General features: G+C 33.0%; 109 protein-coding genes, 1 tRNA gene, 1 pseudogene and 1 riboswitch. Of the genes and pseudogenes, 96 read left to right on the top strand and 15 right to left on the bottom strand.

What is annotated here, in order from left to right:
- Nucleotides 1-73: 73 nt before the first annotated feature.
- From PBV87_RS11785 to PBV87_RS22895, 32 genes are all read left to right on the top strand, one after another.
- Nucleotides 74-157: transfer RNA gene (locus PBV87_RS11785), tRNA-Leu, on the top strand.
- 139 nt (nt 158-296) lie between these two features.
- Nucleotides 297-1139 carry a diguanylate cyclase domain-containing protein gene (locus PBV87_RS11780; protein WP_271012426.1) on the top strand — a complete coding sequence of 281 codons (843 nt, stop codon included), beginning with the start codon at nt 297-299 and terminating at the stop codon, nt 1137-1139.
- Nucleotides 1140-1649: 510 nt separating this feature from the next.
- Nucleotides 1650-2189 carry a helix-turn-helix domain-containing protein gene (locus PBV87_RS11775; protein ID WP_053986266.1) on the top strand — a complete coding sequence of 180 codons (540 nt, stop codon included), beginning with the start codon at nt 1650-1652 and terminating at the stop codon, nt 2187-2189.
- A gap of 13 nt (nt 2190-2202) precedes the next feature.
- A complete protein-coding gene (gene potA / locus PBV87_RS11770) occupies nt 2203-3261 on the top strand; it encodes a spermidine/putrescine ABC transporter ATP-binding protein (protein WP_053986265.1) in 1059 nt (352 codons plus the stop codon).
- 6 nt (nt 3262-3267) lie between these two features.
- Entirely contained in the window at nt 3268-4080 is an 813-nt protein-coding gene (locus tag PBV87_RS11765) for an ABC transporter permease (protein WP_053986264.1), read from the top strand.
- Nucleotides 4080-5954, top strand: coding sequence for an extracellular solute-binding protein (locus PBV87_RS11760; protein WP_053986263.1), 1875 nt, complete (start codon nt 4080-4082; stop codon nt 5952-5954). Before PBV87_RS11765 ends, PBV87_RS11760 begins: the two co-directional genes overlap by 1 nt.
- A gap of 142 nt (nt 5955-6096) precedes the next feature.
- Nucleotides 6097-6465, top strand: a complete 369-nt coding sequence (locus PBV87_RS11755) for a hypothetical protein (protein ID WP_242847707.1) — start codon at nt 6097-6099, stop codon at nt 6463-6465.
- A 203-nt stretch (nt 6466-6668) separates the two neighbouring features.
- The gene (locus PBV87_RS11750; RefSeq protein WP_242847706.1) at nt 6669-7007 is read left to right on the top strand and encodes a sulfurtransferase-like selenium metabolism protein YedF; all 339 of its coding nucleotides are present in this window, start codon (nt 6669-6671) and stop codon (nt 7005-7007) included.
- Between the two features lie 148 nt (nt 7008-7155).
- On the top strand, nt 7156-9774 hold the full coding sequence (locus PBV87_RS11745) for a putative bifunctional diguanylate cyclase/phosphodiesterase (protein WP_271012425.1): 2619 nt from the start codon (nt 7156-7158) through the stop codon (nt 9772-9774).
- Between the two features lie 3 nt (nt 9775-9777).
- Nucleotides 9778-11046, top strand: a complete 1269-nt coding sequence (locus PBV87_RS11740) for an ABC transporter substrate-binding protein (RefSeq protein WP_271012424.1) — start codon at nt 9778-9780, stop codon at nt 11044-11046.
- 138 nt (nt 11047-11184) lie between these two features.
- Complete coding sequence (locus PBV87_RS11735; RefSeq protein WP_271012423.1) at nt 11185-12345, top strand: exonuclease SbcCD subunit D; 1161 nt, start codon at nt 11185-11187, stop codon at nt 12343-12345.
- Entirely contained in the window at nt 12335-15451 is a 3117-nt protein-coding gene (locus PBV87_RS11730; RefSeq protein ID WP_271012422.1) for an AAA family ATPase, read from the top strand. Before PBV87_RS11735 ends, PBV87_RS11730 begins: the two co-directional genes overlap by 11 nt.
- 77 nt (nt 15452-15528) lie before the next feature.
- The gene (murB, locus tag PBV87_RS11725) at nt 15529-16443 is read left to right on the top strand and encodes a UDP-N-acetylmuramate dehydrogenase (protein ID WP_053986258.1); all 915 of its coding nucleotides are present in this window, start codon (nt 15529-15531) and stop codon (nt 16441-16443) included.
- A gap of 3 nt (nt 16444-16446) precedes the next feature.
- Nucleotides 16447-17319: an RNase adapter RapZ gene (gene rapZ, locus PBV87_RS11720; RefSeq protein WP_053986257.1), complete on the top strand. Its 873-nt coding sequence runs from the start codon at nt 16447-16449 to the stop codon at nt 17317-17319.
- Between the two features lies 1 nt (nt 17320).
- Nucleotides 17321-18286, top strand: a complete 966-nt coding sequence (locus PBV87_RS11715) for a gluconeogenesis factor YvcK family protein (RefSeq protein WP_271012421.1) — start codon at nt 17321-17323, stop codon at nt 18284-18286.
- Nucleotides 18287-18316: 30 nt separating this feature from the next.
- Nucleotides 18317-19276, top strand: a complete 960-nt coding sequence (gene whiA / locus PBV87_RS11710; protein WP_053986255.1) for a DNA-binding protein WhiA — start codon at nt 18317-18319, stop codon at nt 19274-19276.
- Nucleotides 19273-19539, top strand: coding sequence for an HPr family phosphocarrier protein (locus tag PBV87_RS11705; RefSeq protein WP_053986254.1), 267 nt, complete (start codon nt 19273-19275; stop codon nt 19537-19539). The genes whiA and PBV87_RS11705 overlap by 4 nt, the downstream gene beginning before the upstream one ends.
- A gap of 144 nt (nt 19540-19683) precedes the next feature.
- Nucleotides 19684-19902 (top strand): (2Fe-2S)-binding protein, encoded by a 219-nt coding sequence (locus PBV87_RS11700; RefSeq protein WP_053986253.1) that lies wholly within the window; start codon nt 19684-19686, stop codon nt 19900-19902.
- A 127-nt stretch (nt 19903-20029) separates the two neighbouring features.
- Nucleotides 20030-20398, top strand: coding sequence for a MerR family transcriptional regulator (locus tag PBV87_RS11695; RefSeq protein WP_271012420.1), 369 nt, complete (start codon nt 20030-20032; stop codon nt 20396-20398).
- A 104-nt stretch (nt 20399-20502) separates the two neighbouring features.
- Nucleotides 20503-21663, top strand: coding sequence for an iron-containing alcohol dehydrogenase (locus PBV87_RS11690; protein ID WP_271012419.1), 1161 nt, complete (start codon nt 20503-20505; stop codon nt 21661-21663).
- A gap of 1051 nt (nt 21664-22714) precedes the next feature.
- Nucleotides 22715-23983 (top strand): amidohydrolase family protein, encoded by a 1269-nt coding sequence (locus tag PBV87_RS11685; RefSeq protein ID WP_330680398.1) that lies wholly within the window; start codon nt 22715-22717, stop codon nt 23981-23983.
- A gap of 312 nt (nt 23984-24295) precedes the next feature.
- Nucleotides 24296-24865 carry an RNA polymerase sigma factor gene (locus PBV87_RS11680; protein WP_271012418.1) on the top strand — a complete coding sequence of 190 codons (570 nt, stop codon included), beginning with the start codon at nt 24296-24298 and terminating at the stop codon, nt 24863-24865.
- Complete coding sequence (locus PBV87_RS11675) at nt 24858-26381, top strand: hypothetical protein (protein ID WP_271012417.1); 1524 nt, start codon at nt 24858-24860, stop codon at nt 26379-26381. The genes PBV87_RS11680 and PBV87_RS11675 overlap by 8 nt, the downstream gene beginning before the upstream one ends.
- Nucleotides 26382-26446: 65 nt before the next feature.
- Nucleotides 26447-27199: a creatininase gene (locus tag PBV87_RS11670; RefSeq protein ID WP_271012416.1), complete on the top strand. Its 753-nt coding sequence runs from the start codon at nt 26447-26449 to the stop codon at nt 27197-27199.
- A 54-nt stretch (nt 27200-27253) separates the two neighbouring features.
- On the top strand, nt 27254-27370 hold the full coding sequence (locus tag PBV87_RS11665; RefSeq protein WP_271012415.1) for a clostri-philic family protein: 117 nt from the start codon (nt 27254-27256) through the stop codon (nt 27368-27370).
- A gap of 151 nt (nt 27371-27521) precedes the next feature.
- Complete coding sequence (locus PBV87_RS11660) at nt 27522-28607, top strand: CdaR family transcriptional regulator (RefSeq protein WP_271012414.1); 1086 nt, start codon at nt 27522-27524, stop codon at nt 28605-28607.
- A 111-nt stretch (nt 28608-28718) separates the two neighbouring features.
- Entirely contained in the window at nt 28719-29858 is a 1140-nt protein-coding gene (locus PBV87_RS11655) for a glycerate kinase family protein (protein ID WP_271012413.1), read from the top strand.
- A gap of 32 nt (nt 29859-29890) precedes the next feature.
- Nucleotides 29891-31147, top strand: coding sequence for a GntP family permease (locus tag PBV87_RS11650; RefSeq protein ID WP_271012412.1), 1257 nt, complete (start codon nt 29891-29893; stop codon nt 31145-31147).
- A 118-nt stretch (nt 31148-31265) separates the two neighbouring features.
- Nucleotides 31266-32255, top strand: coding sequence for a hypothetical protein (locus tag PBV87_RS11645; RefSeq protein WP_053986244.1), 990 nt, complete (start codon nt 31266-31268; stop codon nt 32253-32255).
- A gap of 74 nt (nt 32256-32329) precedes the next feature.
- On the top strand, nt 32330-33946 hold the full coding sequence (locus PBV87_RS11640; protein ID WP_271012411.1) for a SpoIID/LytB domain-containing protein: 1617 nt from the start codon (nt 32330-32332) through the stop codon (nt 33944-33946).
- Between the two features lie 386 nt (nt 33947-34332).
- Nucleotides 34333-35250: a tyrosine-type recombinase/integrase gene (locus PBV87_RS11635; RefSeq protein WP_271012410.1), complete on the top strand. Its 918-nt coding sequence runs from the start codon at nt 34333-34335 to the stop codon at nt 35248-35250.
- 627 nt (nt 35251-35877) lie between these two features.
- Nucleotides 35878-36648, top strand: a complete 771-nt coding sequence (locus PBV87_RS22895; protein ID WP_271012409.1) for an HNH endonuclease — start codon at nt 35878-35880, stop codon at nt 36646-36648.
- A gap of 189 nt (nt 36649-36837) precedes the next feature.
- Here PBV87_RS22895 and PBV87_RS11625 read toward each other — a convergent pair whose 3' ends face one another.
- The gene (locus tag PBV87_RS11625) at nt 36838-36999 is read right to left on the bottom strand and encodes a hypothetical protein (RefSeq protein ID WP_271012408.1); all 162 of its coding nucleotides are present in this window, start codon (nt 36997-36999) and stop codon (nt 36838-36840) included.
- A 196-nt stretch (nt 37000-37195) separates the two neighbouring features.
- Between PBV87_RS11625 and PBV87_RS11620 the strand changes: the two genes are divergently transcribed.
- From PBV87_RS11620 to PBV87_RS11450, 35 genes are all read left to right on the top strand, one after another.
- Nucleotides 37196-37699: a winged helix-turn-helix transcriptional regulator gene (locus PBV87_RS11620; protein WP_271012407.1), complete on the top strand. Its 504-nt coding sequence runs from the start codon at nt 37196-37198 to the stop codon at nt 37697-37699.
- A gap of 243 nt (nt 37700-37942) precedes the next feature.
- Complete coding sequence (locus PBV87_RS11615; RefSeq protein WP_271012406.1) at nt 37943-38155, top strand: hypothetical protein; 213 nt, start codon at nt 37943-37945, stop codon at nt 38153-38155.
- A 347-nt stretch (nt 38156-38502) separates the two neighbouring features.
- Nucleotides 38503-38988: a hypothetical protein gene (locus tag PBV87_RS11610; RefSeq protein ID WP_271012405.1), complete on the top strand. Its 486-nt coding sequence runs from the start codon at nt 38503-38505 to the stop codon at nt 38986-38988.
- Between the two features lie 284 nt (nt 38989-39272).
- The gene (locus PBV87_RS11605) at nt 39273-42356 is read left to right on the top strand and encodes an RNA dependent RNA polymerase (RefSeq protein WP_271012404.1); all 3084 of its coding nucleotides are present in this window, start codon (nt 39273-39275) and stop codon (nt 42354-42356) included.
- A gap of 139 nt (nt 42357-42495) precedes the next feature.
- Nucleotides 42496-42705 (top strand): hypothetical protein, encoded by a 210-nt coding sequence (locus PBV87_RS11600; RefSeq protein WP_271012403.1) that lies wholly within the window; start codon nt 42496-42498, stop codon nt 42703-42705.
- Between the two features lie 144 nt (nt 42706-42849).
- Nucleotides 42850-43740, top strand: a complete 891-nt coding sequence (locus PBV87_RS11595) for a hypothetical protein (protein WP_271012402.1) — start codon at nt 42850-42852, stop codon at nt 43738-43740.
- A gap of 266 nt (nt 43741-44006) precedes the next feature.
- A complete protein-coding gene (locus PBV87_RS11590) occupies nt 44007-44147 on the top strand; it encodes a hypothetical protein (RefSeq protein ID WP_271012401.1) in 141 nt (46 codons plus the stop codon).
- Nucleotides 44144-44578 (top strand): hypothetical protein, encoded by a 435-nt coding sequence (locus tag PBV87_RS11585; protein ID WP_271012400.1) that lies wholly within the window; start codon nt 44144-44146, stop codon nt 44576-44578. The genes PBV87_RS11590 and PBV87_RS11585 overlap by 4 nt, the downstream gene beginning before the upstream one ends.
- Nucleotides 44579-45005: 427 nt before the next feature.
- Nucleotides 45006-45554, top strand: coding sequence for a GIY-YIG nuclease family protein (locus PBV87_RS11580; RefSeq protein WP_271012399.1), 549 nt, complete (start codon nt 45006-45008; stop codon nt 45552-45554).
- A gap of 27 nt (nt 45555-45581) precedes the next feature.
- On the top strand, nt 45582-45737 hold the full coding sequence (locus PBV87_RS11575) for a hypothetical protein (RefSeq protein WP_271012398.1): 156 nt from the start codon (nt 45582-45584) through the stop codon (nt 45735-45737).
- Between the two features lie 2 nt (nt 45738-45739).
- Nucleotides 45740-46009, top strand: a complete 270-nt coding sequence (locus PBV87_RS11570) for a hypothetical protein (protein WP_271012397.1) — start codon at nt 45740-45742, stop codon at nt 46007-46009.
- Nucleotides 46009-46317 (top strand): hypothetical protein, encoded by a 309-nt coding sequence (locus PBV87_RS11565; RefSeq protein WP_271012396.1) that lies wholly within the window; start codon nt 46009-46011, stop codon nt 46315-46317. Before PBV87_RS11570 ends, PBV87_RS11565 begins: the two co-directional genes overlap by 1 nt.
- A 1-nt stretch (nt 46318) precedes the next feature.
- Complete coding sequence (locus tag PBV87_RS11560) at nt 46319-46684, top strand: GIY-YIG nuclease family protein (RefSeq protein WP_271012395.1); 366 nt, start codon at nt 46319-46321, stop codon at nt 46682-46684.
- Nucleotides 46671-47111 (top strand): hypothetical protein, encoded by a 441-nt coding sequence (locus PBV87_RS11555; RefSeq protein ID WP_271012394.1) that lies wholly within the window; start codon nt 46671-46673, stop codon nt 47109-47111. The genes PBV87_RS11560 and PBV87_RS11555 overlap by 14 nt, the downstream gene beginning before the upstream one ends.
- A 154-nt stretch (nt 47112-47265) precedes the next feature.
- Nucleotides 47266-47769: a phage terminase small subunit P27 family gene (locus PBV87_RS11550; RefSeq protein WP_271012393.1), complete on the top strand. Its 504-nt coding sequence runs from the start codon at nt 47266-47268 to the stop codon at nt 47767-47769.
- Between the two features lie 2 nt (nt 47770-47771).
- Nucleotides 47772-49460 (top strand): terminase large subunit, encoded by a 1689-nt coding sequence (locus PBV87_RS11545; RefSeq protein WP_330680394.1) that lies wholly within the window; start codon nt 47772-47774, stop codon nt 49458-49460.
- A gap of 13 nt (nt 49461-49473) precedes the next feature.
- A complete protein-coding gene (locus PBV87_RS11540) occupies nt 49474-49674 on the top strand; it encodes a hypothetical protein (RefSeq protein WP_271012391.1) in 201 nt (66 codons plus the stop codon).
- Between the two features lie 22 nt (nt 49675-49696).
- Nucleotides 49697-50941: a phage portal protein gene (locus PBV87_RS11535; protein WP_271012390.1), complete on the top strand. Its 1245-nt coding sequence runs from the start codon at nt 49697-49699 to the stop codon at nt 50939-50941.
- Nucleotides 50928-51209: a head-tail connector protein gene (locus tag PBV87_RS11530; protein ID WP_271012427.1), complete on the top strand. Its 282-nt coding sequence runs from the start codon at nt 50928-50930 to the stop codon at nt 51207-51209. The genes PBV87_RS11535 and PBV87_RS11530 overlap by 14 nt, the downstream gene beginning before the upstream one ends.
- An 18-nt stretch (nt 51210-51227) precedes the next feature.
- Nucleotides 51228-51863: an HK97 family phage prohead protease gene (locus PBV87_RS11525; RefSeq protein ID WP_271012389.1), complete on the top strand. Its 636-nt coding sequence runs from the start codon at nt 51228-51230 to the stop codon at nt 51861-51863.
- Nucleotides 51864-51906: 43 nt separating this feature from the next.
- The gene (locus PBV87_RS11520; RefSeq protein WP_271012388.1) at nt 51907-53001 is read left to right on the top strand and encodes a phage major capsid protein; all 1095 of its coding nucleotides are present in this window, start codon (nt 51907-51909) and stop codon (nt 52999-53001) included.
- Nucleotides 53002-53047: 46 nt separating this feature from the next.
- On the top strand, nt 53048-53365 hold the full coding sequence (locus PBV87_RS11515; protein ID WP_271012387.1) for a phage head closure protein: 318 nt from the start codon (nt 53048-53050) through the stop codon (nt 53363-53365).
- Nucleotides 53365-53766, top strand: a complete 402-nt coding sequence (locus tag PBV87_RS11510) for an HK97-gp10 family putative phage morphogenesis protein (RefSeq protein ID WP_271012386.1) — start codon at nt 53365-53367, stop codon at nt 53764-53766. Before PBV87_RS11515 ends, PBV87_RS11510 begins: the two co-directional genes overlap by 1 nt.
- 1 nt (nt 53767) lies before the next feature.
- Nucleotides 53768-54133 (top strand): hypothetical protein, encoded by a 366-nt coding sequence (locus PBV87_RS11505; protein ID WP_271012385.1) that lies wholly within the window; start codon nt 53768-53770, stop codon nt 54131-54133.
- Nucleotides 54134-54135: 2 nt separating this feature from the next.
- Entirely contained in the window at nt 54136-54702 is a 567-nt protein-coding gene (locus PBV87_RS11500) for a major tail protein (protein WP_271012384.1), read from the top strand.
- Between the two features lie 15 nt (nt 54703-54717).
- Complete coding sequence (gene gpG, locus PBV87_RS11495) at nt 54718-55005, top strand: phage tail assembly chaperone G (RefSeq protein WP_271012383.1); 288 nt, start codon at nt 54718-54720, stop codon at nt 55003-55005.
- A gap of 237 nt (nt 55006-55242) precedes the next feature.
- Entirely contained in the window at nt 55243-55686 is a 444-nt protein-coding gene (locus PBV87_RS11490) for a hypothetical protein (RefSeq protein WP_271012382.1), read from the top strand.
- Between the two features lie 52 nt (nt 55687-55738).
- Nucleotides 55739-57676 carry a phage tail tape measure protein gene (locus PBV87_RS11485; protein WP_271012381.1) on the top strand — a complete coding sequence of 646 codons (1938 nt, stop codon included), beginning with the start codon at nt 55739-55741 and terminating at the stop codon, nt 57674-57676.
- A 20-nt stretch (nt 57677-57696) separates the two neighbouring features.
- Entirely contained in the window at nt 57697-60384 is a 2688-nt protein-coding gene (locus PBV87_RS11480; protein WP_271012380.1) for a hypothetical protein, read from the top strand.
- On the top strand, nt 60377-61441 hold the full coding sequence (locus PBV87_RS11475; RefSeq protein WP_271012379.1) for a hypothetical protein: 1065 nt from the start codon (nt 60377-60379) through the stop codon (nt 61439-61441). Before PBV87_RS11480 ends, PBV87_RS11475 begins: the two co-directional genes overlap by 8 nt.
- Nucleotides 61438-61632, top strand: coding sequence for a hypothetical protein (locus tag PBV87_RS11470; protein WP_271012378.1), 195 nt, complete (start codon nt 61438-61440; stop codon nt 61630-61632). Before PBV87_RS11475 ends, PBV87_RS11470 begins: the two co-directional genes overlap by 4 nt.
- A gap of 4 nt (nt 61633-61636) precedes the next feature.
- Entirely contained in the window at nt 61637-63847 is a 2211-nt protein-coding gene (locus tag PBV87_RS11465) for a BppU family phage baseplate upper protein (protein ID WP_271012377.1), read from the top strand.
- Between the two features lie 28 nt (nt 63848-63875).
- Nucleotides 63876-64073, top strand: coding sequence for a hypothetical protein (locus PBV87_RS11460; RefSeq protein WP_271012376.1), 198 nt, complete (start codon nt 63876-63878; stop codon nt 64071-64073).
- 80 nt (nt 64074-64153) lie between these two features.
- Complete coding sequence (locus PBV87_RS11455; protein ID WP_271012375.1) at nt 64154-64417, top strand: hypothetical protein; 264 nt, start codon at nt 64154-64156, stop codon at nt 64415-64417.
- 1 nt (nt 64418) lies between these two features.
- A complete protein-coding gene (locus tag PBV87_RS11450; protein ID WP_271012374.1) occupies nt 64419-64946 on the top strand; it encodes a M15 family metallopeptidase in 528 nt (175 codons plus the stop codon).
- 18 nt (nt 64947-64964) lie between these two features.
- On the opposite strand, the gene PBV87_RS23075 is transcribed toward PBV87_RS11450, so the two are convergent.
- On the bottom strand, nt 64965-65135 hold the full coding sequence (locus PBV87_RS23075) for a helix-turn-helix domain-containing protein (protein ID WP_416388425.1): 171 nt from the start codon (nt 65133-65135) through the stop codon (nt 64965-64967).
- A gap of 171 nt (nt 65136-65306) precedes the next feature.
- Between PBV87_RS23075 and PBV87_RS11445 the strand changes: the two genes are divergently transcribed.
- The 6 genes from PBV87_RS11445 (at nt 65307) to PBV87_RS11420 (ending at nt 68539) form a co-directional block, all read left to right on the top strand.
- Complete coding sequence (locus tag PBV87_RS11445; protein WP_271012373.1) at nt 65307-65558, top strand: hypothetical protein; 252 nt, start codon at nt 65307-65309, stop codon at nt 65556-65558.
- Nucleotides 65555-65815 (top strand): hypothetical protein, encoded by a 261-nt coding sequence (locus PBV87_RS11440; RefSeq protein ID WP_271012372.1) that lies wholly within the window; start codon nt 65555-65557, stop codon nt 65813-65815. The genes PBV87_RS11445 and PBV87_RS11440 overlap by 4 nt, the downstream gene beginning before the upstream one ends.
- A 179-nt stretch (nt 65816-65994) precedes the next feature.
- Nucleotides 65995-66297 carry a hypothetical protein gene (locus PBV87_RS11435; protein WP_271012371.1) on the top strand — a complete coding sequence of 101 codons (303 nt, stop codon included), beginning with the start codon at nt 65995-65997 and terminating at the stop codon, nt 66295-66297.
- 13 nt (nt 66298-66310) lie between these two features.
- A complete protein-coding gene (locus PBV87_RS11430; RefSeq protein ID WP_271012370.1) occupies nt 66311-67501 on the top strand; it encodes an FtsK/SpoIIIE domain-containing protein in 1191 nt (396 codons plus the stop codon).
- Nucleotides 67502-67512: 11 nt separating this feature from the next.
- The gene (locus tag PBV87_RS11425) at nt 67513-68088 is read left to right on the top strand and encodes a hypothetical protein (RefSeq protein ID WP_271012369.1); all 576 of its coding nucleotides are present in this window, start codon (nt 67513-67515) and stop codon (nt 68086-68088) included.
- A 169-nt stretch (nt 68089-68257) separates the two neighbouring features.
- Nucleotides 68258-68539, top strand: coding sequence for a hypothetical protein (locus tag PBV87_RS11420; protein WP_271012368.1), 282 nt, complete (start codon nt 68258-68260; stop codon nt 68537-68539).
- 603 nt (nt 68540-69142) lie between these two features.
- Here the strand turns inward: PBV87_RS11420 and PBV87_RS23070 are convergent.
- A pseudogene (locus PBV87_RS23070) lies at nt 69143-69301 on the bottom strand (BRO family protein); the annotation flags it as partial.
- A 570-nt stretch (nt 69302-69871) separates the two neighbouring features.
- Here PBV87_RS23070 and queA point away from each other — a divergent pair.
- The 4 genes from queA to PBV87_RS11400 all read left to right on the top strand — a co-directional run bounded on the left by queA (nt 69872) and on the right by PBV87_RS11400 (nt 73618).
- Nucleotides 69872-70897 carry a tRNA preQ1(34) S-adenosylmethionine ribosyltransferase-isomerase QueA gene (gene queA / locus PBV87_RS11415; protein ID WP_053986242.1) on the top strand — a complete coding sequence of 342 codons (1026 nt, stop codon included), beginning with the start codon at nt 69872-69874 and terminating at the stop codon, nt 70895-70897.
- A 181-nt stretch (nt 70898-71078) separates the two neighbouring features.
- Nucleotides 71079-71840: an SDR family NAD(P)-dependent oxidoreductase gene (locus PBV87_RS11410; RefSeq protein WP_271012367.1), complete on the top strand. Its 762-nt coding sequence runs from the start codon at nt 71079-71081 to the stop codon at nt 71838-71840.
- Between the two features lie 17 nt (nt 71841-71857).
- Complete coding sequence (locus tag PBV87_RS11405) at nt 71858-72592, top strand: acyl-[acyl-carrier-protein] thioesterase (RefSeq protein ID WP_053986240.1); 735 nt, start codon at nt 71858-71860, stop codon at nt 72590-72592.
- Nucleotides 72593-72796: 204 nt separating this feature from the next.
- The gene (locus tag PBV87_RS11400; protein ID WP_053986239.1) at nt 72797-73618 is read left to right on the top strand and encodes an undecaprenyl-diphosphate phosphatase; all 822 of its coding nucleotides are present in this window, start codon (nt 72797-72799) and stop codon (nt 73616-73618) included.
- Nucleotides 73619-73745: 127 nt separating this feature from the next.
- Here PBV87_RS11400 and PBV87_RS11395 read toward each other — a convergent pair whose 3' ends face one another.
- Complete coding sequence (locus tag PBV87_RS11395; RefSeq protein ID WP_053986238.1) at nt 73746-74804, bottom strand: hypothetical protein; 1059 nt, start codon at nt 74802-74804, stop codon at nt 73746-73748.
- 5 nt (nt 74805-74809) lie between these two features.
- The gene (locus PBV87_RS11390) at nt 74810-75646 is read right to left on the bottom strand and encodes a hypothetical protein (protein ID WP_271012366.1); all 837 of its coding nucleotides are present in this window, start codon (nt 75644-75646) and stop codon (nt 74810-74812) included.
- An 86-nt stretch (nt 75647-75732) separates the two neighbouring features.
- On the opposite strand from PBV87_RS11390, the gene PBV87_RS11385 reads away from it, so the two are divergent.
- The 4 genes from PBV87_RS11385 to PBV87_RS11370 all read left to right on the top strand — a co-directional run bounded on the left by PBV87_RS11385 (nt 75733) and on the right by PBV87_RS11370 (nt 78361).
- Nucleotides 75733-76509 (top strand): HAD family hydrolase, encoded by a 777-nt coding sequence (locus tag PBV87_RS11385; RefSeq protein ID WP_271012365.1) that lies wholly within the window; start codon nt 75733-75735, stop codon nt 76507-76509.
- Nucleotides 76510-76721: 212 nt separating this feature from the next.
- A complete protein-coding gene (locus PBV87_RS11380; RefSeq protein ID WP_271012364.1) occupies nt 76722-76859 on the top strand; it encodes a hypothetical protein in 138 nt (45 codons plus the stop codon).
- Nucleotides 76856-77662 (top strand): CAP domain-containing protein, encoded by an 807-nt coding sequence (locus PBV87_RS11375; protein WP_271012363.1) that lies wholly within the window; start codon nt 76856-76858, stop codon nt 77660-77662. The genes PBV87_RS11380 and PBV87_RS11375 overlap by 4 nt, the downstream gene beginning before the upstream one ends.
- A gap of 195 nt (nt 77663-77857) precedes the next feature.
- A complete protein-coding gene (locus PBV87_RS11370) occupies nt 77858-78361 on the top strand; it encodes a metal-dependent hydrolase (protein ID WP_271012362.1) in 504 nt (167 codons plus the stop codon).
- A gap of 51 nt (nt 78362-78412) precedes the next feature.
- Here PBV87_RS11370 and PBV87_RS11365 read toward each other — a convergent pair whose 3' ends face one another.
- Both PBV87_RS11365 and aroC read right to left on the bottom strand, forming a co-directional pair.
- Nucleotides 78413-78835: a potassium channel family protein gene (locus PBV87_RS11365; RefSeq protein ID WP_053986233.1), complete on the bottom strand. Its 423-nt coding sequence runs from the start codon at nt 78833-78835 to the stop codon at nt 78413-78415.
- A gap of 19 nt (nt 78836-78854) precedes the next feature.
- Entirely contained in the window at nt 78855-80024 is a 1170-nt protein-coding gene (aroC, locus tag PBV87_RS11360) for a chorismate synthase (RefSeq protein ID WP_271012361.1), read from the bottom strand.
- A 174-nt stretch (nt 80025-80198) separates the two neighbouring features.
- On the opposite strand from aroC, the gene tgt reads away from it, so the two are divergent.
- From tgt to PBV87_RS11340, 4 genes are all read left to right on the top strand, one after another.
- Nucleotides 80199-81326, top strand: a complete 1128-nt coding sequence (gene tgt / locus PBV87_RS11355) for a tRNA guanosine(34) transglycosylase Tgt (protein WP_053986231.1) — start codon at nt 80199-80201, stop codon at nt 81324-81326.
- Between the two features lie 24 nt (nt 81327-81350).
- A complete protein-coding gene (gene yajC, locus PBV87_RS11350) occupies nt 81351-81734 on the top strand; it encodes a preprotein translocase subunit YajC (protein WP_271012360.1) in 384 nt (127 codons plus the stop codon).
- Nucleotides 81735-81766: 32 nt separating this feature from the next.
- Entirely contained in the window at nt 81767-82657 is an 891-nt protein-coding gene (locus tag PBV87_RS11345) for a CPBP family intramembrane glutamic endopeptidase (protein ID WP_271012359.1), read from the top strand.
- A 489-nt stretch (nt 82658-83146) separates the two neighbouring features.
- A complete protein-coding gene (locus PBV87_RS11340; RefSeq protein ID WP_053986228.1) occupies nt 83147-83347 on the top strand; it encodes a cold-shock protein in 201 nt (66 codons plus the stop codon).
- Between the two features lie 813 nt (nt 83348-84160).
- Here the strand turns inward: PBV87_RS11340 and PBV87_RS11335 are convergent.
- Nucleotides 84161-85369 carry a patatin-like phospholipase family protein gene (locus tag PBV87_RS11335; protein WP_053986227.1) on the bottom strand — a complete coding sequence of 403 codons (1209 nt, stop codon included), beginning with the start codon at nt 85367-85369 and terminating at the stop codon, nt 84161-84163.
- A gap of 245 nt (nt 85370-85614) precedes the next feature.
- On the opposite strand from PBV87_RS11335, the gene PBV87_RS11330 reads away from it, so the two are divergent.
- From PBV87_RS11330 to phoU, 5 genes are read left to right on the top strand one after another with little or no spacing between them, the layout of a single operon-like run.
- Complete coding sequence (locus PBV87_RS11330) at nt 85615-86523, top strand: phosphate ABC transporter substrate-binding protein (protein WP_053986226.1); 909 nt, start codon at nt 85615-85617, stop codon at nt 86521-86523.
- Between the two features lie 57 nt (nt 86524-86580).
- The gene (pstC, locus tag PBV87_RS11325) at nt 86581-87450 is read left to right on the top strand and encodes a phosphate ABC transporter permease subunit PstC (RefSeq protein WP_242847704.1); all 870 of its coding nucleotides are present in this window, start codon (nt 86581-86583) and stop codon (nt 87448-87450) included.
- Nucleotides 87434-88306, top strand: coding sequence for a phosphate ABC transporter permease PstA (gene pstA / locus PBV87_RS11320; RefSeq protein ID WP_082238895.1), 873 nt, complete (start codon nt 87434-87436; stop codon nt 88304-88306). The genes pstC and pstA overlap by 17 nt, the downstream gene beginning before the upstream one ends.
- Entirely contained in the window at nt 88296-89048 is a 753-nt protein-coding gene (gene pstB, locus PBV87_RS11315) for a phosphate ABC transporter ATP-binding protein PstB (RefSeq protein WP_053986224.1), read from the top strand. Before pstA ends, pstB begins: the two co-directional genes overlap by 11 nt.
- Nucleotides 89049-89062: 14 nt before the next feature.
- On the top strand, nt 89063-89716 hold the full coding sequence (gene phoU / locus PBV87_RS11310) for a phosphate signaling complex protein PhoU (RefSeq protein WP_271012358.1): 654 nt from the start codon (nt 89063-89065) through the stop codon (nt 89714-89716).
- Between the two features lie 274 nt (nt 89717-89990).
- On the opposite strand, the gene PBV87_RS11305 is transcribed toward phoU, so the two are convergent.
- Nucleotides 89991-90518, bottom strand: coding sequence for a hypothetical protein (locus PBV87_RS11305; protein WP_271012357.1), 528 nt, complete (start codon nt 90516-90518; stop codon nt 89991-89993).
- A 368-nt stretch (nt 90519-90886) separates the two neighbouring features.
- Between PBV87_RS11305 and PBV87_RS11300 the strand changes: the two genes are divergently transcribed.
- From PBV87_RS11300 to PBV87_RS11285, 4 genes are all read left to right on the top strand, one after another.
- Entirely contained in the window at nt 90887-92239 is a 1353-nt protein-coding gene (locus PBV87_RS11300; RefSeq protein WP_053986221.1) for an NCS2 family permease, read from the top strand.
- A 30-nt stretch (nt 92240-92269) separates the two neighbouring features.
- Nucleotides 92270-92350: riboswitch (ZMP/ZTP riboswitch) on the top strand.
- A gap of 84 nt (nt 92351-92434) precedes the next feature.
- The gene (gene purH / locus PBV87_RS11295) at nt 92435-93985 is read left to right on the top strand and encodes a bifunctional phosphoribosylaminoimidazolecarboxamide formyltransferase/IMP cyclohydrolase (protein ID WP_271012356.1); all 1551 of its coding nucleotides are present in this window, start codon (nt 92435-92437) and stop codon (nt 93983-93985) included.
- 224 nt (nt 93986-94209) lie between these two features.
- Nucleotides 94210-94731: a hypothetical protein gene (locus tag PBV87_RS11290; RefSeq protein WP_053986219.1), complete on the top strand. Its 522-nt coding sequence runs from the start codon at nt 94210-94212 to the stop codon at nt 94729-94731.
- Between the two features lie 176 nt (nt 94732-94907).
- On the top strand, nt 94908-95552 hold the full coding sequence (locus PBV87_RS11285) for an SGNH/GDSL hydrolase family protein (RefSeq protein WP_271012355.1): 645 nt from the start codon (nt 94908-94910) through the stop codon (nt 95550-95552).
- A gap of 42 nt (nt 95553-95594) precedes the next feature.
- Here PBV87_RS11285 and PBV87_RS11280 read toward each other — a convergent pair whose 3' ends face one another.
- The 6 genes from PBV87_RS11280 to PBV87_RS11255 form a co-directional block, all read right to left on the bottom strand.
- The gene (locus tag PBV87_RS11280; protein WP_271012354.1) at nt 95595-96683 is read right to left on the bottom strand and encodes a stalk domain-containing protein; all 1089 of its coding nucleotides are present in this window, start codon (nt 96681-96683) and stop codon (nt 95595-95597) included.
- Between the two features lie 119 nt (nt 96684-96802).
- Complete coding sequence (gene aroA / locus PBV87_RS11275; protein ID WP_271012353.1) at nt 96803-98083, bottom strand: 3-phosphoshikimate 1-carboxyvinyltransferase; 1281 nt, start codon at nt 98081-98083, stop codon at nt 96803-96805.
- Nucleotides 98084-98107: 24 nt separating this feature from the next.
- A complete protein-coding gene (locus PBV87_RS11270; protein WP_271012352.1) occupies nt 98108-99208 on the bottom strand; it encodes a prephenate dehydrogenase in 1101 nt (366 codons plus the stop codon).
- Nucleotides 99209-100222: a 3-deoxy-7-phosphoheptulonate synthase gene (gene aroF, locus PBV87_RS11265; protein WP_053986213.1), complete on the bottom strand. Its 1014-nt coding sequence runs from the start codon at nt 100220-100222 to the stop codon at nt 99209-99211. It abuts the gene before it with no gap.
- 213 nt (nt 100223-100435) lie between these two features.
- A complete protein-coding gene (locus tag PBV87_RS11260; RefSeq protein ID WP_198524961.1) occupies nt 100436-101086 on the bottom strand; it encodes an SdpI family protein in 651 nt (216 codons plus the stop codon).
- 2 nt (nt 101087-101088) lie between these two features.
- The gene (locus tag PBV87_RS11255) at nt 101089-101355 is read right to left on the bottom strand and encodes an autorepressor SdpR family transcription factor (protein WP_053986211.1); all 267 of its coding nucleotides are present in this window, start codon (nt 101353-101355) and stop codon (nt 101089-101091) included.
- A gap of 148 nt (nt 101356-101503) precedes the next feature.
- Between PBV87_RS11255 and PBV87_RS11250 the strand changes: the two genes are divergently transcribed.
- Both PBV87_RS11250 and PBV87_RS11245 read left to right on the top strand, forming a co-directional pair.
- Nucleotides 101504-102217 (top strand): ABC transporter ATP-binding protein, encoded by a 714-nt coding sequence (locus tag PBV87_RS11250; protein WP_271012351.1) that lies wholly within the window; start codon nt 101504-101506, stop codon nt 102215-102217.
- A complete protein-coding gene (locus PBV87_RS11245; RefSeq protein WP_271012350.1) occupies nt 102210-103823 on the top strand; it encodes a putative ABC transporter permease subunit in 1614 nt (537 codons plus the stop codon). The genes PBV87_RS11250 and PBV87_RS11245 overlap by 8 nt, the downstream gene beginning before the upstream one ends.
- Nucleotides 103824-103875 lie beyond the last annotated feature (52 nt).

Below are 103875 nucleotides of genomic sequence, written 5' to 3'. Positions count from 1 at the left end.
GTGTAGTTCAATGGTAGAACTCCAGCCTTCCAAGCTGGCCACGTGGGTTCGATTCCCATCACCCGCTCTGCATGCCCGAGTGGCGGAACTGGCAGACGCACAGGACTTAAAATCCTGCGAGCTAACCCTCGTACCGGTTCGATTCCGGTCTCGGGCATGATAAAAAAGAGTTACTATAAGTAGTTATAGTAACTCTTTTTTGTATTTCTAAAAATATCAATGTTAAAAGATACAAATCATCAAGTTTGAGGCGTAAAGGAATGATAAGATAAAAGTGTTAGAAGGAGGGAGAACATATGAGAAGCTTAGAAGTTTTGGCGCATGTTTTAGATTATATTGAAGACCATATAAAGGAAGACTTTTCGTTGCAAGTTCTAGCAGATACACACTATATATCCTTATCATACTTACATCGATTATTTACTTGTCTACATAGAGAATCTTTAAGAGAGTATATAGAGAAAAGAAGATTATCTCTGATAGGTGTAGAAATCATTTTGAGCGACCAAAAACTAATTGATATAGCTTTTAATTACGGCTATCATTCTTATGAAGTATTTTCTAGAACATTTAAAAAGTATTATGGCTATTCACCTAAAGAGTGGAGAAAATTAGGTGATGTAAGAGAGCTTTTTCCAAGAGTCCATCTTCTAACTATTTATAACGATAAAGGAGAGGATGTTATGATTAGAGTATCTAACATAGAAGAATATTTAAAGATTGCAGAGAATGATTCAGAGTTAGGGGAGTATATTTTATGCTTTGACATTGATAGGTTTGGATTTTATAACCGACAGTATGGATGGCAAATAGGTGATTTAGTGATAGAAACTGCAGCCAGTAGAATAGATAAACATATAGATGAGCATATGGAATCTTATCGTATAGGGGCAGATGAATTCATTGTACTTACAAAATCAATTCATAAAGAAAAGGTCCTAGAAATAGTAAAGAGAATTCTTTTAGATGGAAATGAAGTTATACATCTTCAAAATGAGAATCTTACATTTAGTATGAATGTAGGTATTGTACAAGTAGATGAGCAGAGGGCTTCTCAACAAGCAATCTTGGCAAAAGCTCAAGAGGCAATGATTAAAGCAAAACAATTAGGTAGGAATTGTTTTTATGAAAATGTTTAAAAGTTTAAAAAGAGATATCTTAACTTAGTATAAGATATCTCTTTTTCTATTACATAAAAAAGGTATAAATGTAAGATGAAAAGCACAGGCTATTAAAATGAAATAATATATTAGAAATGAATAAAATAGAGTTAATATTTAAAAATGTTAAATTCTATATTTAAGTAAGGTTATCTTTTACTAAACTTTTTTATTAATACTACATAACCTAAGAAAAAGAATAAAACAAGCATATCATAACTATACTTTGTTTTTAATAATAAAGTTTAATCCTATTAATATCAAGGCATAAGGCTGAAAGTAAATATAAAAAGATAGAACATATATACTAAACTCTTTGTTTTATAAAAATAAGTTTTTTGCTAAAACTTATTGACGTTTTGGTAAAAAATGAGTATAATCTCATATGTTGAAGTTTAATTTGTGTAAACAAAAAGTTTATTATTACATGTAAACATAGAGTGAATTACTTGCAACTATTACATAAAAGAAAATATGGGAGGCATTAAAATGGATATTGGGGCAAAGATAAACCAGCTTAGAAAGAAGAATGGCTTGACTCAAGAAGAACTTGCTGACCGATGCGAACTATCTAAAGGTTTTATTTCACAAGTAGAGAGAGGGTTAACATCACCTTCTATTGCTACATTAATTGATATTTTAGAGTGTCTAGGAACAAATCTTAAAGATTTCTTTAATGAAACAAGTCAAGAAAAAATCGTATTTACAAAACAAGATGTCTTCGAAAAAGAAGATAAAGAGCTTGGTAACATGATTACATGGCTTATTCCAAATGCACAAAAGAATGATATGGAACCTATTTTAATTAACATTGATCCAGGCTGTAAGGCATTAGAGCAAGCACCGCATGAAGGTGAGGAGTTTGGCTATGTATTATCCGGAACAATTTATATACATCTTGGTAATAAAAAGTTTAAAGCTAAGAAAGGTGATAGCTTTTACTTTAGACCAACAGGTGACCACTATTTAGAGAATGCTGGCAAAACTAAGGCTACAGTCCTTTGGGTTGCTACACCACCAAGTTTTTAAAGGAGATGGGATGATGAAAGAAACCAAAAATCAGACAGAACATATTATTAACCTTGTAAATATATCTAAAACCTTTGCCGATGGTGCACAAGTTTTAAACGATATTAACATGTATATTAGACGTAACGAGTTTCTTACATTACTAGGACCTAGTGGATGTGGTAAGACAACATTACTTAGAATTATTGGTGGGTTTGAGGAAGCAACAAGTGGCCAAGTGCTTTTCGAAGGCAAAGACATTGCAGCATTACCACCTTATAAAAGACGTATTAATACAGTATTCCAAAAGTATGCGCTTTTTCCACATATGACAGTGGGAGAAAATATTGCTTTTGGTCTTCATATTAAAAAGATGGATCAAAAATTGATTGATAAAAAGATTGCTGAAATGTTAGAGCTTGTTAACCTTAAAGGATTCCAAGATAGACGCATTGATTCATTAAGTGGTGGTCAGCAACAACGTATTGCAATTGCACGTGCTGTTGTAAATGAACCAGAAGTACTTTTACTAGATGAACCTCTTGGAGCATTGGACTTAAAGATGCGTAAAGGGATGCAAATGGAACTTAAAAACATTCAACAGCAACTTGGGATTACATTTATTTATGTTACACATGACCAAGAAGAAGCACTTACTATGTCTGATACAATTGCTGTTATGAATGAAGGACGTGTTCAACAAATTGGTACACCAGTTGATATTTACAATGAACCGAAAAATGCATTTGTTGCAGACTTCATTGGTGAAAGTAATATTATAGAAGCGACAATGATCAAAGATTATCTTGTTAGATTCCAAGGTGTAGAATTTAATTGTGTTGATGCTGGATTTGGTAATAATGTACCTGTAGATGTAGTAATCAGACCAGAAGATATGCGTATTGTTAAGGCTGAAGAAGGTATGCTAACAGGTGAAGTAGAATCTGTTACATTCAAAGGTGTACATTATGAAATGATTATTAATTCTAATGAATATAAATGGATGGTACATTCAACAGCAATGGCACCAATTGGAGAAACAGTAGGTATGGTGCTTACACCAGAAGATATCCATATCATGAGAAGGGGGTAACAAAGCGTGTATAAAAAGAGATTAGCCCTTCCTTATCTAATTTGGGCCAGTATTTTTACAATCGTACCTGTTATTATTATTTTGTACTATAGTTTCTTTGAAAAAGGTGTATTTACTTTAGAGGGATATAGACAGGTACTTAATCCGAAATACTTAGGCAACATTTTAGATTCTGTTGGAATTGCGTTTATCAGTACAGTAATTTGTTTATTGCTTGCATATCCACTTGCAATGATTTTAAGTAGTAAGCAAATGTCAGGTAAAAGCGTTATTTTACTTCTTGTAATCTTACCAATGTGGATGAATTCCCTTTTACGTACATACGCTTGGGGATATTTATTACAAGATACAGGAGTAGTTAATAACTTTTTAAATGATATAGGATTACCTAGTATGCAGTTTTTATATAGGAAGAGTGCCATTGTATTTGGTAACGTTTATAACTTCTTCCCATTCATGGTATTACCAATCTATAACGTACTTTGTAAAATTGATAATAGTATTATTGAAGCATCTTATGATTTAGGTGCAGATAAATATACAACATTTAAAAAGGTTATTTTACCACTTAGTATGCCAGGTGTTATAACAGGAATTGTTATGGTATTTATGCCAGCACTTACAACTTTCTTGGTATCACGTTTATTAGGTGGTGGAAAGACAACATTACTTGGAGACTTAATTGAACAACAATTTAATAAGACAGGAGACTGGGCATTTGGTTCAGCTCTTTCCGTAATTTTAATGATAATAATCTTAATTACGCTTGTCTTTATGTCTAAAAAAGATTCACTAGATAAAGGAGGCGGCCTATTTTGATGAAGTATATAAAAAAAGCATATGTAGGACTTATTCTACTCATTATGTATGCTCCTGTCGCTATCCTTATGGTTTACTCCTTTAATGATTCTAAACTTCCAATCTGGAAGGGATTCACCTTTAGATGGTATGAGGAGATTTTTCAAGATGCAAGTATTCAACAAGCATTTTATAATACCATTTTTATAGCGGTTGTTTCTTCTGTTGTGGCAACGATCATAGGGACACTTGCTGCAATGGGAATTGAACGTATGACAGGATGGAAGAAAAAACTTGTAATGAATATTACTTATATTCCATTACTTAGTTCAGAGATTGTAACAGGGGTATCATTAATGTTATTATTCTCAGCACTTAAGATTCCTGTAGGGATTTTAACTTTGATTTTGGCACATATAACATTTAGCATACCGTATGTTATTTTATCTATTATGCCAAAGCTTAAGCAGTTAAATTATAATATATATGAAGCAGCCCTAGACTTAGGAGCAACGCCAAGATATGCTTTTAAGAAGGTTGTTTTACCAGAAATCTTACCAGGTGTACTTGCAGGTTTATTTATTGCATTTACATTATCTATTGATGACTTCATCATCAGTTTCTTCAATACTGGTCCTGGTGTAGATACACTTTCAATTAAAGTATTTGCAATGACAAGAAAAGGTGTTGCACCAACTATTAATGCGATTTCTACAATCATGTTTGCTACAATTATTATTATCTTAATTGCAAGCAATGTGTTCTCTAGTAAGAAACAAAAGAAAGTTAAAGAGGGCCAAGAAGTAGAAGTTAGAGAAACAAGACAGCCATCACGTTTTAGAACAACTAAAATTATTGCGGCAGTTCTTGTTGCAGGTATTGCGGTTATGCTTTATGTAGGTGGAACAGGCGTAAGTAAACAACAACAGGTTGTAAATGTATTTAACTGGGGAGATTATATTGATCCAGATGTAAATAAAGAGTTTGAAGAAGAAACAGGTATAAAAGTTATTTACTCTGAATTTGCTACAAATGAAGAGATGTATCAAAGACTTGAACCAGGTAACGTAAGCTATGACGTTGCTGTACCTTCAGATTATATGATTGAAAAGATGCTTAACAATGATATGCTAGAAAAGATAGATACATCACAACTTGAAAACTATTCTAAGATTGATGATCGCTTTAAAGATTTACCTTATGATCCAACAAATGAATACTCACTTCCTTATATGTGGGGAACAGTAGGGATTGTATATAACACAACAATGGTAGATGAAGAAGTAGATAGTTGGGATATTTTATGGGATCCTAAATATGCGGGCAAAATCTTCATGTATGATAGTGAACGTGAAGGGATTATGGCAGCCCTTAAAAAGCTTGGGTATTCTATGAATACTAGAGATCCAAAAGAGCTAGAAGAAGCTAAGCAAGAACTTATCAAGCAAGCACCATTAGTATTAAGCTATGTAGGTGATGAAGGTAAAGGAAAAATGGTTAGTGGAGAGGCTGCTCTTATGATTTCATGGGCTGGAGATGCTATGGTGATGATAGAAGAAAATCCAGACTTAGCATTTGCTCTTCCTAAAGAAGGAACGAACTTCTTTGTAGATGGAATTGTTATTCCAAAGGGGGCTAAAAATATTGAAAATGCATATAAGTACATTGACTTCTTATGCAGACCGGATATTGCAGCAAGAAATGCTGAGTATATTGGATATTCAACACCACTTAGTGAAGCACGTGCGCTTCTACCAGAAGAAATAAGAGATAGTGAAGTAGCATATCCATCAGAAGAAGAAACAGATAGAATGGAAATGTTTACAGACCCATCAGATGTTATTAAGCTTTATAGTAGTATCTGGATGGAAGCTAAATCGAGTGCATCTAAATAAGTTAATAAATAGGGCTAACGCATAAGTGTGTTAGCCCTATTTTGTTTATCCTTTGTTTTCTCTTAGGATAGGGCTTTAAAAACTTGTAAGATTAATTTATAATGAAAACAATAGATACACCAATACAAAGGAGGGCGTAAGGATGAAAAAGAAACAAATGAATAATGAAGAAATTGAATTCTACACAAAAGAGTATATAGCAGATGAGAATGACACAGATAGCTGTGCAGAAATGGTACCTAATATTGTACCAGTACCAAGACCAAATCCTAATGCATGGACATCATTTATTTTAGGGATTATTGGATCAGTAGCGTGGATTATTCCACTTATTGGTTTACCAGTTACAATTGTAGGAACAGTACTAGGTGCTGTAGGCATGAAAAACAAACGTAGTAAAGGGATTGCAATTGCAGGATTTATCACTAATATTGTATTCTTAACAGCAACAATTGCAGCTGGAGTATTAGAAATTATTTACTTTGCAAAAAAAGCTAAAAAAGATAATTAGTTTATAAAGATACACTTCTAGGTTTCTCTTGCATATTATATCAATAAAGAGAGATTTATCTGATAATCAGCATCTATAATACTTCATTTTTTGTAATATGAAGCAAATAAGATGAGGAGATTAGATAACAATTTCTTCAGTCAGCTAGAATATACTATGTAGGCTAGAAATTGATTAATATGGAGAAAAGGGAGGAAATAGGAGTGTATCAAAAAGTTGTTATTATTAATAGTGAATCGCTAGGTAAAGGTGATGATGGTGTTGGGCAAACTTTACTTGGCGTATTTTTAAGGAAAATTTTAGCTAGCTTAACAAAACCAGATATTATTATTTTTTATAATTCAGGAGTTAAGCTTTTGGCACAAGGTTCAAGATATATGGACATATTAGAGGCACTCGAGATGCAAGGTGTAGAACTATTGGCTTGTGGTACCTGCGTGTATAAAGTATGTGGTCAACATTCGCTAACAGTTGGACGAATTACAGATATGAATGAGATTGCAGATATAGTACTTAATACGAATACGGTTATTACATTATAAGAAGGTATTAGATAAATCCTAAAAAGATTTATCTAATACCTTCTTATCTTGTTAAATATACTAAAATATTGTCAAAATTTCGTAATAATATGGAGAATGTTATATACTCTGGTATAATAAATATAAGAGTTGGATTATGGAGGCAAATATGGAGAATAAGATAAGACAAGGAATTAGATGGCTTATATTTATTGTAGTAGGTATACTCATACAAAGTTTACATATAGAATACATTATAGGAATTAAACTATCGTTTACTGGAATCATTATAGTATTTTTGATCAGGCAGTATTCAACGCATATGGTTTTAATTTCCTTAGCACTTATTTATGCAATTAGTACAACAGTATTTAGTGGACACTTAGTAGATATATTTTTTTTGCTAGAGGCAGTTGTCCTAAGTTGGACCATAAAGCGTAATGATAAGAGTAATTTAGTATTAGTAGACGGCATACTAAGTTTTTTTGTTAAATTACCATTATGTTATCTAGCACTTATATTGGTAAAAGATAGCTACAATCAGCAATATATTAGTTTTGTTTGTATAATACATGCAGTAAATAGTATTATTGCTATTTTAATAGGAGAAGTACTTTATCAGTACACACCTGTATTTTTAGATATATTTAAAAAGGATAAAATACATAAAATTAGATTAAGACAATTTTTATTTCATACAGCGCTTATTATGGTCACATTACCCATTTTATGTAGCATTTATGTGAATGAAAGGAAGAATGAACAATTAGCCTTAAAGCAAATAGAAAGTTATTCTCATGGTGCATTTCAAGTGATTCAAAAAGAAGTGAATAGTTGGAAAAGCAGAGAGAAGCAAAAGTTTATATTATATGATGTAGTTTATAGAGAGAAACTTAAAAGTCTAATGGATGCTAAATTAACTGGAGAAATGGCAGACATTATTTTGACTAATGAGCAACATAAAATATTAGTTACCACTAACGATAAATATAAGGTTAAAAACAAATTTGATATAAAAGATATTAAGAATATAGAAGAAATAGATGATGAATTCTATCGGGTTATTCCTAGCATAGACAGTAAAATGGGAGTAGTTAACCAGTTTATGAATCAATTTTATATTGTTCATCAATATATGGTTAATCCTGATATGCATATGTATGTGCTAATTTATAAGAAGGATTTTTTAGTAAATGACCTACACATAGCTTTAGATGGATTAAAACTTCTACTTATATTATGGGGAATGATTATTGGGGTAGTAGCATTACTGGAAGTAGTTATTTTTAGAAGTATTACACAGTTAGAAGAGGCAACTAAAAACTTGCCAGATCAGCTCTATGATTTGGAACAAATTAAATGGAAGGAAAGTTGTACAGTTGAAATAGGCCTTTTACAAAATAACTTTTATAAAGCTGCTTTTAAACTTAAAGAAATGTTTGAAAGTACTAAGCTATTAAATGAGGAACTTAGTAATTCACAACAAAGACTACAAGAGATTGTTTTTTTAGATACATTAACCCACATCGGAAATCGCCTCAAAATGAGAAGAGATTTAAATGATATTAGAGAGTACGCTTATTATGATTCAAAGCTTACAGGTGTTTTCTTATTAGACATTAACCAGTTTAAACAAATTAATGATACTTTAGGACATGAAAAAGGGGATAAGCTTTTAATAGAAGTAGCTGAGAGGCTAAAAATATTAGAGGATGAACAAGGCTGTAAAGCCTATCGATTAGGAGGGGATGAATTTGTTGTATTAACGCAACAAGATACGTTAGAGCAAATTCAAGTTATAGGTGAGTGCATTGTTAGAGTATTTGAGAGTTCATTTATTATAGATGGAGTGTGTATGCAGGTTAGGGGAAGTATAGGCATGAGCATATACCCTTATCATACAAATGATGTAGATACAGCTATTAAATATGCAGATATGGCTATGTATAGAAGTAAAGAGATAGGGAATACACCTTTAGAAGTATTTAATGAATCTATTAAATTAGAATATATTAAAAGAACTACCATTGAAAAAAGCATTCGTGATGCAATCAACAATAACGAGTTTGAAATGTATTATCAACCAGTCTATGATATTCATACAAAAGAGATTATTAATCTTGAAGCATTATTACGTTGGAACAATAAATATTTAGGACAAGTATCTCCACAAGTATTTATTCCTATAGCTGAAGAATTAGGTTTTATGATGGAATTAGATCAGTGGGTTATTCAAAATGTTTGTAGGCAAATTAAAATGTGGAAACTAGAGGGGAAAAAGGTCCTCCCTGTATCCATTAATATATCTGAGAAGTATTTTAGACAGAAGCCATTCATCATAGCACTTTTAACGATTATAGAACAAGAAGAGGTAACTCCAGAAGATATTTTAATCGAAATTGCAGAAAGTAGTGTTATTGAACAAGCAGAAAGTATGGGTAAGGTGATAGGGGAGTTATACAGCTTAGGAATTAAGGTTATATTAGATGACTTTGGTAAAACTCATAGCTCAATTAGTCAACTAATAGATTTACCTGTAAAACAGTTAAAAGTAGATCATGAACTTATTAAGGGAATAGATTATGATAAAAGAAAACAAACATTAGTAGAGCTTATTGTTCAAATTACAAGTAAATTAGGTATGACAATAATAGCAGAAGGTGTGGAAACAGAGGGAGAATTAGCATACTTAAAATCCGTAGGATGCAATAGTGTACAAGGAAGAGTTATTTGTGAGCCTTCCCCACTAGGCAGAATTAGTGAAATTTTAAGTAATAGGGGGGAGTAAATAATGAAGAAATGTAGTTTAGTGATAGGCATAGTGTTATTACTCTTAACAGGATGCTCAGCATTACATGAAGAGCAAGAGTATGAAATCACTAGTGATAATAAATTAGAAATTTGGAGCTACTATGAGGGGTGGGAAAGTGTAGCAGAGCAATTTAAAAAGAATTATGCAAAAGACATTGAGATAGAGGTTAAAGTATTTGCAAATAATGAATATGTAGATGCATATTTAGATGGATTAAGTAATGAAGAAGGACCTGATATACTTATATTAGATAGCCTACAAATGGGACAGTTTAATACGGTAGATGCTTTTGAAGACTTACAGAGTGAACCTTATAATATAGGAAAGTACCAACAAGATTTTGATACAGGAGCATGGGGGGCAGGACTTGATTTTAGTGACGAGAAAATGATTGCAGTTATGATGGCAAACGCTCCTAAAGTAATGTTTTACCGAGCAGATATTATGAAGGCATATGGCTTCCCAGATGAACCACAAGCTTTAGCAGAGTATCTAGTAGAGCCAGCTCATTATTTAAAAATGGCAGAAACACTGAAAAGAGAGGGCATTTATATGACTCAATGGGCATTAGATCCATTAGGTGTTATGATGTCTTCTATGCCCTATTTTGATAAAGAATACAACTTTGTCATGAATTCTAAACAATTTGTTGAAGGAATAGAATTATGTAGATCCTTTGTAGATAAAGGGCTTGTATCTTATAAGGATATTTGGTTAGAAGAAGGACAAGAATTAATACGTAACAATCAAATGGCCATGCTTTATTTAGGGACTTGGGGAAGTAGTCAAATAGAGGAATGGGTACCGGAACAGGCAGGCCTATGGCGTGTAGCAGAGTTGCCATTTAATACGAATGCTATTAGTAATGGTACTTTGATGGCTATTCCATCTAATAGTAATAATAAGGAACTTGCATGGGAGTTTATTGAAGAATATATATTTGGGGATTTAATGCCTATAGTAAGAAATAGCGTTCCGTGTTATTTACCAAAGCAAGAAATATTTAGTAAAGCAGCTGGAGAAAATGCTTTCTTAGGAGGGCAAAATGAGCAGCGTTTATATTCAGACTTAGCTAGAGAATGTGAGTATGTTAATATCACGCCATTGGATGAAAGTGCATTTAATATTATTAATCAACAGCTTATAAGAGGATTAAATGCAGGACTAAATAGTAAAGTCATTATGGAAAATATAGAAACACAAATAAATACACAACTCAAAGATCAAATAGAGATTTTAAAAGAGTAGACAGAAGGGGCTAGCGGTAAGCTAGCTCCTTTTTTACTGTAAAGCCACTCTGAAAAATAGTATACTATTAATAAAACCAGACAAAACTGAACATAAGATTAATTGATAAATTATAATAAGATTTGAGAGGTGAGAGATATGAAGATATTACATACATCAGATTGGCATCTAGGAAGAACTTTGCATGGATATAGCTTGATTGAAGACCAAAGTTTTATGTTAGAGCAAATGATAGCATATATTCAAGAAGAAAATATTGAACTACTTATTATAGCTGGTGATGTTTATGATAAAGCGTTACCTAATGAAGAAGCAGTAGCACTGTTTAATTATTTTATTAGTAAAGTAATTGGTGAAATGGAACTGCCAACAGTCATCATAGCAGGAAATCATGATAGTAATACACGTCTACACTTTGGTAGTGAACTTTTTGCAAGTAAGCATTTATATATTATAGGAGAATGTGAAAAAGGTTATCACAAGGTAACTTTAAGCAAAGATGAGGAAGTTGATCTTTATCTCATTCCATATATGGAACCTGCTAAAGTACGAGAAATCGCAGGAGATGAATCTATTAAAAGACATGATGAAGCCATGCGCTATTTAACAGGAGAGATTCTAAAAGAAAAAAGAGAAGTACCAACTATTTTAGTTGTACATGCTTTCGTAGCAGGGGGAGACTTATCTGATTCTGAACGCAGACTTTGTGCAGTTGGAACAGCAGAAATGGTTGGAGCAGATTGTTTTAAACCTTTTACCTATACTGCATTAGGTCATTTACACAACCCACAAAAAGTAGGCGCAGAAACGATTAGATATAGCGGTTCTTTACTCAAGTATTCAGTATCTGAGGCAAATCAACGCAAAGGCTTTGTAAAGTTAGATGTTACAAAAGATGGATTAGATAAAATAGAAGAAATAAGTTTACCGCCTAAGAGGGATTTAAAAGTGATTCAAGGTCCATTAGAAGCACTTATAAAGACAGCAGCAGAACTTCCAGAGATTAATAGACAAGATTATGTCTATGCAAAAGTAGAAGGTAAACCTGTAGAAGATGTAGTAGGTGTATTACGTCAAGTTTATCCTTTTATACTAGGTGCTGAATTTGTATCTGTGAAAACAAAGCAAGGTGAACAAGTAGAAAGACAAAGTGAGTTTGAGGCTCAGAAGAAAAAATCCTTAACAGAGTTATTTACAGATTTTATGAGTTACGTTGGAGAAGTAGATTTAAGTGACGATGAAGTAGATTATATGAATCAAGTGATTCGTGAGATTGAGGAGGGGAAAAATGAGGCCTAAGATATTAACCATGCGTGCATTTGGTCCTTATGGAGGTACCGAAACAATAGATTTTACATTACTTGAAGATACAAATATGTTCCTTATTCATGGGCCAACAGGGTCAGGGAAGACAACCATTTTAGATGCTATTTGCTATGCACTTTATGGACAAACCAATGGTGGCGAGAGAACTGCTGAAAGTATGAGAAGTAAGTTTGCAGCGTCAGACGAGTCGGCAGAGGTTACGTTAACCTTCCTATTAAAAGGGGATGAATATAAAGTTATTAGATCTCCTCGTTTTGAACGTCCTAAGAAAAGAGGAGAAGGCTTCACTGTAGAAGAAGGTAAAGCATTACTCTATAAAAAAGAAGATGACGAATATAAACTTGTAGCAGCAAGACTTCAAGAGGTAGATCGTAGAATAGAGGAACTACTTGTCTTTAACATTGATCAATTCAGACAAGTGATTATGATTGCACAAAATAAATTTAGAGAACTTTTAACTGCAGATAGTAAAGCGAGACAAAAGATTCTCCAAGACATTTTTGAGACAGGCATCTATCAAAGTGTTGAGAAAAAGCTAGAAGAACGTAGTAGCAAATTAAATGAACAAATGAAAGCTAAGAACGTTCAGTATGAAATATTTATGAGTAACCTGAAAGAAATAGAGCATGAAGAGCTTAAGTTTTATCTAGAAACAAAAATTCTAAAAAATGCACCAGAGGTTAGCCGTATTTTAACAGAGTTAAATGAACAATACTCCGTACAGCTAGATGAGTCTAATACACAGGCAACAGATATTAAAGTAGCTTTGGATAAAGCTCAACAATCTCTACTTATACAAAATGAAAAATACGCAGCATTCAAGCAATTAGAACAGCTACAAGAAGCGTTAAAGATTCATTTAGAGGAAAAAGAGACAATAAAAACTTATCAAGAACAAGTAAGCAAACTAGAACAAGTTGTTCCACTTGTAACCATAGAAGAAGAAGGGAATAAGTTTAAAGAAGGGGTAGCAAAGACAAAAGAAGCACTTATAACACTTCAGTCAGAGCAACAAGTACTAAATGAACAACTAGGACAGTTAGAGAACACTCAAAAAGAATATGAAGCTAAACATGAGGAAATAGAAACACAAAAAGGGCATATTATTAAGTTAGAAGGATATGTGCCTAAGATGGATGCACTGGACCAACTTCAACAAGATATTCTCAAAAAAGAAGCAGATATAGTAGCTTTTAATGCTAAAAAGGAGCAGTTAGTAGAGGCATTCACTGCCAAAGAGCAACAAATTAAAGTAATAGAAGAGCAGTTAAAAGAAAAAGAAGTATTTAATAAAATCATTTCAGATACACAGGTGAATTTACAACAAGTAGACTATATTCTTGATTTTAAGAAGGAACAAGCACGTAAACAAGAAGAGCGCTTACAACTTCTAGGGCAGTACAAAGTACTTGGTGGAGAAATTAAAGCACTTAAGCTACAAGAACTAGCTAAGCAACAAGAACATGATCTTTATGTAGAACAGTGGATGAGCGGACAAGCAGGTATACTAGCAGAAAAGTTAGAGGACAATACTCCTTGTCCAGTATGCGGAAGTATGGAGCATCCTCGTAAAGCAGTTAAACTTCAGAATGAAGTGACTATGGAAGATATCAAAAGAATAGAAGCCATAAAAAATCAATTACTTACACAAATGAGTAAGAAGGAAGAAGAGCAAAATGGTATTCTTACACGAGGCAAGAGCATACAAGAAGATATTACTGTAATTGAGAGTAAGCTTAAAAATTATGAAATACAAATAAGTGTATCTGTAGAAAATATTACTGTAGAGTATAAAGAAAATCTTCAAAAAACACTTGAAGAAGCTAAAGTCAAAATCACACAACTTCAGCAGTTAGAACTTAAATTAGCTTCTGATAAGAAAGAAAAAGAAACATTACAGACAACATTAGAATCTATCAAAGAGAAGTATCACAATGATCAAATTGAAATAGAAAAAGACAAAAGTAAATTAGAAGAAATTAAGAAAGAAGTACCACAAGATCTTAGATCAAAAGAAGCACTCTTAGAATCTATTCAAAGTCTAAAGTCTATCCAAGCTCAGTATGAGAATAGCTATAAGCTTTTACAACAAAAGCTTCAGGAGACAAAAGAGAAGCTTTCACTTCTAAAAGGAACATTAGAACAAAAAAATCTTTACTTAGCGGAACAAGAAAATGGCTTAGAAGATGCACATAAACGATTTAAGGATGCATTGGAGCATTCAAATATCTTAGGTTTAGAAAGCTATCAAGCATTGAAGGGAGAGGTTGTTCATCTAGAAAATTTAAAGCAACAAATAGCATCTTATGAACAACAAACAGCTATATTAAATAGTAAAAAGGAAATGCTAGAAGCACAAGCGCAAGGCTTTAAATTAGAAGATTTTGAAACTGTAAAAGTAGAATTTGAACAATTAACTAACAAGAAAGAAGAACTACAACTAGCAATAGTAGAGCTGACTAGACAGCTCAAACTTTACGAAGAAGTACAAACAGGAATAGAAAAGCTTTATGAAGAAAGCGAAGAAGTTGCACGTAAACAACATGTTATAGGTACAATGACTGCTATGGCAAAAGGAAAGAATAGTAAAGGGCTTTCTTTTGAACGTTATATTCAAAGTAGTATATTTGATGAAGTCTTAGAAAGTGCAAATCAAAAATTAAGACCAATGACTACATCTAGATATGAGCTTTATCGTACAGATGACTTACGTCGTAAAAATGCACAAGCAGGATTAGATATAGCAGTTATTGACCATTATGTAGGGCAAACAAGACCGGTCAATACATTGTCCGGTGGAGAAAGCTTTATGGCAGCTTTAGCCTTAGCACTGGGACTTGCAGATGTCATATCAAGACTTGCTGGGGCATCTAGCTTAGATACCATGTTTATTGATGAGGGATTTGGAACACTAGATGAAGAAGCTCTAGAATTAGCTATCAAAACACTTCTGAATTTACAAGATACAGGACGCTTGGTAGGGATCATTTCACACGTTAAAGAACTAAGGGAGCAAATCCCAGCACGCCTTGAAATTGTAAGCACTCACAAAGGAAGCACGGCCACTTTCAAGTTATAAAAAATACTATCATTACCCTATAAAATAATGTATATTATAATAATAACGAAGATAGCGGCAGTCAAGGAGTGAAATAAATGAATAAAACGAATATCATCCATTTATTAGCACAGAAGATAAATAAAACATTTATATTAGAAAATGAATGGATGAATCAACATACGACCTTCAAAATAGGTGGCCCAGCAGATTTATATGTTGTGCCTCAAACAGAAGAAGAATTGATGCATGCTATAAAAGTATGTAAGCAAGAACAAATACCTTATTATGTCATTGGAAATGGAAGTAATTTACTTGTTACAGATAAGGGATATAGAGGCGTTATTATTGAAGTATATAAAGCATTAAGTGATATAGAAGTAAAAGGTAATTGTATTACAGCTTATGCAGGTGCATTGCTCTCTCGCATTGCAAATAGTGCATATGATCATAGTTTAACAGGATTTGAATTTGCTCATGGTATTCCAGGCACACTAGGTGGAGCAGTTACAATGAATGCAGGTGCTTATGATGGTGAGATGAAAGGTGTCTTAGTAGAAGCTACAATCATTGATGAAAATGGGGTACTTAAAACACTTAGCCTAGAGGAATTAAAACTTGGATACCGTACGAGTATTGTAGGTGAAAAGGGTTACACTGTAGTAAAGGCAACTATTAAGCTTGAATCAGGTGACCAAGATGCAATTAAGGCTAAAATGAAAGACTTGATGCAACGAAGAAGAGATAAACAACCATTAGAGTATCCAAGTGCAGGAAGTACCTTTAAAAGACCAGAAGGCCACTTTGCAGGGAAGCTGATTATGGATAGTGACTTAAGAGGATACCAAGTAGGTGGTGCACAAGTATCAGAAAAACACTGTGGATTTGTTATTAATACAGGCGGTGCCACTTATGAAGATATTAAGACTTTAATCGAAAATGTACAAAAGTGTGTGAAAGAGAAGTTTAATGTACAACTTGAGACTGAGGTCAAAGTGATAGGAGAAAAATAAAGCATGGAATTCATTATCGTTACGGGAATGTCAGGGGCAGGTAAAAGTACCGCAATCAATTGTTTTGAAGATATGGGATATTATTGTGTAGATAATTTGCCACCTATGCTTATACCTAACTTTGTTAGTTTGATTGTAGATAAGAAGCAACAATATGATAAAGTTGTATTAGGCATAGATATTAGAGGCGGTATTTTGTTTGATGATTTATTTACAAGTTTAAAAGAACTTAAATTAGCTGGATATGAATACAAAATTATATTTTTTGACTGTGCTGATGAAGAACTTGTTAAACGCTATAAAGAAACACGTAGACTTCATCCCCTTGCACGTAACGAGCGTATTCAAGAAGGCATTGAGAAAGAAAGAGCAATTTTAACAGAGGTTAAAGATAAATCAGATTATATTATCGATACAACACATCTTTTAGCTAAGGATGTAAAAGATGTGTTGCACGATATAGTTATTGAAAAAAATGATTTTAAAAATTTAATGATTACTATTTTAGTATTTGGATTTAAATATGGTGTACCTATTGATGCGGACTTAGTATTTGATGTTAGATTTATTCCAAATCCATATTATATACCTGAACTAAGACCACTTACAGGAAATGAGAAAGAAATACAAGACTATGTTATGCAATATGAGGTAACAACTACATTTTTAGATAAACTAAAGGATATGGTAGACTTCCTCATTCCACACTATACAAAAGAAGGCAAAAATCAATTGGTGATTGGGATCGGCTGTACAGGCGGAAAGCATCGTTCTGTCGTACTAGGAAATGCACTTTATCAATATTTAAAAAATAGTGGTAATGCAGTAACCGTTCAGCATAGAGATATAGATAAAGATAGTAAACGAGGTAAATAACATGAATAAAAGTTCCTTGAAAGTAGTTGCTATAGGTGGCGGAACAGGTTTATCAACTATGCTTAGAGGTATCAAAAAGCATACATCAGATGTTACTGCAATAGTAACAGTATCTGATAATGGTGGGGGTTCTGGCATCTTAAGAGAAGAAATGAATATGGTTCCACCAGGGGATATTCGTAACTGCCTAGTAGCACTTGCAAATACAGAACCTATTATGAAAGAACTTTTGCAATATAGATTTAAAGATGGAACATTAAAAGGTCAAAACTTTGGAAATCTATTCTTAGCGGCACTTGCAGATTTAAGTGGAAACTTCGAAAAAGCAGTGCAAGTAACCAGTAAGGTACTGGCTATAACAGGAAAAGTATTACCAGTTACATTAGAAAATGTACAACTCTATGCAACATTTGAAAATGGTGATTGTGTAGAAGGTGAAACTCAGATTGTTGAATATAGTAAGGCACATCATAAAATGATTACAGATATAAGATTAGAACCTAAAAATCCACAACCAGCAGAAGAAGTAATAGAAGCGATTGAAGAAGCAGAAATCCTCCTTCTTGGTCCAGGTAGCTTATATACAAGTATTGTACCTAACTTATTAATAGAAGAAGTTGCCAATGCAATTAGAAATTCAAAGGCTCGTAAGATATATATTGCTAATATGATGAGCCAACCAGGTGAAACAACAGGATTTACAGTAGAGGATCATGTTGAAGAACTTGAAAAATTCATAGGTGAAGGTACAATTAATACAGTTATTGTAAATAACGAGAATATTCCAGAGGAATACTTGAAAAAATACATTGAAGATGGCGCACACATGTTACACTTCGATGCAGAACATCCAATTTGGCAGGCTAAAAAGCGTATTGAAGCACCGCTTGTACGTATTAATCATGAAAAACAATATATTAGACACAATCAAGATAAGTTAGCCGAATATATTTTTAATGATGTTTAAATAATAAACAGTATCTAAAGAGGTGACAAAATGTCTTTTTCTGCAGATGTACGTAAAGAACTTACTGAAATTACAGGAGAAGCAAGGCACTGTATGATTGCTGAAATCGGAGCTTTTCTTTTAATGGCAGGGAAAATAGAGTTCGAAAGAGGTACTTTTAGCATTCGGATTCATACAGAAAATGAAGCTATTGCTAGAAAATACTTTACAATGATTAAAAAAACTTTTAATATTAATACTGAAGTTATTTTAATTACGCATAAAAATAAAAGTAGACAAACCTATCTTCTGAAAACCATGGACTCTAAGGATGCAGAGAAGATTCTTCTCGCTACAACAATTCTGAAATATGAAGGCAACCTCCCAGTGTTAAGGCAACACATGGATTATATGATGGTTCAAAGCATATGTTGTAAAAGGGCTTATCTTAGAGGGTCTTTTTTAGGCGGAGGCTCAGTAAGTGATCCTGAAAAAGGCTATCATTTCGAATTTGTAACATTGTATCATGAGAATGCAGAATATTTACAGACTACAATGAATCACTTAGAAATGGATGCTAAAATAGTGACCCGAAAAGGCAGTTATGTGGTATACTTGAAAGAAGGGGCACAGATTGTAGATTTGCTTAACGTTATAGGAGCACACATTGCTCTAATGCAATTAGAAAATATAAGGATTGTAAAGGAAGTACGTAACAATGTTAATAGATTGGTCAACTGTGAGACAGCCAATCTTAAAAAAACTGTATCGGCAGCAGTAAGACAAGTTCAAGACATTGAGTATTTAAGAGATACTATTGGCTTATCTGCACTTCCAGAAAACCTTGAGCAAATTGCAAGATTTAGATTAGAGTATTCAAGTGCAACGCTTAAAGAGCTAGGAGAGCTTCTGTCACCACCTGTAGGGAAGTCAGGAGTAAATCATAGACTAAAAAAATTGAGTGAAATTGCAGATCAAATAAGGGAACAAAGAGGAGGAAAGATTAAATGATTAAGGAAAAAGTAACTGTAGGTCTTAAAAATGGTTTAGAAGCAAGACAAGCTGCATTATTTGTACAAATTGCTAGTAAATTTGAAAGCCACATTGCTGTAGTAGTAGATGAAAAAAATGTTAATGCAAAAAGTATTATGGGTATGATGTCTTTAGGTACTATAAAAGGTGCTGCTATTGAGCTTGTAGTAGATGGTGAAGATGAACAAGCAGCTTTAGAAGCTTTAAATAAGTTCTTAACAACTGAAGAAATAGGTGAATAATAAATGAGGAGGTGTTGAAGAAACCCCTCCTTTTTTTGTGAAAAAATTTGTTGCAGAGTTTGCTTAAGGTATATAGACAAATAAGAATAGATATAATATAATATGTTAAAAGATAATTATTATTAATTACTGGAGGTATAACTCATGGAACAATTAAACCAAGATGTTAAAGATAAATTAGAAAAAGTATGTGTATGTCGTGGAATTACAAAGGAATCAATTAAAAATAGTATTAGAAATGGCAATAAAACAGTAGAAGCTGTAGCAGAAGATACAGGAGCAACTAAAGGTGGATGTAAAGGCTTTAGATGTAAAGGTAAAATTGAAGATCTTATTGCTGAGTTTGGAACAGAGTGGAATTAATCCACTCTGTTTTTTTGTTTATTAAGTTAGAGTAGGAGAGTAATACTATTTAAGTGAAGAACTATATATATGATCTTATTTGATGATATACTAATAGAAAGAATGATTAAATTGGAGTGAGTAAGAGATGGCATATACAATTGGTAAAGTAGCTGAAAGAGTAGGGCTTAGTACATATACATTACGTTATTATGAAAAGGAAGGTCTTCTGCCAGGTATTCAGAAAAATGGACAAGGAATTAGAATATATCAAGAAGATGATATCTTTTGGATTGAGCTTATAAAATGTCTAAAGGAGACAGGTATGTCTATTGCTGATATTCATTATATTGTTGAGTTAAGTATGGAAGGGGAGCATACAATACCTCAAAGAAAACAGATTTTAAATGCACATAAGAGGCAATTGCAAGAACAGATGGAGATTATTCAAAGAAGTGTTCATAAGATAGATAAAAAAATAGAATGGTATGATGGTAAAACTAAAGAATGTGAATAGATAAGTATATATTTTAATATATGTTTGTATAAAAGCATTGACTTAGAGTGAACTATAAGGTGTAAGGTAAAAGAAGAGATTAAGAAAAAAGGAGATACTTATTTATGTTAAATTTTGAATTTCATAACCCTACACATATTATTTTTGGTAAAGACACCTTAAAAGAACTTTCAAAGCAAGTTCCACAAGATGCTAAAGTACTTATTCTTTATGGTGGTGGAAGCGTTAAACGCTTTGGTACCTTAGATCAAGTAAAAACTTATTTAGAAGGACGCCAAATTTTTGAATTTGGTGGGATTGAACCTAATCCACAATATGATACATTGATGAAGGCAGTAGAAATAGTTAAACAAGAAAAGATTAATTTCTTACTTGCTGTAGGTGGCGGCTCTGTAATGGATGGAACTAAATTTGTATCTATTGCTTCGACTTATGAAGGCGAGAATAAAGAAGAACTGTTTAGCTATGGGACAGTACCAGCAGAAGTGGCTCCATGTTTACCAATAGGAACAGTTGTAACATTACCAGCAACAGGTTCAGAAATGAATAATGGAGGGGTTATTACCTCAAGGCTAGGTAAGCTTGCTATTTTTAGTCCAAAAGCTTTCCCAGTATTCTCAATTTTAGATCCAGAACTGACTTATACATTACCAGAAACACAGGTGGCGAATGGGATTGTAGATACTTTTATTCATACAGTAGAGCAATATGTAACATTACCATCAGAGGCTAGGTTCCAGGATCGTACAGCAGAGGGGATACTACAAACACTTATCGAGATTGGAAAAACAACAATTGATAATCCAACAGATTATGATGCGAGGGCAAACCTTGTATGGTGTGCAACAATGGCACTCAACGGGCTTATTGGAGCAGGTGTACCACAAGACTGGACAACACACTCAATAGGTCATGAAATCACTGCACTATATGGCATTGACCATGCCAAAACGCTAGCAATCCTTCAACCTTCTATTTGGAATGTACGAAGAGAACAAAAACAAGCTAAATTACTTCAATATGCAGAACGTGTATGGGGTATTAGTGAAGGTGAGATAGATACCCGTATTGACCAAGCTATTAAGAGAACACGTGATTTCTTTGAAAGCTTAGGTATTGCTACACACTTAAGTGATTATGGAATAACTGAAGAAGGTATAAATGATATTGTAGATGCACTTGAAAGACATGGAATGACACAACTTTCTGAAACGGGAGAAGTAACTTTAGAAGTAAGTCGTAAAATCCTAGAAGGTGCAATGTAAGAGTAATGAAAGTAGGAGCCACGAAGTATGTGGCTCCTTTTTCTATGAGAAGTTTAAAGGAATAAATATTTGTTTAAGTGAGGGGGTGCTTATATTTAGTCTACTTACGTGAGTTGGCCAGTTGGATTCTCCTTCACCTGCTTCACTTCGCTTTCAGAGAAATGTAACTCATTCAAAAATAATAACGGTGTGAACTCACTTCGTTCAGACAGCACACCTAAAACCACTATTTTTTCATTTCGAACATTTCTTATCTGAAAGCTACGTAGGCAGATTCCGGAGAACACACCTATCCAGCTCACTGAATCAAGTTTACGAATATGCCTCCCTCACTTTGTGGACTGTGCCGGAGGAGAGATTACTAAACTGCATGTAGCTTATATTCTAAGTCCATCCTCGAAAAAAGCTCCAGTGAGGTTACTCACGTATTACCGCCCTTTTCTACTCACGAAGGTAAGTTTTCACTTCCAGTGACACCCCGTGGTGAAGAGATAGGAGTAAATGTTTCTTCTTCGGAAGGCAAAAACTTGCAGGTATCAATGCCTTTTGCTACTGGGTTAAGTAAGACACGCTTTGTAGAATTGATAGTGCTTTTGATTTAAACTTCTAAATGATTAAGCACTTTCACGTGAAAGATGTTTAGAAAATACATCATGTAGTTTAGCTATTTTTCTATCTGAAGGGGCTATTATGTGATGGGCTGTAAGGTGAGTTATTGTATGGAAACTTCCTCCGCAGCCTCTCTTAAAAGTTGAGGACTAAAAGTTGGAATATAATAAGCTTGCCTACATGCCCTCACACTTAACCCAATATTTAATTGCTATAATCTACGATATCCTTAAATAACTAAAAAGAGATAAGAGAATAAACGAAAAGATGGAGATTTATGGTAATCTATGCATATACTTTAATATGAAAGAGTTTTAGGAGAAGCTTTATAAGAGTAAATTTATAGTGAAATATAATTTGTGTCAGAGTATAATAAGATGGCGTGTTAATATCAAAACGTTTATTTATTTAAAATTTATGCATATAAAGGGGAGGCGGAACAATGATGAATTTTATATTACGAGGCAGCGTATGTTATTCAAAATCTCCAACTGAACTTGTTACATTAGAGAAGGGGTATGTTGTTTGTAAGGATAATGTATGTGAAGGGGTTTATACAGAAATACCTGAAGCATATAAAGCATATCCAGTAAAAGATTGTGGGGAGCGTATAATCATACCTGGAATGGCAGATCTTCATACTCATGCACCACAATATACATTTAGAGGATTAGGGATGGATAAGGAGCTTTTAGATTGGCTAAATGCTTATACCTTCCCTGAAGAAGCAAAATATGAAGATGAAGGCTATGCACGACAAGCTTATCAAAAATTTGCTTCCGACTTAAAGCAAACAACAACAACGCGTGCATGTATCTTTGGAACAATCCATCCACATAGTACAGAAATATTAATGGAACAGCTAGAAGCTACAGGGCTTATTACGTACGTTGGTAAAGTCAATATGGACCAAAATGCACCAGATTATTTATGCGAGAGTAGTGCGGCAGAATCTGTTATTGCAACAGAGAAATGGATCAATACAGTTCAAAGTAAATTCAAAAATACGAAGCCAATGATTACACCAAGATTTGTACCATCTTGCTCGGGAGAGCTATTAGAAAAACTACATGATGTGCAAGAAAAATATCAGCTACCAGTGCAATCTCACCTATCAGAGAATATGGGTGAAATCCAATTAGTACAAGAACTATTTCCACAAAGTAGTTGTTATGCAGATGTATATCATCAATATGGATTAATAGATAAAGAGTGTAAGACTGTTATGGCACACTGTGTTTATTGTTCAGAAGAAGAAATGAAGCTTTTAAAAGAGAATCAAGTGTATGTTGCACATTGTCCTGAGTCAAATGCCAATCTTGCATCAGGCATTGCGCCAATTCGTAAGTATATGGAGCATCATATTCCTATTGGGCTAGGAAGTGATGTAGCAGCAGGAAGTAAGCTTTCTATTTTCTATGCTATGCAAGATGCCATTGTTATGTCTAAAATGAGATGGCGCTTAGTAGACAATAGCCTAGCACCATTAACTTTTGAAGAGGCCTTCTACCTAGCAACTAAAGGTGGTGGAAGTTTCTTTGGAAAAGTAGGAAGTTTTGAGCCAGGTTATGAATTTGATGCAGTCATACTAGATGATAAGAATTTAGAAACACTGTTACAATTAAGTATTAAAGAACGAGCAGAAAGAATGATGTATCTAGCAGATGATAGAAATATTGTTGGTAAATATGTAGCAGGAAAAGAAGTATAATAAAAGAATAATTAAACAGCTTATAAAAGAGGTTAAAACATAAACAAATGATAGTGTTTATGTTTTAACCTCTTTTATTTTAGCTAAGGAAGTAGTACCTATTTGAACATTTTTATAGATGTAAGTAAATGATTGCTATATCTTGGCAAGATGTATCTTAAAGTTTAAATGTGTTAAAATGCTGCTTAAAGTGGATGTCTATTTATATATTTGTGTAGAATGGGAAAATATAACATATAAAAAATTAAGTAAAAGGGAAAATAATGAGTAGTTAGAGTGTCTATATAAATGAAAGCAAAAAAGGAGGGCACTATGAAAGAAAAGGAATTGATACAAGGCATACAAACAGGCCAAGTATTTTATTATGAGAAATTAATAGATTGTTATGCCTCTTACATATCTAGGGTAGTCATAAAGGTTGCTGGGAGCCGTCTTACTAAAGAAGATATGGAGGAGATTTGTGCAGATGTATTTATTAAAATGTGGGAGAACAAAGACAAGCTTAATATTGGAGAAGGTACATTAAAAAGTTATTTAGGTGCAATGGCGAGGAATAAAACGATTAATAAATTGAGAGCCATAGGAGGTAAAGTGATATTACCTTTAGAAGAAGATGAAATTAAATATAGAGGAATAGCAGAAGAAGGTATACCAGAAAATGAAATGTTAGCCAAGGAAGAACATGCTTTGATTATGGATGTCATTAGAAGTTTACCTGAGCCTGATGGAGAAATTTTTATAAGAAGATATTTTTATCTAGAAAAATTATCAGAGATTGGAAAGGCTTTAGGGATTGAAGTGGCTACAGTTGGAACTAAACTTCATAGAGGAAAACAAAAATTGCAAAAGGTTTTTAAAGAGAGGGGTGGCCTTGGTGAATAAGAAGATTACCGAATTAATGGATGAGCTAGATATAGACTTATTAGAGAATATCAAATTAGAAGAAGAGAGAGAAGGTAAGCAATTAGATTTGACTCGAATTAAAGAGAAAGCTATGGCAGGTATTTCACAGCAGCAGGTAGTATCCTTTGAAAAGAAGAAAGAAGAGAAGAAAAAATTAAAAGGACGCAAAAGATACTTCTTACCACTTATTGCTCTAATAGGAATTATGGCTATTACAGTAGTTGCAGTGGGAACTAATGAACAGCTTAGAACATTGTGGGGGGAATCATTTAGTTTAATAGAGAAAGAAGCACAGAGTGTACAAAAGCAATTTATTGCAGAAGGTATTATATTTAAGGTTGAAGAAGCGGTCATTGATGATAAATCAGGTATTATTATAACTAGCTTTGAAAGAGAAGATGGTAAAACATTTGAAAAAGAAAGTATGCCATTAAGGATACAACTTCATATCAATGAGTCAGGAGGCTTAGGATGGGGAAGCCAACACTACTTATCTGAAGATGGTAAGAAGCTTTTTAGTGTGATACAAGTCTCAGGAGATAAAAAGCTATCTGGAAAAGATATAGAGTTAACAGCATCATGTCTTGGAAAATGGGAGGCTGGACATACCACAACCCGGTTAGATTTAAATAAAGCCTACGAAGAAAGTAAAAAAGTTGTATCTGATGATAAAGCATGGGAAGAATATAGCATAGATCAAGGATTAGGTTTGACAATAAGTGAAGAGATACCACAATTTAAGTTAGATCAAGTAAGATTTATAGATGATGTACTTCATATTATTACAAGTTATCAAGATTCAATAGGAGAAGAACTCTTACAAACCCATGTAAAGTTAATCGATACTCGTACGGGAGCAGAAATAGAGTATAATAGCGGTAGTGGAACTTGGGACACTACAAATGGATTGCATAAAATGAGTGACCAATTTGAAGATATAACAGAAGCGGACTTACCATACTTAGAAATGGGAGTAGACTATGATTATTTTAATTTGATATCTGATGGGAAATGGCAAGTAACCTTTAGATTAGATTCTAATCATAATACAAAACGTATTAAACTCAATGTAATAATTGAAAAAGACAATTTAAAAGTTAAAATTAATGAAATTAAACTATCAGCATTAGGTGTGAAGATAGAAGGTAGCAAAAATACAGAACTTATGAAAGACTTATCAGGTTATTTACTGATGAAAGATGGGCGCAAGTTGGGACTATTTTCTAATAGTATGAGTACACGATTTAATTTATGGTTTACTCAGCATCTGAATGTACAGCAAGGTGTGATCATTGAAGAAGATAGTAAAGATACAACTAGTGAGCTAGGAAATGAAGTAGATAAGGTAGGAATCAGTAATGATGAAAGCATTTTATCAGATCATAGTATAAGCTTTAGTACAATGGGAGGGAAAGAAATAAGTTTGCCCAATTTAATTGATGTGAATCAAGTTGAAAGTATTGTAATAGAAGATACAATAATTCCGATAAGATAGCAACATTATTTTGGATTATTTGATATAATTATAAATGAATAATAGATAACAGGGAGATAAACACTATGACACAAATGAAACATATGACATGGTATGAATTTAATGAAAGAAAAGATAAAGATGTTGTAATATTACCAGTAGGTTCAGTAGAGCAGCACGGGCCTCATTTACCGTTATTTACAGATACAATTATATCAGAAGGTTTTGCAGAACTTTTAGCACAAGAGGTAAATGGGATTGTGATGCCTGCTATTAACTATGGCTATAAATCACAACCAGCTTCAGGCGGTGGTCCTTTATTCCCAGGGACAATTGACTTAAATGGTGTAACTTTAATTGCACTTGTACAAGATATTTTAGAAGAACTCATCCGTGATGGTGTAAAGCAAATAGCTGTAGTGAACTCTCATTTTGAAAATCAGGCCTTCTTATTAGAGGCGATTGATCTAGTAAGTAGACATATGCCAGAAGGGACAAAGATTGTCATGATGAGTTGGTGGGATCTGATTACACAAGAGACAATAGATAAGGTATTTGATGAAGTACCTTTCCCAGGTTGGGCATTAGAACATGCAGCAATCACTGAGACTTCTCTTATTTTAAAATTTGCACCAGAAACTGTGCATATGGACAGACTTATTGAAGAAAAAATTGAAGAAGTACCAACATATCAGGTTTATCCAATTCCAAAAGATTTAGTACCAGCTTCTGGTCTTTTATCTATTGGAAGAACAAGTTCACAAGAAAAAGGTGAACTCATTATAGCAGAAGCTTTAAAGGGTATGGTATCAATTGTTAATAAAGAGTTTAAGAATTAATAGATAAAGAGTTTGTAATAGGTAAATAATATCTTTGAAAGGATGTGTGTACCTATGTATCAAAACAAGCCAGGTTCTAACAACCCAATGCAAAAAGGAAAACGTAGACAAAAACTTCATGATGAACAAAATAATCATGGAGAGCCAGAGAAAAAAACTTCATACAAATAGTAAGTAAAAGAGGATAGTTCATCTTAACAGAGGAATTATCCTCTTTTATTATAATCATTAAAAATAAATAATACCTATATAGGTAATTATAAATATATAATGAATAAAGTTAGACATTTGAGTAAGTATGGATGAAGAAAGGAAATATAAAATGGTAGGAACTATAGATGCAGCATTAGGACAACAAATTGTAGATGCAATTAGTCAAGTTGTAGAAAAAGATATTAACTTTATAAATAAACAAGGTATTATCATTTCTAGTACAGATAAGACACGTATAGGAAGTTTTCATGAAGCTGGGTATGAAGCAATAATAACAAGACGTATGGTAATGGTACAAAACGAGAGAAATTTTGAAGGGGCTAAGAGAGGTGTCAATTACCCTATTATTATAGATAACGAGGTCTTTGGGGTAATAGGTATTACAGGTAATCCAGAGACAATTATGAAATATGGATTTTTAGCATCTAAGATTACAGAAATTTTTATTAAAGAAGAACAGATCATGGGACATTATGAATCTAGAAAGAAAATGATTCAGCATCTGATGAATATGTGTATTTATGAAAAAGGCGCTAACAAAGAAGCTATTGAGCATATGATGCAAAGACTTCATATAAAAGCAGGTGAATTATATCAGTGTATTGTGGTTGAAACATCTAAAAAATATGCAGATTTTATAGAAATAGAAAATAGGATTTATAAACTTTTAGGTGAATATAATGTGGAACTTTATATGTACAATTACCCTAATCATTTTATTATTTTAATCCCTAAAAAGAGAATGACAGAGCTGAAAAAACTCATGCCTAGGTTAGATGAATATGATCAAAGAAGTATATACTGTGGGATAGGCGTACCAGAGACACTAGAACATATTAAAGATGCTTATGATTCAGCATTATTAGCACTTAAATATGCTAAGCGTAATGAGCAATTTATAGTAGATAGCAGTGAGCTAGATATTGAGCTTATACTTGAAAGTTTGCCAAAATCAACAAAAGATAAATATATAAGTACAGTAGTAGGGAGCTTAACAGAGGAAGAGATTGAACTTTTAAATTGTTACTATGAATGCAATATGTCTTTGAAAGAGACAGCAGAACGTCTTTTTATTCACAAAAACACAGTACAATATCGATTAGATAAGATTCAAAATAAAATAGGTATTAATCCTCGTAATTTTAAACAATCTATTAGGATTTATCTAGGAATTTATATGAAAGGCATGCAATAGAATTTGTTATGTGTAACAGATATAGGGGGTAAGTATACATTATAATTGGTATTTGGAACATAGTTATTTATTTGTCATATAGTATAATGTGTACAAAAGGAGTGATCAAACGTGAAAATAGTTGTGGCAATTGACTCATTAAAAGGTAGTTTAACATCAATAGAAGCAGGTAATGCAATTAAACAAGGTATCTTGAATATAGATCATACGGCACAAGTCATTATCAAACCACTTGCAGATGGAGGAGAAGGAACTGCGCAAGCACTAGTAAGTGGAATGGGTGGTAGTATGCAAACACTAGAGGTAACAGGTCCTTTAAAAGAGCGTGTAAATGCTAGATATGGTATGTTAGAAGGTCATGAAACAGCTATTATTGAAATGGCAGAAGCAGCTGGACTTCCTCTTGTTCCAATGAACGATAGAAATCCACTTTATACAACAACTTATGGTGTAGGTGAGATTATTCGAAAATGTATTGAAGAGGGATGTAGAAAATTTATTGTAGGTATTGGTGGAAGTGCTACTAATGATGCAGGTATAGGCATGCTTATGGCATTAGGATTTAAATTTATAGATATTAACGGACAAGAAGTAGGACAAGGTGGACAAGGGTTAGAACAAATAGTAGGAATTGATACAAGCAAAGTACTACCAGAGCTTAGAGAATGTGAATTTAAAATAGCATGTGATGTAGATAATCCTCTTTATGGAGAAAATGGAGCAGCAGCTATTTATGGGCCTCAAAAAGGAGCAACACCAGAGATGGTAGAACGTTTAGATCAAGGTCTACGAAACTTTGCAGAGGTTGTAAAAACATTTAAGCAACAAGACTTTTCACAAGTTCCTGGTGCAGGAGCAGCAGGGGGACTAGGATTTGGATTTATGGCATTCTTAAATGGGAAATTAGAATCCGGTATTCAAATTATTCTTAAAGAAATTAAATTAGAAGAAGACTTAAAAGATGCAGATTTAGTTATTACAGGAGAGGGAAGACTGGATAATCAAACAGCTATGGGAAAAGCTCCAATAGGTGTAGCTAAATTAGCTAAGAAGTATAATCTACCAGTTCTAGGTTTTGCAGGAGCATTAGCAAATGAAGCGAAAAAATGTAATGAAGAGGGGATAGATGCTTACTTCTCAATCGTTAATGCTGCAATGTCATTAGAGGATGCTATGAATCCTGAAAATGCAAAACAAAATATGACTAAAACAGTAGAACAAGTTTTCAATTTAATTAAACTATATAAATAATAGATATTTGTACTTGAAAAGGAGCGGGAGAAATGGAACTACAAATTACTACATTGGGAGCCATCTTAGGTTTAGCAGTTGCAATTATTCTTATTATCAAAAAGGTTCAACCAGCTTATAGTCTTATCTTAGGAGCTGTTGTAGGAGGCCTTGTAGGTGGAGCAGGACTAGATGGTACAGTCAGTACAATGATTGGCGGAGCCAAAGATATTATGCCAGCTATTTTAAGAATTGTAACATCTGGAGTACTAGCAGGTATTTTAATTAAAACAGGTTCAGCAGCTAAGATAGCTGATCAAATTGTTAAAACCTTAGGTGAGAAACGTGCACTCTTTGCGTTAGCATTAGCAACAATGATTTTAACATCTACAGGTGTATTTATTGATATTGCAGTTATTACGGTAGCGCCTATTGCATTAGCTATCGGTAAAAAGCTTAATTATTCTAAAATGGCAATACTTTTTGCAATGATTGGTGGAGGAAAATGCGGTAATATTATTTCACCTAATCCAAATACAATCTCAGCAGCAGAAAACTTTGGAGTAGAACTTTCAAGTCTTATGGTTGCTAACTTAATTCCAGCTATTGTTGGTCTAATTACAACGGTTATCGTTGTTAAATTCCTTACTAAAAAAGGAGAAGTAATTCAAGAGACAGCGGTAGAAGAAAACCAAGAAGAACTTCCAAGTTTCTTTGCAGCAATTATTGGACCATTAGTATCCATTATCCTTTTAGCACTTAGACCAATTGCTGGTATTACAGTAGATCCACTTATTGCACTTCCTATTGGAGGATTAATAGGAGTTGTTGCTACTGGCAAATGGAGAAATACAAATGAGTATATCACTTTTGGATTATCTAAAATGATGCCTGTAACAGTTTTACTTATTGGAACAGGTGCGGTAGCAGGTATTATTAAAGCATCAACACTTCAAGCAACAACTATTTCTTTACTTAATAGCATGAATATGCCAGAGTTTTTATTAGCCCCAATCTCAGGTATTTTAATGGGAGCGGCTACAGCTTCAACCACAGCAGGAACAACGATTGCATCAGCTACATTTGGACCAGCTATTCTTTCAGCAGGTATTATGCCACTTGCAGGTGCGGCAATGGTACATGCAGGTGCAACAGTACTTGATCATTTACCACATGGTTCATTCTTCCATGCTACAGCAGGTGCAACAAATATGAATCTATCAGAACGTTTAAAACTCATCCCTTATGAATCATTAATTGGTATTGTTATTACTATTGTATCAACAATTATTTGGGGAATTATTCTTTAACAGTCATACTAGACAAGCAAGGAGGTATATAATTTAAAGTTATATGCCTCTTTTTGTGTTATCTTTAAAAAACTTCCAACATATAATGATAGAAGTAATAAAATAGGAGGTACGAGCTATGGCAGGATGTAATGTATTGGTCTATGGAAGTGGCAATTGTGAGATAGCAGCCTTGATCGAGGAAGAAATTGAACTTCTTGGAAAAGTGGATCATCCAGAAATTAAAATTTTTGCCCGAGGCTATATACTAGAAAACAGTTGCCTAGCGATGTACAAACGGTTTAGTTCCTTAAAAGATGAAATTGGTCAGGTCAAAAGAGGGGGACTATACGAATATTTTTACGATGGAGAAGAGAAGATTGAGCGCCATGAGATGGTACTTGCAAAGAGCTCTGAGAAAGAGACATTTGAAGAATGCTTACAGATGGGAATTAAACGCTTAAATGCAGATGAGATCTTCCTAGTATTAATAGGGCAAAGTAATGCAACAGGACTATTTTGGGACTTTGTAGCAGAAAGGCCAAGTAAGTTAAGATATGAGGATCTTAGCCAAGTACTATATCGACTGGGGAAACGTAACAGAGTGAAGTTTCACATCATTATGGATATACCAACTTGGCATGGCGTAGAATTCCCCTATATGCTTGTTAGGCATCCATACATAGAGACACTTTTTATTTATGAAAGAAGGAAACCCTTTCACCTTTTACCTATAGCTAAGTGGTTAACAAGGGCTCAAACAGAGGAAATGAATTATTTAGAGGCACTTTATAAGTATTATCCAGGGTATAAAATCAATATGGACCATGTTATATGGAGAAAGTGCAAAGAATGTTGGAAGAATTACTGGCAATATTCTAGCCATGAAAGTTGGAAGGCCTTTTATGATGCCTATAAAGAGGCAGTCATATACAGTGCAACAAGACAGCTAGAACATAAGATGAAAATAAATTTTAAAACAGAAATCATTCCAAAACAATCAAGAGAAATTACGATAAGAGAGTTACAAGAGTATTTAGTAGAAATGTATCATACAACTTTTGACGATAAAAACATACAACTTTGGTTAACGGATCTTAAAACTTGTACAGATTACTATAAATTGTAGATTTTTGGCAGTTCTCCTTATATAATGGAGTTAAGATAAAGAGATTAGAACTTAACAAAAGAGGGGGAACATCATTGCGCCTAAATCAACACAAGATAACAACTTTAGTTGGGGTGTTGGTACTTACGATTCCAACAATACTTCAAGCTAAAGCGCCAGAATCTATTAGAATAGGGCTTGAATCTGTTTATAAAGATGCAGCTACAATTCAAATTAAAAGTGAGGAATCCATTGCAATCGGATATTTTGAAGGTGAAAAGTGGATTAAAGAGGGATATTTAGATTCTAGTGATATATCAGTATCACTAGATAGTACTACATATTATGGTTATAAAGAAGTTTATAATGAATTTGAAGATGCATACAAAGCTTTAGAAATATATGGTGATGAAGCAGTTGTAGCCTACATAGAACCTGGAAAATACCAAATCTACACAACGGATGATTTTGATGCAGATTATAAAGTATCAAGTAATAACAAACGTATTGGGATAAAAAGTACAAAAGGAGAAGTCCTGTTAGTCAGTGAAAATGATGAGCAACCTTTAGGATTTAGAGGGGGATATAGTCAATATAATTTCCCAGCTACAGGCGTTGGAGCAAATAGAATCTATAGAGGTGTTATAGAAGTTGTCAACGGACAAAGTAAAGGACTTACAGCTGTAAACCAAGTGAATATGGAAGATTACTTATATGGGGTTGTACCTTGTGAAGTGTCGGCTTCTTGGCACGTAGAATCCCTTAAGGCTCAAGCAGTAGCTGCAAGAAGTATGGCAACTTTCCAATACAATAGATTTGTATCTAGAGGATATAACTTAGTGGATACAACAACTAGCCAAGTGTATAGAGGGATTACTTCTGAAGATAAGAGAACAACGGCAGCTGTTGATGCGACAGCAGGAGAAGTAGCCATGTATAATGGAGCAGTTGCTGAAACAGTATATAGCGCAAGTAGTGGTGGATATACAGCAGATGCTAAGTATGTATGGGGCAATAGTGTTCCTTATCTAGTAGCAAAGCCAGATCCTTACGAAACAGATCATGTGCCATGGACACGTCAAATTACTTTAAAAGAAATAGAAAAATGTGTTGCGAATGCAGGGAAAGACGTTGGTACAGTAGAAGGCGTACGTATTGATAGTTATTCACAAAGTGGACGTGTCAATTCTCTTACCATATTAGGAACAAAAGGCGAATATACAGTAACAAAAGAAAATACAAGAACGTTCTTTAACGGAAGTAATGATGGTTCCTTAAAAAGTCGTATGTATCAATTTGTACCTTATAGTGGATCAAATACACCAAATGTAAGTATCAAACCAGGAACAAGCAGTACAGGTAAAGCAACAATTATAACGAGTGATGGAACAGTAGAAATGGATCTAGAAGGACTTTGGATTGAAACAGAAGTTACCTACTCAAAGGTAGCTGATACTGTATATATCCAAAGTGCAGATGAAATCATCACAAGTGATACCTTTACTTCATCTAGTGGGAATAAGGTAGAAATAGATGGTGATTATACATCTTCTAGCAAACCAGCAACAGTATATGGAGACTTAACAATCTATGGTTATGGATATGGCCATGGTGTAGGTATGTCTCAATATGGTGCTAAAGGTATGGCAGAAGCAGGATTTACATATAAAGAAATTATTGAGTATTATTATGATGGTGTAAAAGTTCAATAAGCTAATAAAAGGAGTTGTTACATGAAATGTAGCAACTCCTTTTTATAGTCTATATAGGGAATATCATTATAGAGAACAATTTTCTATTGATTCTTGGAAGAGATAACAGGAGAAATTTTATAGCTAGCTTGACGAATACAGGCTAAAAACGTACTATTATAGGTAGAATTATATTATGAGAGACAATAAAAATGAATAGATAAACTTAGAAAATTTATTAAGATAAAGACTAAGATATAGGACAGATTGGAGAACGTATGAATACATCAGACTTTTATTTTGATAACAGGTAGTTGTTGCGTTACTGTAGTAAAATCAATATGTTTTAGATTTAATTGAATACCTCTTGTAAATCAAAATTAATTCAAATGAATAGAGGTACACATATGAAGAAAATTAAACTAAACAAAAGCAAAGTAAGTAAAAATTACATCTTGCTTAATGATGCATTAGAGGATTTTTACAAAAATTGTATCATAAAAAATCTATCCGATAAGAGTCTTGTCTATTATCGTGAAGTAATTGGATATCTTCTAAAATATGATACTAAAATGTATGTTCATGAGTACAGTAACGAGGTCATCGAAGATTATATTTGCTACATGAAGAAACGTGATCTTAAAGATACTACTATTAACATAAGGCTAAGAGGCGTAAAAGTATTCTTTAATTTTTGCTATGATAAAGGGTATATTGACACACCTATCAAAGTTAAGGCCATAAAAGAAACAGAAACTATTAAAGAGCCTTATACACTTGAAGAAATAGATATATTATTGCAGAAGCCAGATATGAATAAATTTCATGATTATAGAAACTGGGTAATTATCAATTTTCTACTTGCTACAGGATGTAGAGCCAGCACTCTGTTAAATATTAGAAAAAAAGATATTGATTTCAACAAAGATACGATAACATTTATCCACACTAAGAATAGAAAGCAACAGATTATTCCACTGGCAAAGTCATTAAAGCCTATTCTAGTTGAATATTTTGAGATTCTTGAGGATGACATACAGGAAAACGATTACGCATTTCCTAGCCAATGGGGAACACAAATGAAGCTTATTACGTTACAACAGGGGATAAGTAGGTATAATAAAGCAAGAGGTGTTGATAAAACTAGTATACATCTTTTTAGACATACCTTTGGCGATAATTGTGCTAAAAATGGAATGAATGCTTTTAAGATACAAGCATTACTTGGACACACTACATTAAAAATGACTAACAGATATATTCATATGCAATCAGAAACGTTAAAAGAAGATATTGATAATACCTGCATTCTAAATAATAGATAATCAAAAGACCTCTATATGACTTTATATGGGGGTTTTATTCATGTCTATGCATAACTCACCCTATACTCAAAAATAAGCATACCTATAACCAAATTTAACAGGTAGACGTATCATCAAAAACGATTAGTAAGAAGTAAAGCTTTCTAAAAATCAAATATAAAAAATCTATCATAATGTGAGTAGGTGGTACTACGCCACATACCGGCTAGATTCATGGCATTCAAAAATTAAATACGATGTTAACTGTGAGAAGTCCTCACGGTTAAAACTTCACAAGCGTTCTGAAATCCTAAAAGTCCTAGAAGAACATTTAGAGAAGGGAGCGATATTGGATATTGAAATGCTACTCAGAATTAGTGTGTAAAATTGATTTACAGACTAAGAATACCAAAAGATATTATTTAAGTATTTTTAGGGAACATTTGTATAAATGAATTTAAAATAGTAAATAATCTAATGGTTTATTTTATAAAATAGGATGGGATTTACATTGATATGCAAAAGAGCGAAAAAATATATGATATATATAAGATAGCTAAATGTAGTAAGTGTTCAAAATTATGCAAGAGAAAGGTTGTAATAAGAAGAGACGAGAATGACAAAATATACGTTATGGTAAAAGACATAGTGACATTAGCAGAAGTAATAAGTATATGTAGGTATTTTTCACTTTTAAATATTGAAGATGATATTAAGGATTTAAATAAATTTGTTGAAATATATAGAGAGGAAATATTATATTATATAGATAAGCTAGTATCTTTAGGAGACATTACTACGTTTTGCTATTCATATATTTCTTCTGAAATTATTAGATGCATAGATCGAGATGTCCATGGAAACAAAAGTGATATAAAAGATTATAGAGGATATTATTATACCTATAAAATAGATAATCTATTGTATATGTTTTTTGGCGAGCCGTATGATAAAAATAATCAATTAAGACAACTTTGGTTTAAATATGTTAAAGAGTATATGAATGAGAAATTTTTCGAAATGGATATAGATGATAGACGTAAGAGAGATTCACTTATACACGGTAAAACAAGGGCATTCCGCCTGCATCAAATAGGGAAATGTCAGATATGTAAAAAGAATATTGAATCAACATTAAGATTAAGTCATATAAAACCTTGGTATAGATGCGTGACTAAAGTAGAAAAAAGGGATATTAACAATACCCTATTATTGTGCTTTGAACATGATAGATTATTTGAAAATGGATATATTTCTTTTACGGATGATGGAGAAATAATCATATCTAAATTATTCGATGAAGATCAGGTGAAGGAATATAATTTAGATAGAGATATTAAAATTAAATTAGATGAAAATTCTATAAAGTATATAGAATACCATAGACTACACTCTTTAGAATATAATTATAATAGTTAATGAATTATATATTTTAGGATGTAGATGTACCACGTATTGATTATGAATTGAGGTATTCACTCAGTTAGGGTGAATGTCTTTTTTTTTGCTTGTCTCAATATAAATGCTTCAACATTGAAGCATTTGCCGTCATCTAAGACATAGCACTTTTTGATGTGCATTAGGAACCGCAAAAAAAATAAGACCGACCTATTTCTGGTCAGCCTTTTGCTCGTTTAAGTATTCTTTTATGATCGTACCTATCAAATTACTAAGATTTCTATTTTGTAACTTTGAGATTTCTTCAAGTTGTTGTTTTTCTGTTTCGCTAATAGTAACCATAACTCTTACTTTGTCTGCACCTATTGCCATCATATCACCACCTTTAGTGATTTTTTACTAGTTACACTTATTGTATCATATACAGCATCTAATATCAATGGTGTATACAAGATGAAATAAATTAAAATAAAATGAAACATATCATTGACATGGTGCAACACCTATGATAATATAAAAACATAGACATGGTGCAACACTTAGTAAGCACTAGAAAAGAGGTGATAACATGATACAATACGTTACAATGCCGATTGAAATCTTATCTTTAGAAAATCTTAATCTTCAAGAAAAATTTATCCTATCTCTAGCACGTTCTTTTGAAAATGGTTGTTTCCTATCTAATGCTCAAATTGCTCAACTAATTGGCATCAGCAAAGGTAGAGTATCAGCTATCATCAGCAAACTTGTGAAAGAAAACTACTTAGATATAAGCCTAAGATATAAGACAAACAGCAAAGAAGTAGAAAGACGTACAATCACATTCAAGCAAATGGCACAAAAGGTGATAGAAACAGTTAAGAAATGCAAAGAGAAAGCTAAACAAATCAAATCAGACTACATTACACAAAAGACCAAAGTAGGTACTGAAACTGTTCAGCAGGTTGCATTTGGCAGTAACTTTTATAACAAACGTAAACAAAATAAGTTCACTACAACTTACTCTCATAATTGGGATATAGACGAACTAGAACGGCTAGAAATGCAACGGTTAGAAGAACAATACGAATAGGGGATGTATACAAATGAAAACAATCTTAAATCACACTCTGGCACTTATAATAAGCTTCCTAGCTACTTACGTCATGTACACACTTGATTACTCGCAAACATTACTTACATTAGCTACAATTAGTATCTACTTAGTAACTTACTTAGCTCAAGAAATAGTATATAATTACTAGAACTTGTCTAAAAATGTTATTTATTGTAAAATAGTATGGTAATTATGTAAATTAATTAGGGGGAATAGAAAATGATTAATGTTGAAACAGAAGTAAAAGAGTGGATGAAAACAGTACGTGAGTTAAGTGGGAATTACGAAGCAAGTGATGAAGAAGTGATGCTTGCAGTAAAAGAAATGTTACTAGATATGTATGAAGATGGAGGGATCTATCCTAAAAATTACTTAGAGATATGTATCTATATCAATAACCAAATTTATGACATGGAAGAATTTTTAGCATAAGTAGAAAAAAGTATTTACAATTTAAAAATTTTAATGTATAGTTTATAGTACGACCTATGCACGAAAAATAGTGTATACCTGTTATCGTTCTGAAATTTGGTATCCACATATGATTTTTATTTATTTTTTTATATTTAACTTACTTTTTATATTAGGTGTTTATGAGTAATTTAATAATATTTCAAATTCGTATTTCAAACTCATATGGAGAGTATACCATACACCATTGGGAACGTCAATAGAATGATGTATAACATAACATTATAGTAAGTAAGAGAAATGACTGTATCTATTGAGTATCAAAGGGTTTAAGAATTAAGAGGTTTGTAAAATCTTTAAAGAACGTTGTGAAACGTCCAGTAATTGAATCTATTAAAAATGATGTGGCAACCCCACCAGAGGAGAAGATAATTATGGCAAATTTACCAGTATGTAGAGAAATTGAAGTAAAAGTGAATATGGATCAACTAGCATGTGAACAAGTGTTATTAGAATTAGACCATGATAGATTGTTGGCTGATACATTTAATAGATATACGTATGGAGAAAAAGTATCTGTTAATTATATCAATCCAATTATGGATGGATTGTTTACTCTTGAAGAAAAAGTTGACCCAATTGATGGTGAAAAATATATGGAATACGCAGAATACATTGAGGGTTCACTAGGAAAGCAGGATTGCGTATTAAAGGTTAGAGTTTCATTAAATGTAAAGGCTAAAAAGTATGAATCTTTAGTGGATGATTATATGAGTAGGTTTAAGGTGTATGTGGAAAATACATTAGTTTCATATGCAAATATTCGTTACTTCAATGCACAGATTAGAGCATAGTACATATATAGTTTTGGACAAAAAAGTCCCTAACTCAAATGGTGGGAACTACCTAGTGCCAACTATAAAAAAGACCTTTTCTACTGCAATAGATTAGGTCTTCGAGTGTGTTATTAATAAACATTATATAAAGAATGATAGCACACTCTATTCTATTAAGTCAATTGGGGATACCCTCACTACGTTCGGCGATATCCATCGTCCCCAGTAGTGAAGGTGGAAATGTTTAAACAGGAAATTATGTAAGTTTTAGAAAAAACTTTTAAAGAACGGAGTGATTTGTAATGGGTAAATCAAAACAATTTATAATGAGAGCTTTTACAAAAGTGAAAGTAACGCCAACAAAGATTGAAATTGAATGTGCAGATTTAAAAGAGAGTGAAGTTAGATTAGGATATAACTTCCTCTGTGATGCATTCACCAAGCATTACAATATTAAAGAAAATTTAATTGAAGGTATTTTTAAATTAACATTACCATCCGATGAGGAGAATGCCATAAGGTTTTGTGAAGAAGGCGTACTTCTAAACAACGAACGTTATTTTGGCTGGTTCTCATCAACTAGCATGATGAAAGATGAGGACTTTGAAGAAGATACAAAATGCGAGATGTTATTCATTAAAGAAGATAAGATTGACTTTAGACAGTATTTTGAACGATTAATCACACTGAAAAAAGTAGATAGCCTCTATGGAACAAATGTAAAGATGTGTAAAGATTATCTCTCAAGACTATCATTAACAACTAGCACATCAACGAAAATTACATATCAACCTAACGTAGTAGTATTACCAGAGATCGAATATCAACATGCAGCTAACTACAAAATACCTAGATTGACTAATGAAGGGATTGTATTAGAAGATAAACCAAACTTTCCAGTAAGTCATGTATTCTCAGATGGTGGAGGAATAATGTCACCAAGATTAGCAGATGAGATACAACGTCAAATGAATCTTGATTATGAGGTTGATTACTGTATCTTTAGGCACTATCCAATGGCTATGAAGGGTGGACTTGTAAGAGTTGATTTTGAAAAGTTTATAGATGAGTTTTACACACATAATACTGAAACATTTGAAAAAATGAAAGATGGTACATATAGAGTAAAAGATATATTCGGCAAGTGGAGAAACATAAACGATGTAGATATTATCGTAAATGAATCGAGTGCAAAGTGGTATAAACATTGGAAAGGCCAATCACAAAAGGCAGTTTATGAAGCTATTGATGAACTTAATGAAGTAGATCGTGACCTGATGAGTTCAATTTATATCACCAAAGTCAACAAAAAAGAATGTAAGAAGATGAGTCTTGCGAACTACCAACTATTGGGTAACTTATCATTAACCTATGAAGATATGCAGACATTATCATCTTACACAGAAAAAATATATAGAAAAATACTTGAAGATGACATTAATGTACTTAAGTTATTCCTAAACGATATAGTGAAACAAGATATTGAGGATTCTGAGCCAGAAGAGGTAGTTCCATCAACAAAAATGAAAGCACTATTGAATATTGATGAAAATCTTATTCATTTAGGATATGTTCAAAAAAGTAAAGCTAGACTTATTAATAAGAAATTACGTCAACTATGTGGTGGAAAGTTCTATATAAATGCTGATTGGAAGTATATGATTGCTGATCCTATTTCATTTATCTATACAATGATGAATAGTGCAGGAGAGGTAATGTATCATGATAAAAGCTTAAAAGAAGGCGAATTCTATATCTATAATAATGCAAATAAAGAAGTAGCATTAGAACGTTGTCCGCTTAACTGTTATAACGAGGTTAGAAAAGTTACAACCATCACCAATGACGTATATGAACGATATATGCCAAAGTGTGAGGAGCTTATAGTATTTAATCAATGTGACAACTTACATTTAGATGGAGACTTTGATGGGGATCAGTGTTTGGTGGTTAAAGACAAGCTGATTATTGACAACATTGTAGAGTGTATAGAAGACGGTAAAAAATGGTGGTTCTACAATCCAGACGATGATAAAGCAAGTGCAGTAGAGATGGAATTTAACGACCAAAACAAATTTATTGCAACTATCAAGGCAAGTGGGAACGATATATGCAGGCTAGCAAACTGGGGAATGATACTCAGCTCACAAGCAACTTCTATATACAAGTATGAAAGTAAGAGTGGAAAAGTTTATACATACAAAGAGGCTATGGATAAGGTTAAATCTACAAAATGGTATACGGGGCAATGTGAGACTATTAAAAGAATAGCAGATAAGTATGAAAGGGATAAGGCAAAGAGTGAGTTAAATCTTGAAACATATGAGAAACTTCAATCACTTATTAAAGATGGTGAGTTGATTATCAAAAATGTTACTAATGAAGATATAGCCAAAGCACTAATTAACACAACTGACAAGGGATTTTACCTACTCAGATTGCAACAACTCGGGATAGATAAAAGCAAGACCTTAAAAGCTATACCAGAACACGAATTTGACTATGCTAAGTCTCTATTCAAAGGTAAGAAAAAACCACGTTTTCTGAAGTATCTCAAAGAGGTATCATCATTTGAAACAGAGTACACTTTAAATCCTATGAATATGAACGCACTAAGAATTGCTACAGACTTATATAGAGAAGACGTTGAGAACATGAAGGCTAAAGATAATTCGTGGTTACTATATCCATATTTACATGCGCAGCTTGAGGAGAGTGAAGTAGAGACATTTAATGAGTTAAAAGAGATGCTGCAAGACGTATATGAGGAGCACAATAGAGAATCAAACAAAATCAGAATGTCTCATATCACATCTGACGAAAAGAGACCTAAATACAGACAATTGGATGCAGACACTACATTACTTTGTAAAGAACTTGAAGATAAATACGGCTATAGATTGGTAGCATACGCTTGTGAAAGATTAGAATTATCAGGAAGATTCATTATCACACACTTATGGAATACTCTTGAGTCATGTTTACATGTTGATAAATGCAGACAATTTGTAGAGTCTGAAAATGGTAAGTATGAATATGTAGGGAAGCGTTATGATGCAGTATGGGTTCATATGAAATTAAGTGAAAACTTACAATCAGAAGTCATTCAAAGGGCATACAAGACAATGGGGATTACATCAAAAGAAATTAGGGTTCGTCTATTAGATGGAATTTACGATGGCGATGTATTACTTATCTCTAAGACTGATAAAGAGCCACAACTCATCAGAGAAGCGACAGGAGAAGTGGTAGGATCAGTATTTGTTGAGTGTGTTCAATTGACGGATAGTGTAAATCTTAACGATGTGAAGAGAATTAAGATAGAGAGCATTAAGAGTGTTGCTAAAACTAGAAAAAGTGCAAATGTGATAATAACAACTATGTAAGGGGATACCCTCACTACGTTCGGCGATATCCATCGTCCCCAGTAGTGACAGGTATTACTCACTTGTTTTTAATTTAATAAAGGTTCACGATCATCCTTAAAATCGTACTATTATAAAATTTAGAATGGAGTGATGTAAAATGATTAAATCAAATGATATGCAAGAAGTTTTTCAAGTATTAGTAAAAGACGGTGGCCTATACAATATGACGATTACGCAAATAATCGAAGAAGTGTTAGAAGGTATTGGTTATGTATCAGAAGATATGCTAAAGTCATCTAATGATGAGGATATTGAATTTGTCAAAGCAATTAGAAGAGAATTAGGCGAATACTTAATGAAATGCTAATAGATCCAAATGCAGCATTGTGTGAGGTGTTCAATATATGAGCATCTTGTAGAGTGTTGCATTTATTCAGATATACATAGTATGCACCTCCCATATTTAATAAGGGTGGTGCTGTTACAAATAAATTAGAATGGAGATGGTAACATGGGCAAATATAATAGCAAACCAATAGACGTTAATACAGTAACCAAAACGAGTAAACTCACTGGTAAAACAGTACAATATGAGGAAAATGTATATGACGTTCTAACAGTACAAAAAGAGAAGGACTACACGGCAAGAAAAGATGAATTTAATATTATCAGAGATACATATTTTGGCAGCTACTACTCACACTTTTTTACAAAACTAAAGAGTGTAGACATACCTTGCCAAATGAAAACTAGATTCTTATATCTGTGTAGCTATATGAATTATGAAGATTGTTTTCTAGTTGACGATAAATCCACTCACAAAAATAAGCTTACTAAGAAAGAGATAGCATCTATCCTAAAACTAGGTAAGTCTGAGTTTGCGGAAACAATATCTATTCTTTTAGAAAATAAATTAATCATTGAGTGTAATGGTGGATATATAATCAATAATGAATATGCTATAAAAGGTGAAGTTGGGAAAAGTAAAGATAATATAGGTAATTATACTAGAGTATTTGATCAAGGGATTAGAGAACTGTATAATCAATGTTCTGCAAAACAACATAGAAGGCTTTATTGTTTATTTGCATTATTACCATACATAAATCTAAAGTATAATGTCGTTACAGTAAGTGATGTGAGTGAAGAAAATTATGAAGAAGTTGTTGCTATGAATATGAAGGGTGTATGCGATTTGGTTGGATATGATAAGACTAAATCTAAAAGATTAGAAAAAGAATTGTTACAGTTAAAAATAGGTGGTAAAGATGTAATTGCAATCACAAAAAGAAGTGCTGGTTCTGTAATTAAAGTAAACCCTGCTATTTATTATGCCGGAACAACAAATCAAGTAAATGAGTTGAAAATACTAATGGCAGACTTTGGATATATGGTTTCGTAGTATTTAAAACTAGACATTTTATGGACAAAACGGCTAAAAACTAGACATTTTATGGACAAAAAAATAAGCCAATGCCTTGATAGACAAAGGTTTAATGAAAAAGTTCTCTCTTGGTATTACAGACTAACCCACCATATTTGACTATAGATTGAGTATACCATTAGTGATACAGGAATGTCAATAACAATTTGGATATTAGTCAGAATATTTATAAATAATTAGCCAGTAACAAATAAAAAGTTTGACTCGCATATGCACAGACAGATATGAAACGTAGTGGAATAGATGGATGTAGGGTTGCAACTTGTTTGCAGCCTAACTACCTTGAAGTATTCGAAGTATCAAGTATAGCCATTCAGACAGGCTACATTCATGGTGTTCAAAACTCGGAGACGATTTGTCTTTGATTGATACTAATTTAAAACAACGTGGTATTGGTAATCCAAATCCAATTAAGTTAGGTAGATGTATTATTGAGCTGGAGAGAATTTATGGCATTAGAAATGGAGGATCATCATTCAGGGGAAATCAATACATAAAAGAAGAGGAGCTTTCAAATAATTTTAAAGCTCCAAAAACACAGCGGGATATAGCTAACGATATTGGTATGACACCACAAATGCTAATTAATTACAAAAAATTAGCTGAATCATCACCAGAAATTCAAGATATGTTGGAAACAGGAACAATTAAACCTACTGTGGCATTAAAAATTATTACAAGTATGACAGAAGAAGAACAGGAGAAATTTATCAAGCAAAATGAAGTCGCTAAGAAAGAGGCAAACAGAACGAATCGTTCCGTCAGGAAGAACTTGCTAATGATATATGAATACTGAATGGATAGAGACACTTTATTATAGGGTGTCTTTTTTATGCTCAAATTTAAGAGAAACCAAAATTGTCGGTTGACGATACCATGAAACGAGGTGTCCTCCGAAGGAAGAAATGATTAAACAGCTAGATGAAAATTATAAAATTAAGAAAGGTGATGATAAGAATGGAGCAAATGTTAAATAGTTGGTGGTTCAATCTAATTATGATGTGTGGAGTAATATCAATGCCTACGTGGTTGATTATTACACTTGCAATAGTATTTATGGGAATAAAAATAAGCAATGTATTATTCGACAAGTACAACAAATAGAATGGGAAACTATATATAGAAATGTTGGCTGCCTTTTAGTAGAGGTGGCCTTTTTTGATGCAATAAACAATACGAAACTATAAAAATACAAATGGAGAATTAGAAAGGTGATGGTAGGAATGATTAATAAAATTAAAGGCGTTGTAACAGGTGTTTATAAAATTGAAGATGTGATTACTGGTGAAGTGTATGTAGGTAGCGCTAAAGGGATCGCTAAAAGATGGTCTAACAATATGGCTAGATTAAGAAAGGGTACTCATCCATATTTTCAAGAAGCATGGAATGATGATCCTAATAGAATTAAATTTGAAATATTAGAAGTAGTAGCAAACAGTATAAGTGATGAAGATTTAGCAGAGCTAGAAATGGATTACTTTAATTACGTTAAACGTGTAGATGGATGGACACTTGTAAACAAGCAACAACATAAAGCTGGTCGTCATAAGGTCGCTGATACTAGCAAAATGAAACAAAGTCAGGCTGGAATTAGAAATGGTAATGCGAAAATTAAGAGTGAAGATGACGTTAGATACATAAGAGAGACGTATAACTCAGCAGATCACGGTGTTAAAAGAGACGTGGCAAATGAACTAGCTGAAAAGTATATGGTATCAGTGGGACACATTATTAAGATTGCAAATGGTCAAAAAATGAGAGGGGTAGAGTAAGATATGAAAATTAATATACTTGATGTTGTGGATATATTTATGATTATTTTGCAATTAATAGGTATTGCGTTATCAGCATATGGAGGTGTGATTACTATTAATCTAGTAATGTTAAGAGTAATCATTATGCTGTGCTCCATTAGATTATTAATTGAAAGACGTACAAATAGAGGGGAGAAATAGATATGATTAGCAAAAATACGGGTAGTGTAGCATATGCGCTATATTCGCTTAGAGTAGAACCAAATGAATGTTCAGTAAGACAATATATAGATTTTTATAACAAAGATAATTTCTTGTGGTATCAATTCGATGATAGAAGGGTTGAAGAGTTGGTTGGATATTTTGATAAGGTGGTAAAAGAAGAGGCGGTGGTTATGGTTGATCTAGTTAGCTATAACCATCTTTTTAGTTGCTTAAAGAAGATGTGTAGAAGTGAAAGGGGAAATAGATAATGGATATTTTAGAGTATAATGAGGCTAAGAAAAGTATTGAGCAATATAATAAGCTGATAAATAGAATTGAACAACTGAGTATTATTAAAAAGAATGGATATATACATGTTTTTGATGGACACGACGTACATTATGAGTTGTTTGACTTGCTTGGGGTGAACGTGGTGCCACAGTGTGACTTGAATAAAATAGAAGAGATCAGAATTTTATACGATGGATGGGAAGATAACTTATTGGTAGAGTTCTTAAAGCCATTAGAGGATGTTGTACCAGTTAAATATTATAAGATTAAGAGAGTTGATGAGTAGTATGACAACAATTTATAAGATTTATGATTTAGAAACAGATGAGGTTCTTTACGTTGGTTCTACATGTAAAGAGCCTTTAATTAGGTTTGGTCAACATCAAAAAGACTTAAGCAATGGTACTCACAAAAATAAAAAGCTACAGAATGAATATGAAAGTAGAAATGCAATTGGTTACGATGTGGTTATGAGATGTGAAGAAACTTTGATTAATCGTTATGTGCTTGAGTATATAGTTACTTCTGTGCTTAGACCAATTTGCAATAAGGTATTCAATATGAGTAGAACAAAATGTGCTTATAACATGAGATTGATAGATAAGGATTTAGCTAGAAAATTATTAGAGGTGATCTCAAATGTCAATGTATAAAATATGCCCATATTGCAGAAAGAAGTATGAGTACGGAAAAGAGTGTACATGTGGTGGTTATGAGAAAGCTAAACAGGTAAGGCGACAACACTATGATAGATATGTTAGAAAGTCAGATGACAATAAGAAGTATGATTCTTTTTATCATAGCAGGGAATGGGTTAGGATGACTGAGCATGTTAAAAGAAACTATAATGATTTGTGTGCAATGTGCTTAATAGAAGAAGGTGTTCTAGTTAATTGCGATGTTACACATCATATATATGAGATTAAGACTGATGTAGGATGGGAAGAACGATTAAATGAAGAGTTGCTGATTCCTCTTTGTCATGATTGCCACAGCAAGCAACATCCAGATTATACTCAAGATAAGATAGAAAAGCTGATTAGTATAGTAAATAAATACAAAGAATTGTATGAGGTGTAGATGAATAGGTCTATGCCTTTTTTGTTACAAGTGGGGGAGGATGTGAAACCTTTTTGAAGTATAATGGGAACCCAAGAGGGAGTCACGGTTAAAATTATTGCCAAAATGGAAAGTTTTAGATAATAGTTATCATTTATAGAGAGGATGTGATGAAGTGGCTAGACATAGCAAACCAACAGAGTTAGCAACTGGTAAAATAGGAAAAGAAGAAGTTGAAAAACGAAAAGTTGAAGAAGAAAAGTTGAAAGGCAATAGTGATCTGGTATATGAACCACCTAAGCACCTTTCAAATAAAGAGAAATCCTTATATACGTTTTTGGTTGAGGAACTTAGAGCAAGTGGAATATTGAATAATTTAGATGTGACTATGTTAGAAGCGACAGTGGATTCAATTGTGAAGATGCAAGAAGCTAACAAACTTATTAAAAAACATGGATTAGTAATCGAGAAATCAGATGGAAGTTTACAACGCAATCCTGCATCTACTATCTATAAAGATTATAATGCGATTTTCAATAAATGTTGTATGGAATTAGGGCTAAGTCCTAGTGCAAGAGCTAGGTTAAGTGTAATTAACGCAAATACAAAGAAAAATAATGAAGATCCATTGTTGAAAATCTTAAGAGATAAGAAGCTGAATCGAAGTGATGTAGGATGATATTGTTAGATAGATCAATTCGATATGCTGAAAATGTAATAAATAATAAAGAGATTACAACCTGGGAAGTACAAAAGCAGTGTGAGATATTCTTAAATGATTATCGTAATAGACAATATGAAGAAGATTTTCCATATTATTTTGACGAAGATGAATTAGAGTACATAAATGAGTTATTAGAACTATTTAATTTTGCAACAGGATTTGTAGAGGGCAAGCAAGTGTTAGAAAACCTAGCAGATTTTCAGTGTTTTTTTATTACAAACGTCTTTGGGTGGAGATTTAAAGATAAATCTTATAAATTTAGATATAATGATAATACTTTATTTATTGCCCGCAAGAATGCGAAAACAGCCTTAATAGGGATAGTATTTCTATTACTATTGCTTACAGAACAAGATTTTAGTGAGTTTTATAGTATTTGTTTAACAAAAGAACTCGCATCTGAGATTAAGAAGATTATGCATCAAATCATTAATGCAAGCCCTCTAATAAAAAATAAGTTTGAGGTATCTAAAAATAAAGTTGGAAGAATAACTTGCAATATTACTAATAGTTTTTTTGAACCAAGAGTAAGTGAATCAGGTAAAAATAATAGCATTCGTCCGAGTGCTTTCGTAGCAGATGAAAGAGGTAACTTTACTGATAATGAAAACTATAATGCTATGAAATCAGGGCAAAAGAACGTATTAAATAACTTGATATTTAAGACCACAACTGCATATGAGATTAATGGATCAATCATGGAAGAAGATTTAGATTACTCAAGAAAGGTTTTAAATGGAGTTATTACAAATGAAAGGCACTTCGCATTAATTTATTATGCGTATGAGGAAAACTTATGGAATGATATAGGAATATATCAAGCAAATCCACTTAGAATAGAAGAAAACTATGATACCATTAGAGAAGACAGAGCAACGGCACTTGAAAAACCTAGCGAAGTTGGAGAGTATTTAACTAAAGCGATGAATGTATTTGTCCAAGAAAGCAAAGATGAGGCATATATTGATATCAAGCTTTGGAAAAAATGTGAGGTTGATAAGGTTAATTTTAATGGGAAAGAGGTAGTTGTTGCACTAGATGGTAGTATAGCACTAGATTTAACATCTGTTAGTATCATGTGTAAAGAAGATGATATGTACTATACTAAAGCTCATGCATTTTTACCAGATGGAAATTTGAAAGAACGTAGGGAAAAGATTGACTACTATGACATGGAAAGGCGTGGTTATTGCACTATACAAAAAGGGTTTAATACAATACAGCAAACGCCTATTGAAGACTATATCCGAAGTATTGAGGATCGTTATAATTGTAAAATAAAAATAATAGTAGCAGATAGATTTAACTTTATGCTGATGTTAGAAAGTTTAGCAAAAGATTTTGATGTTTTACCACTTAATCAAAACTATTCAGAGCTAACTGTTCCAACGCAAGGACTAAAAGAAGTGGTATACAATCAAAAATTAAGATATGAGAAGAATGAACTGTTAACTTGGTGCGTTAGTAATGCAACGTTGGGGAGTGGGGGTAAAGCTGGACATGTTATGATTGACAAACAAAAAGCTCATAAGAACAAACGCAGAATTGATATGTGTGCCACCACAATATTTTGTATGCATCAATTGTACATAGAGGAGGAAGGCATATATGATCCGATTTCGGCACTTGAAGCTATGGACTGGTAGAAGAGGTGAGAAAGTGAAAACAATTAAAGAAAAAATTAATAGATTAAAGAAGGCTATTTTTTGTAAGAGTATTGCATTGGATAGTCTTTTTTTAATGGGAACAGTCATTCTAATAGCAACGAATTTTATGGTTAATGTGATTTTTGGAATGTATAGCGTAGCATTTTTATTGATAGCGTTAAGTATTTATTTGTCGTTATCAATTAAAAAATAAATAAAGAAAGGTAGGTGAGAAGATGCTTTTAGATAGACATCTTAAAAGAAACGATGAACAACGTGAGGTTAGTGTAAATGATTGGCCTAGTATTTATTCAGCAGAAAATGGTTATGAAAATATAGATAATATGAAAGAGTCTACATATTTTAGTTGCTTAAAAATTATATCAGAAAGTATAGCAAAATGTAAATTTCAGCTAAAACAAGATACTACAAAGGGTGAAACAATACTTTATGATCATTATCTTTATGATATGTTGGCTCTTAGACCTAATGAATACATGAGTGCAGTAGACTGTTTTAAGACATTTATTACATTATCAGTACATTATGGCATTAGTGGGTTGTTAATTAATAGGAATTCAAGAGGTAAAGTTCTTGGGTTGTATCCTGTTAAGTTAACAAATTGCACCATAGACGATGCTGGATTAATTAAAGGTACTAAAAATAATAAAATACTATGGGATTGGCAGTCAGCTAATAATGAGATAGGTAGCGTGTTTGATAAAGACGTGGTTGTTTTGAGGGATTTTACAGTAGATGGTATTAAAGGTAAGGCAGTAAGAAATGTTGCTGGTAATACACTTGACACAAGTATTAAAAGTCAAGATTACTTAAACAAACTATTTTCTAATGGATTAACAAACAAATTAGCAGTGCAATTAGTATCAGACATCAAAGACGAGAATGAATTAAAGAAAATACAAGAAAAATTTAATAGGATTTATTCAAGCACTGGTAAGATTTTCACTATACCAAGTGGATTTAATTTAACGCAATTAAATTTATCGTTAGCAGATGCACAGTTCGTCGAACTTAGAAAACTTAGCAAAGAAGAGATTGCTACTACTCTACAAGTACCACTTAGCAAACTTGGTATTGTTAGAGATAATGCAAAGAGTGAGGAACAAGATAACATTAAATTCTTATCTGATTGCTTACAGGTCAAGATTACACAGATTGAGCAGGAACTAGATTATAAATTATTAAGTGCCAATGATAGAAAGCAAGGGATGAAAATTAGGGCAAATCAAGGGATTATGCTTAGGTTGGACGCTAAAACGCAAGCAGAAGTTATTAGTACATATGTCAGAAACGGGATATATGATTTAGATTTTGCGAGAGAAATTATAGGAGTACCTAAATTTGGTGGAGATCCTATTGTTACACTGCCTTCTGGTCAGGTATTACTAAAAGATTTGTTAGATGGTAAAGTTAGCTATCAAAGAGGAATGAGAGTAGGTGATACGGATGGTGACACTTGAACAGGCTAAGAATTATACGAAAGTAGACGGCGATGACGATGACAATCTCATATTACAATTAATTGAAATATCACAAATTTATATTGATGGATTAGTTGGAGAAGGGTATAAAGTTGAGCAGAATTACGTGAGATTAGCTGATTTATTACAACTATTAATCATATCAGATATGTACGACAACAGAAGTCTAGTTGTTAACAGTAAAGATATGAATAAAATAGCACACGGTATACTAGATAAATTATCTAATTATACTGTTACAACATGATGAAAGGTAGGTGAGAAAATGAAACACGATAAAGAGTTTAGAAATTTTTGCAACTTTGAAGTAAGAGAAATTGGGGATGGAGATAACAAACAAACCCACATACAAGGATATGCATTGGTATTTGATTCAGTAAGTGAAGATTTAGGATTCAGAGAGTTAATCACAAGAGGTGCATTAGATAACACAGATTTTAGTGATGTGGTGTTACTATTCAATCACGACAGGGACAAGATTTTAGCAAGAAATAATAAACAGGATGGAGTAGGAAGTTTAAAATTATCAGTGGACGATAAAGGTCTGTTTTTCGATGCAATCCCTACAAATACATCGTATGCTAGAGACTTAATTGCTAATATGGAAAGTGGTATTATCGGCAAGTGTAGTTTTTGCTTTAATATTGACTGGTCGGATAGGGATTCTCAGAAATGGGATTGGGATGATGGTACAAAAGGCTATGATTTTAGAACCATTTACAAGATTGCTAAGGTTACAGATGTATCAGTTGTTACTAATCCAGCATACGAAAGCACAAGTACAACTATTTACAAAAGATGTAAAGAAGACTATGAGAAAGAAGTTCAGGAAGAAAGAGAATTACAAGTATTACAAGAAAGTTTAAATCAAATTAAAGTGAGAATGGGACTACAGAAGTAGTTCTTTTTTTTATACAAAAAAAATTATAAGAGGTGATTAATTAATGAAAGCGTTTGAATTAAGACAAGAAATTGAAACTAAGGTGACAGAACTTCAAGCAAAGTTAGAGGCCAGAGATAAAGACAGTGCAAAGGCATTAGATGAAGAAGTAAGAGGACTTGAAGAATTGTTAGCTATTCAAGAAAAGCAAGAAGAAAGAGAAATGAAAGAATTAGAAAACCAAAAACAACAAAATCAAAAAGAAGAAAGAGGGAATGTAGAAATGAGTACAGTAAATGAAATGAGAGCTTTAACAAAGAAAATTATGGGTGTAGAAATGACAGATGAGGAAAGAGCAGTAATTACTACAGCAGACAATGCACCACTTTTCCCAAAACAATTTATTGAAGAAGTTGAGAAAATCAAAAAAGGTTTTGGTAGCCTTAAAGAATATTGTCATGTTATTCCAGTAACAAAGATGGAAGGTACAAAACCAGTTGTAGACATGAACCAAAACGCATTATCACAAATTGTAGAGGGTACAAACATTGTAGAGGGTACACTTGCATCAACAGATATTGCTTTTAAATGTGCAAAAGTTGGTTTAATGGACGTATTATCCGCAGAATCAGTTGACGATGCATCTGTAGAAATTGAAGGATTAGTTAAAGAGAACTTTGCTGAGATTGCTACAGTGAACGAAAATGTAAAAATTGTATCAATTGTAAAAGCTAATGCTACAGATGTAACAGATGTAACAGATTACAAAGGTATTCAAGACACAATGGATAAAATGGTTCCAGCTGTTAGAAATGGTCTTGTATTACTTACAAATGAAGATGGATTTGCTTATCTTAAAAATCTTCAAGATGCTCAAAAGAGACCACTTAACCTTGTAACTGAAATGGGTGGGAAATACTTCTTCAACGGTAAAGAGTTAGTTGTTGTAGATAAAGAAATTCTTGCACCAACAGCAGAAGGGAAAAACGTTTTCATCACAGCAAATATGCGTGAAGCTGTAAAATTCTTTGATAGAAAAGCAATTACTATTGAAAAATGGAGAGAGCCAAAGAACGATACAGAAAACATTTCTATTCTTGAAAGATTTGATGTTAAAAAAGGTGGAACAACTCGTTCACTTAAAAAGATTGAATTTTAATATTGAGGTGGCTTAATGCCATCTCTTTATTTTAGGATGTGTTTATATGGAAACAGGTAAAAGAAATAGACGTATAACAGTATTAGAATATCAAGAGTTCAAAGACGAAGAGGGTGTATATGTTAAGCATTGGGGAGAAATGTGTAGATTGTGGGCTTATATCAAACCAATGTCAGGAAGTCAAGTATATTTAGCACAAGCGGGTGAACATAAAGCAACTGTAAAAATAAACATACGATATAACCGGATTATTAATGAGTCCATGAGAATTCAAATCGGGGAGGAATTATATAGTATTGGTTACATTGAAGACGTTGACTTTGCTCATAGGGAAATGTGGCTTACATTAGAGAAGGTGATTTAATGGCTAGTTGTGAATTAGATTTAATAGGCATGGATGAATTAATGGAAAAACTTAATGAGTTAGGACAAAAAGGTACTAAGGCGATAAATAAGGCGCTTGAAAAAGGTGCAGAACCTATACTTCAAAATATGAAAAACACAGATGTATTTGATGATCGATCAGGAAGATTAAGAGATAGCTTAAAAGTAAGTAAGGTTAAGACTAGAAAAAATGTTAAATTCGTATGGATAGGTGATGTAGACAGAGAAGCTATTTGGGGATGGTATATTGAAAATGGTACATCAAAGCATGTAGCTACACCATTTATGAGACCTGCATGGAGAGAAGAAAAAGAAAAAGCATTAAAAATTATCAAAGAAGAGATGTCAAATGTTCTTAAAGATTTAAGTGAAGGGGTGTAATATGGAAAATATCTATACAAAAGTTACTAAAGCATTAGATGAGAAAATACTAGGGTGCAAGGTAAAGAAAATAAATCGTGATGAAGATGCGAGACAAAGTATTAGTTACCTATTACATCCTGGAATTCCAGTTCAATACTCAGATGATGATTATATGTGCATAGAACATGAAATACAGATTGATATATGGTCGGATTATGAGTTGAGTATTCATGGGATTATTGAAAAAGTAATACAACTTATGAAAGAGAATGGGTTTGAGTTAGTTAGTATCAGATCAGATATGTACGAGAGAGATATTAATATAATTCATAAACCTATTCTCTTTTCTTATTTAGAAAAATTAGTTAAAGAAAGAGGTAGATAGTAATGGCACAAATAGGTTTAGATAATTTAGTTTACGCAGTTATGACCGACATAGATGCAGAAACATATGGAACAGTAAAAACAGTTAAGGGGATTAAGAGTGCAGACATAAATCCAAGAACATCAACTGTTAGTGACTATTCTGACGATGTGTTAACAGATACGGTAGAATCATTAGAGGGGATTGATCTAACTATTGAAAATAAAGATGTACCCACAGAAGTTATGGCTGATTGGCATGGTCATACAGTTGATTCAAAAGGTGTATTAGTAAAAACATCAAATGATATTGCACCATACATAGCAATCGGATTTAGAAGCCTTAAATCAGACGGAAAGTATCGTTATAAATGGCTTTTTAAATGCAAAGGTCAATTAGGACAAGAAACAGCTAAAACAAAAGCTGAAAAAGTAGAGTTTCAATCAAAAACAACTCAATTTACTTGTATGCCTAGATTAAGAGATAAACAGTGGGAAGCTACTGCAAATGAGGGAGATACAGGATTAGGCGCAGAAGTTATTACAAACTGGTTTAAAGCACCTTACGGTGAAACAGTATCGCAATTATAGGAAGAGGGATAGAAAATGACATTAACATTAAATATTAACAATGAAGAAAAGCTATTTGTTATTGGTAGTTTTGTACCGGCTAGAGTTTTTAGACAGGCAGTACAGGCTCAAAGAATACTTAGCAAAGAAGATATTTCTGAAGAAGATTTAGATTTAGTAGTAGGTATCGTTGTAAACGCCTTTAGTAATCAATTTACGATAGATGAACTTTATGATGGATTAGATGCAAGAAGCTTCTTATCGACCATTACAAACACGATCACTACAATTATTAACGGTGTAACAAACGACACTCACCGATAGCACCTCCTCTAATGCAGAGGGGGTCTCTTTAGATGAACTAGAAATACAGATTGATAAAATGTATCTTGATTTAATGCAGGCGGGATGGAAATTGAATGAAATTGATACAATGGATATTCATTATTACTTCAAATTGCTTGTGATTACAGACACCAAACATAAGGTATATATAGATGAAATTTTCTAACAAATATGATAGAATTAATATAATTGATAACATTATATGGGGGTTATGTAATGAATTTTGGTAAAAAAGAAATACAAGTTATAAGTTTCTGTTTAGTGGTTCTTTTAGTATGTGTGGTTGTTCTTGTTTCAATATTTAATAAAAATAATTTTAAATTTGAACATGGAGAAGTTGGAGATCCTTACAAGTACATAACAAGTACAGGAGAATATAACGTTATGGTTGTAGAAGACGTTGCTATATCTAATGGGAATGTAATTATGGAAATTACAGCGGACAAGAATACCTTTATTGATTTTTTAAGCAAAAATGGGTTTAGCGTGATAGGTAAAAACGAAAGACCTATAAACGTTGAACTTGTGTCAGTAAGTGACATAGAAAATGGCAATGGTAATATACAAATAGTCACCAAGATACTAGAAAACAAAGAAGTTGATAGTGTTGTATTTACTAAGCTAAACAACAAAAAATATATAAAGTTTAATTTGAGATAGGTTTTCCTATCTCTTTTTTTTATGCAATTTTAAATGAAAGAGAGGTGGTGTTATGGATCAAGAAGTAGCTGGTATGGTTGTATCGTTAGGCTTAAAAGATAGCACATTTAGAGAAGGCATATCTAATTTAAATAGAAGTATGAAAGTTGTGCAATCCGAGTTCAAGGCAGCCGTTGGTGATGCTAAGAACTTAGGTAATAGTCTAAGCGGATTAGAAGCTAATAGTGAAAGACTAAGTAAGAGTATCAAGATACAAGAACAAATAATTGTATCTCATAGAGATAAGCTTGAAAAAAGTCAAAAGACATTAGAGCAGAATGTAACTACTCAAAAGAACTTAGAATCGGCACTTAATAAAGCAAAAGAATCCTATAATGCCAGCGTTTTAGCACTTGGAGAGAATGATGAAGCTACTATAAGCTTAAAAAAAGAAGTAGAAGACTTAGAGAAGAAATACAGCAATAATACAGAAAAAATCAAGAATAACATAAAAGCTATTGATAATAATACTATTTCTGTAAACAATTCAGAAGCAAAGTTAAAGTCTATGCAGAATGAACTTAAAGATACCACAAAGAAAATGGATGAGTTCGGTAAAGAAGTGAAAAACACAGATGGAGAAGTGAAAAAGGCTAATACAGGCATAAGTACAATGAATGTAGCCTTTGGAACGCTTGTTGCAGATGGAATACGAAAAGCTGTTAGTGCATTAGGAGACTTCATCAAGAAAGGGCTTGAACTTAATTCAAACTTACAAGAAGTTGAAAACGTTATAGAATCTGTATTTGGTGAAAAAGGCACTCAAAAGGTGACTGAATTTGCAAAAACAGCAAAAACAGAGTTTGGTCTTGCAGAGTTGCAAGCAAAGCAATTTACAGGCACTATGGGTGCGATTCTTGATAGTGCTGGTGTGGCAAGTAATAAAGCTCTTGATATGTCTATTTCATTCTCTAAACTAAGTGGTGATATGGCATCATTCTTCAATAGCAGTCCAGAAAAAGTATTTCAAGATTTAACAAGTGCTATGGCTGGAAGCGCTGAAACAATGCTGAAATATGGTGTAAATATGAAGGTTGCCAATATGGAACAGTACGCTATGAATAAAGGCATAAGCCAATCATGGAAAGATATGAGTGAAGCAGAGCAACAAATGTTACGCTATCAATTTATCATGGAAAAGACAAGCAAGGCTCAAGGTGACTTTGCTAAGACATCCGAATCTCACGCCAACCAGCAAAGAATCATGAAACTTCAATTACAAGAAATGTCTGCAATGTTGGCAGAAAAGTTATTGCCTGTCATAACAGAAATGACATCAAAGTTTGTTGATTTTATGATTACTAACGAAGAAGCTATAGGCAACCTAGCAAGTTTAATAAGCATATTAGGAAATACACTAGGTTTTCTATTTGCAGTATTAGCAAGTGTACCAGCAGAGTTTTACATGATATTAGGTGCTATTGCTATAGGTGTAACATTATTTACTAAGATTTCTACAGCAATTACAGCAACATCAGGAGCAGTTAGTGTTATATCAGGTGTATTTTCTGCATCAGCTAATCCAGTTTTAAAATGGACTGTAATTATAACAGGTGCAGTAGCAGCAGTAACATTATTGGTGGCAGCATTAAATGTATTATTCGGTAAATCAAAAGAAATGGATAGCACATTTAATAATATGGGTAATGCAGTAGGTAAAATAACCAATCAAGTCAATGGTGCTATGGGTGACGTTAAAGTGCCTAAGTATGCAAGTGGCACTAAGTATCATTCGGGTGGGTTAGCTGTAGTTGGCGAACGTGGTGCAGAATTGATTAATTTACCTAGAGGAGCAAGTGTAGACACTAACGGACATACGCAGGGCATACTTAGAAATAGCGTTACTAATAACGACAATAAACAAAGCTTTACAATACAAAATCTAACTGTACAAAGTAATAATGTAGATGATTTATTAAGGCAATTAGAAGATAGGGCGAGAAGAAAATAAAATGAGAGGAGGTATGAGTTATGGGAAGTAAAAGTTTTTCAATATCTGGAGGGGCTGTAGCTACATCTAGTACGTCTACAACAATGGATTTTACTAAACTTGTAAATGATTACAATAATGGATTAGTATCGGACTTAAACGGTACATTCAGTGGAATAGGTGTAAACGTAAAAAATGTTTCAATGGGTTCGACCGTTAATTGCAATGTAAACTCTTTTGGTATAAATTTTCCTGTAAGCTTCACATCTAAATATGAAGATACAGCAGATAGAAATATATACAAAGAATTGAGCGTACCGTTAAATACGGTCTCTCTTATAAATACATTAAAACAAAATTCAAATAAGTTAATGTCTACAATTACAAGTGGAACTACAAACTTTTATGCACCAGCTGGATTAAGTGTAACATTGACTACTAAAAATGTTGAAGATTTTACCTCAGCAACAATAACAGGTAAATATATAGATGAAGATATAGTTGTAACAAGAAATACAGGAACAGGTATTTATATAGCCTTACAACAAATATTAAAAGATAATACAACAAAAACGATATACTCAAAAGCAAGTAACACTAATTCAGTTGTTATACCAGCAGGAACAATAACGGATATTGTTAACTCTACTTACAAGGTTTATGTTGATTCTGGGATTTCATTAGAATCATATGGCGATATGTATATTATCCCAACAGGAGGCACAAAAGTCTATTTATTATCAGGGTTATCAGTAAAGACTCCAGAAATATCCAACCTTGCATACATTGGTGATTACTGGGAATATCCAATCACTATAAACTGGAGAAGTGAAAATCAAGGTAGTTATGAATATGAGTGTTATTATAATAATGCTAATGTAAAGAGTGGAAGTGGTGGAATTGACAAATCATTTATCATACCAGCAAATACTTTTACAGGCACATTACCATCTACTGTTAGAGTTAGAACATTAAGAACTTATGCAGGTGTTACATATTATTCTGACTGGGAAGAAATAAGTTTAAGATTGCAAGATATTACAGCTACTATTTCAAGCTTAAATGTAGAGGGTGATTACTGGGAAAAACCTATACTTGTAAGTTGGCAATCTAACAATCAGCAAAAATTCAAGGTAGAGGTATTAAAATCAAATGTAGTAATTAAGACCTATACAGGAACAACAGCCACAAACTACAGCATACCATTAGAAGAACTTTCAGAAGGCTTATGTGTTGTGCGTGTTAGCGTTGCTTATGCAGACAGATGGGTAAACAGCACAGAAAGAAGTGTTACACTAAAAGATACTACAGCCATACTAAGCGATATATCTTTGAGTGGAAGTAATATAGATTTACCACTTACTCTAAGTTGGCAATCAACAGATCAGCAGAAATACGAAGTTGAAATATATAAAGATGAATCAATAGTTCAATCTTATAATGGAACAACTGCAATAAGCGTTAATATCCCTAATAACACACTTACTACAGGGCTTCATAAGTTCAAAGTGAGAGTGGCATATAAGGATAGGTGGACTGAGTGGAAAGAATATACTGCCACTCTCACAGAAACACTTCCTAGCATTGGAGTATTAGAACCAGATGGAGTTATAACAGAAAGAGATAGCCCTATTCGTATTTGGTGGACTTCACAAAATCAAACAAGATGGAAACTAGTTATTGATGGTGTTACTACTCTTACAGGAACAACAGAAAAAGAGTATATATTAAATGCAGGAGCACTTACAACTGGCACTCACAGCATGTTGCTAACTGTTACATATGTTACTAGCTCAGAAATAGAAAAACCTACAACAAAAAGTAGTGAATGGATAGTACAAGGTAAACCACCTATCCCAACTATTACATGCAATGATTCTTTTCAAACAAATAGACCAACTATAACATGGGACACACAGGAACAACAGGGATACATTCTTGAAGTGCTGAATGGTGAAAAGGTCATATATTCCACAGACTGGGAGAACGGACTTGTCACAGTACATAAAATTAATGACTACTTAGAAAACGGTATCTATACAGTAAGAGTTAAAATAATGAATCAATTTAACCTTGAAAGTGACTATGGCAATAAGCAAATCACAATAAATGCTAATGTCAATGAAGGTATAGCTTTAGAAGCTATTCAGTGTCCTAGTAATGTTATGTTAACATGGGACAATCCTGGTAATGTTTTTGAAAAGTTTTATATTATTCGCAATGGTGAAGTAGTTGGAAAGACTGAAAAAACAACTTACATAGACTTCTCAGCGTGGGGTGAATTGATATATCACATAAGAGGTATCACATCTAATGATACTTTTAAAGATAGCAATCAAGTGTACTCAGAATGTAACATCAATAATGCTATTATATGTACAATTGATAGGTTAGAAGACATTATGGAAGTAGGTATAATGCGTGACAAATATTCGTTTTCAAGGGATATTTACCTTGAGTCAGAAGAAGTGTTTTTAACAGGAAGGATAAGTCCAGTAACAATATTCGGTGAGCATAAGAGAAATACCTACGCACTAAGTTTTGTATCATCCAATGTTAAAAAATTTATTGAAATGTGCAATAGGAAGCAAGTATTCTTGTATAGGGATAGAAACTTTAAAGCATATGTTACTGTTAGTAGCATAACTGAAAGTATTGATAAGTTTGGAATACAGTATACATGTGATCCCGTAGAAGTTGATTACAGTGAGGTGATAAAGTATGACTAATGAATTAGAAGCACTTTATTGTAAAAATGGTAGTAGGCATGAAGTGTATAAAGCAGAATGTATGGACTTTTATGGTATCAAAAGGTTTGATTTAAGCCTTATAGGCGGTACTGTTACTTTAAATAGTGAAGATACTATACAAAGAAGTGCTGAATTGAAGTTTCTTACAGATGATAGAATAGATTTTTTAAATGATAAAGTTAAGGTATCTATGGGGGTATATATCAATGGAAGTATCAAATGGTACCCATTAGGTGTATACCTATTTGTAAATCCGAGGGAATTAAATGGTATTTGTGAATGTACATGTTATGACCAGACTTATTATATACAACAGGATAGAGATATAACTCCTAAGCTATTTATAAAAGGCACTAACTATATTGATGTGCTTAAATACTTCATAATCTCATGTGGGGTTACTAAGATTAACATTCCTAGCACTACACTAACATTAAATACTGATTTAATATGTGACCACTCTAAGAATAAACTAGAGTGGTTTAATTATGTGGCAGAGCAAATAAACTACACAAAACTATCAACAGATGCAGAGGGGTGGTTTGTTAGCAGAAAGTATGTAGAACCTAGTCCAATAAACGTAAGTCATGTTTATGAGAGTAATGAATTTTCTGTTATAAGTGGTAATATCGGCATCAATATGGATTACTATAATATACCTAACGTGTTTACACGTATTGTATCAAGTCCTAACATAGCAGAAATGAAATCTACCTACATAAATAATGATACGCTTAGTAAGTTTTCTGTTATAAGAAGAAACGGTAAGAAGATCACTGATATAAAGTCTATTGATAATATAGCAAATCAGAAAGAACTTGATAATTTAGTCAGGAAGTTAGCTTTTAATTCTGTACAAGTAGAACAGGAGATAACATTTGAGACTTTAAATATGCCAAATCATAACACGAATGACATTATAGATTTAAGAAGTGATAATGTTAATGGAATTTTTATTGAAAAATCTTACTCTATGCAGTTAAAAGCTGGTGCTAAGATGAATCATACATGTAAAAGGCTGGTGAGACTGGAATGAATCAATATTTTGCAACAGTAGAAGAAGTTACAAGTAATGGTATAAAGCTTAGGCTAGATGGTGAGCAAGAAGCTAGAGAAACTTACTATAATAGCATTTCACAAGTTAATAAAGACGATAGAGTTTATATCAACTATGTGAGTGGTACTATTTTGATTTTAGGAAAATTATTATATAAAGAAAGGTCGTGATAACTTGAAAAACAAAGAATACGAAATACTTATTGACATATATCGTGGAGTATTAAACCCTCAAAATATTGTTTTCGTTACAGAAGATAATGGTAATTGTGTATTGAAGTTTTCTATATTAGAAAATAAGATCACAAAATATAATTTATCAAACTGCATCATTCGAATGGTTATTGAGGGTCAACAACAAGATTGCAACATTATAGACGCTACAAATGGTAAGTGTGAAATTACATTGCTGCAAAGTATGTTTAGCAAAGCTGGTAATTATAGAGCAGAACTACAAATTTATGATTCAATTAATCAATCATTAAGACTTACTACGCCTACGTTTGTATATAGCGTTAGAAAAAGTTTAATGAATGATGAAACTGCACAGGCTGATCCTAATTTTAGTATTTTGCAAAATATGATTTTAGAAGTAAGTAATGCAAATACAGTAGCAAATCAAGCAAAGGCAACAGCAGAAGGTGCACTTACTACAGCAAACTTAGCTGAAAGCAAAGCCGCTCAAATTATGGCTAATGGAGACTACGCTAAAGCACAAGGCGATTATGCTAAAGAACAAGGGGCGAAGTTTGATAAGGTACTAACCATAGACCAAGTCAGCAAGTCAAATTTTGATTTTATTCGTTCAAAAGTAGTGCAGGATGGGTTAATTGAAAATAAAAATTACACATCTTTTGAAGCAACTACATTTAATCCAAATGACAAAAATTTTACAATTATTGTTAAATTTACTATGTCATCATCAGATGGTTCAATTTTAGGCAATTGTCCTAGTTCATCTCTACTTAGTGGGTTTAGAATGTATACACACGCATCAAAAGATTTGTATTTTGGTAATTCTGGAGCGAGTAGTATAAATAAATTAAATACACAAGGTTTAAATGTTGGAGTAGAGTATACGGTTGTAATTAGCAAATTTGATACAGAAAAATATATCTTACAATTACTTCAAGGTTCTTCATTATTAACAAATAGTATTATAACAAAAAATTATCAATCAAGTCCTAGCACGCCATTGTCAATAAAAGGATATGGTGCTGGCGCAGGAGTTGCAATTGGTTCTGATGTATATGCAATTATTTATAACCAAACGCTAACACCTAATGAAATTCAACAAAATCTACAAGCACTAAATAATTTACCAAGTATCAGTCAAATCGCTACAACAAATACAGATGGTACAAAATCACCATACAAACTAGCCGCCGATAGTGAACACGTAATACATCGTAATGGATACAATGCAGAAGAGTGCCTAACTGGTATCTATGACATGTGTAAAAAAGAATTTGTAAGTACTGATGGTTCGGCTATAACAATACCTAACGCTATAGATAAAAGTAAGATTTTAACTGCGGAGATAAAAGGAAATACCTATAAATCGGTTAATCTACATCCTATTGTATCAAGATGGAATACTACGAGTAATAGTTATTATCCGGCAGAAAAAATACCCACCAGTGCTCTAAAGCCCAACACCCTGTATACAATTATTTTAATAAATAAACACCCAGATATATCAGAGATTTATTTTAATCAAGCGGTGATACCTCGAAATAAGATTACTGGCAACTTTGCGGTGGTTAGGACTAAGGAGATACTAGAGTCAAACACTGACTTTATACATTGTTATAACCTTACTGAAGGATATGTTTATAATGTAGATAACATTAGAGGCAAAGATTTAGTAGTATTAGAAGGAGACCAAAGTGCTATTGCCAATTCGATTACCACTGGAAAACCATCCTTGTTTTCTACACAAGCAATCATAGATTGCAACGGGTTAAAATACCCATTTTACTGGTTAAAAGATGGAGTTAAAACGCCTATTGTGCTTGGTGGAACCACGACAAAAAAAGACGTGTTAGAACTAAAAGAAGATGGTTCTGCGATTTATACACAAAACACTAAAGATGCTGATGATAGTAGTATGAGAGTTGATTTACAGACTCCTGTAGTAACAGCAATTCCAAAAGAACTCATGCCTACTATAGCTTTGCAACAGAGTAACACAATTAAGGTTGATTCAGGTGTTGCACCTAGTGAGTTTAAGGTGGTTGCTCCGGTAGATAGAGTAAGTGAAATGAGAACAGAGTTAGATGAGATTAAAGCAATCATTAATAGTCCTAGCAATTTGGGTTTAAGAGGTAATTATGCTATGGATCAATATAATGAATGTGTTGATGATATAAATAATTTAAAATAAGAGAGGATGATGTACAATGTACAACAACATGAAAATTTTAATTAGTAATAAGTATTACAAGACTAAAGAGGAAGCTATTGAAAAACTAGATGTATTCTTTGCAATGGGTAAACTTACAATAGATGAATATATGGAACTTACAATGCTAGCAGAAACAGTATACACTCCACCAGTTGTAGAGCCATTGCCAGAAGAAGTACCAGTTGAAGGAACACTAGCAGTTTAAATTAAATACATATAGGTATAGAGAAGCACCTTATAATAGGTGTATTTTTTATGCCTTTTATACAGAAATGAGGTGATTAGATGGATATTGCAACAATACAAGGACTGATTACAGGAGTAGGATTTCCTATTTTCTGTGTATTAGCATTAGGATTCTTTGGTTATAAAGTATGGGTTAAATCACAGGAACAGCATGAGAAACGTGAAGAGAGATCATATCAAATGTTAGAAGGGTTTAAAATTGCACTTGATAATTTTGGAAATATTCTAGCTAAATATGATGCAAAATTAAGTACGATAGAGGGTAAAATTGATAAAATAGAAGAGAAGATAGAGGGCAAATAATATGGATGTAACTAAGAGATGTGAAGACATAAATGAGCTAGTATCATACTTAAAACCATATGCAACTAGGTTAATTGAAGAGTGTAAGAAACAAGGTATTGATATTAAGATTACGGAAACGTATAGATCACAGGCAAGACAAGATTATCTCTATGCACAAGGTAGAACTAGACCAGGTAATATTGTAACTAATGCTAAAACTAGCGTACATACTTCACGTAAAGCTTTTGACGTATGCATTAATGTAAAGGGAAATGAGTATGATGAAGCACTTCTTAAAAGAGTTGGGAAGATAGGTGAATCAATCGGTCTTGAATGGGGAGGCAATTGGTCAAGTTTTAAAGATAGTCCTCATTTCCAGATGATGAATGAACCAAAGAAAGATACATTGAAAATCAAATTAAATGGAGTAGTAAAAGAAGTTGAATACATCGAAAAGAACGGTAACAACTTTGTGAAATTACAAGATTTAAGAGATAGTAAAATTACAATCGAGTATGATGGTATGCCTATTGTAGAAGTAAAATAGAGGGGTTTATTCCCCCTCTTATCCATTTGCTATTTCTATAAATTGCTCAATTGGTATTTTAAAATGCAAACAAATAGACTCTATTATATCAAGCCTCAGTGGCTTATCTTGCATTATTTTTGTATATGTAGTGCTACTGATACCAACAGTATTTATCATGTAATCCCTATCAATGTTATTTTGTATCATATAAATCTTGAACGGCTTATAATTTATCACTTGTATCACCCCTAATATAAAATTTACCATAAATATAAAAATTTTTAAATATAGTCAAGCATTTAAACGATTATTCGTGCATATGATGGAGTATAAACACCAAAACAAAATAATAGGTACACATTAAAGAGGTGACATGTAATGAAGGCAGAACGTAGAAATATTACAATCACAAATGAAACTGTATCAATTACATTAGATCGTGCAGAAAATGCAAGCAAGTTTATTGAGAAATGTATTCTATTCTATATAGAAGAAAACGAAAAAGAGTACGCACTATTAGAAGACTTAAATCAACTTGAAGATAAAGTAGAAGTGCTTAATAAGAACTACTTACAGACCAAAGATACATTAAACAAATTAGTAGATAATCTATTTGGAAGGGAGCAATGATAATGAAATTTGAGAATATCGTTAAAAAACTAAAAGCTGATAGTGTTAGAGTTTATCAAGGTGAGTTTGAATATAAGCCTGTAATGATGGTTTCTGGTACTGCATTGATAGACTTAGTAGATGGGGAGATAGTTCCCACCACAGCAAAATACACAGATGTAGTTAAACAAATACAGCAGGGTAAATCACACATTATGACGATAAATACGGTAAATGGATGCAGTCAAAAACGTCTTACAGAGTATCAAAAACTATAGAATGTGACGAGCAGTATCATGTGGGTATTGTGTGTAGGTTACGTGGGTAGCCTATACTGTGGGTACGTAGCCTTATGTATTGCAATGCCTAAGATATCATCACTCACTCCGTTCGTTTCTTCTATCTTAAACCCCTCATAGCGTTATAAAATTAAAAACTGTTAGAAGGTGTCTTGTCTATGAAGATATATTATATCAGACCAAAAACGACAAAGAGAAAGAGTATCAAGCTTTATAGTTTAGGATCATTATTAAGTTTTATTTCATGTTTAAGAGATAAAGAAGTAGCGATCATATTAATCTTTGTATTATTACTTGCGATAGTTGCAGCTATTCAAAACGTTTTAATGGCAGATAACAAGTCAGGAGACGAATGGGATAGAAAGTTAAAAGCCTATGAGAAGCATAAGAAAATAGAACGCATGTTAGAAGACACTAAAGATAAACACTGTAAAAATATTAATCCAAAAAACTTAATTTAAGTGGAGGTGTCTTATGATATTGGGAACTATGATGATGTTAACAGGTGCTACAGGGCTGTTTGGTATGAGTATTGCTCCAGAAGTATTTAAATATATCAAAAATAGAAAGAGATCAAAGAAAGATGTAGAACTCACTCTTGATGAGCAATACACTCAATTCTTTTCTAATTTAGGCATTATTGATCCTAAAACAGACTGGATAAAAGCAGTAGGAGAAGTAGAGAAACATGAATTCTATAGTAAAGTATCATTCTACCTATCAGACACATTGAGTGTTGCAGACTTTAAAAAACATGAAGAAACAATAAGACAAAAGTTAAGGGTAGATAACTTAGAAATCTACTACGAGAATGGAAGAATGATATTTAGGTCTAGGGTATCAGAATTGCCAATAATACCTTATGAGTTTGAAAAGACACCTAAGAATTTGATACCTCTTGGAATTAATTTAGATGGAGATGTTACGTCATGGGATGTTAAAAAAGATCCTCATGCAATGATTATCGCCGGCACAGGTGGAGGAAAGTCTAACCTTTTAAATTGCATTATAGACCATATTATAAATAATTCACCGAAGTCTAAGTTGTTCTTGATTGATATGAAGAATGGTATTGAGTTAGGGATATATCAAAATGTTAGAAATGTAGTAGCCTATGCCGAAGACTTACAAGGTGCAAAATTAGTTATAGCTAAAATAGAAGAAGAGTTTAAGGCTAGAGTACAGGTGATGAAAGAAGCTGGTTATCGTGATTTTAGTAAATACGTAAATGATAAGCCAAACACGACTATGAAGCGTGCTTATATTATTATTGATGAATTCCCAGATTTAAATGATGACGAGGATGCGATGGATTCACTTATTGAGTTAATCAGAAAAGTAAGGGCGGTAGGTATGCACATACTACTTGCAAGTCAAAGAGCCACGGTCGATTCAATTCCATCGAGTTTGAAAAATAACGTGTACTGCAAAATAGGCATGAAGATGTCAGATGCACATAATTCAAATTTGCTAATTGGTAGAGACGGACTTGAAAAATTAAACGCAGGGGAAAGTATATCCATTATAGATACAAAAGAAGTGTTCTTTAAAGCGTATTTAATAGAAGATAGCGTGATAGAGGAAACTGTAAAAAAATTTGCGAAATTAGATTCAGAAGTTAATTCAAACGAGCCTATCTCAAGCAAAGTTACTAAACTATTCTAGGATGTGATTTCATGGTTACTGAAAGAGATGCTATTGCTATATCATTCTTGGAACAATTCAACATGGCAGTACCTAAACAAATTGCTAAAGTAGCATATGAAGATAACTTGAAAATTTGCTATAACAGGCTTAATAGATTGCATAAAGATAAGTTGATTTACAAGACAGAAAATAAGATAGGCAAAGGATTCATTTACTCAGCATATAGGATTAGATCATTAAAGCAATTTATCCATAATAACATTAGGGTAGAATTCTTCTTAAAGTTATTACATGAATCGGATATAGATGAGTTTAAAGTCGAACCAGTAATGGAGAATATCAGACCAGATTTAGTAGTTAAGGGAACTTATAAACATCAGAAGTATTCATTCATTGTGGAGATTGAGACTAAACAGAATCACTCTAGTATCAACTATGATAAACACTTTAACTTTCTATTAATTAATTGGAGAAAATACTTCAATGAAGATGATAAGCCAATTATAGTGTACATTACCGATAAAAAGGTGGATAGCAGCAAGATTAAATTTGAGTATAGGCATATTAAAACCGATCTATCCAACTTCCAAGACATATTTAGTTAACTCGAGGACACAAAGTCCTCCTGTACATAGCCATAGAATAACATATTTAAGATGTGACTTATTCATGTGCTATACAGCTTTAATGGTTCAATGCACCGTCAGTAGACATAGCAGAGCGTCATAAAAGCGATATAAAACTATCTAATTTACAATGGAGGAATGATAAGAAATGACCAATTTAACACTTGCAGCATTACTCAGTATCACAATCAGTACACTTGCATTAACAACGTATTTGGTAAACTACTTTGGACTGAAGATGATTAATATGTACAAGGGATTTCACTACAAAATGTTCTTGATCTTCACGTTAGTACCATATTTCAATTTGATATTTTTGATTTGGAATGTAATTTTATTTGCTACTAATGTGAAAGGTTATAAAGTAGTGAAAAAGAAAAAAGCTTCAACACGTACATCTTCAAAAAGAAGAGTATATGTCAAAGCCTAATACATGTGTAGATATAGTATAACCAAATAGATATAGTTTATACAAGGCTTAGATGAAATTTTCTAAGTCTCTTTTTTAGCGTATATATTAGAAAGCAATGGGTTAGAGGTTTTAGAAAAAGAACAACTAAAGTCCTTTAAGAACCTCAGTCAAATTCAACGTGGTAATCTCGTCCCCACCATTCTCTGGTAGAAGGTAGATATTTTGTGCCTATATAATCTGTTGCTTGATATATCTCAAGTTAAAAAGTAGGTCGTAATCTAGTGACGAGTGGATTTAAAGTCAATAAAATCAACGCTTTCCTTGAATTGTTCCATCTTACTGTATCCCAGTCCCTCTAATAATTGTCGTGCATCAGACGCATAACAATTTAAAATATCAATAAAATCAATCTTAAAACAAGTTCTTTTAATGAACCTATTTTATGGGCTTGCTATTATACCATTATATATATTGTTTGCTTCAACACAAGTACCCCTCAACCCCTTGATATATAAGGTTTCTTAATTTATTTTATACCAATTTGCATTTTTTATACCATAAGTTTGGTATAGATAGTATACCCCCCCAACAACGATAATTCATATATATAGTATAGAGTTTTCATACATGGGGAGGTATTAACACTAATGAGTATAGTCCTGACTCATTAATTAACCATCCACCTCTTTGTCCTAAACTGGATAACGATTTGTTATTGAGTTTATCCTCATCATCAACATGGTCTTTTAATGCCTTGCTTGGATTTTCATAACCAAGTCTTTCAGCAACATCTCAAGTGTGAATCGCAATCGAGCTATAACTCTAACAGTCGTTAGCGAATCCCAAAACTGCCCTACGAAATGTAGGTGAGTTAGACTCAAAACAATTAAAATTTCCCCAACTGTAAGCATAAAGTAGTCTTATTATATATATGCTTGGACATGGGGAAAATAAATAATAGGAGATGTGGGTACAAAATGTCATGTCATAGATAGTTGATGACATTAATTCTATAATGTAAAATATGTAATACTTATTATAAATCTTTACCAAGACTGTAAACCGGACTATAATAGAAGTAAATTTTGATTTACAAGATAAAATAATCTGATTTACAATACGTTTATTTGTTTTTTATTAGTCTATATAGGGAATATCATTATAGAGAACAATTTTCTATTGATTCTTGGAAGAGATAACAGGAGAAATTTTATAGCTAGCTTGACGAATACAGGCTAAAAACGTACTATTATAGGTAGAATTATATTATGAGAGACAATAAAAATGAATAGATAAACTTAGAAAATTTATTAAGATAAAGACTAAGATATAGGACAGATTGGAGAACGTATGAATACATCAGACTTTTATTTTGACTTACCAGAAGAACTTATAGCTCAAGTTCCTCTTGAAGAACGTACAGCATCAAAACTTATGGTACTTGATAAAGTAACAGGTGAAATACAACATAAACATTTTTATGATATGATAACTTATTTAAATCCTGGAGACTGTTTAGTACTTAATGATACACGTGTTATTCCAGCAAGACTTTTTGGAGCAAGAGAAGGTTCTGGTGGAAAAGTAGAGTTTTTACTTCTTACAAGAAAAAGTGAAAAAGATTGGGAAGTTCTTGTAAAACCAGGGAAGAAAGCACGTATTGGAGACCGTATTGTATTTGGAGACGGTATTTTAACAGCGACAATTAAAGAAATAATTGAAGATGGAAAACGAATTGTAACTTTTGAATATGAAGGGATTTTTGAAGAGGTACTAGATCAACTTGGTGAAATGCCACTTCCACCATATATTCATGAGAAATTAGAAGATAAAGAACGCTACCAAACAGTGTACTCAAAACATGAAGGCAGTGCTGCAGCACCTACAGCTGGCTTACACTTTACAAAAGAATTATTAGAACAAATTAAAGAAAAAGGTGTGCATATCGCCTATGTAACACTACATGTTGGGTTAGGTACTTTCAGACCAGTAAAAGTAGAAGATATTTTAGAACATGAAATGCACTCAGAATTCTATATTATTGATGAAGAAAATGCTAAGATTATTAATGATGCCAAAGCTAATGGCGGCAAAATTATTTCAGTTGGTACAACTAGCACAAGAACATTAGAATCTAATGCTACTGAAGATGGCGTTATATGTGCAGGTAGCGGTTGGACAAATATCTTTATTTATCCAGGTTATAAGTTTAAATGTGTAGATAGATTATTTACTAATTTCCATTTACCAGAATCAACACTTATTATGCTTGTAAGTGCTTTAGCAGGTCGTGATCAAGTATTACATGCTTATAATGAAGCAGTTAAAGAGAAATATCGTTTCTTTAGTTTTGGAGACGCTATGTTTATTAAATAGATTGATTTATATTAAATATTAAGGTTGTCACAGTATACATGTAGTTCTAGGTTTTGAGGTTTTAACCTCTCTTAAGCTTTAGAATGAATGAGTTAGATACTGTGACAATTTTTTATTAACTGTTCTATAAAGAACTTGATTTTTGGGAATCATCTAATAAGGTTAGTGAAAGGAGAAAAAAGTGTACGCATTAGTAACAGGAGCAACGAGCGGTATAGGGAGGGCTTTGACCTACTTGTTAGCCAAAGAAGGTTATGATTTATTGCTTAGCGCAAGAAATTTGAAGAATTTAAAAGATTTGCAAATAGAGTTAGAGAAGACTTATAATGTAGTAGTACAAGTAGTAAGTGTGGATGTTACTCAACTAGAGGAGATAGACCACCTGATTTCATACATAAAAAGTCAAAATAGAAAGATAGATTTGTTTGTAAATAATGCAGGGGTTGGATTCTTCGGAGCATTTGAAGAAATGAGTGAAGAAGAAGACTTAATTAGTATTGATACAAATATTAAAGGTTTTACCTATTTGACGAAAAAAGTGTATCCTTATCTTGGGTCAGGTAGTACTGTACTTCAAGTTGCATCGACAGCAGCCTTTGCTCCAGGTCCATATATGGCAGTGTATTATGCTTCTAAATCTTATGTATTATCACTATCTATGGCGCTACGTAATGAATGGAAGGATAAAGGGATTCATGTAAGTATACTATGCCCAGGCCCTACAAAAACAGAGTTTATTAAAAAGGCAAGGATGCAAAAGTCTGGACTTGCTAGCTTGACAGCGATGACACCAGAGCAAGTTGCAAAATGTGCTTACAAAGGAATTAAAAAGCATAAGGCTATTATTATCCCTGGAATGACTAATAAATTATCTACCGTAGTTATGTCATTATGTCCGATCAGGCTAAGTACATTACTTGTACGCAGTACTCAGAAAAAATAGGAGAGAGGAGGGGAGCTATGACTAAATATAGCAAAATCTTTAAAGTTAATTTTAGAGATGTAGACTTTAATTACAATTTAACAATGAATGCTCTTGTAGATTATATGCAAGAAGTAAGTGGTGAGCATGCTTTAGAACTAGGTATTGATTTTACATTAGATGAAGATCAGCAAATGTATTGGATTGTGTCTCGTGCAAAAATGCATTTAGATAGTTACCCAAAGTGGCAACAACATATACGTATTGAGACTTATCCTGTAGGTGTTGACAAGTTGTTTTGTGTAAGAAGATTTGATATTTTTGATGAAGAAGATAGGCAACTTGGATATATCATTGGAGATTATATTTTAATGGACTATCATACACATAGACCCTTACGTGTGCAAAAGTTAGAAGGACCTATGCAAAAGCTCAATTGGCCTTATGAAGGTGAGGAGCTTCCAAAACTTAAAGCACCTGTAGAAGTTATAAAAGAAGATATTCGTAAAGTGCGTAGTGGTGAAATTGATATCAATGGACATATGAATAATGCACATTATGTACGCTGGGCAACAGATATGCTTGATTGTGATGAACGCACTAAAAATCCGATTCGCAGTATTCAAACCAACTATGTTACATCTTTAGTAGAGGGTGACCAAGTACGTGTAATAAGAGGATTAGATGAAGATGGGAGCACGCTTATTCAAGGAACGAGCCTTGATGGTACGACAGTGTACTGGACAAGTAAGATTGTGCTTATGGACTTATAATAAAAATATTATTTTAAAACAATTATTTTGATGTTAGTTAAGCTAGCTTAAGTCAAATGCCTGTGAAATTAAATGGAGGACTTAAGTTAGCTTTTAAATTTTAAACTTATAAAAAGTATGTTATACTAGCTGTAGTTTGCAGAAATATGGAAAACAAAAGAGTAAACAGTGTTTGCTAAACAAAAAGATAAGAGAGGACAGAAAATGGATTTTATTGAAATTTTTAAAGCGATTATATTAGGAATCATTGAAGGTATTACAGAGTGGTTACCAATTAGTAGTACAGGTCACATGATTTTAGCAGATGAATTTATTAAGCTCAATGTAACACCACAATTTAAAGAAATGTTCTTTGTAGTTGTGCAACTAGGAGCTATTATGGCAGTTGTTGTCTTGTTCTGGAATAAGCTATTTCCTATTTCTTTTAAAGATAAGGTAACAATTAAAAAAGATACCATCAACTTATGGTTAAAAGTAATTGTAGCTGTATTACCAGCTATGATTATTGGTCTACCTTTTGATGATTTATTAGACGAACTATTTTATAATTACCAAACAGTAGCATTAATGCTGATTATTTACGGGGTACTCTTTATTATTATTGAAAATCGTAATAAAGATAAGGTAGCAAAGATACAGACTTTAGATCAATTAACTTATAAGGCTGCGCTTATGATCGGTGTATTTCAAGTTCTTGCACTTATCCCAGGTACATCACGTTCAGGAGCAACAATTATTGGTGCTATATTAATTGGAACCTCACGTTTTGTAGCAGCAGAATTTACATTCTTCCTAGCTATTCCAGTTATGTTTGGAGCAAGCTTATTAAAGCTTCTTAAATTTGGATTTGTATTTACAAGTATGGAGCTGACTATCCTTTTAGTAGGAATGGTTGTGGCATTCGTAGTATCTATTTTAGCAATTAAGTTCTTAATGGGCTATATTAAGAAACATGACTTTAAAGCATTTGGATATTATCGTATTGTGTTAGGTATTATTGTTCTTGCCTATTTCTTCTTAAGATAGGCATACAAAAAAGCCCTACCAAGTATTTACTTGGTGGGGCTTTTTTATAAGGAGTAAGTCCTCACGTAAGTCTAATGCAATATTAAGTATATCACAATTGTTAGAATTGTAAACACAATTTGTAGATTTAATTTTGAAATCCTGTTAAAATGAGTGGATTACTATCACTAATACCAAGACAAAAACTCATCTCTTGTGTATCAAGGTTATATACTGAAAGATAATTCTTAAAGCGAGGACCAGATAAGTCCTCTAACAAGAGATAGACGAGATTATCTTTAAGAGTAAGATCGAGTACTTTTGGCCAAGAAGACGGGAGTGAAAGTAGGTAAGGGGTGGGAACTGATTTCTGATAGAGAAGTTCCTTATTTTCCAAAAGTAGATATTTTACTTCATTCTCTTGTAAAGCATAGGTAAATGTATATTGAGTATTGCATAGAACACCTTCAGCTTCAAAGGGAAGAGGGAAGTAGGATAAAGTATCATCTAAAGGATTATAAATTTGTAAGGTATTACCTGCTATAAAAAGGGCTAGCCCATTATCTGTAAGCGTATAGTGCATGCTATTTAATGCAGAAGGATGTGTCTCTAAGCGTTTATAATCAATGACATCAAAGGTATTTAAATCTACAGTATAAATAAGAGCATGGTAGCTCATGGCTTCACCAGCTAAGATAATAAGTTGGTTATCTATAACTCTCATATCAGATACATACATAGAGTGGGTATAAAGCTTTTGCGGTAAGTTAAGAGAGGAAAGCTTACCTGTAGCATTTTCAAGAATACGAAAGGTACTTAAATCTCCAGGAAAGGCAAAGAAGGTAAAGGTATCTGTTTCATAGTAATCTTGAAAGGTTGAGGTTAGAGGTTGACCATTTTGAGAAAATATTTTTTGATAGTTTTTAAATTGATTTTGTTCTATAAAGCCCTCTGAGTAAGGAACAAAGTTTTGTGAAGTAGCTTTTAGATCTTGGCCAGAAAAAGTAAAAGCATGAATTTGTTTGTAAGTAAAATCAGAACCATAGATAGAGATATCAGTCAAATCCACACTATTTTGTGCATTTATGATTAATTCTGTGTATAACTTAGGGGGAAGAAAAGTTTTTATGAGGATAACTAAAGCGATTAGACTTATAGCTAGTCCAGTAACTATTAAGGCTAATCGCTTTTTATATGTTTGTTTCATAAGTATCACCAATCCTTACTAGGATCAAATCCATAGATTTGCAGTGTTTCTAAATAGGGGCTACGTCCAATATCCCCAGGGGAAACAAAGATACCACCAGAGCTATCTAGGTCAATACCAAATTGCTTAAAAGTATGCCATACAATATGTGAACAATGGGTACTTGTAGGAATGGTCTTATTGGTTTTCATAGCAAGAATATTATAAGGAATACCTTGCATAGAAGTAGCAGCAAAGTTTGCAATTTCATCTAAGAAAGCTTGGTCTACATCTTTTAGACGCATCATTTTAAAGGTAGGACGATAAGACCACCAAGAAGCATCTTGCTCCATACTAAGTGTAAATGGTTCTAGTGATTCTAACATTTTACCACGTACACTATCAATAACAAGGCCAGCATGTCCATGACGCCAATTATATGTGTAAGTAGATTTAGATAAGAAGATATAACCATTTTCATAAGGTGCTAGTTCAAAGGCTGGAATCATTTCACCTTTCTCATTAAGTACTTTATCAATATTTGTAAAAGGAGTCATTTTTGTTTTAACTACATTTTGAGGTTTAAAGTAATTGGATTGAAAAGATAACATTTTTGTTTTAAAATCAGGTTGTTGTTTCAAGATATCTATCATAGGTTTAGCAATACCTGTTTGAGCATAGAGTAAGGCATAATCTTCATCAGAGAAACTAGGTTGATCAAGAACTTCTTCTATAGAAACATGGCTAACTTGTGGTGCAAAAAACATGTTGTTAGCAGCATGAAAACCTAACAAAATATAGATAGTGAGTGCGAGGCCTAATATACTAGAGATAACTATTAAAGGTATTTTAAATTTTTTCATTGGGAATTCCTCCTAACTCCATTATCCACATTATAACAAAGTATTATGAGGCAAAAAAGAAGAATACTAAAAAGAGGTGACTTAAAATGATTAAACTGATTGTTTCAGATTTAGATGGAACGTTAGCATTAGAGGATGGAAGCTTTTCAAAAGAAACTTTTGAAGTAATTCATGCACTTAATAAGAAAAATATAAAATTTGCTGTAGCAACTGGCAGGCAAGGTGCAACAGTAGAAAATGATTTTAAAGCAGTATTAGACTGTATTTATGTAATTGCAGACAATGGTGCTATGATTAAACATCAAGGACATGAAATAGGTGTAACCTATTTAGATCAGCAAAAAGCAAGACAGGTCATTGAAACAGGAAAGCAAATAGAAGGAATACAGATGATTATCTGCTGTAAAGATACTGCTTATAATCTTTCAGTGGATCCTCACTTTGAAGATGAGATTGCTAAGTATTATTATAGTCTTCAGAATGTAGATAGTAGTGATGATATAAAAGAAGATATTATTAAGATAGCCTTTTATCATAGAGAAGGTATAACAAAAGAAATAGAGAATGTTTTAAAAGAAAAATGGGGAGAACATTTTGCGATTACAGTATCGGGTAAAAATTGGGTGGATATAGGAAGTATTCAAACTAGTAAAGGTGCAGGGGTTAGATTCCTTCAACAGAAGTATCAGATAGATCCAGCAGAATGTATGGCATTTGGTGATTATTTCAATGATGTATCTATGTTGAATGAGGTAGAAGAAAGTTATGTAATGGAACATGCTCCAGTAGAAATGAAGCAACATGCTAAACATATTGCTAAAACAGGTAAGGTACTAGATATTATTAGAGAGAGATGTTTATAAATAGTAGCAGAATCATAAATAAAAATAGAAGAGGATATACCTTTGGGTATATCCTCTTCTATTTTTATTTATGATTTATATGTTAGAGAAAAGGGGGAAGGCGGGAACTAACCCACTTTCTTACATAGACTAAATGTTAAATGAATTAATAACTTTGTAATATAAAAGGGTAAGATAGGAAAAAATAAGGATAAAATAGAAAATGTAATAATATGGAAAAACTAAAATTCTTGAAAAGACTTGTAAAGATGGAAAAAATGTGTATAATAAATATTACAAAGATGTTACAAACAGCAAACAAATATGTAACAACTTTAAAATTCGACTTGAAAAAAGGAGACGTATTATGAAATTTAAAAAATTATTTACTTTAGCATTAATGGGAATAACTGCACTTTCAGCAACAGCATCAGTGCAAGCGAAGGAACTTACATATAAAGCATATGAAAACGGGTGTGTTATTAAAGTTGGAAACTCCAATAGCTGTTCTCAAACAACTACTAAGCCATCACAAGATTGTTCAAATTGGTTACCAAATTGTCCAACTATAAACAAGCCATCAACAGATTGTCCAGAGTGGTTACCAGGTTGCTCAGATAATAATTGTCCAGATGTAGAATTACCAGATACAGATCAACCAGCAACAAACAAACCAGGATGGTTACCAGATATTTCAGTACCAAGTAAGCCAGATACAAGTAAGCCAGACACAAATAAGCCAGACACAAGTAAGCCAGACACAAGTAAACCAGGAACAGGTACAGAAGTAAGCTCTCAAACAGCTTATGAAAATAAAGTATTAGAACTTGTTAACGTTGAACGTTCTAAAAATGGTTTAAAACCTCTTACAATGGATGAAAGTGTTAGAAAAGTAGCAAGAACTAAATCTACAGATATGAGACAAAATAAATATTTTGATCATACAAGCCCAACATATGGATCACCATTTGATATGTTAAAACAATTTGGCATTAGCTACAGAAGTGCCGGTGAAAATATTGCACAAGGTTATCAAACACCAGAAGCAGTAGTAAAAGGATGGATGAATAGTCCAGGACACCGTGCAAACATTCTTAATTCAAGCTTCACACATATTGGTATAGGATATGATGCTCAAGGACATTACTGGACACAAATGTTCATTGGCAAATAATATAAAACATACAAATTAATAGATAAAATAGCGAAACATACATACAAAAATACAGCATACATACAAATGCATATAAAAATGAGGACTGTTACGGGACAGTCCTCATTTTTATTGTTATCACTTTAAAGGGAATGTGGTATATTGTCATAAGACAAGTAGTAAAATACATAAGCTAAAATATAAGGAGGTGGAAAAATGACGTATAAAACTCATATAGTAGGAGGAATAGTTTTAGCCGGCGTTATTCATCAGCATTTTTTCACTTTGTCTGAACTAGAATTTACTTGTTATTACATTGGAGCAACTGCGGGAAGCTTGTTGCCAGATATAGATCATCCTCAAAGTTTTATTAGTCAACAAATGAGCTTATTACATTATCCATTTAAAAAGCTAGGACATCGAAAAGGAACACATAGTTTATTGGGCTTAGGTATAATGTGGGGAATAGTGTATTCGCTATTTGGAACTAATTATGTTGGATTAGGAGTAGTATTAGGATATTTATCACATTTACTATTAGATATGCTAAATCCTAAAGGTGTACCTTTACTATACCCTTTTACAAAATACAAATATAAAATAATAGGTAAAATACATACAGGAGAAAGAGGAGAAGAGATTGTTTATTTTATACTAATGGTAGCTTTACTATTTTTAGTAGTGAAAGGCTTATCTCAAATATCATTCTTAGGATTATAAAAAGCCCGTCTTCATTTGACTTTACAAAGTCTTATGGAGACGGGCTTTTATTTACATCTTGTATTTTTTTTCGCGTACTTTAGCAGAAATCTCAGCTAATTCTTCCTTAGAAAGATCCTCTAAGTGCTCTAATTTTTCTAGGAAAGTAGCTGTACTTTCATTCGCTTTAATTTTCATAAATTCCATGTAGAAACTAACAACAATACCAGGAATAAGTGCAATGACAAATATCCCATAAAAACTTAAAAGTACAGTTAAAAGCCTACCTAGAGTTGTAACTGCATAGAAGTCACCAAAACCTATTGTTGAAACAACGGTAAAGCAGTACCATAGGCTATCCCCATAGGAATTAATACTAGGTTCAACTAGTTCAAAAATAAAACCCATAAAAAGAATAAAGATAAAAAAGCTTATAACAATCTTATCGGCATTTGTACTTTTTAATATTTTCCAAACTAACTTTAATTTTTTCATTGTTCACCTAAGCTGTAAATTAATGTTGGTAAGCAGCTTTCACTTGATCAATTCTTGAGGTTGCACCACGAAGAAGTAAATCACAAATAGTAAGTGCTGCCATAGATTCTACCACAACCACAGCACGTGCGACAACCGTTGGATCATGACGACCTTGAATAGAAACTTCTACATTTTCAAGATTATGATTAAGTGTTTGTTGAGGCTTAGCAATAGAAGGTGTAGGTTTAAAATGAGCACGGAAGACAACCGGTGATCCATCAGATAAACCACCCAGTATACCACCAGAATGGTTAGTATGTTTCAACACCCTTTTGCAAAGTGGATGAGCATTGCCTGAGAATCCATGACTTTTATAGTTTGCCTCGCCATAATGATCTAATTCAGTAGTGGTATAAAAAGCATCGTTATATGTAGAGCCTTTCATAGAGCTAGCCTTTACGCCTTCACCTACTTCAAAAGCTTTAACTGCATTAATACTCATAATGGCTTGTCCAAGACATGCATCTAGACGATCAAATACAGGTTCACCAATACCTACAGGTAGACCTGTAACTTGGCATTCTACTATACCACCTATAGAATCTTGTTCTTCTTTCATTTGGGCAATAAGCTTAAGGGCATCATTGGCCTTTTGGGCGTGAGGCATTGAAAGAAGATTATTGGCAATTTCGTTATAGTCTATTTCGTTATCATTAATAACAATAGACCCAAGTGCTTTAGTATAGGCCTTGATATGAATGCCAAGTTCATCTAAAATACGCATAGCAACACTACCAGCAGCAACACGGGCAGCTGTCTCACGAGCAGAGGCACGTCCACCTCCACGGTAGTCGCGATTCTCATATTTTAAGTGATAAGTGTAGTCGGCATGTGAAGGACGATAAATATCTTTGAGATGATCATAATTATGAGAGCGTTGGTCTTCATTACGAATCATAAGGCAAATAGGTGCGCCTGTAGTTTTGCCTTCAAATACTCCTGATAAAATTTCTATTTCATCAGATTCTTTACGCGCAGTGGCAATTTTAGTATTACCAGGTTTTCTTCTAACCATGTTCTTCATAATATCTTCCTTTGAAAGGGGTATATTAGAAGGGCAGCCATCGATAATGACACCAATGGCAGGGCCGTGAGATTCACCAAAAGTAGATACAGTAAAATGTTTGCCAAAAATAGAACCGGACATATGAAAACCTCCTATTAAGGATTTTTCTTAATTGTATCAAATTATTAGAATGTCTTCAATAACTGTGACTAAAAGTAGGGAAAAATGATAAAAATACAGGAGAGTATTCTTGTAATAACATACTTTTTCTTGTAAACTGTATGGTAGTATATGACAGATAGGAGATACACTAATATGTACGAACTATTAAAAGTAGAAGGCAGAGCAAAACGTGGTAGATTTCATACTGTACATGGTACAATTGAAACACCAGTGTTTATGAATGTAGCTACAGTAGCAGCGATAAAAGGTGCACTTGGTGCAGAGGACCTTCACAATATCCATACACAAGTAGCTTTATCAAATACGTATCATCTACATTTAAGACCAGGTGATAAAGTAATTAAAGAGCTAGGTGGATTACACAAATTTATGGTATGGGACAAGCCGATTTTAACAGATTCAGGTGGATTCCAAGTATTTTCACTTGCGGCTATGCGTAAGATTAAAGAAGAAGGCGTATATTTCTCTTCTCATATTGATGGTCGTAAGATTTTCATGGGACCAGAAGAAAGTATGCAAATTCAATCAAACATTGCTTCAACAATAGCAATGGCATTTGATGAGTGCCCACCAGCACTTGCAGACAGAGCGTATATTTTACCTTCTGTAGAGCGTACAACAAGATGGCTTAAACGTTGTATGGATGAGATGAACCGTCTTAACTCTTTAGAAGATACAATTAATAAACAACAAATGCTCTTTGGTATTAACCAAGGTGGTATTTTACCAGATGTACGTATTGAGCATGCTAAGGTTATTCGTGAATTTGATTTACCAGGTTACGCAGTAGGTGGACTTGCAGTAGGTGAAAGTCATGAAGATATGTACAACGTACTTGAAGCTGTTGTGCCTTATTTACCACAAAATAAGCCAACTTATTTAATGGGGGTAGGTACACCAGAAAATATTTTAGAAGCAGTTGATCGTGGTATAGATTTCTTTGACTGTGTATTACCAGCACGTAATGGTAGACATGGGCATGTTTACACTAACCATGGCAAGATGAATCTTTTCAATCAGAAATTTGAGAAAGATATGAGCCCAATTAGTGAAGAATGTAAATGTCCAACATGTCAAAAATACAGTAGAGCCTATATTAGACATCTTCTTAAAGCAAAAGAAATGCTTGGTATGAGACTTTGTGTTATTCATAACCTTTACTACTTCAACAACTTAATGACAGAAATTCGAGATGCATTAGACAAAGGTGAATTTGCTAAATACAAGGAAATGCGTCTAGAAGGATATAAAAACAAATAATTTATAATAATGGAGGAGAAAATTATGCAAACAGCATCAACAGGCGGAATGCTTATGTCAACAGTGCTTTACCTTGGATTTTTCTTTTTAATTATGTACTTCTTAATTATCCGTCCACAAAAGAAAAGAGACAAACAAGTAGCGGATATGCAAGGGTCTATCAAAGTAGGGGATGAAGTATTACTTACAACAGGTATTTATGGTAAAGTTGTAGATATCATCAATGACTTATTTATTATTGAACTTGGCCTTAATAAAAGTGTTCGTATCCCAGTTAAAAGAGTAGCAGTTGCATCAGTAGGTGCACCAAACCTTACAATCTCTAAAGCTGCAGAGCCAGTGGTAGATGATGAAGATGAATACGAAGAAGATGAATATGAAGAATACGAGGAAGAGGATGAGAAATAATCATCCTCTTCTTTTTCTAAGGAGTGAGTAATATGCTTGAAGATAACAAAATGTTAGAAGCAGCTAAGGTTGGCAAAGGAGCAAGTATTGTTTCCATTATTTTAATGCCTTTTATATTTACAATATTGCTTTCCGTAGGAATAGGAGTAGCATCTATTATAGGAGTTACCATCTTTGGAAATAATGAAACAGAACTTAGTCTTATTTATTTACAATACATGCAATATGCTATTTCCTTTGCAATAGCTGGAGGAGGTATTTTACTTTATGTTTCTTATATAGAGAAGCGTAAAGTAGAGAGTCTTGGATTCTTCAAAAATCATGTTATATCAAGTTATTTAAAAGGAATGGCTATAGCTGTTATTGGGATTTTATTAGTAATAAGTATTTTACAGTTTAAAGGTGAAATAACATTAACTGTATCTAATCTTCCTATAGGTATTAATGGCATAATACTTTTTGGCCTCATTCTTACGGCTTGGATTATTCAAGGAGCTGCAGAAGAGATATTAGTACGTGGCTATATGTTTCAATCTATTGCTGTAAAGTATGGCGTTTATAAAGGGATTATCTTCTCCTCAGTTGTTTTCTCGTTATTACATTTAGGGAATAGTGGTGTCACTGCTATCAGTTTAATTAATATTTTGATGTGTGGATTGATGCTTTGTCTGTTAGTCTTAAAAGAGGAAAATTTATGGGGTGCATGTGGATTCCATACAGCTTGGAATCTCTTTCAAGGAAATATATTTGGAATCAATGTGAGTGGAAATGTATTAGATGTTAGTTTATTTAAAACTCACATAGGAGAGGCTTCTATATGGAATGGTGGGCCTTTTGGAATGGAAGGAAGTATATTAACTACAGGTTTTATGATTATGGTAAGTGGTATATTAATATGGCAACTATCTAAAAAAACAGCATAAAGATTTCTTTATAAAAAGTTCTTAATTTATTAGGGTGGGCGTCATATTTTGTTAAAAAATTACAGGCATAATAATATATGAAGAGAAGAGATGTAGCAGAAATCTTCCCTAACAGTTGAAGCTACATAACTCGCTCTAAAATTAAAATCTCCCCATATTATTATCCCTTTTTCAGTTTGTATAATATAAACGGAAAACAAAGAAGACGCCATCCCCAAGGCGTCTTTTTTGTTTTGAGAGAAAGGTAACTTTATTAATTATAGATTAGGAAGTTCAATAAAATTAAGTTATTATAAATTTATCCTTGACTTTTGTAAAGAAACGGCGTATACTATAAAAGTATTCAGTAGTCAGCTATATCGCTTCACGTGTTAATTGAGATTCACATGTTATTAGAGATTATATATGTTACTTAATATAATCTGTAATATTATGTGAATTTTTTTTGTTTACGTAGATTACAGAAATTCATATTAGGAGGTACCGCACATGATGACAGGTACAGTTAAATGGTTTAACGCAGAAAAAGGTTTTGGATTTATTTCAAGAGAAGATGGAGATGACGTATTCGTACATTTCTCAGCAATTCAAGGAGATGGATTCAAATCTCTTGAAGAAGGACAAAAAGTAAACTTCGACCTTACTAAGGGTCCACGTGGCGCTCAAGCAGAGAACGTTACAAAAGCATAATAACTCAGCAGTTATTTTAAAGGCAGAACTTTGGTTCTGCCTTTTTTGCTTTATATTATTTTTTAGAGAGTATTATGTAATTCATTTTATGGACTAAGAAAGTTGTTAATTTATTAAAATTTCCTTCAAATCAAATTAACTGTAAGCCTTTAAAATAATATATGAAGAGAAGAGATGTAGCAGAAATCTTTCCTAACAGTTGAAGCTACATAACTCGCTCTAAAATTAAAATCTCCCCATATTATTATCCCTTTTTCAGTTTGTATAATATAAACGGAAAAAAAAGAAGGCGCCATCCCCAAGGCGTCTTTTTTTTGAGTAAAATAAGAACTAGAAATGCTTATGAAAATAATTTCATATTTTATCTAGAAAAGAAAATTGTCTTCATAACTTATTCAAGAGGATAAGTTATGATAGTTACATGAGCAGATGATGTATAGCATAATCTTCCCTAACAGTTATAGCTATAGATCTCACTCTGAGATTAAAATCTCCCCATATTATTTATCCCTTTTTCAGTTTGTATGAATATATAAACGGATCAAAAGACGCCTTCCCCAAGGGCGTCTTTTTTTGTGAAAAGGATTTCATATTTTTTTTGAAAAATGAAGATTATCTTCATAACTTATTCAAGAGTATGGATTAATATAGTCACATGAGCGAATGATATGTAGCCTAATCTTCCCTAACAATTAAAGCTACATATCTCACTCTGAGATTAAAATCTCCCCATATTATTTATCCCTTTTTCAGTTTGTATGAATATATAAACGGACAAAAAGACGCCTTCCCCAAGGGCGTCTTTTTTTATATCTATAATTCTTTATAAAAGGATTCCAACATAATATAGGCAAGTTCTTCTGTGCTAGGATGGTGAAGTTTAGCAAGAGGTAATCGTTTAATCTTAAAACGATGAGGATTCTTACGATAAGAAGGAGAAATCTTCAAGAGATGCTCTTCTATAGTCGTAATAAAAGAAGAAAGTGTATAAATTTCATATTTCTCAACAGAGCAACGTGTAGCAAGAGGTTCTAAAAGTGCAATGAGAATATCTTGGTAAGTTGCAGTAGGGGAAAGCTTAAGTAGATTAGCAAAGGTGGGAATGATTTTCTCAAAGAGCATACGTTTACTATTCATTTCGGGCAATTTAAGATGCTTACCAATTTCAAAAATAATCTCATCGGAGAGCGTTTGAAGCTTATTCCAAATTATTTCATCATCTACAGGTTCAATATAGTACCGCTGTCCTTTTAGGCCACGAATTACTTTTAAAGCATCATAATAGCCTAATTTAATATTTTGCTTAATAAGCTCATTAGTAAATAAGAGGGTTGTACCCAAATCTTCTGAAGGTAAAACATTAATAATCTCAGCATTATGTGGGTCGAGCTTTGAAAATTTATCACTGCTTGAAGTGCGTATAGCAATAATCTTATCATATCCTTTTCTAAGAAGTAGATTGACAGGACAATTATCATGAATGCCTCCATCTATATAGTACTTCCCATCTAGAGGGCAAAGTTTAAAGCCTGGAAAACTGGCACTTGCCATAATATAATCTTTAATTTTTCCATCAGGAATAAGTTCTTTATAAATTTCTACAGGTTTAAAGTCAGGAATAGATACAGTAACCATTCCAAAATCTCGGTTAGAGGTACGAAGTTTATCTTCATCTATAAGTTGATCTAAAACATTTCTTAGCTTTCCAGTATCAATACCGCCATTTTCAATAAATGCTTTTGCACGGTTTTTCAAATACTTAATCATATCTAAAGAGAGTTCACTCTGAACCATCTTTCCCATATACCCATCATCTATATCAAATAAGGTAGAGGGCTCTAAGTTAATCCAAAGCTCATAGAGTTTATTAAAGTCGCCTTGTGAAACTAAAGCACCGTTAAAAGCACCTATAGATGTTCCAACAACACCATCAAATTCATAGCCATTTTCAAGAAAGGCCTTAATAGCACCAATGTGGAAGGCTCCTTTTGCACCGCCGCCTTCTAAAGCTAATCCTAGCATGATTATCATCTCCATATAATTTACAGTTTCTAAATATACTCTAACAAATTGCTTTTATGCTGACAATCTATAATAATAGATTGTTTTATATATATGGAAGGTATTCTTTCCTATTAATAATGAGATTAGTAAAAATTGTGCTAGTCTGTTAAAGAATTTAACATAGATTTAACATAACTCAAATATGTTTTGAACATTAGGGGGGTATCCTTAATCTCGTAAATTACATAAGGGGGCAATAAAAAATGAAAAATAAATTTTTAAGAATATTAGGCGTAGCAACAATTGGAATGGCAATGTTAACAGGATGTTCAGGTGGTACAACAAGTACACCAGCACCAACAGGTTCAGCTACTGAAAATACACAAGCTTCTGATACACAAAAAGAAGATACACAAAAAGCAGGCGGTAAAGTTGTAGCAGTTGGTTCAACAACAGTAGCCGTACCAATGGAAAGCTTAGCAGAAAAATATAAAGAAGTTCAACCAGAAGTAGTAGTAGAAGTTCAAGGTGTAGGTTCATCTGCTGGTGTTAAAGCAGCACATGATGGAACAGCAGATATCGGTATGGTATCACGTGAACTTAAAGCAGAAGAAGAAAATGAAAACTTTGAAGTTACAACAATTGCATACGATGGTATTGCAGTAGTAGTAAACCCAACAAATGGTGTAACAGATTTAACAAAAGATCAAATTAAAGATATCTTTGAAGGAACAGTTACTAACTGGAGTGAAGTTGGTGGGACTGATCAACCAATCATCGTAGTATCTCGTGAAGATGGTTCTGGTACAAGAGGTGCTTTCGAAGAAATCCTTAAACTTGAAAAAGAAATCGATGGTAAAAAAGTTTCTTCTATGTCACAAGGTGCTCTTATCGCAGAAGGTAACGGTACAATGAAAGCAACAGTTGCTTCTAAAGAAGGTGCAGTAGGTTTCGTATCTTTAGGATTCATTGATGAAACAGTAAAAGCAATCAGTGTTGATGGTGTAGAACCAACAGTTGAAAGTGTAAAAGATGGCTCATTCAGTATTTCTAGACCACTTCTTATCTTAACAAGTAAAGAGGCTCCAGAAGTAACAAAAGAATTCGTAGACTTTATCTTAGGTGATGAAGGTCAAGAAATCGTTAGCGAAAAATATATCTCAGTTAAATAGAAAATATGATAAGGGGCTTTTAGCCTCTTATCCATTATAATTAATAAGGTGATCATGATGGATAGAATAATGAAGAAAGTGTTCTGGTGTTTTGCAGCTCTTACAATCTCAGTAGTTGCATTTATGGGATTCTATATCGTAGTCAATGGACTTCCATTCTTTCAACATACTAGTCTTTGGAAATTTTTAACCGGCACCAATTGGATGCCTTCAGGTGAAATCTTTGGGATTTTCCCAATGCTCGTTTCCAGCCTTTATGGTACGGCAGGGGCTATGCTTGTAGCCATTATAGTTGGAATTTGTACAGCAATTGTCTTAGTAGAAATTCTTCCTAGTAAACTCGCAAAAATTCTTTCAGCAGCAGTAGACTTATTAGCAGGGATTCCTTCAGTTATTTATGGATTCTGGGGGCTTATGGTAGTTGTACCAATGATTAATAAATTCTTTGGTGGAAAAGGAGCAGGAAGTAGCTTACTTGCTGTTATTTTCATCTTAGCATTAATGGTACTTCCTACAGTTATTCGTATGACAGAAGTAAGTTTAAGAGCAGTACCAAATGAATTTAAAGAAGGTGCGTTAGCACTTGGCGCAAGTAAATTACAATATATATTCAAAGTTCAGCTGAAAGCAGCTAAATCAGGAACTTTAGCAGGTATTATTTTAGCAACAGGACGTGCACTTGGTGAAACAATGGCTGTTATCCTAGTAGCAGGAAATACAGCATTACTTCCAACAAGCATTACTGACCCAGTAAGAACGCTTACAGCGAATATCGCAATCGAAATGGGTTATGCTTCAGGTATACATCAACAAGCACTTTTTGCAACAGGTATGATTTTATTCATCCTTATTATTGCAATCAACGTAATTACACATATAATCAATAATTATTCAGAAAGGAGGGAAGGCCGTGGAAGCAAAGCTTAGTGGTAATACGGTACAGGAAACTCCAGTAGCTGAACAAAAACCAGCGAAAAAGAATAATAATCCATTTAAATATGTTTCAACAAAAGAAAAAATTATTTATGGTGTTATTGGTTTAATTGCATTCTCTACATTTGCAATGCTTATTTGGATCTTATCTTATATCTTTATGAAGGGGATAGGTCATGTTAATATAGCAGGACTTATGCCAGCTATTATAACAACTATATATATGGTACTTATGGGGCTTGTAATTGCAGTACCAGTTGGAATGGGAACATCTATTTATCTAAGTGAATATGCAAAACAATCAAAATTCGTAAAGAGCTTACGTTTTGCTATTGAATGTTTAGCGGCTGTTCCTTCTATTCTATTTGGGTTATTTGGAATGATGTTCTTTGTAACACAACTCAAAATGGGCTACAGTATCCTTGCAGGGGGCTTAACAGTAGCACTTATGATCCTTCCAACAGTTGTAAAAACTACAGAGGAAGCTTTAAAAACAGTACCTTTAAGCTATAGAGAAGGTTCACTTGCACTTGGGGCATCAAAATTTGCAACAATCATGAAAGTTGTATTACCTAGTGCAGTACCAGGTATTTTAACAGGGATTGTATTTAGTACAGGACGTATCATTGGTGAAACAGCAGCAATTTACTTAACAGCAGGTATGGTATTTAGAGTACCTTCAAATGTTATGGAATCAGGTAGGACTTTATCAGTACACCTTTATATGTTAGCTAAAGAAGGTATTTCGTTAGAAGAAGCTTATGGAACAGCGATTGTTCTATTATTAGTAGTACTTACACTGAACTTATTAACTTATGTAATTGGAAGGAAGATGAAACATGGAAAATAACATTATAAGCGTATCGGATTTATCTTTCTACTATGGAGATTTCAAGGCGCTCAAAAATATAAATTTAGAAGTAAAAAAGAATGAAGTATTAGCTTTTATTGGACCTTCAGGTTGTGGTAAATCTACATTTCTTCGTATCTTAAATCGTATGAGTGATTTAGTTGAAGGCACAAAGGTTGATGGTAGCATTAAGTTTAAGGGGCAAGATATTTTTAATATGAACCCTATTGAACTTAGAAAAAAAGTAGGAATGGTATTCCAAAAACCAAATCCATTCCCAATGAGTATTTATGATAATATTGCTTACGGACCACGTATGCAAGGAATCAAAAAGAAAAGTGAATTAGACAAAATAGTTGAAGATAGTTTAAGAAAAGCAGCTATTTGGGATGAAGTAAAAGATCATTTACGTAAAAGTGCAACAAGTTTATCTGGTGGGCAACAACAACGTATCTGTATTGCACGTAGTATTGCAATGAATCCAGAAATCTTACTTATGGATGAACCAACATCTGCACTTGATCCAATTTCAACATTAAAAATCGAAGATCTCATTAATGAACTTAAAAAACAATACACAATTGTTATTGTTACACATAACATGCAACAAGCAGCACGTATTTCTGATAAAACAGCATTCTTCCTTTTAGGGGAATTAGTTGAAGTTGATGCAACAGATAAAATCTTTGACCAACCAAGAGATCAAAGAACAGAAGACTATATCACAGGAAGATTTGGCTAAAAGGAGTGGGGAATATGTCACCAAGAAGAGTATTTGAAAAAGAATTAGAAGATCTTAGATTAGAAATGATTAAGATGGGTAATCAAGTTGAGACACTTGTTGCTAATACCATAGAAGCAGTAACCGAGCAAAATAAAGAATTAGCAAAACAAGTTATTAAAAGCGATGACCTTATCGATGAGATGGAAGTAGAAATCGAGAAAAAATGTGTAAGTCTCATTACACATCAACAACCTATTGCTAGAGACTTAAGACTTATTATGTCTATGCTTAAAAGTGTAACAGATATGGAACGTATTGGAGATCACTGCGAAGATATTTGTACTTATAGCTTAACACTAGAAGATGGCGTATGGACTAAAGAAATCGCTTATAAACGTCATATTGAGAAAATGGCAACACATGTAAGAGAGATGCTCAGTAGAACTTTAGATAATTTCATGCAAAAAGATTTAGATAAACTTAAAGAGATTTGTGAGTATGATGATAAAATTGATGAAGAGTTCACTAAGATTTTCAAAGAGATTACTATTGAAATGAGTAAAAACAGTGAGTTTGTACCAAGCGGTGCAGCCTATATTATGATTGTTAAATACTTAGAACGTATTGCAGATCATATTACAAACATTGCTGAATGGTTAATTTACAACCTAACAGGTGAATTATAATAAAACAAAGCAGAGAGGGTATCGCATAAAGCGGTACTCTTTTCTATTTTTGTATATAGTGGATAACAAATATGCTATGCTAGAGAAAAGTTAATTTAATACAGTAAGATACAAGGTGAAGAAGTAGGAGAGACAATAGATATAAATCTAATAGGGTTAATATATATCTGAAATTAAGTAGGTAAAGTTTTTATTTATGTTATTTTATTAGATTTCATCTATAAAGAAAATAATAAAGCTCCTTGAGAATGCACTCAAGGAGCTTTATTACATATTAATCTTCAATACTATCGTCCATAGAATCTGCATCGCTAGGAGCAGCGTCTTGAACTTCGCCCATATCATCAGAGATAACAGTTTCAGATAAAACATCTTCAGCTAATGCATCGTCTGATTTGTCTTCAGCCATTTCTTCAGGAACTTCTTCAGTGATGGCTTCAAGAAGTGGGACTTCGTAAGTAGTTGTAAGGACTGCGTCATTCTTTTCAGAAAGAGCGGTCTTTACAGCATCCATTAGAATGCTTGTAGATGCAGTGACATTACTTGCATCAGGAAGTTCAACAGATTGAGTAGAAGTAATATAATCATTGACAAAAGAAATGCTATCATTTAAATCTGAATAAAGCATTCTTTCTGATTCGTCAAATCCTTCTAAAGCAATAGAAGCGATTTGTTTGTCTTTGATTTCTACTACTAAATCCATATCTGCGTCTGTGAAAGCAATGTTTGCTATGTACATACCATCCTCATAGCTGTTATCGGGTGCAAAGGTTGGTGTAGCATCGTTACTACCTTTCAGCATAAAGAAAGAAAAAGCAACGACAGCGACAACTAACATGATAAAAGGGATACGTAGATCTTTGAGTTTAAAGACCATAAATTTTGGACCAGACATTGTTACCCTCCTTTGAAATATGAAATGTCCTATTACATATATATGAAATAGGGACAAATATATGCTTGTATTATTTATAAAATAATTAAATAAATTTAATAGAGTTAGGTGAAATATAGAGAATGAATTAAATCGAACGTTAGGGTTTATAAAAAATAAAATGTTCGAAAAAACTATTGACCTAACCAAATTTCTCATGTAATATAACACTATGAGACATAAAGTCTAATAGGTCGTACATAAATATTAATTATAAACATTTAAAGGGGGTAGTTATTGTGGAGAAATTTTTCAAACTTCAAGAGAACAAGACCACAGTAAAGACAGAGATTTTAGCTGGTATTACAACTTTCATGACAATGGCTTACATATTAGCAGTTAACCCAGACATTTTAAGTGCAGCAGGTATGGATAAACATGGGGTATTCGTAGCAACAGTTCTTGCATCAGTTATAGGGACAGCTGTTATGGCACTTGTAGCAAACTATCCATTTGCACTTGCACCAGGTATGGGACTTAATGCATTCTTCGCATTTACAGTAGTATTAGGTATGGGGCATAGTTGGCAATTTGCATTATTTGCAGTATTCGTAGAAGGGATTATCTTCCTTATCTTAACAGCATTTAATGTTCGTGAAGCACTTTTCAATGCAATTCCAAAATGTATGAAGTATGCAGTTAGTGCAGGTATTGGTTTATTTATTGCTTTCATTGGTCTTAAAGGTGCAGGCGTTATCGTAGCAGATAGTGCAACATTCTTAGCACTTGGTAACATGACAACACCACAAACAGTACTTTGTATGTTTGGTGTAGTATTAATCGTAGTATTAATGAAGCGTAACGTACCAGGAGCAGTACTTATTGGTATCGTAGCAACTTACTTACTTGGAATTGGAGCAGAACTTATTGGTTGGTACGTAGTAGACGTTGAAGCAGGTGTTTACTCACTTATTCCTAACTTTGCATCAGGCCAAGGGTTATTCGGTGGACTTAGTGAAGTAGCTTTCAAATTCCCACCTATGAGTGAAGTATTTGGTAGTATAGATAGTATTTTAACTTTCGTAGTAGTAGTATTCTCATTCTTATTCGTAGATTTATTTGATACATTAGGTACACTTATCGGAGTAGCAGCAAAAGCTGATTACTTAGATGAAAAAGGTGAATTACCACGTGTAAAACAAGCATTATTTGCAGATGCAGTTGGTACAACAGCAGGAGCTCTTCTTGGTACTTCAACAGTAACAACATTCGTTGAAAGTAGTGCAGGGGTTATTGCAGGTGGACGTACAGGTCTTACAGGACTTTCAACAGCAGCTTGTTTTGCATTAGCATTATTCGCAGCACCAATCTTCATTGCTATTCCTTCTTTTGCAACAGCACCAGCACTTATCGTAGTAGGTGTTTTAATGCTTGAAAGTATTACAAAAGTAGACTTCAGTGATATTACAGAAGCTCTTCCAGCATTCTTAACACTTATCATGATGCCTCTTGCTTATAGTATTTCAGAAGGTATCGTATTTGGTGGTATCTCATATGTATTAGTAAAAGTATTCTCAGGTAAAGCAAAAGATGTAAGTATTGTTATGTACATTATGGCAGCTTTATTTGTAATCAAACTTATTATCTAATAGCTAACTAGTAGAATTTAAAATTAAATAAAGTTTCTATATGACTGACGGATTAGCAGAATGAACTGCGGGGAGTATAGAAATGGAAAGTCGACCGTCTGGGCACTACATAGTATATAAGTAGCGTCCAGACGGTCTTTTTATTGCTTTAAAATTACACAATAAAAATATATTTACAATTAAAAGGAGAGAGTCATGAGAGCATTAATTAGTGTATCAGACAAAACAGGAATCGTAGAATTTGCTAAAGAGCTTGTAAGTTTAGGCGTAGAGATTATTTCAACAGGTGGAACTTTTAATGCTTTACAAAACGCAGGCGTAGAAGTAATTGGTATTTCTGATGTAACAGGTTTTCCAGAATGTTTAGATGGTCGTGTTAAAACACTTCATCCTGCTATTCATGCTGGACTTCTTAATATTCGTGATAACGAAGAACATCAAAAACAAATGCAAGAATTAGGCCTTTCAAATATTGATCTTGTAGTAGTTAACCTTTATCCTTTCAAACAAACAATCCTTAAAGAAGGCGTTAAATTAGAAGAAGCAATAGAAAACATTGATATTGGTGGTCCAACTATGCTTCGTTCAGCAGCAAAAAATAATCATGATGTAACAGTAGTAGTAGACCCTACTGATTACGCTGTTGTATTAGAGGAATTAAGAGCAAATAACAAAGTAAGTGTAGATACAAACTTCTATCTTGCAACTAAAGTATTTGAACACACAGCAAACTACGATACAATGATTGCTAACTACTTAAGAGAACAACGTGGTGATTATAGTTTACCAAATACATTTACAATGACATTTGAAAAAGTTCAAGATATGCGCTACGGAGAAAATCCTCATCAAGGTGCAGCGTTCTATAAAGAAGTTGGAAAAACAAAAGGAACACTTGCTGATGCAGTACAATTAAATGGTAAAGAACTTTCATATAACAATATTAATGATGCAAATGGTGCACTTGAACTACTTCGTGAATTTAGTGAACCAGCTGTAGTAGCAGTTAAACATGCTAATCCATGCGGTGTTGGTGTAGGAAACAATGTACTTGAAGCCTACCAAAAAGCTTATACAGCAGATTCTGTTTCTATCTTTGGTGGTATTATTGTAACAAACCAAATAATTGATAAAGCAACAGCAGAAGAAATGTGTAAAATCTTCTTTGAAATTGTTATTGCGCCAGGTTACGAAGAAGAGGCACTTGAAGTATTTAAACTTAAGAAAAACTTACGTGTATTAAAACTTGAAAATATTACATACTCTGATCCACATGCATTAACAATGAAAAAAGTAGATGGTGGATTAATTGTTCAACAAAAAGACTTAGAACTTTTAATAGAAGAAGAGCTTAAAGTAGTAACAGAGCGTACACCTTCTGAAAAAGAGATGGAAGATTTACACTTTGCATGGAAGCTTGTAAAACATGTAAAATCTAATGGTATTGCACTTGCAAAAGATGGCATGTCAGTTGGAATGGGTGGCGGTCAAACAAACCGTATTTGGGCAACGACACAAGCTATCGATCATGGTATGGAATTCTTAGGAGAAGAAGGTGTAAAAGGTAGCGTTTTAGCATCAGATGCATTCTTCCCATTTGATGATTGTGTAAAGGCAGCAGCTGCAGCAGGTATTACAGCAATTATTCAACCAGGTGGTTCTATTCGTGATGAAGATTCTATTAAGGCATGTAACGAAGCTGGAATTGCAATGGTCTTTACAGGTATGAGACATTTTAAACACTAAACATAAAGATTCAAGATAGGGGGCTAAGTAATTTAGCGCCCTATTTCTTGTTTGTTTAAATAAACAACTGTCCAAATGCGAAGAATTTTGGAAGTAAAATTCTTAAGATAGAGAGATATAAGATTAAATGGAAAAATATAGAAATAAATCAAAAATTAACTTTAATTTTTAATTGAACCGTGGTAAAATAATAAGGTATTGGAGATTTTGTAAGGGGGGAAACCATGGATATTGATGCTAGAATGCATGGGATATCAAATGCACTCAAAGAACTAAAGAATTATACAGATGTAGAAGGGTTTGTAACAGATCTAGAGTATCATGTAGGACAATTATCTTATTTCTATGATGAATTAACACCTAAGCAAACAGGTGATCCATCAACTACATTTTATCGACCTAAGCATATACCTAAAGTACATCAAATTGCTTATTTTAATTTAACCAGGGGATTTCCAAAAGAACTCTATGGGGGACATTGGTGCTATGTATTTAAATACTTTAAAAGCAAGTTTGTTGTTATTCCAACAACATCTGTAAAAGCTGATTCATTACCACCAGATCCAGAGTTTCAATTGGATATAGCAGTAAATAACTTTAAGAACGGAATGCTAACAAGGCTACAGTTAAGTGATATGCGTACAGTAGACATACAGCGTCTCTATTGTGGAAAAGGTTTTTATGATGTAATTACAGATAGAGAATATATTGTACAAAACGTAAATAAGATGCTATTAGATAAATAATTATAAGATAATATAAAAAACTTTAGGTAATAAAAGGTAGGGGCCTTTTATTACCTATTTTTTGTATGAAATTGAAGCTAAAATGAATCAACTTAATCTGTAAGAATATTGTATATCGTCTAAAAAGAATATATAATATACAATGGAAGTCAAGTTCAGATGTGGAGGAGTTGCAGATGATTAAAACCACTATAGTAGGATATGGGAAAACACAAACTAAGTTAATGGAACATTATATGGATAGATTAGAGAAGTATTTACCTTTGTATTACCCTAATATATCTTGGCAGTTTCTAGATGTTAGGCTAAAAGAAGGTACGAGCAAGAAGTATAATGAAAACTTAAAATCTAAAGTTCTCGTTTATAATCCTAATATAGTCTTTGTTGAATTAAGTTTAGAAGAGCTTAACACCAACAATGCAACATTTGTTTCACTTGATACATATGAAAATGAATTAGATAACTTAATGAATGAGATTAAGTCTTCTAATAATAGAACAGGATTAAATGGATGTATGCCTATTCCTATACTTATTACACCTATCCCAATGAAAGAGAGCAAAGAGGATAGGGGATGTAGTAATAGTAGAATTAGCCAATATACATATAGAGCGAAAACAGTCAGTGCTAAGCACGACTGTCCTATTATAGATTTATTCAATATTATGAGAAAGCAGCCTCAGTATGAGGAACAATTTATAAATGAAGAAGGTACCGCATTAAATGAAAAAGGTGTAGACCTTTTATACGATATAGTATTTATTGAACTTACAAGACTTATTAATTATCAAGGGGTATTAAAGGATCGTTTTATCTCATAAGCAAACAGGGAACAAAACATAATGTTTTGTTCCCTGTTTGCTTTATTTACTAATGATATCAATAACAAAATGTAGTTTGCCTGATTGATGGATACGTTGGATACTAATAGTATAAGAGGTTTCATATTCTTTTAAAGTATCATCATTTCTATATGAAATACTATAAGCATCATGAAGCATTTCATTAGTCCTATTTGAAGAGCTAATAGTGAAAGGACTAAAGTATTTATCATCTCTTAAATCATGCTTATTACGATAGTATTCATAAAGAGCACGCATGATAGTTGTATCTACAGACTTTTGTAAGTCCATATCAGCTAGAGAACGTTTAGGATAATAAGTAGACCAAATCGTCGGATAAGTCCATTGATCCTCACCAAGTTTAAGGCGGATTGTACTTCCGTAGAAATCAATTTTTAGAGGAAGCGTTACAGTATCTGTAATTTGATTTGGGTACGTATGTGTATTAATGATACGGTAAGATACTTGGATATTATTATAAGGAGAAAAAGTTAGACGAGATCTTAGATAGTTAGTTACTTTAGTTTGATTAGAATTATCTAAGAAACTGATATAGTCCTTATTGGTAATAGCAGTATTAATAGCATTGGTAATCGTATCTTCTGTACTGAGGGCCATAATATGTTTAGGTAAATTGTTTAAGTTATAAGGGGATGGAATATAAGTATGTTCTTCAGGTGAATCAGAGTTACGTGAAAATAGAGTAGGGCAAGTAATTTGTATGTTGCCTTGTGCTATATCTAGATTATCTTTACCAAGGATTATCTCGAATAATTCAATAGGAACATAGACTTTATTATCTATTGCTACTGGTGAAGTCGATAATATGTACTTTTCTATACCTTTTGAAACAGTTTTGACATTAGCCTTTAATTCATAAGTTTTATCTTGAAAGTTTAAAACGTATGTTTCTTCATCTACAGTTACATGAGTAAATAAAATATTTGCGAGTTCATTTAAGTCCATATAGAGCGTATCATTCCTCTCAATCAGTGGTGTACTTAATTGATAAGAAATATCGTTCACTTTTAAAGTATATTGTGTATTAGCATATACTGGTGTCATGAGTAAGAGACAAAGGATGCAAATAAGTTTTATATAATTTTTCATAATACACCTCCAGGTAAATTATACCATATAACTAAAGTATTACGCAAATGTATATAAAGTATTGCAAATATTACAGTTCCAATTAATATGTACAAATGAAAAGAGGTTAGTATGTATGATTAATCATACATACTAACCTCTTTTAAATGCTCAAAGAAATGAGGATAAGAAATACGTACACATTCACTATTTTCTATCTCAGAAGGAGAAGAAGCCATCAGTGAAGCAACGGCTAAGCTCATAGCAATACGATGATCATCATAGCTTTCAAGCTTAGCACCTTGAAGAGGATAGCCACCTTCTATGATGAGCCCATCTTCTTGAGGCGTAATATGTGCTCCCATTTTAGTGAGCTCATTAGTCATTGTATCAATACGATTAGATTCCTTAACACGTAGTTCTTTTGCATCTTTAACTGTTGTAGTACCTTCTGCAAAGAGAGCAGCTACAGCAAAAGCAGGAATTTCATCAATCATGGTTGGGATAATATCACCACTGATTGTAATACCTTTTAAATGAGATGATTCTACAATCATATCACATACAGGTTCACCACAGAGTTCACGTTCATTTAGGCAAGTAATACGTCCACCCATTTCTAATAATGCGTCTAAGAGTCCGCGACGTGTAGGATTAATGCCTACATTTTTGAGGGTGAGCTTGCTGTTTGGAACGATTAATCCAGCTACCATAAAGAAAGCAGCAGAAGAAATATCACCAGGTACAATAACTTCACGACCTGTTAAATGACTATTAGGATGAACAGTTACACATTTACCTTCTGTCTCAATCTTAGCTCCGAAGGCTTTAAGCATACGTTCAGTGTGATCTCTAGAAATACTAGGCTCAGATACAGTAACAGGGCTATCTGCGTATAAACCTGCTAGAAGAATACAAGATTTAACTTGGGCACTAGCAACAGGTGAAGCATAGTTGATACCAGTTAATGTACTTGGTGTAATAGTTAGTGGACAGTAGCTATCATCTTTACCTTCAATATGAGCGTTTATAGCTTTAAGTGGAACCATAATACGATTCATAGGACGCTTTTGAATAGAAGCATCTCCAGTTAAAGTAGAAGTAAAAGATTGTCCAGCAAGAATACCAGAGATTAATCTAGTGGTTGTTCCGCTATTACCACAATCTAATATAGTATCAGACTTACTTAGGCCATGGAGGCCTTTTCCTTGAACTAAGATAGAGTCTGGACACATTTCAATATGAATACCTAATTGACGAAAACAACGAATAGTAGATAAACAGTCATCGCCCATTAGAAAGTTGTAAATACGTGTTTCCCCTTCCGCAATACTTCCAAACATAATACTGCGATGAGAGATAGATTTATCTCCAGGAATAGATAAAGTCCCCTTAAGAGATGATGCAGGTTGTATAATCATAACAAAACTCCTTTAATTCAAATATTAGCAATAGACCGTATAGTTGTGCTTAGTAAGTAATTGATGTGCTTTTTGCATATCATGCTTGTGACCAAAAGCAATACGGAGTACGCCGCTTGAAAATTCTCTGTGGTTAACAATGCCAATATCTTTAATATTAATACTGTGAGAACTAAGGAGTGTTGCAATGCATGCAATAATACCAGGTTCATCTTCTGCATCTACAAAGATTGTATATACTTTAGCAATGTCAGGTTTAATACCATCTTGGAAGGAGTCACGATAATTTCTAGCTTCATTAAAGAAGTCATAAAGATTATCAGCTTCTTCCATATCAAGTATATTTGAAAACTCACTTAAAGAGTCTATAAATTTCTTAAGGCAAGTTTGAATATTTGTTTTATTAGAGAGACAGATATCTTGCCAGATAGCCGGATTAGAGGAGGCTATACGTGTAATATCTTTAAATCCTCCAGCAGCTAATGTGTGTAAGAGATGCTCATCTCCATCATTATTTTTTACAAGATGGACCAAACTACTTGCAATAATATGTGGCAAGTGACTAACAGCAGCAGTAGCAAAGTCATGATAATCTGGTTCTAGAGTAATAGCAATAGCACCAAGACGTTCTATCATTTTTTGCATAATGAATAGAATAAAGTCAGGTGTCCCCTTTAATGGTGTTAAAATATAGTAAGCATTTTCAAAAAGATAGCTAGTAGAAGCTTCATAGCCTGATTGCTCAGAACCAGTCATAGGATGTCCTCCTATGAAATAGCACTTTTTAGGACTATGTGAAATAAGACGTCCTATTTTTTCTACAGTATCATGTTTTGTACTTCCTATATCAGTTAAAATACAGTCTTTAGAAACATAAGGTAGTAGCTTAGCTGCTACCTTATCAATAGCAGAAACAGGCGTACAAAGAAAGATAACATTACAATCTACGAAATCTTCACCTATTTCTACTGCAATATGGTCAATAGCACCCTCATCTAGAGCTTTAGCACAAGAAAGAGAATGGGTATCATAGCCAATAATATAACTATTTTGTGCATGAACTTTTTTGAGTGTCTTGGCAATTGATCCCCCGATAAGACCAAGACCGATGATACCAATACGCATTTAGATCGTTCTACCCATTGCCTCAGCTATTGGGCGAAGTTCATCCATAAGCACTTTGAAGTCTTGGGGATCAAGAGATTGAGGACCATCGGACAAAGCAATTTTTGGATTAGGGTGAACTTCTATCATAAGTCCGTCAGCACCAGCAGCAATAGCAGCTTTTGCTAGACTTGGAATATATGGACGCTTACCACAAGCATGGCTTGGATCCACAATGATTGGTAAGTGACTTTTTGATTTGATAACAGGAATAGCACTAATATCTAGTGTATTACGCGTTGCTGTTTCAAATGTACGAATACCACGTTCACAAAGAATAACATTTTGATTTCCTTCGCTCATAATGTATTCAGCAGCATTAAGCCATTCATCAATAGTAGCAGAAAGACCACGTTTTAAAAGTACAGGAATATTTGTTTTACCTGCAGCTTTTAAGAGCTCGAAGTTTTGCATATTACGAGCACCTATTTGAAGAATGTCTACATATTTAGAAGCAGTTTCTACTGCACTAATGCTTGTTACTTCACAAACAATAGAAAGTCCAGTTTTTTCCCTTGCTTCTTGCATATATTTAAGGCCTTCTTCTTCAAGACCTTGGAAAGAATAAGGTGATGTACGTGGTTTATAAGCACCACCGCGTAGTACAGTTGCACCACCCATTTTTACTGCATCTGCAGATTCAAGAAGTTGATCACGGCTTTCAATGGCACATGGGCCAGCCATAATGATAAGTTGTTTACCACCAACCTCACAGTTGCCAAGTTTGACTTTTGTTGGTTCCGGATGAAATTTAAGATTAGCTAATTTATAAGTCTCAGTTACAGGCACGATTTTATCTACTCCATTCAATGAACAAAGGCAGTCACTACTTAATAAAGATTTATCTCCAACAACACCAATAATCGTTACAACAGCACCTTGAGAAATATGTGCTGAAAGGCCAGCGTTTTCTATTTGCTTAACGGCTGTATTAATCTCATCTGATGTTGCAGTATGTTTCATAACAATAATCATAGTACAAACCTCCTTTTATAACCCTATTTTACCTTTTATAGATCTATTGTACAATGCTAAAATCTTGAATGTCAACGGTCGGAGAATTGCAAAGCAGGGAAAAAGCTTGCAATCAAAGACTTTTAACGAAAAGTGACTTTTTATGCAAGCTTTTTAAAAATATATCATATTAATTATTGATAATATGCAAGTTGTAATGAATAAACTTGCATATTAATTCTTTTTAGACTTGTTTTTTCTAAAGAATAAATAAGAATAAAGTATAGGGAAAAATAACAGTACAAAAGAGATAATGGTCATGATGGTAACAAATTGAGTAGGTACAAATCCGGTTATGATAAAGCAGATACCTGCAAAGACAAAACAGTATCCACCAACACGATGTGTAGCACGCCAGTTAGCTTCATCATTATAAGTCCAAGGTACCTTAATACCTAGTGTATAGTTTTGTTTAATTTGTGGCATGTAGTTTCCTATAACAATAAAAAGAATACCAGTAAGAGGTGGTACAATTTTATTAACAGAAAGGGTTAAGCCAAGGGCAATCCCCATAGTTACCCAGTGAATAATAATGAGTAGGAGAAGAATAAATAAAATAAAGATATTATAAGCTTTACCATGTTTTAAATAAGCATCTCCTTTTGGATCTATCTTAGGAACCACTTTTAGAAAAGCTAACATTAGGAGTGGTAAAATAGCTGTAAAAAAAGCAAAACTACGAGGACCATAGTTATCAATTTCACCTGCACTATTAAAATGAATAGGTATTTGAGCTGGTAATTGATTGTATAGACATACAGTAGCAATGAAAGAAATGATAGTTATAATAGCGATGCTTATAATCATAGGATTTTTGGTTTTCATAATCATTTATCCTCCTTATTCATTAAATCAAAAAAGAATGTAAGGGCATCTTGGAGTGTTGTTGTATTTAAAGAATAAATAACACTTTGACCTTGTTTTTCAGATGTAACGAGATTTGCTTGTTTAAGTAAGTTCAAATGGTGACTAATGGATGGTTTTGCCATATCAAAGTGTTCTGCAATTTCGCCAGCAGAGAGATCACCATTTTTGAGAAGCTGAATAATCCTTCGTCTAGAAGGGTCTGATAAAGCTTTAAAAAGATCATTCATAGGTAGTACCTCTTTCTCTAAAATAGTTGACTTTAAGATAAATCGTATTATAATGTTAGGTGATTAGATAAATATCTAAATATCTAATTAAATGATATACCTTTTTATTTAAAAATGCAAGCCGTAAAAGGAAAGGGAAGTGAATACTATGCTTAGTATTAGACATTTTTCAAAAGTATATAAAGGTGGAAAAAAGGCAGTAGATGATTTGAACCTTCATATAGATAAGGGAGATTTATATGGCTTTATAGGTCACAATGGAGCAGGGAAAACAACAACTTTAAAGGCAGTCGTTGGGATACTTGATTTTGAAGAAGGAGAAATAGAGATAGACGGAACATCTATCCTCAAAAATCCTCTTGAATGCAAATCTAAGATTGCTTATATACCTGATAATCCGGATTTATATGAGCATTTAACAGGCATACAATACTTAAGTTTTATTGCAGATATATATGGCGTAGCAAAAGAAGAAAGAGAGTCACGTATTAAAAAATACGCTGACCAATTTGAGCTAACAAGTAGCTTAGGAGACTTAATTTCCTCCTATTCACATGGGATGAAGCAAAAATTAGCCATTATTGCAGCCTTAGTGCATAAACCTAAATTACTTATATTAGATGAACCTTTTGTAGGACTTGATCCGAAAGCAGCTCATACGTTAAAACAAATTATGCAAGAGGTGTGTGCTGAAGGCGGTGCTATATTTTTCTCTACCCATGTATTAGAAGTAGCAGAAAAGTTATGTAATAAGTTAGCAATTATTCAAAAAGGGAGATTAGTTGTTGCAGGCAAAACAGAAGATGTTAAAGGTAATCAGAGCTTAGAAGATTTATTTATGGAGTTGACACGTCATGAATAAGGTATGGTATCTATTTAAAATCCAATTAATGGCTACAGGTAATATTAATAAAATGCTTCATGAGAATGATCCTAAGAAGAAAACAAAAGTTTTAGGTATGAGCTTTTTATTTTTATTAATAGGCATGATGTTTGTTCTTATGTCGGCTACATATAACGGTATTCTCTTATTCAATTTATTAGAGTGGAATATGGAATCCTTATATTTGCCACTTGTTATGACCCTTACCAGTATGATTTTGTTTCTTACAACAATTTATAAGGTAAATGGTGTACTATTTAGTTTTAAAGATTATGATCTATTAATGAGTTTACCTATTAAGACATCTTATATTATCGCTAGTCGTATCATTTGGCTATATAGTATGAATTTCTTATTCTTAGCGATTATTATGATACCAGCAGGTGTACTCTATAGCATAATGGTACAGGCGAGTATAGGTTTTTGGATTAAATACATTATAGGACTTTTATGTGTACCTTTTATTCCAATTATATTAGGTGCTATTATTGGAACAATTATTACTGTAATTGCTTCAAAATCTAAGCATACCAACATTATTAGCATAGTCTTATCAATGGCAGTAGTGGTCGCAATATTTGCAAGTACAGGAACAATAGGGCAAGCAACTGAAAGTGCATTAGAAAATATGGATGTAGTGGGGCAAATGTTAGAAGGATTTATACAGAAAGTCTATCCATTTGCACTCATGTATGGCAATGGTGTTTGTAGTAATCAAATAGGAGGTTTGCTAGTATTTATAGTTATCTCATTATTAAGTTTTGGTATATTCATAGTCATATTGGGAAGATACTTTAAACAGATTCAAACAAGACTTGCAACTTCTGGCACTCATACAGTATATAAATTAGGTGAGCTCAAAGGTACATCCCCTTTAATGGCACTTTATAAGAAGGAACTAAGAAGATATTTTAGCTCTAGTTTATATGTAATGAATACAGCAATAGGGTCTGTACTACTTCTAATATTTGCTATTAGTCTATGTTTCTTTGATATGAGTGAGATTGAAAGCGCACTGGGTGTCTCTAATATAGGAATATATGTAGGGCAATTTGCACCTATTGTTGTGGCGTTCTTTATGGTCTTAACATGTACAACAGCTTCCGCTATTTCATTAGAAGGAAAGAACCTATGGATTTTACATTCTTCACCTATTCCAATAGAAAAGATATTTATAAGTAAGTTACTCATTCAACTTACAATAACAGTACCAGCGATTCTAGTAAGTGGTATTATTATGATTTTTACATTCCAATTAGATCTTGTACAAAGTATACTAGTGTTTGTCATTCCACTTATATACTCTACTTTGATAGGTATGGTAGGGCTTAGTATGAATTTAAAATACCCTAAGCTAGACTGGACAAGTGAAGTGCAAGTGGTTAAACAAGGCGCACCAGTCATGCTTACGATGGTAATAGGATTGTTAAGTATAGTTATTCCTGTTGGTCTTGTGATGGTCCTACCAGGGATAGCTCAAAATATGAGATTAATCATCCTTACGGTGTTGCTAATCGGATTGACTTTAGGAAGTTATAAGTATTTGAATACTAAAGGAGTAGCATATTTTAAAGCGTTATCATAAAAAATAGTCTATAAGACATGAAAAGAGGTATATAACGAGAGGAGAATCTCTC

The organism is Holtiella tumoricola, from assembly GCF_027857615.1.
In the GTDB taxonomy this organism is placed as follows: domain Bacteria; phylum Bacillota; class Clostridia; order Lachnospirales; family Cellulosilyticaceae; genus Holtiella; species Holtiella tumoricola.
Note: the sequence above shows the minus strand (reverse complement) of the source record. Positions and strands in the feature narration are given on the sequence as shown.

What these genes read in the sequence shown, in the direction of transcription:
- PBV87_RS11780 (WP_271012426.1), top strand. Translation starts at nt 297, where the DNA reads ATGAGAAGCTTAGAAGTTTTGGCGCATGTTTTAGATTATATTGAAGAC.
- PBV87_RS11775 (WP_053986266.1), top strand. Translation starts at nt 1,650, where the DNA reads ATGGATATTGGGGCAAAGATAAACCAGCTTAGAAAGAAGAATGGCTTG.
- potA (WP_053986265.1), top strand. Translation starts at nt 2,203, where the DNA reads ATGAAAGAAACCAAAAATCAGACAGAACATATTATTAACCTTGTAAAT.
- PBV87_RS11760 (WP_053986263.1), top strand. Translation starts at nt 4,080, where the DNA reads ATGAAGTATATAAAAAAAGCATATGTAGGACTTATTCTACTCATTATG.
- PBV87_RS11755 (WP_242847707.1), top strand. Translation starts at nt 6,097, where the DNA reads ATGAAAAAGAAACAAATGAATAATGAAGAAATTGAATTCTACACAAAA.
- PBV87_RS11745 (WP_271012425.1), top strand. Translation starts at nt 7,156, where the DNA reads ATGGAGAATAAGATAAGACAAGGAATTAGATGGCTTATATTTATTGTA.
- PBV87_RS11740 (WP_271012424.1), top strand. Translation starts at nt 9,778, where the DNA reads ATGAAGAAATGTAGTTTAGTGATAGGCATAGTGTTATTACTCTTAACA.
- PBV87_RS11735 (WP_271012423.1), top strand. Translation starts at nt 11,185, where the DNA reads ATGAAGATATTACATACATCAGATTGGCATCTAGGAAGAACTTTGCAT.
- PBV87_RS11730 (WP_271012422.1), top strand. Translation starts at nt 12,335, where the DNA reads ATGAGGCCTAAGATATTAACCATGCGTGCATTTGGTCCTTATGGAGGT.
- murB (WP_053986258.1), top strand. Translation starts at nt 15,529, where the DNA reads ATGAATAAAACGAATATCATCCATTTATTAGCACAGAAGATAAATAAA.
- rapZ (WP_053986257.1), top strand. Translation starts at nt 16,447, where the DNA reads ATGGAATTCATTATCGTTACGGGAATGTCAGGGGCAGGTAAAAGTACC.
- PBV87_RS11715 (WP_271012421.1), top strand. Translation starts at nt 17,321, where the DNA reads ATGAATAAAAGTTCCTTGAAAGTAGTTGCTATAGGTGGCGGAACAGGT.
- whiA (WP_053986255.1), top strand. Translation starts at nt 18,317, where the DNA reads ATGTCTTTTTCTGCAGATGTACGTAAAGAACTTACTGAAATTACAGGA.
- PBV87_RS11705 (WP_053986254.1), top strand. Translation starts at nt 19,273, where the DNA reads ATGATTAAGGAAAAAGTAACTGTAGGTCTTAAAAATGGTTTAGAAGCA.
- PBV87_RS11700 (WP_053986253.1), top strand. Translation starts at nt 19,684, where the DNA reads ATGGAACAATTAAACCAAGATGTTAAAGATAAATTAGAAAAAGTATGT.
- PBV87_RS11695 (WP_271012420.1), top strand. Translation starts at nt 20,030, where the DNA reads ATGGCATATACAATTGGTAAAGTAGCTGAAAGAGTAGGGCTTAGTACA.
- PBV87_RS11690 (WP_271012419.1), top strand. Translation starts at nt 20,503, where the DNA reads ATGTTAAATTTTGAATTTCATAACCCTACACATATTATTTTTGGTAAA.
- PBV87_RS11685 (WP_330680398.1), top strand. Translation starts at nt 22,715, where the DNA reads ATGATGAATTTTATATTACGAGGCAGCGTATGTTATTCAAAATCTCCA.
- PBV87_RS11680 (WP_271012418.1), top strand. Translation starts at nt 24,296, where the DNA reads ATGAAAGAAAAGGAATTGATACAAGGCATACAAACAGGCCAAGTATTT.
- PBV87_RS11670 (WP_271012416.1), top strand. Translation starts at nt 26,447, where the DNA reads ATGACACAAATGAAACATATGACATGGTATGAATTTAATGAAAGAAAA.
- PBV87_RS11665 (WP_271012415.1), top strand. Translation starts at nt 27,254, where the DNA reads ATGTATCAAAACAAGCCAGGTTCTAACAACCCAATGCAAAAAGGAAAA.
- PBV87_RS11660 (WP_271012414.1), top strand. Translation starts at nt 27,522, where the DNA reads ATGGTAGGAACTATAGATGCAGCATTAGGACAACAAATTGTAGATGCA.
- PBV87_RS11650 (WP_271012412.1), top strand. Translation starts at nt 29,891, where the DNA reads ATGGAACTACAAATTACTACATTGGGAGCCATCTTAGGTTTAGCAGTT.
- PBV87_RS11645 (WP_053986244.1), top strand. Translation starts at nt 31,266, where the DNA reads ATGGCAGGATGTAATGTATTGGTCTATGGAAGTGGCAATTGTGAGATA.
- PBV87_RS11635 (WP_271012410.1), top strand. Translation starts at nt 34,333, where the DNA reads ATGAAGAAAATTAAACTAAACAAAAGCAAAGTAAGTAAAAATTACATC.
- PBV87_RS11625 (WP_271012408.1), bottom strand. Translation starts at nt 36,999, where the DNA reads ATGGCAATAGGTGCAGACAAAGTAAGAGTTATGGTTACTATTAGCGAA.
- PBV87_RS11620 (WP_271012407.1), top strand. Translation starts at nt 37,196, where the DNA reads ATGATACAATACGTTACAATGCCGATTGAAATCTTATCTTTAGAAAAT.
- PBV87_RS11615 (WP_271012406.1), top strand. Translation starts at nt 37,943, where the DNA reads ATGATTAATGTTGAAACAGAAGTAAAAGAGTGGATGAAAACAGTACGT.
- PBV87_RS11605 (WP_271012404.1), top strand. Translation starts at nt 39,273, where the DNA reads ATGGGTAAATCAAAACAATTTATAATGAGAGCTTTTACAAAAGTGAAA.
- PBV87_RS11600 (WP_271012403.1), top strand. Translation starts at nt 42,496, where the DNA reads ATGATTAAATCAAATGATATGCAAGAAGTTTTTCAAGTATTAGTAAAA.
- PBV87_RS11595 (WP_271012402.1), top strand. Translation starts at nt 42,850, where the DNA reads ATGGGCAAATATAATAGCAAACCAATAGACGTTAATACAGTAACCAAA.
- PBV87_RS11590 (WP_271012401.1), top strand. Translation starts at nt 44,007, where the DNA reads ATGAAACGTAGTGGAATAGATGGATGTAGGGTTGCAACTTGTTTGCAG.
- PBV87_RS11580 (WP_271012399.1), top strand. Translation starts at nt 45,006, where the DNA reads ATGATTAATAAAATTAAAGGCGTTGTAACAGGTGTTTATAAAATTGAA.
- PBV87_RS11570 (WP_271012397.1), top strand. Translation starts at nt 45,740, where the DNA reads ATGATTAGCAAAAATACGGGTAGTGTAGCATATGCGCTATATTCGCTT.
- PBV87_RS11565 (WP_271012396.1), top strand. Translation starts at nt 46,009, where the DNA reads ATGGATATTTTAGAGTATAATGAGGCTAAGAAAAGTATTGAGCAATAT.
- PBV87_RS11560 (WP_271012395.1), top strand. Translation starts at nt 46,319, where the DNA reads ATGACAACAATTTATAAGATTTATGATTTAGAAACAGATGAGGTTCTT.
- PBV87_RS11555 (WP_271012394.1), top strand. Translation starts at nt 46,671, where the DNA reads ATGTCAATGTATAAAATATGCCCATATTGCAGAAAGAAGTATGAGTAC.
- PBV87_RS11535 (WP_271012390.1), top strand. Translation starts at nt 49,697, where the DNA reads ATGCTTTTAGATAGACATCTTAAAAGAAACGATGAACAACGTGAGGTT.
- PBV87_RS11530 (WP_271012427.1), top strand. Translation starts at nt 50,928, where the DNA reads ATGGTGACACTTGAACAGGCTAAGAATTATACGAAAGTAGACGGCGAT.
- PBV87_RS11525 (WP_271012389.1), top strand. Translation starts at nt 51,228, where the DNA reads ATGAAACACGATAAAGAGTTTAGAAATTTTTGCAACTTTGAAGTAAGA.
- PBV87_RS11520 (WP_271012388.1), top strand. Translation starts at nt 51,907, where the DNA reads ATGAAAGCGTTTGAATTAAGACAAGAAATTGAAACTAAGGTGACAGAA.
- PBV87_RS11515 (WP_271012387.1), top strand. Translation starts at nt 53,048, where the DNA reads ATGGAAACAGGTAAAAGAAATAGACGTATAACAGTATTAGAATATCAA.
- PBV87_RS11510 (WP_271012386.1), top strand. Translation starts at nt 53,365, where the DNA reads ATGGCTAGTTGTGAATTAGATTTAATAGGCATGGATGAATTAATGGAA.
- PBV87_RS11505 (WP_271012385.1), top strand. Translation starts at nt 53,768, where the DNA reads ATGGAAAATATCTATACAAAAGTTACTAAAGCATTAGATGAGAAAATA.
- PBV87_RS11500 (WP_271012384.1), top strand. Translation starts at nt 54,136, where the DNA reads ATGGCACAAATAGGTTTAGATAATTTAGTTTACGCAGTTATGACCGAC.
- gpG (WP_271012383.1), top strand. Translation starts at nt 54,718, where the DNA reads ATGACATTAACATTAAATATTAACAATGAAGAAAAGCTATTTGTTATT.
- PBV87_RS11490 (WP_271012382.1), top strand. Translation starts at nt 55,243, where the DNA reads ATGAATTTTGGTAAAAAAGAAATACAAGTTATAAGTTTCTGTTTAGTG.
- PBV87_RS11485 (WP_271012381.1), top strand. Translation starts at nt 55,739, where the DNA reads ATGGATCAAGAAGTAGCTGGTATGGTTGTATCGTTAGGCTTAAAAGAT.
- PBV87_RS11480 (WP_271012380.1), top strand. Translation starts at nt 57,697, where the DNA reads ATGGGAAGTAAAAGTTTTTCAATATCTGGAGGGGCTGTAGCTACATCT.
- PBV87_RS11475 (WP_271012379.1), top strand. Translation starts at nt 60,377, where the DNA reads ATGACTAATGAATTAGAAGCACTTTATTGTAAAAATGGTAGTAGGCAT.
- PBV87_RS11470 (WP_271012378.1), top strand. Translation starts at nt 61,438, where the DNA reads ATGAATCAATATTTTGCAACAGTAGAAGAAGTTACAAGTAATGGTATA.
- PBV87_RS11460 (WP_271012376.1), top strand. Translation starts at nt 63,876, where the DNA reads ATGAAAATTTTAATTAGTAATAAGTATTACAAGACTAAAGAGGAAGCT.
- PBV87_RS11455 (WP_271012375.1), top strand. Translation starts at nt 64,154, where the DNA reads ATGGATATTGCAACAATACAAGGACTGATTACAGGAGTAGGATTTCCT.
- PBV87_RS11450 (WP_271012374.1), top strand. Translation starts at nt 64,419, where the DNA reads ATGGATGTAACTAAGAGATGTGAAGACATAAATGAGCTAGTATCATAC.
- PBV87_RS23075 (WP_416388425.1), bottom strand. Translation starts at nt 65,135, where the DNA reads ATGATACAAAATAACATTGATAGGGATTACATGATAAATACTGTTGGT.
- PBV87_RS11445 (WP_271012373.1), top strand. Translation starts at nt 65,307, where the DNA reads ATGAAGGCAGAACGTAGAAATATTACAATCACAAATGAAACTGTATCA.
- PBV87_RS11440 (WP_271012372.1), top strand. Translation starts at nt 65,555, where the DNA reads ATGATAATGAAATTTGAGAATATCGTTAAAAAACTAAAAGCTGATAGT.
- PBV87_RS11435 (WP_271012371.1), top strand. Translation starts at nt 65,995, where the DNA reads ATGAAGATATATTATATCAGACCAAAAACGACAAAGAGAAAGAGTATC.
- PBV87_RS11430 (WP_271012370.1), top strand. Translation starts at nt 66,311, where the DNA reads ATGATATTGGGAACTATGATGATGTTAACAGGTGCTACAGGGCTGTTT.
- PBV87_RS11425 (WP_271012369.1), top strand. Translation starts at nt 67,513, where the DNA reads ATGGTTACTGAAAGAGATGCTATTGCTATATCATTCTTGGAACAATTC.
- PBV87_RS11420 (WP_271012368.1), top strand. Translation starts at nt 68,258, where the DNA reads ATGACCAATTTAACACTTGCAGCATTACTCAGTATCACAATCAGTACA.
- queA (WP_053986242.1), top strand. Translation starts at nt 69,872, where the DNA reads ATGAATACATCAGACTTTTATTTTGACTTACCAGAAGAACTTATAGCT.
- PBV87_RS11405 (WP_053986240.1), top strand. Translation starts at nt 71,858, where the DNA reads ATGACTAAATATAGCAAAATCTTTAAAGTTAATTTTAGAGATGTAGAC.
- PBV87_RS11400 (WP_053986239.1), top strand. Translation starts at nt 72,797, where the DNA reads ATGGATTTTATTGAAATTTTTAAAGCGATTATATTAGGAATCATTGAA.
- PBV87_RS11395 (WP_053986238.1), bottom strand. Translation starts at nt 74,804, where the DNA reads ATGAAACAAACATATAAAAAGCGATTAGCCTTAATAGTTACTGGACTA.
- PBV87_RS11390 (WP_271012366.1), bottom strand. Translation starts at nt 75,646, where the DNA reads ATGAAAAAATTTAAAATACCTTTAATAGTTATCTCTAGTATATTAGGC.
- PBV87_RS11385 (WP_271012365.1), top strand. Translation starts at nt 75,733, where the DNA reads ATGATTAAACTGATTGTTTCAGATTTAGATGGAACGTTAGCATTAGAG.
- PBV87_RS11380 (WP_271012364.1), top strand. Translation starts at nt 76,722, where the DNA reads ATGGAAAAACTAAAATTCTTGAAAAGACTTGTAAAGATGGAAAAAATG.
- PBV87_RS11375 (WP_271012363.1), top strand. Translation starts at nt 76,856, where the DNA reads ATGAAATTTAAAAAATTATTTACTTTAGCATTAATGGGAATAACTGCA.
- PBV87_RS11370 (WP_271012362.1), top strand. Translation starts at nt 77,858, where the DNA reads ATGACGTATAAAACTCATATAGTAGGAGGAATAGTTTTAGCCGGCGTT.
- PBV87_RS11365 (WP_053986233.1), bottom strand. Translation starts at nt 78,835, where the DNA reads ATGAAAAAATTAAAGTTAGTTTGGAAAATATTAAAAAGTACAAATGCC.
- aroC (WP_271012361.1), bottom strand. Translation starts at nt 80,024, where the DNA reads ATGTCCGGTTCTATTTTTGGCAAACATTTTACTGTATCTACTTTTGGT.
- tgt (WP_053986231.1), top strand. Translation starts at nt 80,199, where the DNA reads ATGTACGAACTATTAAAAGTAGAAGGCAGAGCAAAACGTGGTAGATTT.
- yajC (WP_271012360.1), top strand. Translation starts at nt 81,351, where the DNA reads ATGCAAACAGCATCAACAGGCGGAATGCTTATGTCAACAGTGCTTTAC.
- PBV87_RS11345 (WP_271012359.1), top strand. Translation starts at nt 81,767, where the DNA reads ATGCTTGAAGATAACAAAATGTTAGAAGCAGCTAAGGTTGGCAAAGGA.
- PBV87_RS11340 (WP_053986228.1), top strand. Translation starts at nt 83,147, where the DNA reads ATGATGACAGGTACAGTTAAATGGTTTAACGCAGAAAAAGGTTTTGGA.
- PBV87_RS11335 (WP_053986227.1), bottom strand. Translation starts at nt 85,369, where the DNA reads ATGCTAGGATTAGCTTTAGAAGGCGGCGGTGCAAAAGGAGCCTTCCAC.
- PBV87_RS11330 (WP_053986226.1), top strand. Translation starts at nt 85,615, where the DNA reads ATGAAAAATAAATTTTTAAGAATATTAGGCGTAGCAACAATTGGAATG.
- pstC (WP_242847704.1), top strand. Translation starts at nt 86,581, where the DNA reads ATGGATAGAATAATGAAGAAAGTGTTCTGGTGTTTTGCAGCTCTTACA.
- pstB (WP_053986224.1), top strand. Translation starts at nt 88,296, where the DNA reads ATGGAAAATAACATTATAAGCGTATCGGATTTATCTTTCTACTATGGA.
- phoU (WP_271012358.1), top strand. Translation starts at nt 89,063, where the DNA reads ATGTCACCAAGAAGAGTATTTGAAAAAGAATTAGAAGATCTTAGATTA.
- PBV87_RS11305 (WP_271012357.1), bottom strand. Translation starts at nt 90,518, where the DNA reads ATGCTGAAAGGTAGTAACGATGCTACACCAACCTTTGCACCCGATAAC.
- purH (WP_271012356.1), top strand. Translation starts at nt 92,435, where the DNA reads ATGAGAGCATTAATTAGTGTATCAGACAAAACAGGAATCGTAGAATTT.
- PBV87_RS11290 (WP_053986219.1), top strand. Translation starts at nt 94,210, where the DNA reads ATGGATATTGATGCTAGAATGCATGGGATATCAAATGCACTCAAAGAA.
- PBV87_RS11285 (WP_271012355.1), top strand. Translation starts at nt 94,908, where the DNA reads ATGATTAAAACCACTATAGTAGGATATGGGAAAACACAAACTAAGTTA.
- PBV87_RS11280 (WP_271012354.1), bottom strand. Translation starts at nt 96,683, where the DNA reads ATGAAAAATTATATAAAACTTATTTGCATCCTTTGTCTCTTACTCATG.
- aroA (WP_271012353.1), bottom strand. Translation starts at nt 98,083, where the DNA reads ATGATTATACAACCTGCATCATCTCTTAAGGGGACTTTATCTATTCCT.
- PBV87_RS11270 (WP_271012352.1), bottom strand. Translation starts at nt 99,208, where the DNA reads ATGCGTATTGGTATCATCGGTCTTGGTCTTATCGGGGGATCAATTGCC.
- aroF (WP_053986213.1), bottom strand. Translation starts at nt 100,222, where the DNA reads ATGATTATTGTTATGAAACATACTGCAACATCAGATGAGATTAATACA.
- PBV87_RS11260 (WP_198524961.1), bottom strand. Translation starts at nt 101,086, where the DNA reads ATGAAAACCAAAAATCCTATGATTATAAGCATCGCTATTATAACTATC.
- PBV87_RS11255 (WP_053986211.1), bottom strand. Translation starts at nt 101,355, where the DNA reads ATGAATGATCTTTTTAAAGCTTTATCAGACCCTTCTAGACGAAGGATT.
- PBV87_RS11250 (WP_271012351.1), top strand. Translation starts at nt 101,504, where the DNA reads ATGCTTAGTATTAGACATTTTTCAAAAGTATATAAAGGTGGAAAAAAG.
- PBV87_RS11245 (WP_271012350.1), top strand. Translation starts at nt 102,210, where the DNA reads ATGAATAAGGTATGGTATCTATTTAAAATCCAATTAATGGCTACAGGT.